The organism is Bifidobacterium simiarum (assembly GCF_002802905.1).
Taxonomy (GTDB): Bacteria; Actinomycetota; Actinomycetes; order Actinomycetales; family Bifidobacteriaceae; genus Galliscardovia; species Galliscardovia simiarum.
Genome location: NZ_PEBK01000002.1, coordinates 1 through 115,343 on the forward strand (window position 1 = coordinate 1; position 115,343 = coordinate 115,343).

A 115,343-nucleotide genomic window follows, 5' to 3' on the forward strand; every position below is an offset into this window, starting at 1 on the left:
CCCCCCCCCCGAAACGACACGGCTTCGTTTGCATTGACCCTCATCAGTCAGCCTACGGCTGCCAGCTTCAACCGCAAGAGCGGACGGCCTACGGCCGCGTTCCGTCACTCACCTGTCGGCTCGCCTGAGCCCTAAAAACGGCCCCGCCGTTTTCTTAACGGGCCCAGCCCAGAGGGGGAAGCCCAGTGCTTCGGGCCTTCGCTCGCCTACGGATGGCACTGCCGTCCGTCACGGCGTTTCATGAACATGGTCTGTCTGGGAAATGCAAAACGCTTTATCATCGGGGAGGACGTCGAAAGAGAGAAGTAGTGATGACGGTTCAGAAGACAAGCGGGGAATCATTGCGTCATACGGAAGGCAAAGAAGACAGAGAAGGCGAGGAAAGGCAAGACGGGCAGGAAAGGCAACAGCGCCAACCAAACAGCCAATCAAACAGCCGACCAAACCGCCAGCCAAACATCCGCCCAATCCAAAAGGAACCTTCCCAGCCGACGTTGCAGCTGCCCGACGGCACGGCGATGCCCCGACTGGGCATGGGCACCTGGCATCTGGCGGAGGGGCAGCGGCCGGAATCACAGGAGATCGCCGCACTGCAAACCGGCTTGGACCACGGCATGACCCTGATCGACACCGCGGAGATGTATGCGGACGGCATGGCCGAATCGTTGGTCGGTCAGGCGATCAAAGGCCGCGACCGATCGAAGCTGTTTCTCGTCTCCAAGGTGTATCCGCATCACGCCGGACGCCGTTTCCTGCGGCAGAGTCTGGAGGCATCCCTCCGCCGTCTTGGCACGGACTATCTCGACCTGTATCTGCTGCACTGGCGTGGATCGATTCCGCTGGCCGAAACCGTGGAATGCATGGAGCAGGCGAAAGCCGACGGACTGATCCGCAACTGGGGCGTATCGAATTTCGACACCGCCGACATGAAGGAGCTGTTCGCCACCCCCGGCGGCGACGGATGCGCGGTGAATCAGGATCTGTATCATCTTGGATCACGCGGCGTGGAATACGATCTGCTGCCATGGATGGACGCGCACGGGATCCCACTGATGGCATACTGTCCGCTGGCACAGGCCGGCACGCTGCGCAACGGTCTGCTCTCCTCGCCGGTCGTCCGTCAGATCGCCGCCGCCCACGCCGATCAGGGCATTACGCCGATGCAGGTGCTGCTGCTGTTCGTGTTGCACCGGGACGACACCATCGCCATTCCGTGCACCGGCAGCTCGGAGCATATGCTGGCCAATCTGCGGGTGCAGGACGTCACGCTCAGCACCGATGAGATGGCCGCACTCAGCCGGGCGTTCCCCGCGCCGACGAGCAAGGTGCCGTTGGATATGCAGTAGACGGAATCGAAAGCCGATGGGATTTATCTGCCCCTCATCAGTCGGCTCACGCCGCCAGCTTCAACCGCAAGAGCGGACGGCCTACGGCCGCGTTCCGTCACTCGCCTGTCGGCTCGCCTGAGCCCTAAAACGGCCCCGCCGTTTTTTTAACGGGCTCAGCCTAAGGGGAAGGCAAAACCATGGCGAAAAGCAAAGGGCGGTGCCCCTCCGTCCAAGGAAGGGGCACCGCCCTTGCGGTGTTTCACGTGAAACCACGGACTGCCGGGACCGGTCGGAGACTATCCAAGCTCCGAACAGTCCCGATCAGAATCCGAACAGCCCCGATCAGAATCCGATCAGCGCCCGGCGATCAACACCCAGAGATCAGAACTCGCGCTTCTCGCGGTAGAACTTGATCAGGGCCTGGGTGGAGGCGTCCTGATCGGCGAGGGCCTTGTCGTCCTGAGACAGCGCCGGGGTGATCTGCTTGGCCAGCTGCTTGCCAAGCTCCACGCCCCACTGATCGTAGGAGTCCACGCCCCACACGGTGCCCTCGACGAGGGTGATGTGCTCGTACAGGGCAATCAGCTCGCCGAGCGAGAACGGGGTGAGTGCCACACCGAAGATCGAGGTGGTCGGACGGTTGCCCTTGAACACGCGGGCGGGAACGATCTCCTCCGGCGTGCCCTCGGCGCGCACCTCATCGGCGGTCTTGCCGAAGGCGAGGGCCTTGGTCTGGGCGAGGTAGTTGCCGAGGAACAGCTCATGCACGTCCTGATCGCCGTCCTTCACCGGGTTCGGGGTGTTGGCGAAGGCGATGAAGTCGGCCGGGATGAGCTGGGTACCCTGGTGGATCAGCTGGTAGAAGGCATGCTGGCCGTTGGTGCCGGGCTCGCCCCAGAAGATCTCGCCGGTCTCGGTGGTGACGGGGGTGCCGTCCCAGCGCACGGACTTGCCGTTGGACTCCATGGTCAGCTGCTGCAGGTAGGCCGGGAAGCGGTGCAGGTACTGGTCGTACGGCAGCACGGCGTGCGAGGCGGCCTTGAAGAAGTTGCGGTACCACACGTTGAGCAGACCGAGCAGGGCGACGACGTTCTTCTCGAACGGGGTGTTGGCGAAGTACTCGTCGATCTCGTGGAAGCCGTGCAGGAACTCCTCGAAGCGGGCCGGACCGAACACCACGGCGAGCGAGGTGCCGACGGCGGAGTCGACGGAGTAGCGGCCGCCGACCCAGTTCCAGAAGCCGAAGGCGTTGGCCGGATCGATGCCGAACTCCTCGACCTTCTCCAGGTTGGTGGAGACGGCCACGAAGTGCTTCTTGATGGCTTCGGCCTTCTGGGCCTCATCACCGTCGGAGATCGCACCGTTGGCGACGAGCTCCTCAAGCAGCCAGGTGCGGGCCTCGCGGGCGTTGGTCAGGGTTTCGAGGGTGGTGAAGGTCTTGGAGACGATGATGAACAGCGTGGTCTCCGGATCGAGGCCCTTGGTCTTCTCGGCGAGATCGTTGGGGTCGATGTTGGAGATGTAGCGGGCGGAGATGCCGGCGTCGGCGTACGGCTTCAGCGCCTCGTAGGCCATGACGGGACCCAGATCGGAACCGCCGATGCCGATGTTGACCACGGTTTCGATCTTGCGGCCGGTGATGCCGGTCCACTTGCCGGAGCGCACGGCGTCGGCGAAGGCGTAGATGCGCTCGAGGGTGTCGCGAACGTCCTTGACGACGTCCTGACCGTCGACGATGTACTTGCCCTCGTCCTCCTCCGGGCGACGCAGGGCGGTGTGCAGCACGGCGCGGTCCTCGGTGTTGTTGATGTGCACGCCGGTGTACTGCTGCTTGATGCGCTCGTCCAGCTTCACGTCCTTGGCGAGGTTGGCGAGCAGCGCGATGGTTTCGGGCTTGATGAGGTTCTTGGACAGGTCGAAGTGCAGATCGCCGGCCTCGAAGCTGAGCTTCTCCACACGCTCGGGATCCTCGGCGAACCACTTCTTGAGATCGATGCCTTCAGCCTGAAGAGCGTCGTAGTGCTTCTGCAGCTCGGCCCAGGCGGGAGTCTGGGTGGCGTCGATAGGAGGATTAATGGCCATTGAACGGTCCTTTCATCACTTGAAAGCGGCGGGTGTTGCGCACCGCCATGTTCCGAACTTCACGATACTGTGCTCGGCGGACAGGTCGAAGTGCACAAAAGTGTTGCGATTTATGCGTTAGAACGTGCAATAAATTGACGTGATATCCAACGGCGACAAATGCAACCTGATGTTCATACTCCGTTTGCCGGCAACGCCTCACATGGGGCGCCCGACCCATGTGAGGGGCAACGACACGCCACAGCAGCGCAACACCGCACCACCGCAGCACAGCAACAACGCAGCTCCCGACGCCGCAAACGTGCCCTACAGTACCGAGTCCTCGCCGCGCGCGGCCAGCGCCGCCACCATCCGCTTGACCTCCTGACTGCGGGCCCGCGGCGCGACCAGCAGCGCGTCGGGCGTGTCGATCACCACCAGATCGTCGGCGCCGAGCACGGCGACCATCCGCCCCGATTCGGGGGCGATCACGTTGCCGGCCGAATCCAGACAGATCACCTTGCCCGCCTCCCCGATGATCTTGTTGTTGAACGGATCGGCACTGGGAATCAACGCGGCCACGGAATTGAAATCGCCGATGTCATCCCAGCCGAATCCGCCGGGCACCACCGCCACTCCCCCTTCCGCGGCCAGCGGTTCGGCCACGGCATAGTCGAACGCGATCTTCTCGATCCCCGGCCAGATCCGCTCCATCGCTTCGGCGCGAACATCGGCCGGACCATCCCACACCGACGCGATATCGGTCACCGCCCGGTGGATCTCCGGCTTCAGCCGTTTCAGCAGATCAAGCAATACCCCCGTTTTCATGACGAACATACCGGCGTTCCATCGGTACTCCCCGGTGGCGAGATAGGCCGCGGCCGTGGCGGCGTCGGGCTTTTCCACGAACGCCTCGGCCACGCGGGCGTGGGGCGCGTCCGGCACCCGGCCGGTCAGCGAGGCGCCCTGACGGATGTAGCCGAACGCCGTGGACGGACGGGTGGCCGCAATGCCGATCGTGGTCACGTACCCGGCGCGGGCGGCCGCGACCGCCTCGCGCACGCAGTCCGCAAAGGTCTCGTCGTCGCGGATCACATGATCGGCCGCGAACGATCCGATCACGCAGTCGCCGCCGTACCGTTCGGCGAGGATCGCGGCGGGCAGGGCGATCGCCGCGGTGGAGTCGCGCCCCACCGGCTCGCAGAACAGATTGGCGTCGGGCAGATCGGGCAGCTGCGCGCGGACTGCGGCCTCATGGGCCACGCCGGTGATCACCGATACGTGGTCGGCCCCGGCGATCGCGGCCAGACGGTCGAAAGTGGACTGGATCATCGTGCGGCCGGACCCGAGAAAGTCATACAGGAATTTCGGCCGATCACGCCGGCTGATCGGCCACAGACGGGAGCCCGCGCCACCGGCGGGAATGAGTGCATGGAAATCGTTCGCCATGCGGCCATTGTTCCACCACAACGGGATCGCAGGCCCGATCCCCCGATCAGCCCGGCCCACCGACCGCCCCGTCCGATCAGCCGGATCAGCCCAACCTGACCGACCAGCCCGACCCGATCCGCCCGCCGAGACGCGCCGAGCGAGTCCGACTGGACAAATCACGAAATCGACCCTAGAATAATCTTTCTGTGTGCGCTTGCGTTCACGATTCGCCACTTTAGCTCAGTCGGTAGAGCGGCTCACTCGTAATGAGCAGGTCGACAGTTCGATTCTGTCAAGTGGCTCCCTTCCCTAGGCCCTCAAAAGCCTAGGGTTTTGCATATATGCGCGAGTGGCGGAATTGGTAGACGCGCAGGATTTAGGTTCCTGTGTCTTAGACGTGTGGGTTCAAGTCCCATCTCGCGCACCAACGTCTCACATGAACCACCCCGTCGCCCTACCCAGTGGCCGTACCAAAGAATCGTAGGTAAGCGAAGCCATGTCGTCGTTGATTCATCCGATCACGCTGCTGCTCATCATCTTCGTCGGATACGGATTCAAGCGCACCCGCATCTTCGGCGAAAACGACTACCGCGTCCTGCAGCGCGTGGTGTTCAATCTCACGCTGCCCGCGGCGATCATCGTCTCGTTCCTCAACAATCCGCACGACCTGAGCATGCGTGGATCACGCTGTTCGGCTTCGTCTGCGGCATGATCCCGATTCCGATCCTCTACTTCGCCAGCCGTCACAAGCCGGTGAGCGAACGCGCGTTCCTGATGCTCAACGGCGCGGGCTTCAACATCGGCAACTTCTGCTTCCCCGTGATGCAGGGCATGCTCGGCCCGGCCTCGCTGGTGCCCGGCGCCATGTTCGATATGGGCAACTGCGTGGTGGTCTCGGCCGGCAGCAACCTGCTCACCCTGCGGCTGCTGCACATCCAGCCCGGCAAGACGCTCAGCGAACAGGGCGCCGGCGACGCGCCCGTGCTGCCGAAGATCACCCCGAAGGATCCCGACGCCCGTCGTCTGGCCCGCGCGGCCACGATCAAGGGCATTCTCAAGGGATTCCTCACCTCGGTGCCGTTCGACTGCTATCTGCTGATGATCGTGTTCATGCTCACCGGCGTCACCCTGCCCGGCGTGGTCTCCACCGTGCTCGAACCCTTCGCCAACGCCAACGGCTTCTGCTCGATGCTGATGGTGGGCATGCTGATGGACCTGCCGGCCGGCCGCAGCGACGTGATGCAGGTGCTGCGCGTGATGGCGTGGCGCATCCCCTTCGCCGCGATCTTCTCCGCGGCCGGATGGTTCCTGCTGCCGTTCGACACGGACATCCGCAAGGCCGTGGTGATGCTGTGCTTCGCGCCGACCGCGGTGTTCGCCACGCTGTTCTCCGACAAGGTGCTCGGCAATGCGCGTATGGCCGGCTTCTGCCTGTCGGTCACGTCGGTGCTCGGCATGGTCGCCATGACGGCGATCAACTTCCTGATCCCGGCGTGACCGAGCCGCTCAGCCGCTCAGCCGGCAGCACCGCTCAGTCCAGCACCATGGTGCGGATCAGCGGGGCCAGACGCTTCAGCGCCTTGGAACGGTGGGAGATCGCATTCTTCTCGTCGGGGGTCATCTCGGCGCTGGTGAGCGTCTCGCCCGCCTCCACGGCGCGTGCCGGCTGCTCCTCCGGCACGAAGATCGGGTCGTAGCCGAACCCGTGCTCGCCCTTCGGCGCACGGTTGATCATGCCCTTCATGTCACCGAGCTGCACGGTCTCGTTGTGCAGTTCGTACGGTGCCTCGGTCTGCCCCGGCTCGGGCACCACCAGCGCGGCGGCGCAACGGAACCGGGCGTTGCGGTTGCGGTCCGGAATGTCCTCGATCTGCGCGAGCAGCAGCTCGTAGTTGGCCACGTCGTCGCCGTGACGACCGGCCCAGCGGGCGGAAAGAATGCCGGGGGCCGCGCCGAGCACGTCCACGATCAGACCGGAATCATCGGCCACGGCGGGCAGACCGGTACGACGGACCACATCACGGGCCTTGAGCAGGGCGTTCTGCTCGAAGCTCACGCCGGTCTCCACCGGATCGGGAAGACCGAGCGATCCGGCCGACACCAGTTCGATGCGGTCGGCGTCCGCGCCGAGATCCTCGACGAGAATACGGCGAATCTCCACCAGCTTGCCTTCGTTATGGGTGGCAACCACCAGCTTCACGGTGTCAGTCATAACAGTCCCTTTTCACTCGGCCAACAACTTTCATCCGGGCAGCGTCCGGCAATCGCATTTGTCCGGTCACGTCGGATCACACAGTACGATTGGCGTACGCCGATCGGCCCCGACGATACCGCTGCCGGCAGGCCGATGGGATATCCCCCGAATGGATGACGGTGCGGCGGCGCGACCGACGCGCGGCCATGCACCGTCTTCAATTATGGCAGACCCGTGGAGAACGGAGGGACACCAAGCCTTCCCCTTGAGGGGAAGGTGGCCGGCTCGGCCGGTCGGATGAGGTGACGGACGATCCCGATCCGCTCGTCTGTCGGCTCGACTGAGCCCTCATCAGTCGGCTTGTGCCGCCAGCTTCCCCCAGAGGGGGAAGCCAAGACGAATCAGTCCTGGGCGAGGGCCTTGCGCTGCACGGCCTGCAGCTCCTTGTTGCCCTTCTCGGCCAGATCGAGCAGTACGCCCAGCTCCTTGCGGGTGAACGGACGGTGCTCGGCGGTGCCCTGGATCTCGATGAACTCGCCGGCGCCGGTCATGGCCACGTTCATGTCGGTCATGGCCTGACTGTCCTCCACATACGGCAGGTCCAGCATCGGCTTGCCGTTGATCACTCCGACGGAGACGGCCGAAACCTGATCCTTGATCACCTGACGGTTGGCGCGGATCATCTTGTGCTTCTTGGCCCAGTCGATCGCGTCGGCGAGCGCCACGTACGCGCCGGTGATGGACGCGGTGCGGGTGCCGCCGTCGGCCTGCAGCACGTCGCAGTCGATCTGGATCTGGTTCTCGCCCAGCGCCTTCATGTCGACCACGCCACGCAGGCAGCGGCCGATCAGACGGCTGATCTCGTGGGTGCGGCCGCCGATCTTGCCGCGCACGGACTCGCGGTCGGTGCGTTCGGCGGTGGCGCGGGGCAGCATCGAGTATTCGGCGGTGACCCAGCCGAGGCCGGAGTCCTTGCGCCAGCGGGGCACGCCCTGGCTGAACGTGGCGGTGCACATCACGCGGGTGTTGCCGCAGCAGATCAGCACCGATCCTTCGGGAACGTCGGTGAAGTGCCGGGTGATCGTGACCGGACGCAGCTCGTCCACGTCACGGCCGTCGGGGCGAATCGTCGTATTGGCGTCAAGCATGTCTTTAATCTGCACCATCGTGTCAAACACCTTCCCAATTCACGGTTGCGGTACGTCGGGCGTCTTCGGCGCCGTACGCCGCTTGCCCTACGCACGCTATCCGTCTTTGCCGACAATCACCGTGACGATCGGCCGGGGTATGGATTATCCGCCCGAACCGCCTAAACTGACTCCCTAAGAGCGCGAGAGCGCACGGAGTGATACGACGCGACGTGAAGGAGCCGTGACGAACGACATGACGAACGATTTCTCGCCGGCCATGATGACCGACATGTACGAGTACACGATGCTGGACGCGGCCATGCAGGACGGCACCGCGGACCGCCGATGCGTGTTCGAGGTGTTCACCCGCCATCTGCCCGCCGGCCGCCGATACGGCATCGCCGCCGGTCTCGGCCGCATCCTGGAGATGCTGAAGGACTTCCGGCCGAGCGAATCGGATCTGAAGTTCCTGCGCGACCGTCATGTGGTGAGCGAACGGACCGCGAAGTGGCTGGAGAACTTCCGCTTCACCGGCACGATCCGCGCCTACCGCGAAGGCGAGGCGTTCTTCGCGAATTCGCCGATCCTTCAGGTAGAGGGCACGTTCGGCGAGTGCACGCTGCTGGAGACGCTGATCCTGTCGGTACTCAACTACGATTCGGCCATCGCCTCCGCGGCCTCGCGCATGACCAGCGCCGCCGGGGACCGTCCGTGCATGGACATGGGCGGACGCCGCACCAACGAGAGCGCCGCCGTCGCCGCGGCCCGCGCGGCCATCGTGGGCGGATTCGCCGGCACCGCGAACCTCGCCGCCGCCAAGAAGTACGATCTGGTGTGCATCGGCACCGCCGCGCACGCCTTCACGCTGCTGCATGACAACGAGCGCGACGCCTTCGTCTCGCAGATCAACGCGCTGGGCCCGGGTACCACGCTGCTCACCGACACCTACAACATCGAGCAGGCAATCACCACGGCCGTCGAGGTGGCCGGCCCCGAGCTCGGCGGCATCCGCATCGACTCGGGCGATCTGGCCTCGCTGGCCCAGAAGGCCCGCAAGCAGCTCGATTCGCTGGGCGCCACGAACACGAAGATCACCGTGACCAACGATCTGGACGAGTATGCGCTGGCGGCGCTGGCCACCGCCCCCGTGGACTCGTACGGCGTGGGCACGATGCTGGTCACCGGTTCGGGCCACCCCACCTGCGCGATGGTGTACAAGCTCACCGAACGCGAGGGCGCGGACGGCCAGATGCACGGCGTGGCCAAGAAGTCGTTCGGCAAGAGCACCGACGGCTGGCGTAAGCGGGCGCTGCGCTGCTACCAGTACGGTCTGGCGCAGGGCGAGCTGGTGGTGTGCGGCCCGGCGGAGAAGCTGGCCTCGTTCGAGCCCGACAAGGCGGAGTACGGCGACACCAAGGATCTGCTCATCACCGCGGTGGATCACGGCGACATCGATGATTCGCTGACCGGCCACGACGCACTGTTGGCGGCCCGCGACCATCACCGCGAGGCGCTGGACGAGCTGCCGGTGACCGCGCTGTCACTGTCGCAGGGCGAGCAGGCGATCCCCACCGAGGTCATCACGATCGCCTGAGCGGTTTACGTTGGGAGCTGAGAGGGCCGAAAGGCTAAGTTCGGGTGGTTGAGCACTCGGTGGTTGAGCACTCGACTACCCTCATGGAGTATTCGACCACCCTCAGTCTCGCATCCGCTCGACAGCTCCCGACGAATTGTGCGACGTACGCCCGTAGATGCGCACTGCGACGAACAGTCCGCCGGACTGTTCGTCGGCGGGAGCACATACTTCGCCCCCGCTGGCGGGGGCTGTCGGCGGCAGCCGACTGAGGGTGGTCAAACGACGCCGGTGGCCAAACGGCGGCTACCGCATTTCGTCGTAGATGCGCTTGCAGTCGGGGCACACCGGGTAGTCGGAGGGGTTGTGCTTGGGCACCCACACCTTGCCGCACAGCGCCACCACCGGCCGGCCGGTCAGCCGGGACTCGGCCATACGCTCCTTGGAAACGTAGTGGGCGAACCGGTCGGCATCGCCGTCGTCGGTCTTCCTCGTCTCCGTCTTGGTGTCGGTGCGTTCCAGTACGGCGGTGCCGGTGCCGGAATCGGGGTCGGAGAGCGGCGCGTCGTCGAACAGGGCGTCGGACGGTTCATTGCTTACAGTCATCATGTCCTCTTCCTTTGGTGAGTGCCTGCGGGCATTGTGGGTACCTGCGGGCATTTCGCGGGGTATTCGCATCGATCACCCGAACCATACGCGACGTCGGATGATCGGTCAATCCACGTTCATCATAAGGCGGAATACGATACGCCATGTATCCGCATGTATCCGTGCCGCACCCCACTTCACCGCGCCGCACCCCGCCGCGCCGCCCCTCACGGTAGGCTGGAACGCATGACAATTGCAGTATGCCCCGGCTCGTTCGACCCGGTGACCTCCGGCCACATCGACGTCGTCGAACGATGCGCCCATCTATTCGAACAGGTTCATGTGGTGGTGGCGGTCAACGCGAACAAGCGCCCGATGTTCACCCCCCGGCAGCGCGTGGAGATGATCCGCACCGTCCTGCGCGACGACGGATACGAGAACATCCTCGTCGACAGCACCGACGGACTGATCACCGACTATTGCGCTAAGGTTGGAGCCAAGGTCATCGTCAAGGGTCTGCGCCAGAACGGCGACTACGAGGCCGAACTGGGCATGGCGCTGGTGAACAAGCAGCTGGGCGGCGTGGAGACGATGTTCCTGCCGGCGAATCCGCTGAAGGAACACATCTCCAGCACGATCGTGAAGGACGTGGCCCGTCACGGCGGCGACGTCACCGGACTCGTGCCCGCATCCGTGGCCCCGCTGCTCACCGAAGCGCTGAAGAACGAGAAGAGGTAGGTAGATAGGTATGAACGACTTCAGGGGACACGTCCCCGACGCCGACGACACCGGTGATTCCGTCGTCGCCCGTCAGATGAACGGCCGGGACGAGGCGATCGTGGACCTCGACGATTCCACGCATATCACCTCGGTTTCCGCCCGACAGGCCTCGGCCGCGCGGCCGGTGCCCGCTGAAGCCGCCATGCCCGTCAACGATCCGTCAGCCGCACGGCCGCGGCTCAATCTGCCGGGATTGGAGAATCTGCCCGATCTGCCCGGACTGGGCGGCCAGGGAACCGGCGCGAACGGGCCGGCTGCCGGCGGCACCGGTTACCCCGGCGGCGACGATCTGGATGACGCCACCCGCCACAGCACGCCGCGGCAGCCGGTCGGACAGCCGGTCGGCGGATACGGATACGGCGCCGGATACGACGATCCGCAGGACACGCAGCTCGCACAGCCGGCGCAGTCCGGGCAGCCGGCACAGACCGAGTACGCGGCGCAGTCCCAGTACCCGACGCAGACCGCGGCCGATCAGACCGCGCCCGCACAGACCGCGGATCGTACGACCACGCAGCTGCCGCGCAACATCCAGGCGTTTCTGGAGGACGACGAGGACGAGGAGCTGGCCACCAAGAACCAGTTCACCACCGTCTTCGACGTGCTCGAACGGATGGAGACGCTGGTGGAGGACTCCAAGTCCAGCTTCTTCTCCGGCGGTCAGGTGCGCGTGGATCGTGAGGAGCTCACCGGTCTGATCCGCGAGCTCAAGAGCAAACTGCCGGTGCAGCTGGAACGCGCCTCCGCGCTGATGCGCGAATCGGAACGGCGGCTGGAGAACGCGCAGTCGCAGGCCAGCTCGATCGTCGCCTCGGCGCAGAGCCGGGCGGCCACGATCGTGCGCGAGGCCAACGAGCAGGCGCAGTTCCTCGTCGGTCAGGAGAACGTGGTCGCCCTCGCCACCGAACGTGCCCGCAGCATCCTCGATACCGCCCAGACCAAGGCGGACCGTCTCACGCAGGGGGCCGACCGGTATTCGGCCAGCGTGCTGAACGAGCTGCTCAACCAGCTGGACAAGGCCACGCACGGCGTGCAGAGCGGCCTCGACGTGCTGGCCGAGCGTCAGAAGGAGGCGGCGCAGCGACTGCCCCACCTGAGCGACGACGACTATCCGCGGCAGTAGGCGGCAGACGACAGGCAGTAGGCGGCAGACGACAGGCAGTAGGCGGCAGACGACAGGCAGTAGGCGGCAGGCAGTAGGCGGCATCACGGCCGCACAGCGCGCCGACCGGCAGACGTACCGACCGGCGGCCGTACAGCGCGCCGGCAGACGGCAGACGTACAGTGCGCCGACAGACGTACCGGACAGAACACCAACAGACGTACCGACAAAGGAGCAGATATGGCAGATACGACCGGCATCCGACCGGAGGAATCCCCGTGGGCGATCTCCGTGGCCCAGATCGCCACGCGTCCCGGACAGAGCAAGGAGGTCGACGCCGACTTCCCCGAGCCCAGCGGCATCGGCGATGAGGTGTTCGACATCCGCAAGGGTGAGCCCGTGCATGTGAGTGGATCGATCGATTCGATCGTCGACGGTCTGCTGCTCAACGCCACGATCAGCGCCCCGTACGTCGGCGAATGCTCCCGCTGCCTCAAGGAGCTCACCGGCGAGCTGAACGTGCCGGTCACCGCGTTCTTCCCCTACGCGCCCGACGAGCACAAGCGCAATCGCCATGACGACGAGGAAGTGGAGATCATCGCCGGCGAGGAGGAGGGCGGCGACACCTATCCGCTCGCCGGAGGCAACACGTTCATGGACATCGAGGCGCTGCTGCGCGACAACCTCGCCGAGGCCATGCCGCTGCAGCCGCTGTGCCGCCCGGACTGCCGGGGCCTGTGCCCGCAGTGCGGCGTCGATCTCAACGAGCAGCCGGACCACGAGCACGAGACCACCGACATCCGCTGGGGCGCGCTCGAGGCCCTCAAGCAGCAGCTGGAGAGCGAGCAGCAGTAGAGGCGGCGGCCGTGCGATACGCCGCGCGACGGGCGGCCGATGACCATGCGGCGGCCGGCGGACAGCCACGCGGTTTGGCAAAGCGTGCGAAATGCGCTAGAATACCGAAGGCTTAAGCTCAATAACAACTTTCGATCGAAATAGAGGGTCCGAAAAATGGCACTGCCCAAGTACAAGACGTCGCGCGCGAACACGCATACGCGTCGTTCCGCCTGGAAGACTACCGCTGCCCAGACCGCGGTCTGCAAGAACTGCGGCGAGCCGGTGCTCGCGCACCAGGCCTGCCCGAGCTGCGGCTCCTACCGCGGCCGCACCTACCGCGCTGCGCTCAAGTCCTCCTTCAGCAAGTGAGACTGAACGTACCGAACGTCAGGTAATCGAAGACCTCGCCATCGACGGGTGGCGGGGTCTTTTTCATATTCCCGCCGGTCGGTCCGGCCGGTCACTAGACTTAAGAAGCATTATGGCCAACAAGCATCACAAGTCGAATCCCGTCGTCCTTCCCGAAGGACTCGAGCCGGGCACCGCTCCCGCCGATCTCATCGAGGCGCTCGGCGCGCCGATCAGCCCCGATCTGCTCATCCACTCGCTCACCCACCGTTCCTTCTCCCACGAGCACGAAGGCATGCCGAACTACGAGCGTCTGGAGTTCCTCGGCGACGCCGTGCTCGAGCTGGTGACCACAGAAACGCTGTTCACCCGCCACCCCGACTTCTCCGAAGGCCAGATGGCGAAGATGCGCGCCAAGGCGGTCTCCGAGGAGTCGCTTTCCGCCATCGCCCGCAGCAAGCTCAATCTGGGCCAGTACGTGCTGCTCGGCCACGGTGAGGCCGAATCCGGCGGCGCTGACAAGGACTCGATCCTGTGCGATCTGGTGGAGTCGCTGATCGGCGCGGTGTTCGTGGAGCACGGCATCGACACCGCCCGCAAGGTGGTGCACCGGCTGATCGACGAGACCCTGGCCCAGGTGACGCAGGCGGGCCCGGCGCTCGACTGGAAGACCTCGCTCACCGTCAAGGCCCATGAGCTGCACATGCCCGAGCCCCGCTATCAGATGGAGGTGAGCGGACCGGAATACCGGCTGGAATTCACCGCGCATGTGATGGCCGTGCTGCACAAGGGCGAGGAGGAGACCGAGATCGCCTCCGCCACCGGCACCTCGAAGCGCAAGGCCCAGCTGGCCGCGGCCGAAAAGGCCTGGCATGTGCTCGACAGCCGTCGGCACACGACGCACACAAAGCACAAGGACTGACCGCCGACTGACTGCCGACTGACCGATCACTGACCGCCGACTGACCACGCACCAACCGTCCGCCGCCGACGATCGATGGTCGGCGATCGGTGCGCGATGGACGCCGAACCGCGCGGCCGATTGGCGCGATGGCGTCCCCGCCGCCTACACTGGTCCCCATGACCGCACCGCCGACGCCACAAGCGCCGGCGCGCTCCTTCCCGAACGGTCCGCATAGCGTATACCCCACGCGGCGAAGATCGGTTCGGTTATATCCTGTTTCCGTTACGTAGATCACGCATGCCGCAAGGCGTGCCGAGGATGAGAGGAAGATATGGCTACGCCCACGCCTCTGCAGGCATTCAGTGCAGTTCCCAAGGCCCCCGTCGAGAAGCTGTCGGCAGACAAGCGCATCGTCAACGGTGAGAAGATGACCGGCGCTCAGGCGGTCGTCCGCACGCTGGAGGATCTGGGCGTCGAGGATGTCTTCGGCCTGCCCGGCGGCGCGATCCTGCCGGTATACGACGCCATCAACGACGACACCAAGTTCCGTTTCGTGCTGGTGCGCCATGAGCAGGCCGCCGGCCACGCCGCCGAAGGCTACGCCATCTCCACCGGCAAGGTCGGCGTGTGCATCGTCACGTCCGGCCCCGGCGCCACCAACGTGGTCACCGCCATCGCCGACGCGAACATGGACTCCGTCCCCATGGTCGTGATCACCGGTCAGGTGGGCGTGAACGCCATCGGCACCGACGCCTTCCAGGAGGCGGACATCGTCGGCATCACCTACCCCGTGGTCAAGCACTCGTATCTGGTCACCCGCGCGCAGGACATCCCCCGCGTGCTCGCCGAGGCCTACCACATCGCCAGCACCGGCCGACCCGGCCCGGTGGTGGTCGATCTGACCAAGACCGCTCAGACCGAGGATCTGTTCTACTCCTGGCCGCAGCGGCTGATCCTGCCCGGCTACAATCCGACCGTCAAAGCCCACGGTCGCGTACTGTCCAACGCGGCGAAGCTGTTCAGCCAGTCGTACCGCCCGGTGCTGTACGTCGGCGGCGGCGCGGTGCGTTCCAAGGCCGGCAAGCTGGTCAAGGCGCTGAGCGACGTCACCGACGCGCCGATCGTGACCACGCTGCCCGCCCGCGGCATCGTGCCCGAATCCGACGATCACGTACTCGGCATGCTGGGCATGCACGGCACGATCGCCGCCACCGGCGCCGTGCAGCAGTGCGATCTGCTCGTGGCGATCGGCGCCCGTTTCGACGACCGTGTCACCGGCTCGCTGCCCGACTTCGCGCCCAGCGCCCGCGTGATCCACATCGACATCGATCCGGCCGAAATCGGCAAGAACCGTCAGGCCGACGTGCCGATCGTCGGCGACGTGTCCACCGTGCTCACCGACCTGATCGCCGAGATCCACCGCTCCCAGGCCATCAACGGCAAGCCCGATCTGGGCGCATGGTGGGATCAGATCAACGAGTGGCTCGAAAAGTACCCGATGACCTACGACCAGTCCCCCGACGGCACGCTCGCCCCGCAGTGGGTGGTGCAGGAGCTGAGCCGTCAGGCCGACCCGAACACGATTTGGGTCACCGGCGTGGGCCAGCACCAGATGTGGGCCGCGCAGTTCATCAACTTCCACAACCCGAACTCGTGGATCTCCTCCGGCGGCCTCGGCACCATGGGCTACGGCCTGCCCGCCGCCATGGGCGCGGAGGTCGGCGCCCAGCACGAGACCGAGCATCCGAAGCCGGTGTGGCTGATCGACGGCGACGGCAGCTTCCAGATGCTTTCCGAGGAGCTGGCCGCCTGCTTCTTCAACCGTCTGCCGGTGAAGATCGCGATCCTGAACAACTCCGTGTACGGCATGGTCCGCCAGTGGCAGACCCTGTTCTACAAGAACCACTACTCGGCCACCAACCTGATGGACGGCGAGGCCCACAAGGGCGACGTGATCGGTTCGGACACCGCGGCCGGCGAGATCATGGACGTGCCCGATTTCGTGAAGCTCGCCGAAGCGTACGGCTGCGTCGGGCTCCGCGCGTTCACCGAGGAAGAGGCCATCGAGTGCATCCGCAAGGCCAATGAGATCAACGACCGTCCGGTGCTGATCGACTTCCGCGTGTGGAAGGACGCCATGGTGTGGCCGATGGTCGCCGCCGGCGCCTCGAACAGCGATGTGACGTACAAGCCGGGCATCCAGCCGCTCAAGGGCCGGACCGCACCGCTCGCCGCCGACAGCAACGACGCCGACGGGCAGGATGCGTGAGCCGCCGGCGCAGGCCGCAGGTTCATGCCATCGATCGTGATTGGTAGCAAGGAAGATTTGAGGTAAGCAAATGGCAAATTATCCCGCTTCTCAGCCCGGCGCCTCCCGCCACACCCTGTCGGTGCTGGTGGAGAACCGTCCCGGCGTGCTGGCCCGCATCGCCGGACTGTTCGCCCGCCGTGCGTTCAACATCAATTCGTTGTCCGTCTCCCCCACCGAGCGTCCGGACATCTCCCGCGTGACGGTGACCGCCGAGGTGGCCACGATTCCGCTGGAGCAGATCATCAAGCAGCTCAACAAGCTGCTGCACGTCCTCAAGATCGTAGAGCTCGACCCGGAGGACACCGTGGATCGCGAGCTGGTGCTGGTGAAGGTCTCCGCCGACGCGAAGACCCGTTCCGACGTGCTGGAGATCGTGCAGACCTTCCGCGTGCGCGTGGTCGACATGCATCCCGAGTCGCTGGTGATCGAGGCCACCGGCTCGGAGGCCAAGCTCGACTCGCTGCTGGCGCTGCTGGCCGACTACGGCATCATCGAGCTGGTGCGTTCCGGCTCCGTGGCGCTGAGCCGCGGTCCGAAGGCGCTGAGCGAGAAGGTCGTCGGCTCGGAAATTAAGGGCCGGTAAGAGTATCGAAAAATAAAGCCTCACAACTCGATTGATTACCCCGTATTCGGCCGGTTTTGGCCGGTACGGAGTCGAGTTGTGAGGCTTTGTTTTTTCGGAACCCTACTTCAGGACCTTACTTCAGGCTCCACACTGAGCCGCTGGGGCCGTCCTCGATGGCGATGCCGGCCGCGGCGAGGGCGTCGCGGATTGCATCGGCCTTGGCGAAGTCGCGGTCCTTGCGGGCCTGGGCGCGGGCCTCGAGCTGCTCGGAGATCAGGGCGTCGAGCACCTCATGCTCCTTCGAGCCCTCGCCGTTCACGTCGCCGGAGGAGACCCACTGCGGGGCGAGCGGATCGAGGCCGAGCGTGTCGAGCATCGCGCGCACCGACACGAGCACGGAACGGACCTCGGCCTTCGCGGCCGCGGAATCGGCGGCGTCGTCCAGCTTGCTCAGCAGGGTGTTGCCATTGCGCACCGCGGTGAAGATCGCGGCGGTGGCGCCGGCCACGTTCACGTCGTCGTTCATCGCCGTCACGAAGTCCTCGGGCAGATCGGCGGCCGGGACCGACGCGATCTCGTCCCATGCGGGCTGCTCACCGATGGCCGCACCCGCGCGCTCGACGAAGTTGCTCACGCGGTCGTAGGCGGACTGCGCCTCGGCAAGCGTCTGATCGCCCCATTCGAGCATCGAACGGTACTGCACGCTGGCCAGCGCGTAACGCACCACCCAGGCGGAATGCTCGGCCAGCACCACCGGCACCGAGAGACCGTTGCCCAGCGACTTGCTCATCTTCTCGCCCTTGGCGGTCACCCATGCGGAGTGCATCCACAGGTTGGCCGAGGGGAAGCCGGCGGCACGGGTCTGCGCCATCTCGTTCTCGTGGTGGGGGAAGCGCAGGTCGAGGCCGCCGCCGTGGATGTCGAAGCCGTCGCCGAGGTAGCGGTGGCTCATGGCGGAGCATTCGATGTGCCAGCCGGGGCGTCCGACGCCGAACGGGGTGGCCCAGCGGGCGTCCTCCGGGTCGGTGTCCTTCGGGGCCTTCCACAGCGCGAAGTCTCGCGGATCATGCTTGTCGGGCGAGGCATCGGCGGGGTCGACGGGATTGTACTTGTCGTCGCCGGCGGCGTCCACGCTCGGACCCATGCGGTCGGTCACTTCGGAGGCGGCGTCTGATTCGACGCCCTCACCCTGCTTCTGATGGGTCAGCTCGCCGTAATGAGGCCAGCTCGGCACGTCGAAGTACACGTTGCCGGTGGGCTTGCCGTCGGCGTCGGTGACCACGTAGCCGTGGCCGTTGTCGATGATGCGCTGGATCAGCTCGACCATGTCGAGGATGTGCCCGGTAGCGCGAGGCTCCACGGTAGGCGGCAGCACGCCCAGCGTCTCGTAGGCGGCGGTGAACTCGCGCTCGTAGATGTAGGCGCGCTCCCACCAGCGCTGGCCGGCCGCGGCGGCCTTGTCGAGGATCTTGTCGTCGATGTCGGTGACGTTGCGCACGAACGTGACCTTGTACCCCAGTCGGAGCATCCAGCGGCGAACCACGTCGAACGCCACGGCGGCGCGGATGTGTCCCACATGCGGCGAGCTCTGCACGGTGGCACCGCACACGTAGATGCCGACCCGGCCGGGCTTCAGCGGAACGAACGGGGTGACGCGATGGGTGGCGGTGTCGTACAGGTGAAGTCCCTTCGCCACGGAATCGTTGAAATCAAGCGCTTTTGGGGTATCTGTCATATTCACGAGCGTACTTTTGCAATACGACAACGCGCAAGGCTTTCCCCATACGTTTCGTTTATGGTTCGCTCCTCGTGGCCACGGCGCTGCGATTCGGCTCGGCTCGGTTCCGGATCGCGATCCGACGACCCGCCGGGGCAAACCCCGCAGTCCGCCACATCACTACGTTGCGAATGCGACATTTCGCGTGTGACATGTCGTTCGAGGTGCCACAATGGAGGTATGTCGCAATCTCAGGTACTGATTTTTCAACACGTTGAGTGGGAAAAACCCGGACGCATCCTCGACAACCTCGAAGAGATGTACGTACCCACGCAGATTCTCAACATCGCCAAGAAGAAAAAGCCCGACCTGCCCGATTTCAAGGACGTGGCCGGCGTGGTGATCATGGGCGGGCCGATGGGCGCCCAGGATTACGACAAGTACCCGGGCCTCAAGGCGGAGGCGAAGCTGGTGAAGGCCGCCGTGGCGGTGGGCAAGCCGGTGCTCGGCATCTGCCTCGGCCATCAGATCATCGCCGGTGCGCTGGGCGGCAAGCTCAAGCAGGGCAAGGCCCCGGAGATCGGATTCGCGCCGATCACCCGCATTGAGCAGCACGACTACTTCTCGATGTGGTCCAAGAGCCTCGAGGTGCTGCACTGGCACAACGACGTGGTGACGCTGCCGGCCGGCGCCCAGGTGCTCGCCCGCAGCCCGCTGACCAAGGTGCAGGCGTTCCGCGCCGGCACCGCGCTGGGATTGCAGTTCCATCTGGAGGTCACCGCCACGCTGTTCGAGGAGTGGCTCAGCGAGCCCTCGATGGTCAAGGACGCGAAGAAGGCCGGCGTAAGCGTCGAGAAGCTGCGCGACGACTTCGCCGAATACAATCCGCGGCTCATGCCGCTGGCCGAATCGGTGTTCTCCAGCTTCGCCGCCCGCTGCTCCACCTACGCCAAATCCCTCGACGCCGCCCGGTAAGGCGCGACGAACAACACTGCGTAATAAATTCCCTGAGTACCCCGCTCAACGTCCGGTACAGGCCCGATACAGGCCCTTGAGCGGGGTGCGGGCCAGCGCGCCCCTCAGCAGCCGACAACAATGCCGAATCGGATAGATCGCCACCCAGCATCGCACGTACAGACGGTATGGCCGCCCGCCGAGGTCGATCCGCCGATTCCCCCGGTAGCAGTCGGACAACACGCCGATCACCTGATCAGGACGAACATATTCCGGCGTGTAGGTGTTGTCTCCCCGAATCACATACCGTGTTTCGGACCGCGCGCCACTGACTCCGATCACCCGATGCAGCACATATGCGCCGTCGGTTTCCCGGCGGTACAGCGGTACGTCATACTTGTGCAGCACACCGTCCGGACGAACGTCCGCAATCGGCCTGATGATGATCGTATCGCGTCGATCGCGCAGCATCGGCCACATGCTCGTGCCGGATGTGGTGGAGACGAACAATCCTTCGGTCTCGAGGATCCGCTCGATATCCTCGGACCACGCCCGCTCAGTCAACGAGGAACCCGTTGTCTCGCATCTGCCGAACAAATGCGGTCACGTCGGTCTTCGCCTGCTCCTCGGTGATGTCAAATCGTTCAGTCAGTTCCTCGACGATCCGTTCCTCGCTGCGGCCGTCGGCCAGCGACTTCCAGATCATCTCCCCCGTACCGTTGAGCCGGATCATCCCGTGAAAATCCCTGCTTGCTTCTCCAGTGGCGATCACCACTCCCTGTCCGGCCACCTCACGCAGCACGAATCCATCCTTGATTCTCATCATCGTTCCTTTCTGTTGATGTCGTTGTTGATTCCGTTTTCGATGTCGTTCGACCGACCAAGCCGGATCGTCCGGTCGCAATACTCCAGCACCTCGGCTCGGTGGGTCACGATCAGTACGGTTTTGTCGTGCAGGGCGCGGATCCGCTCCAATACGGCCCGTTCCGTGGCGACGTCGAGAGCCGATGTGGATTCATCCAGCAGCAGTACCGGGGCACGGCTATACAGCGCACGTGCGATCGACAACCGCTGCATCTGGCCTTCGGATAGTCCGGCTCCCCGTTCGCCGAGCATGGTGTCGTACCGCCCGGGAAGCGCCTCGATGAATCCCGCCGCATCAGCGACCTCGCAGGCCCATCGCACACACTTGTCATCAATATGGTTGGGGTCGGCGTGAGGATCCGCAAACGCCACCACTTCGCGAATGGTCCCGGACATGAGACCGTTGCCCTGCGGTACGTAGGCGAACAGTCCGCGAGGGGCCTGTGTCGGGGGAATCCACCGGCCAGAGGTCATCTCGAACCTGATCGTGCCCGACTGCGGCACGTAGGCGCCAAGCAGCAGTTTCATCACCGTGCTCTTGCCGATACCGCTACGACCGGTGATCGCCACGAACTGTCCACGCGGAATCTCAACGGAGAAACCGCGCAGCACCTGATTGCGCCCGTAGGTGAAGTCTACGTGGTTGAATCGCAGGGCCATCAGATCGTCGGGAGACGGGGCCGTAGACGCCGTGGCCGAGCCATTTGTCGAAAGTTCGCCATCCCGTTTCGGCATCACGTCGATCAGCCGCTCGACGCTGGCGAGCATGGCCGCATGTTGGGGGAACATGCCGCCCAGCGCAGCGAAGGGCGATTGGATCTGCGCAATGAGCTGGATCACGGCCATCAGAGTGCCGTAGCTGATCGTGCCGTGCAGCAGACCATATCCGCACCACAGGAAGCCGATTAGATATCCGCCCTGCATGGCGACGTTCAAGCCTGTGGAAGCGAGGTCACTGGCCGCCACACGACGGAGACGGGCCCGCTGATGATCGGCCATGCGACGACCGGCCCAATCCAGCATTTTCGTGCCAACGCCAAACGACTGGATCACCAGCAGACTTTCCAGGCATTCCTGCATGAACGAGCGAACACGGCCCTCGGCCTCCTGCACCCGTTTGTGAAGCCGTTTCAGCCATCCGCGCAACAGCACCGAGAATATGGTCATCATCAGGCCGGCGGCGACAAACACACCGGTGAGCGCGGGCGAAAGCAGGAACATCACGGCGATGACGCCCACTATGCGGATGGCCATCGATACCGCCACCGGAGCCAGTGTGGTGACCGCTTCGGATACCACGGTGATATCCGAAGTGAGTCGGTTCATCAGTTCACCGGAATGATATCGGGAGGCATGCGCGGCATCGGAGCGGAGAATCCCGCCGAATACCGTGGATCGCAGTCGGTTGTCCATCGTCGATCGGGAAAGCTCCCCGACGTAGACATATGCCGCGCGCAGCAGAATCTGCACCAGCAGCACCGAACCGAACAACACGCCCATAAACCAAAATCGTGCCGAATCATGGGCGACCGCCGCATCAATGGCGTCTCGCATGAGCAGCGCGTAGCTCACGCCGATCGAAGCCATGCCCGCCTGCAACACGCAAAGCAGTAGCACCAGCCACACGGCTTTGCCGCATACGCCAAGCAGCCATCGATACGCCTTCCACGACGACTCACCGAGGATCTTCTTCAACTTCATATCCGTGTTCCAGACCATCATTTCATCGCGATTTCACCGTGCCGGCACCGCTCGATACCGTGGATACCGCACCCAGATCGTCAGTAGGATTTGCTCCAGTGGCTACCGTCCCGTTCCGTGACGACGCCTGACTCTCCGCTGACATCGGTATCACCCTGCTTGCCCGTACTGTTCTTCGAGGAGGACGAGCCGGATGACTTGCCGGAAAGACCTGGGGTGTCCACATAACTGTTGCCGCTGCCATTCGATTTCGTCGTGGCTCCGCCGGTCGCAGTGGATCCGCCGGTCGCAGTGGCTCCGCCGGTTGCGCCGTCCTCTTCCACGACCGCGCCGTAACCGTTGCCGCTCTGGCTCTGCTGATCGGTTGACGTGCCCTCGGTACCAGAGGATTGACCGTTCTGCTGCCCCGACTGTCCGGACTGGGATCCTGTGGTTTCGCCATTCGTTCCGGTCGAGGCGGATGCCGACGGCGACGACACATTTCCTGATTGGGATGAGGAAGAGCTTTCCCCGGTGCCCGAATGGCTCCCGGATCCGCCGGTGGATAGCGCTGACCATGCGAAGACCAGAATGACAATCAGCGCCACTACAGCCGCAACGACGATGCCGATCCTGATTCGGACACGACCTGCCTGCGATCGACGTCGTTCACTATCGTCTGCGTGCTTTCCCATATCAATAAACCCCCTGAATACCGGTGAATCCCGACGATGCCCATATGAGATTACGGCCCAGCCGGTGTATAACGTCTTCAATGAGTAAGGCCCGGATACGAAGTCCGGGCCTTAAGGCGCACGATGAGCACAAGTACCGATCAGTACGAGCAGGACCATTCGGGTTCAGCCCAAGTGCCGGTGTTCGAACACCAATGCCAACCCGGTCCCGGAGCGCCACTGCTGGTTCGCACGATGTCGTTCGAGGCGAACCGCACGATATGCATGTTCGGCTTCTCGTATGATTCAGCGCCATTGCGCATATGCAATGCTTTCTGCATCATCAAATCCTTTCACAACAAACGAGAGGAGGAGGCCCCGGAAACTGATTCCGAGACCTTCTCCTGCTTCGTCATCATCGTTCAGCGAATGAACGGATCGAAATCACTGCTTGGCGGAAACGCCGGTGCCCGGCCACGGCACGTCGGTGTCGCCGGCGCTGGTGCGGACGATATCGGCGCCGGTCAGCGCGATGACGGTCATCGACGGCTTGGTGTATTCAGTGTTCTGCATAATATGCTCCTTGCTTTTCTTGGGTTTGATGATTATTCGGTTTGGGTATTATCGAAGGGCCGCGGAGACGTCCAGAAGGCCCTGAGCGTAGTCCTTGACCACACCGGAGACGGTGCCGTCCTGAACGATGGCCTTGGCCACCTGATTCACCGAACGGGACTGCTCGACAGGGTCGAATACCGTGACGGACGTGCCGTCGGGCGTCTTGTACGTCAGGCTCATACGCACCCTGATGGCGGTGTCGTACTGATCCTTCGGCACATTGGTGAGCACCAGATTGTTAACGGTGTAGCCTTCGGTATCGGTGTACGGGTTCTTGGCGGTCGCATCGAAGTTGTTGATGCCAGGAATGGTGTACGACCAGCCAGCGGACTGGTACTGCAGGTTCTTGCCCAGCATCTTGGTGCGGTAGCTGAAGCGAAGGTTGGCGGTGTCCTTGACCTGCGGGGTATCGACGCGCAGCGAACCTCCCAGGAACTGGATCTTGTACGCCTGCTCAACCGGGATCAGGTAGGCGACAACGTCCTTAGAACCCTGCTGAGCAGGCTTGGACAGCGTCGAGTCGGTGTACCAGCCGGCGAATGCCAGACCGTTGACGTACGGGGCCTTGGCCTCATAGGTCGAACGAACGATCACATTGGCATCAGCACCACTGCCATAGACGACGTCCCTCGAGGTCATCTTGCCGGTGTTGAACAGGGGGTTGAAGTAGACATCGGCCGTGTTGTCCTTCAGCGCGTTCTTCTTCAGCACGATATCGGTGCTGGCGGAGGTCTTGCCCTGCCAGGAGCTGTAGCTGAGCGCCATGTAGGTGCCGGTGACCTTGTTGTCGGTCAGGTGCAGTCCCTTGACGTCGGAAATCGCCACGGCATAGCTCTTATTGGGCAGAGCCGTGCCATCGACGACATTGCCAGAAGCGGTGATCCCCTGCACGCCGTACTTGCCGTCGGTGTTGCCGTTGGCGACGACGAACATGGCACTGCCGCTCGTCACGTTCGGAGCATCCTTGGTGAAGGTCACCGTGTTGTTATTGACGGTGGTGTCCGCGATGGGGGTCGTACCGCCAACAAAGTTGATGCCGACGGCGGAGTTGTAATGGGAACGACCAAGCTTGAACGTGTTGTCGTGGATGTTCGTGCCGCTCACGCCCTGCTCCAGCCAGATCGAGCTGGGCTGGAAATCGACCTGTCCCTTGTACACGCTCGGAATGGAGAACGTGTTGCCGGTGATCTCAACGTCCTTCGCGCCGTTGGAGACGATCACGCTCTGCTGTACGCTACCGGACTGAAGCTTGCCGTCCTTGAACACCAGATCGTTGTTGTCGATCAGGAAGCCGAGGTTGGACACCTTGGAACCGCTGGCCTTCAGACGAATCGATCCGTTGAACGTCAGACCGGGCTGTGCGGCGGTGAACGTCACCTTGGTGTTGAAGGTGTACTGCGAGTGGTTGCTCACATTCTTCAGCACGGTGATGGTGGCGCCGTCCTGCGCGTTGGCGGCCTTGACGGCATCAGCGATCCATCCGTACGAAGTGGTCTTGCCACTGGCATCGGTCAGCAGCGCACCGACGGCCTCGTTCGTGTTTACCGCAAACGGCTTCTGTACGCTCGTGTACGTATCTGCGGAAATCGAAACATCATCGCTGGAGGAGGTCGAACCCTGCCAGATGCTCTGGAAGATACCGCCAGCGGCATTGCTCACCGTATTGCCGACGAACCTGATGCCCTTGACATTGGCCAATCCGGCAAAACGAGCGTTGGCGGAGTCCGCGGCACCGTTGTAGGTATTACCTTCGACGGTCACATTCTGAATGCCGTACTTGCCTTCAGTGCTGCTGTTGCCCATGGCGATCAGCAGCTGAATGGAACCCGACCTCGTAGCATCGGCGGCAGGAGCCGTCACGGTCACCTGATTGCCTTTGATCGTGACGTCATGAATGTTGTTGTTTCCCCAGCCGACCAGATTGACGGCCTGATTCGAATTCGAATCGGCAGCCACGGTGCCGGTGCCATTGGTGTCATTCAGACGACCGAGGTTGAACTCGTTGTCGGCAATGGTGAAGTTGGCGGAACCACGGACCCACACGCCGTTGTACTGCCACTCCTTGCCTTGGAACAGGGCACTCGGGGAATTGAAGACGTTGCCGCTTACCGTCACATTAGTGACGCTTTCCAAAGCCACGGCATTGAAGGTACCTTCGGCACCTGCCGCGGGACGGTCGAAGGTCACGCCCTTGACCGAAGAGCCGTCGGCGCCCTTGTTGAACGTCAGGGTACCCGCGAAGGAGACTCCCTTGTCAGCTGTGATGTTGAGCTTTTTGTCGATGCTGACATGCTCGTCCGTATTGGCGGTGATCACCACGGTCTGACCCGCCTGCGCGGCGGCAATGGCATCCGCCAATGTCGGATAGGCCGCGCCATCAACCGTGGCTACGTTCTTCGATGCCGCCGGTTGGGTTACTGCGATATCAGTATCCCCCCCCCCCCCGTTAGAATCTCCTGCTGCATATGAAGCAGGAGCGACAGAGGCAAGAGCCGCGATCATCGCGAAGCCGGCAAACACCCCCGTTCCTACTTTCAAAATCCTAGCTGACATCATTAATGTCCCTCTTCCGTCTTGGGAATAAAACAGTGAAATCACGTAGTTGCCGGCAGTGTTATGCATGCCTTACCTACAACCAACCCCCATGATAACACCCCTATACCCTCGATACACCCCCGATTCCAGACGCTTAAATATGGTTACTGTCTATGATCGAACGTCACCGAAGCCGATTACTCAACCATGGCGCCCGCGCTGGCCTTTACCGCGGCTTCGCTGATCGTGCATGACAGTCGGTATACCGGAACCTCGCGCAACACCGTATCCAGCAGATCCAACGTATCGGCCGCCTTCGAAGGATCGGACGGCATATACGTCTGCTGAAGAATCAATGGCATGGCTTCGGCCGCATCGATCCGTTCGCACGTATTCGCCACGCCGTCATCGTCCATGAATGCCGTGCGGGTCGACGCCGACTCATTGTCGAGCTCCCTGGATTCCTCCCGAGCCCGGGTCACCACGCAGATACCCGCCACCGGAGCGTTGACGTTACGCTGCCAACGCTCCTTGCCTGCCCACGGCGTGCCGTAGGCGGTAACAGTCGCACGGCCACGAAGACCGAGATCAGCTCCCATTTCCCCGCGGGAACCGTTGTCATCGGCGGAATCATCAACCTTCAGCATTGGCTTATCACCGTTGATGATGTCAACCCGATCGCCAAACACCTGTTTCCACAGTCGAATATGCGTGGTCTTCCCGGTCCCACTCGGCGCGGTGAAGATATAGGCCTTCCCCTGATATTCGAGCGTGGCCCCGTGAAACACCAGACGCCGATAGCCAGGTGCCACCTCGGCGATCCTACGGAACACGGCCAGTGTCTCCAGATACGGATCGCTCCAGTCGCCGGGTTCCCCGATCTCACGCTCGTGGTCGATATCGGCCTGCGAAACGTCAACGACGATATCCGCCTTCGCCGCGTCCTTGTCAAACCCCGCCGACGGCAAAAGATAGTCGGCACTCTGTTGGGCGATTCGATCGTATACCGACCGCACCGCCACATTGAGACCGGCCACACGCATGAGAAAATCAGTCATGCCGCCATCATACGGCGCGATGACGGACCGAGAACCGGCCAGACAACACGGCCATCGTCATACGATCAGACCGAAGTCAACGCGACACTCAACGACATGATCGACGAGATGCTCGCAGCCGATCCCGAGGAGTCACCGGAGAACACGCCTGAGACGAACAGCGACACCACGATCACGATCGCCGCAAAGACAACGAAAAATCCCACGGCGAGACCGCTACCGAGCTTGGTGACCGACGGCCGGTTTCGTTCGCCATCTCGTCGGGAGGAACGGGGCCCACCAACGGTACTGTTTACGGATCGTTTTCTGGATTTGCTCATGACGGTACCCCGCTCCTTGACCTATGCCGATACTGAATCGTAATGATATTGACTCGCAACGATATGCGGCCTCATGTATCAGGAAATCGGCCACGTCGATATCATGGCGGTATGCCGACGGCGATGACATGCGTGACCGTCCGCCAGCTCCACCCAGCCGATCAGACATTTCAGATATTGGAGGCCATCATGACACAGCACGACATATCGTCGCGCACTGAGGAGATGCCACCCGCCCAGTTGCGGCGACTGGGTGATCAGCTGGTCGAACTGATCGCGGCGGCGCTACGGGAGGATCGGCCGGACGACGACGGTGATCAGCGTAATACCGATCCGTCCGATATCAACTCGCAGGATATCAACTCGAAGGATTGGGTCTCGCTCTACGAGCTGGCCGCCTTCCACAGCGTGGAGGCCTTGACCTGGACCGGCATGAGCGGGACGATACGCGAACAGCTGCCGGAAGATCTCGCTGCGAAATGGCGTAACGACGCCGATCTCACCCTGTTCCGTCAGCTCGCCTACGATGCGGATCGGGAGTCCATATTGGCCGATTTCCGCAACGCCGGACTGTCATGGCTGCCGTTGAAGGGCATTGTGACCGCCACCTATTATCCGCAGCCCGGTCTGCGGTCCATGGGCGATCAAGATCTGGTGTTCGGATTCACGCAGTACGACGATGCACTTGGCGCGTGGCGGTTCCGCGGAAACAATGCGGACGAGCGCCAGGCAAAGGAGATTGAGGCCAGCGATCTCGCCAAATCGATTATGGAGGCACACGGATACCATAAGCGGACCGAATGGGAGCGGGAGCTCTCCTATGTGCGAGGCGGTCTCCATTTCGAGCTGCATCGCTGCATCGTCACCGATACGGAACGATCGCAGGGATATTACGACGATGCGATGAACCGGTATTACGCCAATCCGTGGCAGCTAGCGATCCCCGACGACGAAGGCTCCGGAAACTCCGAAGACGGTCACGCCGGCGGATTCCATTTCCGCCCGGATGACGAATACGTATTCCACATCGCCCACATGATGAAGCACTACCGATCCTCGGGATTCGGACTGCGGTTCCTTGCCGACGAAGCGGTGTTCTGCCGCAGATTCAGCGGCACCGGAGACGGTAATACCGGCGAACGATTCGACTGGGATTACATTCACGCCGAACTGCGCAAGCTGGAACTGGACCAGTTCGAGACCATGGTGCGATCATTGTCTCTCGCCCTGTTCGATCATCCGCGCGACTGGCGGCGACACGTCGGACCGAGCGAGCGCCAGCTGTTCGCGGAGATCATCGAAAGCGGAGTGTATGGCACGAAACGCAACGGAGCCACGAAGAGCTTCGATCGCCAACGTCAGGCCGCGCAACGTGAGGGACGCCGGACACGCGTAGGACTGATCTACGGATGGCGGCGAATCTACCCGCCGAGATCATGGGTGGAACAGCATTTTCCCGAATGGGCCGGCACATGGTGGAAGCGGGCGTTGCTGCCACTGTATCGCGTGGCGAGAGGTCTGCGACGGCATCCGAAGGACCTGCTGTTCGAGCTGAAGCTCATACTGCGCAAGTAGACCGCGATTCTTTTCGCACTTCTTTCGTGCTTTTCCGCATTCCCTCCCGCGGCGCCCACGGCCGGCACCATCGCCCGCGGGGCCTTGACTTGGGCGGGCGGTAGATTGGTAGTTTGTGCCTACTTATGATCTTGGATTGGAACACGTTTCGCTCGCCTTCGCCACGAAGACCATCTTCACCGATGTGACCCAAGGTGTGTTCGAGGGCGACCGCATCGGCATCGTCGGCCGCAACGGCGACGGCAAGTCCACGCTGCTGCACCTGTTCAACGGCACGCAGGAGCCGGATTCCGGCCGGGTGACCAAGCGCGGCGGACTGACGTTCGGCATGCTCGACCAACGCGATCCGCTCGACGATAACGCCACGGTGCGTCAGGCCGCGCTCGAGGGTCGCGAGGACTACGAGTGGGCGGCCGAGACCAAGTCGCGTGAGATCGTGGAGGCGTTGCTGGGCGGCATCGACCTCAACGCCCGCATCGGCTCGCTGTCCGGCGGCCAGCGCCGGCGCGCCGATCTGGCCCGGCTGCTGCTCAAGGACTGGGACATTCTGGCGCTCGATGAGCCGACCAACCATCTCGACGTGGTCACGATCCACTGGCTGGCCGAGCATCTGAAGAACCGCTGGGCGAACGGTTCTGGCGCGCTGCTGCTGGTGACGCACGACCGCTGGTTCCTCGACGAGGTGTGCTCCTCGATGTGGGAGGTGCACGACGGGGTGATCGACCCGTTCGAGGGCGGCTATTCCGCATACATGCTGCAGCGCGTGGAGCGTGACCGTCAGGCCGACGTGCGCGAGACGAAGCGCCGCAACCTTGCCCGCAAGGAGCTGGCGTGGCTCACGCGCGGCGCAAGGGCCCGTTCCACCAAGCAGAAGTTCCATGTGAAGGCCGCACGAGAGCTGATCGCCGACGTGCCGCCGGTGCGCAATACGCTCGAACTCAAGCAGATGGCCACCTCGCGTCTGGGCAAGCAGGTGGTGGATCTCATCGACGTGACGCAGATCTTCGCCAAGAATTCGCGTACGGCCGGCGACGAGGGCAACGGCGACGCGGCCGGTTCGGGCGACGGACAGGGCAGCCTGCCCGAGGATTTCGTCAACGCCATGTACGCCGAACCGCAGCCGCACGGCTCGATCGAGGTCGCGGTCGATACGATGGCCGATCCCCGTCTGGTGGACGCCGGCGTGCCCGAGGCGGTCGAGGCCGCGGCGAAGGCCCGCGCCGAAGCCGAGGCATTGGCCCGCGAACAGGGCGTTGCCGAAGTGCAGGTGAAGCCGGAGGTCACGTCGGCCGCACAGCGTGTGACCGTGTCGGGCCGCAAGATCCTCGACGATGTGACCTGGCTGATCGGCCCGGGCGACCGCATCGGCATCGTCGGTGCGAACGGCGCCGGCAAGTCCACGCTGCTCAAGCTGCTCGACGGCACGCTCACCCCGACCGCCGGCCATGTGAACATCGGCAAGACCGTGAAGTTCGCCGTGCTTTCCCAACGACTGGACGAGTTGGAGAAGCTGGGCAAGTACAAGATCAAGGAAGTGCTCAGCCGATATAAGCCCAGCTACATCGTGGACGGCAAGGAGGTGACGCCCGGTCAGCTCATGGAGCGTCTGGGATTCGAGTCCGCGCAGCTGATGACCCCGATCCGTGATCTTTCCGGCGGACAGAAGCGACGCATGCAGCTGCTGCTGATCCTGCTGGACGAGCCGAACGTGCTGATCATGGACGAGCCCGGCAACGATCTCGACACCGACATGCTCGCCGTGATGGAGGATCTGCTCGACACCTGGCCCGGCACGCTGATCGTGGTCTCCCACGACCGGTATCTGCTGGAGCGCGTGACCGATCAGCAGTTCGCACTGTACGACGGCAAGGTGCGTCATCTGCCCGGAGGCGTGCAGGACTATCTCGACATGGTCGAGCACCTGCAGAAGACGGGAGCGGATTCCGGAGCCGGCAAGTCGACGCAGGGTTCCGCGGCGAACGCGACGGAGGCCGATGGATCGGGCGACACCGACGATAAGCCGAAGCTGTCCGGCAAGGAATACCATCAGATCACCCGACGCATTTCGGCCATCGAACGCAAGCTCGCCAAGCTTGAGGAACAGAAGAGCGACCTTGAAGCGAAGATGGCGGCGCACGACCCCACCGACTTCGAAGGTCTGAACGAGCTCAACGGGCAGATGCAGGCCATCGCCTCGGAGAGTGACGACCTCGAAGCGGAGTGGATGGAGCTCAGCGAACAGGTCGAGTAGGTGATCTCGCCTCAGATCCTCCCAGATCGCGCATCGTTCTGGTGGGGGCGGCGGGGGCATGTGATTCGCGATACGCTCCGGGCCGCTTGGCTGAACCCGTTAAGAAAACGCCAGAGGCGTTTTTAGGGTTCAGGCGAGCCGACAGGCGAGCAAACAGAATGCCGGCCGAAGGACCGTCCATTCTTGCGGGATTGAACCCGTTAAGAAAACGCCAGAGGCGTTTTTAGGGTTCAGGCGAGCCGACAGGATTTCACCGATGAACGGCAGAGCCGTTCATCGGTGAAATGTGAGCCGACAGGCGAACGAAGGCCCGAAGCGCAGCTTCGTCCGTCACCTCATCCGACCGGCATATGCCGGCCACCTTCGAGCAGGAACGGACGGTCTACGACCGCGTCACCATGCTCGCCTGTCGGCTCGCCTGAGCCCGGCAACCGCCTCCGGCGCCCGCTTAACGGGCTCAGCCTCAAGGGGAAGGCAGGAGGACTTCGTCGCTTCGGTGCCCCATCCGACAGGCGAGCATAAGGAACAGGTCAACAGGCGAACGAAGGACCAAATCTTAGGCTCCCCCCTCTTGGGGGAAGCTGTCGGCTAAAGCCGACTGATGAGGGTCTTCGAACGAAACTTCGTCCGTCACCTCATCCGACCGACGAAAACAAACGACGTTAGTTCCAATTCCAGGGATTGATCAGTGTGACGCCAGTCCCCTCGAAATCCTTGATGTTGCGCGTGGCCAGTGTGCAATCATTGGCCAGAGCCGTAGCGGCAATCTGGGCATCGGCAGTCATGATCGGCCGCCCCATCCGCTGCCGTTCCACCTTGATCCGTGCATATCGCAATGCAGACGTTGCATCGAACGGCAGAACTCGTTCGACAAATGGGGACAACATGCGATTGAGCACCATGCTCAACTCATGCTGTCTCCTGCCTGCCGGCATGCGCCAGCATCCGTAGAACAATTCCGCCACGGTGATCGCCGTTATGGCAAAATCCTCGACGGAACGCCCTGCAAACCACTGCATTACCGACTGATCCGGCCGCGGCCTCACCAGTTCACTGATAACATTCGTATCCAACACAATGGTCATGCGGATGCTCCCCCTTCAGCCGACCGTCCGTCAGCCTCTTCGGTATCCGCCCAATCGACAAATTCGATATCCCTCTGCTCTTCCGCCCGACGATCAGGAATGGGAAACTCCTCATTGTCAAATCCGTCGATACCCATTTCCGCCATGAAGTCTCTCATCTCCTGCGCGAAATTCGTGGTTTTCATCTCCTCGTGCGCCACATAGCTGGCCGTCCATTCCTCGATCACCGATCGCATCTGCGACTCCATGGAACGGTTGTTGTCCTTGGCTGCCTGCTTGAGCACCACCACGCACTCCTCGGGCACCCGCCGGATCGTCAATGTGCGCACCTGCCCCGAATCATTCGCCCTGTGCTCTGCCGACCCGCTCTCTGCCGACCCGTTCTCCGCCGCTCCGCTTCCATCCGAAACCATGGCGCCCTCCTTGCCTGCATTATGCTGTCACCATTTATGCTAGCATAATGCATGCACCACCACCAAACACCACAGCCAACGCGGCACCCCGCTTTTCCCGCCGCATCGGTAGACTTGGGGACATTATGGCTTTTAACTCTTTGACTGACAGGCTTTCGAACGCCTTCAAGAATCTGCGTTCGAAGGGCAAACTCACCGATGCCGATATCGACGGCACGATCCGCGAGATCCGTCGCGCCCTGCTCGACGCCGACGTGGCCCTCGACGTGGTCCGCTCCTTCACCTCCCGCGTGCGCGAACGCGCGCTCGGCGCCGAGGTCTCCGACGCGCTGAACCCGGCCCAGCAGGTGGTCAAGATCGTCAACGACGAGCTGACCGAGATCCTGGGCGCCGGCGTCGACCGTCCGCTCAACTTCGCCAAGAACCCGCCGACGATCATCATGCTCGCCGGTCTGCAGGGCGCCGGTAAGACCACGCTCGCCGGCAAGCTCGGCTACTGGCTCAAGGACGCCGGCCACACCCCGCTGCTCGTGGCGGCCGATCTTCAGCGACCGAACGCCGTGACCCAGCTGCAGGTGGTGGGCGAACGCGCCGGCGTGCCCGTCTACGCCCCCGAGAAGGGCGTGCAGTCCGATGGCGGCGACGAGGTCAGCGCCCCGGGCGAGACCACCGGCGATCCGGTGAAGGTGGCCCGCGATTCCATCAAGCTCGCCAAGGACAAGCTCTACGACACGGTGATCATCGATACCGCCGGCCGACTCGGCGTGGACGACGTGCTGATGAAGCAGGCCCGCGACATCCGCGACGCCGTGCAGCCCAACGAGATCCTGTTCGTGATCGACGCGATGATCGGTCAGGACGCCGTCAAGACCGCCAAGGCCTTCGACGAGGGCGTGGACTTCACCGGCGTGGTGCTTTCCAAGCTCGACGGCGACGCCCGAGGCGGTGCCGCACTGTCCGTGGCCAGCGTGACCGGCAAGCCGATCCTGTTCGCCTCCACCGGCGAGGGTCTCAAGGACTTCGAGGTCTTCCACCCCGACCGCATGGCTTCCCGCATCCTCGACATGGGCGATATCCTCACCCTGATCGAGCAGGCGCAGAAGCAGTTCGACGAGGAGCAGGCCCGCGCCGCGGCCGCCAAGCTCTCCGAAGGCGAGTTCGGTCTCGACGACTTCCTCGAGCAGCTGCAGCAGGTCCGCCAGCTCGGCCCGATGAAGAACCTGCTGGGCATGATCCCCGGCATGGCCCAGCACCGCAAGGAGCTCGAGGCCTTCGACGAGAAGGAAGTGGATCGCACCGAGGCCATCATCCGTTCGATGACCCCCGAGGAGCGCCGCAACCCGAAGATCATCGACGGCTCCCGTCGCGCCCGCATCGCCTACGGTTCCGGCAACACCGTCTCCGCGGTCAACGGACTGCTGCAGCGATTCGAGCAGGCTGCCAAGATGATGAAGCGCATGAGCAGCGGCCAGCGCGGCTTCCCCGGCATGGGAGGCCCCGGCGGTACGAAGTCCAACCGCAAGGGCAAGGGCAAGAACAAGAAGAAGGGCGGCAAGTCCGGCAACCCGATGAAGCGCGAGGCCGAGGAGAGGGCATTGCGCGAGCGTCTCGCCGGCAAGTCCTCCGGCAAGAAGTCCTCCGGCTCCGCGTTCCAGAAGCAGCCGCAGAACCCGGCCCTGCCCGCCGGACTCCAGCAGGCCATGGGCGGCAACGGCATGCCCGATCTCCCGCCGAACCTCGGCGGCGGTCTCGGCGGTCTGCTCGGCGGCCGCTGATCACGACTCCGGAAGCCGGGAGGACATAACCCCGGACTCTTCCGGAAACCATCGTTTCGGGCTCCCCTCCTATCGGTGAGGGGAGCCCTCGTTATCGTCACCGCCGGCAGTCGCCGGCATTCGATTCATGCCAAAAACATCCTCATCTAACCGGCAGCGGGCGTCCCAACGCCGCGAACTGCTCAGACGCGCCACGAATCCCGAGCCCGATGGGCGTGCGCGCGCCGGCAAGCAATCCCGCGGCACACAATCCCGCGGCAAGCAATCCCGCACCCGCCGTCCCGCGTCCCGCAGACCGAACAGCTCGAAAAGTCCGCGCCGATCACGCGGAACCACCAGATCATCAGCCGTCAATCCAAGGAATCATCGCATGACCCTTCTGCTTTGGCTTTGCGTCATCGGCATCGCGCTATGGATGGCGCTCAAATATCTGCCCGCCGGCACGGAACGGTTCCGTCCGCTTCCCGAGGCCGTCGCGCTGATCCCGCTGCTGATCGCGCCGCTTGCGCTGGTCGCGATCGTCGCCCTGTTCACCCATCACCGCGCACCGCTGGCGATCGCGATCGTCCTGATCATCGTGCAGCTGGTCTGGCAGACCGGCTACGTCATACCGATTCCGGACTCGTGGACGGACGCGCTGGCCGTGCCGAGGCAGACCGTCGCCGCGTCGACGTCCGCGTCACCATCATCCTCCCGCACCTTGCGCGTTATGAATCTCAACACCCGCTACGGCCGGGCGGACACCGGCTCCATCGTGCACGAGGTGGAGATGGATCGCATCGACGTGCTCGCCGTGGAGGAGATCAACGACGACTTCGTCAAGCGCATGCAGGACTCGCATATCGCCGATCAGCTGCCATATCTGGTCCTCGGCGACTCGGCCAAAACCGATAACGGCGGCTTCAACGCGATCTGGAGCCGATACCGGATCACCGATTTCTCCACCGATACGCTGAACATCCACGCGGCGGCCGTGCCGAGCGCCACCGTGGACGTCGACGGCGCCGCGGTCACCGTGGCCGCCGTGCACACGAAGTCCCCCGCCCGGTCCGGCGCGGACTGGAGTCAGGGCATCCGTAACATCGGACTGTTCGGCATCGAACCGACCACCCGTCATGCGCTGATCGCCCAGGCCGAGTCCACCGGCGTGGAGCCCACCGAACAGATCGAGCAGACCGACTCCGGCAGCGGATCGATCGCAACCGGCGGCACCGCCACACCGGCCGCGGCCACCCCGCGCACCGTAGTGCTGGGCGACATGAACGCCAGCGTCTACCATCCCAGTTTCCGCTACGCGCTGGCGCTGGGCAGGAAGGCCTGCGGTCCCGGACTGGCCGACAGCTCCTTCGAACTGCACCGCGGCTGGCACAACACCTTCCCCGCCACCTGGCCCGGCTTCCCCGCGCTGATCGAGATCGACCATGTACTGCACACCCCAGGTCTGAAACCTAACTGGGCGAAGACGGTGAAGATCCCGCGGGCCGATCACAAGGCGCTGATCGTGGAGCTCAGGGTCGTGTGACCGACCAACCGGCTACCCGGTCATCCAGCCGACCATCCGACACGCCGGATCGGCCCCGATCCCGGTTACGGCCCCTCCCCCGGTTACGGCATCGCAAACCCGAAGCGAATCAAGACTCGCTTCGGGTTTTCCTATTGGAAAAGTGTGGTTATACTAGTTAGTTGTTATTCGCAAACCGTGGCGCCCTCTACACCCCGGCGAGCGAGGACACGTGGGTTCTCGGATTCCGTGCCCCACACAGAAACCGAAAACTCGCAACCCTATCCAATAAGGAGAGCCATTTTGGCAACCAAGATTCGTCTGAAGCGCCTGGGCAAGAAGCACTACGCCTTCTACCGCGTCGTCGTCATGGATTCCCGCAAGGCCCGTAACGGCAAGACCATTGAAGAGATCGGCATCTACGATCCCAACAAGCAGCCCTCGCTGATCCAGATCAAGTCTGACCGCGCTCAGTACTGGCTGGGCGTTGGCGCGCAGCCGACCGAAGCCGTCTTCAAGCTGCTGAACATCACCGGCGATTGGCAGAAGTTCAAGGGCCTGCCGGGTGCTGAAGGCACGCTGAAGGTCGCCGCCGAGGGTCCGGACGCCGAGGCCCGCGTGGCCGCCGCCGCCGATGAGGCCCAGAAGCTGAAGGCCGCCAAGGCCGAGGCCGAAGCGAAGGCCAAGGCTGAAGCCGAAGCCGCCGCTGCCGCCGAGTCCGAAGAAGCTCCGGCCGAAGAGGCCGCCGAGGAGAAGGCTGAGTAATCATGCTCGCAGAAGCCGTCGAACATCTGATCAAGAACATCGTCGATTTCCCGGATGACGTGTCCGTCCGTTCCCACGAGAACAACCGCGGCGAACTGCTTCGCGTGCGGGTGAACCCGGAGGACATCGGACGCGTGATCGGCCGCAGCGGCCGTACCGCGAATGCGATTCGCACCGTGGTGCAGGCGCTGTCCGACCACAAGGTCCGCGTGGACATCATGGATGTTCGTTGAGTTGGTAGGATGGTGGCCCGCAAGGGTTAACTTCCAACTCAAGGATCAGGACTGATGGCTGAACATCTCTCTGACAACCCTCAGCAGCGTGAGTTGCTGAGGGTTTGTCGTATCGGACGCGCCCAGGGACTCAAGGGCGAGGTCAACGTACGCGTCTTCACCGACGAGCCGGAGGAGCGATTCTCTCCCGACTCCGTGCTCTTGGCCCGTGACGGCCGCGAATTCCGCGTCGTCAGGTCACGCAAGTTCAAGGACCGCTGGATCGTCCTGTTCGCCGGCGTGACCGATCGCAATGCCTCCGAAGCGCTCAACGGCACCGATCTGTATGTGGAGCCGAGTCACGGGATCGGCGAGGGAACCGACGAGACGGACGAGGACGACGACGGCTTCTACGCCGAGGAGCTGATCGGTCTGGAGGCGAGGATCTACGCCGATTATGCGGCGGACGCCGATGCGACCGATGGGCCGGCCGAGTCCGGTGACTCCGATGAGACCGAGTCCGAAACCGAGGAGGACGGTGACTCCGAGGAGATCGCCGCGTCCGGGCCGTACGAGGTCGCCGGCAAGGTGACCGACGTGATGGAGAACCCGGCCCAGTGGCTGCTCACCATCACCGAGCCGAGCGGGGCCGAGTCGTTGGTCCCATTCGTCGAGGAGATCGTCCCCGAGGTCAACGTCGAGGAGGGCTATCTCGTCCTCACTCCCCCGAACGGTCTGCTGCAGGACCGGTAAAGGGACCGTCTGGGAGACTGCCGACTGGTTTTTGGTCATTCCAAGCTTGAAGAGCCGGTTTTCGGGCCGTTCAAGCTTGGATTTGCCAATAATCATCTGCCGCACGATCCAAGGAACGGTTTCATCCCCTTCCGAAACGGGTGGAGTCCCGTTCCACCAGGGTGTATCCGGTCATGTGGAATCTGGGTGCTCCGTCGTATCCCTGCATCCGCTCCAACAGCATGTCGAATGCCGTGTTGGCATATTCCCGCAGCGAGGGGTCTATGGTGGTGAGCGTGGGGTTGGTGAACCGGCCTTCATCGATGTTGTCATGACCGCTGATCTGCACGTCCTCGGGCACACGCAGACCCCGACTCGCACAGGCGTGCATCACGCCGATCGCGATCTCGTCGGTGAAGCAGACCATCGCGTCCGGAGGCGTCATGCTCTCCAACATCGTGCAGGTCATCTCAAACGACTTGCTGGTGGCCCACACTTCGTCACAGCAGACGAGATCCCAGTCGGGAATCATTCCGCGTTTGACAAACGCATCGCAGAATCCTTGAAATCTCAGACTGGCGGCACCTTCGGTCATGGAAGATACCTGATCCAGCAGTGCCTGCGAGGTTGTCTCCCCCGATCTCACCGCATGAATCACGGATGATAACGACTCAGGGGCTCCGAATGCCCCTACCCTTCTGCATCCCGAGTCCAAGAATCGTCCGGTCACGTATTCGATCGCCGCGCGATTCGACATCGCCACGTTGTCGAAATGTACCGCGGAGGAATATTCGCCCACCTGCACGGTCGGCTTGTTCCACGAGGAGTGGATGAATCCGTTGCGACTTTTCGGCGTAGGATGCAGAATCCATCCGTCCGTGGCCAGGGTCGACGCCTCCTGAATGAACTCCGGCAACCGACCGCCATACGTATTGATGATCACGCCATACCCCTTGGCATGGGCCGCCTCGGAAATCGCGTTGATGAGATGCAGGAAGAACGGGCGGAACTCCTCGACGGCAATGCCGATCACCTTGGTACGGCCCGTTTTCAACGATCGGGCGGAGACATTGAGCTGGTAGCCCATCCTGTCCATCACGGACTGCACCCGCTTGCGGGTCTCTGGCCTCATGCTGCCCGAATCGTTGATCACATTCGATACGGTTTTGATCGACACCCCTGCCTCGCGGGCAACGTCCTTGATGGTCACCCGTTTACGCATGTCAGTCCCTTTCGTCGTCCAACTCTGTTCGTCATTTAACCCCGTCACTCACGATCCGATCCGTTCCACGGTCCGTATCGTTCCACACGATCCCGCAAGATCATGCCAGTCGTCGTGCTCTTCATCAATCATAGAGAACGACATGACTGGTGCGGCTGGATATCGCCCACCCACACCAGTCATCCGACGGACCGATCAGCCTGATCAACCGGATCGATCAACCCAGCCGATCGGATCATGACCCAATCGACCGCGATCAGGCCGACACTAGGCGGACACTCCCTGCCGCCGCTCGGCCTCGGCCTGTCGCTTTGCCACTCCGGCCATGATCTCGTCGTACTTCTTGTCGATGTCGTAGAAGCACATGATCACCACGCACACGACCAGCAGAATCGCCGGACCCCACAGGGAGATCTGGTAGATCGCATTGATCGCGCTTGCGGACTGCGTGGCGGCAAGACCGTCATACCCGCCGAAGGCGAGAATCCAGCCGACCAGTGCGGTGCCGAGACCGGAACCGATCTTCTGGCCTAGGGAGCCACCGGAGTAGAGCAGTCCTTCGTTACGCACGCCGGTCTTGTAGTAGCCGTATTCGATGGTGTCGGGGAACAGCGCCCACACGGCACCGGCGATCGGTCCCTGCCCGAGACCGCGCAACACCTGTGCGACGACGAACAGTTCGAGATTGGTGGGGTTGAGCACCGGCAGGATGAAGCCGACCGCATACACCGCCGAGCCGATGAGCAGACAGATCGTCTTGCCGAACCGGCCGAACAGTTTCGGGCAGAACGGCAGGAACGCCATGGTGGGGATCAGGTAGGCGAAGGTGAGGACGCCGACGATGCCTTCGTTGTTCAGCACATACTTGGCGTAGTACACCAGACCGCCCTGATACAGCGTCTGCGCGATGGTAAGCAGAATGAAGTAGAAGAACGCAAGGAACCAATACTTGTTCTGCAACAGCGCGTGGAAGCTCTCCTTCAGAGGAACCTGTTCCTCCACATCGGCGGTGTGCACGCGCTCCTTCTGGGTCTTGAACACCACGAGGAACAGCACCACGGAGATGCAGGAGAGGATGGCGTAGGTGATCGCCCATGCCATCTGGGTGCCGCCGAAGAGCTCCACCATCGGGTACGTGCAGTTGGTGACGATCAGCACGCCCACCTGGGCCAGCAGCATACGCCACAGATTGAGGCCTTCGCGCTGGGCACGGTCCTGTGTGACCATGGAGTTCAGCGTGCCGTATGGGATGGCCATCGAGGAGAAGGCGATCATCAGCAGGTTGTACGAGATGAAGATGTATCCCACCTTCCATGTCTCGGACCACCCGGCCGGCACGGTGAACAGCAGGACCGTGAACAGGGCGAACGGCACGCAACCGAATAGCAGCCACGGTCGGGCCTTGCCCCACTTGGTATGGGTCTTGTCGATCAGGGAACCGACCACCATGTCGATGACGCCGTCGAACGACCGGGAGAACAGCATGATCGTGCCGATGATACCGGCGGCCACGCCGATCACGTCGGTGTAGAAGTACACCACGTAGAGGTTGAGCGAGGCGAAGGTGAAATTGATGGCGGTGTCACCGATGCCGTAGCCGATGTAGTCCTTGATGGTCAGCGGCTGACGGAAGGAGTGGGCGGCGGGCGTCTGCACGGTGACGGAGCCCGAAGGTTTTGCGGAAGTCGTGGTGGACATGGTTTCCTCCCCGTATGCCTTCTATGGTTTCCTATGGTCTCGGCAAGCGGTCACTTGCAGTGGATGATGGTCCAGGAGATCGGCGGCACGGTCACCTTCACGGTGCCGGAGGCGACGTCGAGCTCGGCGGTGGGGTTGTCGGCGGGAACGACGTGGTTCTGGTCGTCGGCGGTGTTGCGCGCGTTCGGATCGTCGTCGTGCAGGGTCTGTGCCTCCACCGTGGTGTAGGAGGCGCCGGCCGGCAGGCTGATTTCGAATTCGCCGGTCTGATCGGCCGAGCGGTTTGCCACGAATACGGCGAGCGAGCCGTCCTGTTCCTGCACGGCGACGGAGTTCAGCGTATCGACGTCGCCGTACTTGTCGGTGTGGTGACGATCGGAGGCGAGCTTCGGCTCCAGCACCGTGCCGCCCTTGGCGTGCTTGGCGGTGAGCGCGAACGGGTAGAAGGTGGTCTGTCGCCAGGCGTCGCCGCCGGCCACGGTCATGATCGGGGCGATGACGTTGACGAGCTGGGCGAGCGAGGCGGCATGCACGCGATCGGCGTTCTTCAGCAGCGTGATGAGCAGGTCGCCGAACACCATCGCGTCGGCGGCGGAGTAGATGTCCTCCAGCAGATGCGGGTGCTCGGGCCAGTTGCCGATGCCTTCGGGGTTCTTCGAGGGTTCGGAGTCCTGATACCACACGTTCCACTCGTCGAAGGAGATGTAGACCTCGTGGTCGGACTTGAGTCTCGCCTTGGTGGCGTCGATGGCGGCGGCCACGTCCTTGATGAAGGAGTCCATGTCGGCGCCGGAGGCAAGGAAGCTGGTCACGTCGCCGTTCTTCGGCCAGTAGTAGGCGTGGCAGGAGATGAAGTCGACCAGATCGAAGGTGTGGGTGAGCACGGTTTCCTCCCACTGCCCGAACGATGGCATCTCATGCTGGGACGAGCCGCAGACCACCAGCTCCAGATCGGGGTCGATCTGCCTCATGCCAAGGGCCGTCATACGGGCCTTCTTGGCGTAGTCTTCGGCGTTGAGATGGCCGAGCTGCCAGTCGCCGTCCATTTCGTTGCCGAGACACCACATGCGGATATTGAACGGCTCGTCGGCGCCGTTGGCACGACGACGCTCGGAGAGCTCCGTGCCGCCGGGGATATTGGCGTATTCGAGTAGATCCAAAGCCTCCTGCGTGCCTCGCATGCCGAGATTCACGGCCTCCATGAGCTCGTTGCCGCCCGTGGCCTCAAGCCATTTCGTCATCTCGTGCAGGCCGAACTCGTTGGTTTCGGTGGAATGCCACGCGAGGTCGAGGCGGCGGGGTCGGTTCTCCTTCGGGCCGACGCCGTCCTCCCAACGGTATCCGGAGACGAAGTTGCCTCCCGGGTAGCGCACGGTGGTCACTCCCAGTTCCTTGACCAGATCGATCACGTCCCGACGGAAACCGTTCTCGTCGGCGGTGGGGTGGGTTGGCTCGTAGATGCCTTCGTAGACGCATCGGCCCAGATGCTCAACGAAGGAGCCGAAGAGCCGGTCGTTGACGGGGGCCACTTCGAAGGCCGGATCGACGGTGAGTCTGGCATGGGCTGGGTTGGTGGTCATTATGGTTTCCTTTCAGAGGACTGGTCGTTGGACGACATCGGCACAACTTGGATACGGATAGTACAACGTTGTTCTTAACGGCACTGAAATCTCTATTTCTTTCGTGGTTAATGTTGGTTATTTGTTGATAAATCAGTACCTGTAGTTAAGTACAACCTTGTACTAGATCGGTACTATACACCGATGATTCCTCCGGCGCAATCCCCAATGACCCGACTGTGTCAGGTCATTGATGGATAGGCCTTCGACTGGTTTTTGGCAAAACCAAGCGTGAAGAGCCGGTTTTCGGGCCGTTCAAGCTTGGATTTGCCAATAATCATCTGCCGCGCGATCCGATACACGGCAGGAAACCCGGCTTGACGTGCGGAACCGGTAGGCTGGGGCCTATGCGTATTGACATCGTTTCCGTGTTCCCGGAGTATTTTGACGTGCTGAAACTCAGTCTGCTGGGCAAGGCGCAGGATCGTGGCCTCATCGACGTGCGGACCCATAATCTGCGCGACTGGACGCACGACGTGCATCACTCCGTGGACGATACGCCGGTCGGCGGCGGCGCGGGAATGGTGATGAAACCCGAGGTGTGGGCGCAGTGCCTCGACGATCTGCTCGGCATGAGCGCCGTGGACTTCACCATGGCGGACGGCGAGGCGACCCTGACCAAGGATCCCGCCACGCTCGGCGAGGATGAACTGAACGGCTCGGCCGCGCATCGGCCGTCGGCCTCCGACGCCGCTGAGATCGGATCCGACGGGACCGCCCCCAGTGACGCCACCGTCACCGGCGTCCGTGCCGGAGCCTACCCGGACGGCAGTGACGCAGCCGCCGCGAATGATGAAGCCGCGGCCCGCAGGCAGTCACTCACCGACAAGAAGACCCCCGAGGAGCTGATCGCCGCACTGGATTCGCTGTACGGCGAAGACGCCGGCTACAACGTACCGGAATACGATTTCCCGCTGCCCGACCATCCCGTCGGTACCGGCCGATCCGACGCCGATGTGCTTGGCGGCACAACCGACAGCAGCACGGACTCCGGCGACGTGACCGGCGACACGACCGGCAGCACGGCCGACGGCGACAACGCCGCCGCGGCCAAGCCGATCCTGATCTTTCCGAACCCCTCGGCCCCGCTGTTCACGCAGCGGGATGCCACCGAACTCTCCCGGGCGGGACGGCTGGTGTTCGGCTGCGGACGATACGAGGGCATCGACGCGCGCGTGCCGGAATACTACGCCCGGCAGGGCGTGGAGGTGCGCGAGTACTCGATCGGCGACTACGTGCTCAACGGCGGCGAAGTGGCGGTGTCCGCGATGATCGAGGCGATCGTGCGTCTGCTGCCCGGTTTCATGGGGAACCCCGAATCGATCGTCGAGGAATCGTACACCGGCGATCCGCTGCTCGAGCATCGCCAGTTCACCAAGCCGGCGGCATGGCGCGGCATCACCGTGCCGGATGTGCTCACCAGCGGCGATCACGGCAAGGTCGATCGGTATCGCCGCGATGAGGCGCTGGAACGCACGGCCCGCATCCGCCCCGATCTGATCGAACAGCTTGACTGCAAGGAGCTGAGCAAGGCCGATCGCAAAACCCTGATGCTGCTCGGCTGGGAGGTCTCCGGCCATCATCCGCGCCAGCTGCCTCCCGAACGACTGCCAATGCGGTATTTCTAGACCGGCCGGATACCTGATCGGGACTCCGATCAGGCGCAGCTCGACCACCCTCAGTCAGGCTAACGCCTGACAGCTCCCGACATCTTGTGCGACGTACGCCCTACGGGGCGTACTGCCATGAACGGCCCGGACCGTTCATCCAGCGGGAGCAGGATACGCAACGCACGCGGATCTGTCGCTACTCCAAACAGTGTTCGAAGTAGAACACGGCGGTTTCGCCGTATTTACGCGACTGGGTGATTTCCCAGCCTTCGGGGGCCACGGGGTCGTCGGAACGGGCCGACCGTTCCAGCATGATCACGCCGCGCGGATCCACCACACCGTTCACGACCAATGCCCTGAGCAGCTCATTGCAGGCCTCGGTTTCGAAGGCATACGGCGGGTCGATGAGCACCAGATCGAAGACCTCGCCGCGAGCGTCCACGTACTTCTCGGCCTTGGCCTTGACCGCACGGACAGTCATCGAAGCATCCCATGCCTTGGACTGTCGGAGTCTGGCGAATGATTTGCCGAGCAGCGCGGCGGCCGGTCCTGCGGATTCCACCGCCACCAGCGACCGCGCTCCCCGGGAAAGCGCCTCGATGCCGAGTGCGCCCGTGCCGGCGAACAGGTCGAGCACGCGAACGTCGTCGAGAATGTTGATGGCGGCCAGATGGGAGAATATGGCCTCCTTCGTCCGGTCGGTGGTCGGTCTGGTGCCGGTTTTCGGCGTCGTGAGCTCAAAACCCTTGAATCGTCCCGCAATAATACGCATACGCCCCATTATGCATGGAGGGCGGCATGGATGCCGGCATGGCGGGTACGCTCATCACCGGTCATGTATCCCTCGCGTCGCTCACGTACTGGTGATGAACCGCTCGTTGCCGCGCGTGAAGTCGAGCACCGCGCCCGCCAGCTCGGTCTCCCGGGAAAGATCGGGATCTTCGACCAGCAACGCCTGTGCCTGCTCACGCGCCTGGGCGATCATGTCGGCATCCTTCACCACGCGCAGCAGCTTCAACGACGACCGTCCGCCGGACTGCGCGTCGCCCAGCACATCGCCCGCGCCACGCAGTTCCAGATCGGCCTGCGCAATGGCGGCGCCATCGGTGGATGTGCGGATCACCTCGAGTCGCTGCGCCGCGATCGACCCCGGCTCGGCCCGCGAAATCAGGAACGCCCAGCTGTTCGTGCCGCCACGTCCCACACGGCCGCGCAGCTGATGCAGCTGCGAAAGCCCGAACCGATCGGCGTCAAACACCACGATGCAGCTGGCCTGCGGCACGTCCACGCCCACCTCGATCACCGTGGTGGCCACCAGCACCGGCGTCTCGCCACTGGCAAACCAATCCATCACCTGGGTCTTGGTCTCGTCATCGTCCCGACCGGTCAGCGTGGCGATCGCAATGCCCTTGAACTGCGGCAGCGCGGCCAGCCGCCGGGAGATCTCCTCCACCGAATGCAGCGGCGGCCGCGTCTCGGCGCCATCAGTCTCCGGCCCGTCGAACGGATCCTCGATGAACAGTCCGGTCTCCTCGCCGATACCGCGGTCATGACCACGCCCGGCGGACCGGCCACCCGACCGACCACCGGATCGACGGTCAGCCCGACCGTCAGTCCCACCGGACCGCCCGGCCACCCGGCCGTCAGCCCGCTCAACCGACCGATCCGAAGACCGTTCGGACCGTCCAGCAGCCTTACCGGCAGTCTGCCCGGCCACCACGGCGGGGATCTCATCGTCGTCGGGGTTCTCCTCGATACGCGGGCAGACGATATACGCCCGCTCCCCCGCATCCACGCGCTGACGGATATGCGCGAACATGCGGGCCATCGTCGGACCGTCCGCCTCGGGGATCACCACCGTGCGGATCGGCTTGCGCCCGCCGGGCAGTTCGGTGAGCCACGATATGTCCAGATCGCCGAACCACGTCATCGCCGCGGTGCGCGGGATCGGCGTGGCCGTCATCACCAGCAGATGCGGCGCCTTCTCCGACTTGCGCCGCAACGCCTCACGCTGCTCCACACCGAACCGGTGCTGCTCGTCGATCACCACCAGCGCGAGGTTCGGCGCCTGGAAGGTCTTCGAGAACGCGGCATGCGTGGCCACTACGATGCACGGCTCCCCGCTGGCCGCCTTGGCGAGCACGCGCCGACGCCGGGCGAGCTTCATGCCGCCGGTGAGCAGCAGCACGTCGATCGGATCGCCTTCGATGCCCTGCAGCATGGCGGAGATGCCGGCGTAATGCTGTTCGGCCAGCACCTGCGTCGGTGCCACCAGCACCGCCTGATGCCCGGCGTCGATGGCCTGCAGCATGGCGGCGACGGCCACCACCGTTTTGCCCGAGCCGACCTCGCCCTGCAGCAGGCGCTGCATCGGCGAGGGCTTCGACATGTCGGCGATGATGTCGTCGATCACCGCCTGCTGACCGTGCGTCAGATCGAACGGCAGCGAGTAGATGAACCGCTGACGGGCCGAGGCGGTCTCGCCCTTGGGCGTGGGGCATGCGAACGCCTCGACGTCGCCGGTGGCGGCGCGGGTCTTCAGCAGCGAGATCTGGGAGACGAACGCCTCCTCGAATCGCAGGGTGCGAATCCCCTCGTGGAACCGCTTCACCGAATCGGGGTGGTGCACGGCCAGAAACGCTTCGGCCCGATGCAGCAGGCGGTTCTGCGACCGCACCGATTCGGGCAGCACGTCGGGAATGGCCCGGGCCAGTGCGGCAGGGTCGATCACCAGATCATCGGGATCATCGGGGGCGATTGCGGCACCGGGATGACCGGCCGACGACTCCGGGGCCTTCCCCGCCCCCATCTCCGGCGACGGCTCCCGCTGGGCCAGCAACTTCAGGAACCCGAGGATCGACTCGTGGATATGATCGCTGGAGATACGCGAACTGGCATGGTACACCGGTTGCGGTCGGGACACCTTGCTCAGGGCCGCCTGCACCGAATCGATTTCCGCGGACCGGCCTTCGGGGTCGCGGACCACCACCACGTCCGGATGGGTGAGCTGCAGCTGACCGTTGAACTCGCTGGGGTCGCCGGACGCCACGATCACCGAGCCCGTCCTCAGGCGAGAGCTCATCCAGTCCGCATACCCCTTGTTATGCGAGAAGAACACCAGACGGGCCGAAGCCGGCATCATACCGGACGCCGAATCCTCGAAATCCGCGTCATCCACCAGCGCCTCGACGCGGAATCCCCGTCGGGCGTTCATCGGGACCACGCGCAGCTGCCGTACGCTGGCCACGAACGCGGCCTTGCTGCCGATGCGCATTCCGCCGATCGGCGTCACCGGCACCGGATCGGTCACGCGGAACGGATAGTACGTCAGCGCCTCGCCGAGCGTCGTCACGCCCAGCGCCTTGAGCGCGCCGACCCGCCGCTTGTTCGTCATCAGCGACGACACCGCGGAATCCAGTGAAACGGCCATACGGAAACTCCCCTATCGGCGACTATCGGCTACCGGTAACAATAAACCCTCGGAATCATGCAATTCCGAGGGTTACGGTTGCTACGCAATACGCAATCAGGCGACACGCTGAACCTTGCCGGCCTTCAGGCAGGAGGTGCACACGCGCAGACGAACGTTCTCGCCGTCCACGGAGGTGCGAACCGACTGCAGGTTCGGCAGGAAGCGGCGCTTGTTGCGGATATGCGAGTGAGAAACGGTGTATCCGACCTGCGGACCCTTGCCGCACACTGCACAACGAGCTGCCATGATGGACTCCTCTGACTTACTGTTTGTTCAAGTCTTCCCGTGTCCCCGTCGGGAAATCCCCGGCTTGAACACACAACTTCACGATATTACCGCGAAATCCGCTAAGAAGCAAATAATGCGTGTATCATGCCGAGTCTTTTCACATTGTACCCGAGGCCCCGACCCGCGATCGCACTGGCTGAGGCGAGTGCCCGAGTTTTGTGGCAACGCGCGAGGAGCGACGCATGTCAGTAGGCCGCGAGGCCTGCAACGACGGGCGTCAGCACCATGAGCAGCGCGGTGATGACCACAAAAGTCACCACTCCGGCGTTGCCGAACGCCACGCGCGCCCGATTGGCGGGCAGCAGCTCCTGTTCGGCGGCCCTGAGCACGAACCGGCGTCGGCGGATGATCAGCAGCACCACGCCGCCCACGAACATGGCGATCATCGCCAGGAAGTACACCGCGAGCGCCACCATCATCGGCCAGTGTTCGCGCAGCGCGGCCTGCCGCTCCGCATGCGTGCCGACTTCGATGAGGGTCCACGGCACCGAGTTCAGCCCGTCGATCATCATCGGCGTGACGATGCCGCCGAGGAAGTTCACCAGCGCATGCAGCCCGATCGTGTATCGCACATGACCGGTGCGCAGGTAGACGTAGCCCCACAGCAGGCCCCAGCCGAAGGCGTAGAAGAACTGGTAGAAGTTGGCGTGCATCAGGCCGAAGATCAGGGCGGAGAACACGATCGCCAGCCCTTCGCCGTACACGCGGGTGCGGTCGAGGATCTGCTTGCGGAACACGTATTCCTCCACCAGCGGGGCGAGCACCACGAAGACGACGAACTGGAGGATAATGCCGCCAGTGGAGTTATCGGAGGCCACGTCGTCGAGCGCGTTCGACCCCTGCCCGGCCGACAGCGCGTCGGACAGCAACGATCCGACGAGACTGCCCACGAACATGATCGGCACGCCCATGACGAAGAACGACAGGTAGCGGCCGACGCCCGGATGCGCGTCGGGATCATCGGCGACGGGCTGCGGCGGCATGGGTCGCAGCGTATTGAGGATCGCCAGCGTGATCGGCAGGGCGATCAGATACTGCGGCAGGGCGGACAGCAGCAGCTGCACGGAACCGTTATCGGTCAGGCCGGGCAGCACCGCATCGAGGCCTTCGACGAAGATGGCCGCGGCGACGTTGGTGACGAGCAGCAGCGTCAGCACCGCCCACCCCAGACGGGAGAACGCCTTGCGGGCCCATCTGAGGTTGACCGTCGGGAAGGCGCGGCCCTTCTCGTCGATCTGGGCCGGCTGCATGCCGTTGATTTCCTTCGGCACTCCCGGGGCCGGCACCGATCCCGGCACGGGTCCGGGCATCGGATTCCCTGGCAGCGGGCCGCCGGTCATTGGGTTAGACGGGTAGGCACCGTACGGCTGGTTGGGCGTGTACTGCGGCTGGGCGTATCCGGGATGAACGTACGGCGGCTGTCCGTACTGTGATTGTCCGTACGGTGACTGAGGATATTGCGGCTGACCGTATGGAGTCGGCGGATACGGGGTCTGACCGTACTGTGCAGTCTGACCATATTGAGATGTCTGACCATACGGCGAGGTCTGCTGGCCGTATGATGGCTGGGTCTGTCCGTACGGCGCCTGTCCGTACGGCGACTGACCATATGACGGCTGACCATACGGCGGCTGACCATACGGCGGCTGACCATACGGAGTCTGGGTCTGATCGTCTGGGGACTGCGTGTACGGGGCCGCGCCGTACGGGGCCGGAGGGTACGGAGTCCGGGGAGCCGATCCGTATGCCGGCTGACCGTAGGGACCGTACTGCGGTCGGTGATATTGCGGCTGACCGGAATGTGAAGGTCCGTACGGTGATGATCCGTACGGCGACTGTCCATACGCGGGCCGACCGGACTGATTGGACTGACCGGGCTGATCAGGCTGACCGGATCGATCGGAACCGGCCGGATCGGGAACGTCGTTGGCACCCGATTCGGCATTGGAATTGGCATTGCTATTGGGCTCGAACTCGGAGCCGGGATTCGATTCAGGCTGTGGTGACGTCATACCTTCCGAGTGTACGTGGGTTTATCACAGATCACTAGATGCCGGCTGAACGTCGTCCGAAAGCCCAAGCCGCCGTGTTCACCTGAGCTGGCCACGCGAGCTGTCCACTCGATTCGTCCGCCTGAGCTATCCTCCCAAGCTGTCCGCCCGATTCGTCCGCCCGGCCGCCGATCCCCCGCGCAATCCTTCGGCAATTCACCCTCCGTTCATGTTCGGCACTGTTTTCCCGTCGCCCGCGCCTTTACCATGAAATCTGGCGATTGCGATGAGGAGGCACCATGTCTGACACGAAGTACCCCGCCGGCGATCGAAACGATACCGCGCAGCCGAGCACCGACACCGAATCCGCTACGGTTACGGATGCCGGCGCCTACGCCAAGGTCGATCACACCGTGACCGATCATGCCACGGTCGATCACGCCAATCATGCGGGTGCGGTCAAGGGGCAGGATGCGCCCGAAGCGCTGGCGACCGGCGAGTTCCCGACCCCGCCGCGAGGCAAGCTCACCATGCGCGAGAAGCAGTGGATCGTCTACGACGTCGGCAATTCCGCGTTCGTGCTGCTCTCCACCGCGGTCATCCCGATCTACGCGAAGTCGCTGATGCCGGCCGACGGCAACATCGTCTCCGCGTGGGGGTACGCGCAGACCATCGCCTCGCTGGTCATCGCCCTGCTCATGCCGCTGCTCGGCTCGATCGCCGACGTGCAGGGCATGAAGATCAAGTTCTTCCTCGGCTTCTTCGGCACGGGCGCGGTGATGTGCTGCGCGATGGCGCTGCCGCTGTCCTGGCTGCCGTTCCTCATCGTGTACGTGCTGGCAACCATCGGACTCAACGGCTCGCTCACGTTCTACGATTCGATGCTCATCGACACCACGACCAACGAACGCATGGACAAGGTCTCCTCGCACGGCTACGGCTGGGGGTACGTCGGCTCCACGATTCCGTTCATCGCCTGCATCGCCCTGATCTTCGGCGGCCCGGCGCTGGCCGGCTGGTCGACGGTGGCGTGCACGCGCGCGAGCTTCGTGATCACGGCCGTCTGGTGGGTGGCGTTCACGATCCCGCTGCTCACCAGCTACCGTCAGGTGCATTACCGCGCCACCCGCGAGCATACGCGCGAGGCGGTGCGCGGCACGTTCACCGAGCTCGCCGGCACCCTGCACAAGCTGGTTCGCAACAAGCCGCTGTGGATGTTCATGGTCGCGTTCTTCTTCTACATCGACGCGGTGAACACGGTGATCTCGATGAGCACGTCGTACGGCACGCAGCTCGGCATCGACTCGACGCAGCTGGTGGTAGCGCTGCTGGTCACGCAGTTCGTGGCGTTCCCCTGCGCGATCCTGTACGGACGCATGGCCGGCCGGTTCGGATGCAAGCCGATGATCATGGCCGCGGTCGTGGCGTACATGGGCATCGTGTTCTTCGCCACGTTCTTCCTCAAGACGGCCGCGGAGTTCTGGGTGCTGGCGATTCTGGTCGGCATGTTCCAGGGCGGTATCCAGGCGCTGTCGCGCTCGTACTACGGCAAGATCATTCCCAAGGACCACGCCAACGAGTACTACGGCCTCTACGACATCTTCGGCAAGACCGCGTCGATCCTCGGCACGTTCCTCGTGGCCACGACGACCACGCTCACCGGCAACGCCTCGCTCGGCGTGCTCTCCATCGCGATCCTGCTGGTCGTGGCACTGGTGTTCCTCACGCTGCAGAAGGATCCGACGAGGGCCGCGTAGGAGGCGCGGCTCACGGCCTTCCCCTGAGGGGGGCGGGAAGGCTGGTGTCATCCTCCTCATAGCCAGACCGATTCATCAGGCGGAATGCTGGTCAGCGCTTTTGTCAGTCTGACGGCGTCCTCCCTGCTCAGTGTTCCCGTATATCCTTGTAAATCCTCACGTTTAAATCGAACTAGTTGGGCACATCGCGCGGTGGTAGCATGCGTCAGCCCAGCTTGTTTCCAATCACGCAATTGAATGTCACCTATGCCGTCCCATTTCGGATTGCTGGTCAGTTTCACCGCTACGCCACCATCGCCATCAACATCGACCACAATGCAGGTGACGTAATGATTGCGGGAACGGGTCTTGTCCTCCTCGAATCTGACCGGCATGCGATACACATCGAAGGTATGCAACGTTCCCGGAACGGGTTTCAGCACAGGCTGGTCGGGCATGATCGCTCAGTCCTTCCACGATTGCGGCAGTACCGGCGTCCCATCTTCATCACGCTTCGGATCGACGACCATTCGCTCGGGAACCGATATCACCGGATAGCCACGGCCATCCATTCCCCGATATGCCACGCCATTCGCCGCAACCGACCCTACTTCAGGCAGAGGCGAAGCCGACGGCACGGCACTTGGCTGGAAGGGCATGCGCTGTTCCTTAACCGATTGGCGCAGAAATACGTTGATGGCGGTATTCAGGCTCATTCCCATTGATTCATACAATTCAGCCGCCTGCTTTTTCAGATCCGCATCCACCCGGTACGTCGACGTAACCATCATCCACCTCTTATCAAAAAAAGTATGTCGTTTGTATTATAAAACATATACAAACGGCATCACAATGATCAATAATGACGGTCGTTCCATGAGTACCCCAACAATCCTCGTCGATCAGCGGTCAAGACGGTCCTTGAGGAGGCCGATGACGATGCCGGTGATGGCGCACAGCAGGCCGCCGATCGGCCACGGAATCCAGAAGAGGTGATCATCGACGCCGAGGAACAGCAGGGTCAGCCCGATGATCGTGGCGACGAGCATGATGATGCCGGACACCGCTCCGGCCAGTCTCGCGGAGAACGGCAGGGTGCCCTCGCGCTTGCGACGTTCGGTTTCGGCGTCCTCGTTGTACGCGTCGATCCTCGGCACGTTCCTCGTGGCCACGACGACCACGCTCACCGGTAACGCCTCGCTCGGCGTGCTTTCGATCGCGATCCTGCTGGTTGTGGCGCTGGTGTTCCTCACGCTGCAGAAGGATCCGACGAGGGCCGCGTAGGCAACTACGAATCTACTGGAGCAGCATGTCGCCGTATCGTTGCTCCAGTCCGTTCCGCACCCGATCGAATTCGGGAATGTAGTCACGGATGACGTCATCGACCAACCGCACGGCCTTGTTCGCGTCATAAATATGGGCGGAATCGTTGCGTGCACGCAACATGCGAAGCCACAGGGATTCATCCATGAAGTCGTAATACTGGAATGCGGTCTTCAATACATCGCGGGGAGAACCGGAAGCGGACACCGGATCGCCCTCATAGGCCAACAACGCCTTGAACAGTTTCCAGCCGAGTTCGAACTGCAATTCGAACTTGTCGATGACACCGCTTTGCACGAACTCGTTGGAAAGGTCCTGCTCGGGAGCCTTACGCAGGGACTCCAGTGCCGACACATAGTTCTCATACTTTCTCATACAGCACCTTCCCGCTCGTGGCGATCTCATTGCGAAGCTCGTCGGATATGGGCTCATCGAGATTCACAACATCGATCTTGAGCAACGACCACAGATCATCCTGCAGCATGCGCTCCAGACGGTCGAATCTCGCACATCCTCTGATTGCCAGATCAATATCGCTTTTGGGACGATTCGTCCCTTTCGCTCGAGACCCGAACAGAATCACTTCGCCGGCACCGCATTCCGCGGCGAACCCGCGAATCTGCGCATACACGTCCTCAATCGGAATCATCGGCCGCCTCCGTTCCGCCAGAACCCGGTTATGGTCATCATAGAACGCTGATGACGCCCGGCGAGCAAACCAGACTCCGTTTCCTCCCGGTAGGAGACAGGATCGGCAGGGATACCGAGAAGAACCGTGCATTCTCAATAATCAGCGGTCAAGACGGTCCTTGAAGAGACCGATGACGATGCCGGTGATGGCGCACAGCAGGCCGCCGATCGGCCACGGAATCCAGAAGAGGTGATCATCGACGCCGAGGAACAGCAGGGTCAGCCCGATGATCGTGGCGACGAGCATGATGATGCCGAACACCGCTCCGGCAAGTCTCGCGGAGAACGGCAGGGTGCCCTCGCGCTTGCGACGTTCGGTTTCGGCGTCCTCGTTGTACGCGTCAATGTTCAGCAGACCCCGACGAAGGCCGAAGTAGACGAAGCCGAATACGGCCACGGCATCGAGCAGCAGCATGATCGCATTCGGCCACCCGGCGTCGATGCCCAGCACGTCGCCCGCGTACACGACGATCGCGATGCCGACGAGGATCTCCGCAACGCCGGCCACCACGCCGGCTGCCAGCAGACGACTTTCGTGACCGCGATCGTCCTCGGTGTAGAAGTCCTCGACGTATGGGTGACGGCGTTTGAACGCCTCATGGGATACGGCGGCCGGAATCAGCAGCGCCAGGCCGACGATCACGCCCACGCAGATGCAGGCGAACGCCAGAAAGTCGTTGAGCGGCGACGGGCCGAGTATCGAATGTTCCGGGTCGAACAGACCCGCCACGCCGACCGATGCGATGATCGCGGCGACGCCGGAGGCGATCAGCAGCGCAAACCGACGGCGATGCTCATCGTAGCCAGTGAGATCCTTCGGCAGCGAGACGGCATCGGTCCCGGCATCGCTGACGACGGTGGCCGTGGCGACATCGACGACGCCGACGGGAGCGGCGGCGGATTCCGGGGAAGTCGGATGGGCGACGTCCCCGAGCACGAGATCGTCGAGCGTGCAGCCGAACAGATCGCAGATCGTCAGCAGCTTGTCCATTTCCGGATACGCCTTTTCGGATTCCCATTTCGAGATCGCCTGCCGCGAGACGCCGAGCAGCATGGCGAGCTGCTCCTGGGTCATGTTGCGGCGGGATCGCAGGTATTGCAGATTGGTGCGGAAAGTCATCGTCTCAATCCCTTCTTGGTGGTTCCATCATGTCACGTCCGAACGATGACTTCACTATCGCATGATGCCGCCGCGGGCTCCACCATCTTGCGGTTGCATCGGCGAATCGCAACCGAAAATCCCCGTTTAGCATCGCGCAACCATTGGTTGCATCGTTGCAATTCCAAAGGTTTTGCGCCTATTGCCCTCATCAGTCGGCTTCGCCGCCAGCTTCCCCCAGAGGGGGAAGCCCACTCGCCTGTCGGCTCGCCTGAGCCCTAAAAACGCCTCCGACGTTTTCTTCACGGGCTCAGCCCATCAGTCGGCTTCGCCGCCAGCTTCCCCCAGAGGGGAAACCCAACAGACAGCCGCCGTATACTGCTGGCATGAGCAATCCCCAACCGCAGGACCGCACTGTGTCTCAGCAGGACCGCACTGCGTCTCCGCAAAACGGCACCGCGCATCCGATCCGTAGGCGAATCGGTCTCGCGGCGCTCGCCATACTGGCCGTGATCGGCATCGGATACGTCGGCTACGTGAATCTGTGGCTGCCGAGCCGACCGCTTGACGTCAGTCACCTGCGCATCGACATCACCAGCACCACCAGTACGACCACCACTACCGGCAACACCTCTGACACCACGACCGACGCCACTGCCGGCAACGCCACCGGGGTCATGACGGGCTCACCGCTGACCAAGGCGCGGCTCAACGACGGCGCCACCGCCATCGTCAATCACTATCAGGATCTGCATGGCTGCGCCATCGACCGCATCGCCTATGACGGGCGGCGGTCGCATGCCGAACTGCAATCGGAACAGCGGATGGCGGCCAAATCCCCCGATTCCGCCAGCACGGTCGCTTCGGCGATCAGCGAATACGGCATTGGGCATGTCGCCGACTTCCAGATGGACTTCACCTGCCGTGTCCCCGCCTCGGGATTCGGCAAGGGCACCACGCAGGGGTACAACGTCTGGCTCGCCTACGCCCCCACCAACCCCAACGCCGATCACGGCTGGGTGTTCATCGACTCCGGATACTGACGCCAAAAACCCGTTCCCGGCAATTGATGGTGCCTTTTGGCCGTTTTTTCGCGGCGGAAACGACCGAAAGGCACCATGAATCCCGGATTTCGGGATAACCGGGGGTCAATATCACCAGGTCAGCCACTCGCTGGCGATCATGGTCGTCGTGTCATCGGTCATGATGCCGTCCACGGCACGCATATCGAAGATGGCATCCACCTGCGTGCGGAACGCCGCATATCCGGGGTCGTTGGGCAGCGGACTGTGCGAATGCGAATCCATGTAGGCCCGCCAGCCGTCGCGCGTGTATCGGATCGGATTGGGGAACACGCGGATCGTCGGCGCATCGAAGAACTCCGCAACGGTCCGCCGAAAATGCCGCCCGCTGACGCTCACGTCGGGGATGGCGGCGAGCGCGGCCGTGCCGGCGGCAGCAGTCCCGGCGGCGTCCGAATCCGACGGACCGTTGGCGCCGCCCGCAAGATCCGCGCCGAAATGATCGCTGTTGGTCCGGGCCGTCATCGCGGAATCGAATGACGTGACGTTGTAGAGCGAAATCAGCAGCACCCTGCCGCCACGCCCGATGCGGGCGCACTCCTTCAGGAACTCATCGTGGTCGAACCAGTGCAGCGACTGTGCGCAGGTGATCACGTCCACGCTGTCGTCCGGCAGCGTCGTATGCGCCGCGCTGCCGTCGACGACGGTGACGTTCGGCCATGCGACGACGTTCTCCGCCAGCGCCGTCCGCATATCCGAATCCGGTTCCACCGCGTAGATCATCCGAATACCCGCACGGGCACCGACACCGGACGCCGCCAGCGATACGGTGAATTTGCCGGTTCCCGCACCGACGTCGGACACCGTCGCCTCGGCCGGCATCAGCGAGGCCACGTATCGCACGGCCTCCTGCGGATACCCGGGACGCGCCTGATCGTAAACCTGTGCCTTACCGTGAAATCGCGTACGTTCCATGTACCCACGTTCCATGTCCCCACCTCCACGCCCACCCTACGCCCGTCGCGGCACCACCCACCGCCCGGTCTCACCAAGTCCCACCCGGCCTCAGCCGGTCCCACCAAAATACGGTGCCAAATGGTCGTTTTCCACGGCGCAAAACGACCGAAAGACACCATCAATCCCGGATTTCGGCATCACGGGACTGTCTTTTCGCCTATCATGCCGGTGCATCCGCCCGCATCGAAGAATTCACGGGGCGTTCATCCATGACGTCGGCCGCGCGCCATCGGCAACTTTACGATGGGAGGAACGATTCCTCTACCGGGAGCATTCATGGCCACATCACCATCCGGCTTATCCGCCGAGCCCGAACCCCAACCAGAACTCCGCCCGCACAATGCATACGAAAACCCACACGAGGGCACATACGAGGGCCGGAAGCTCTCCGTGCTGATCGTCAGCGAATCCTCCCTGGAGCAGACCAACGGCGTCAGCGGCAGCATCAAGCGAATTCTCGACCGGTTCGCCGAACGGGGATTCGAGGCCCGGGTGATCGCCCCGCAGCCGGCACCCGCCGACGGCACCTACGCCGGCTTCCCGGTGGCCGAGGAGCCGTCGTGGCCGATCCAGCATTTCAACGTGGCCATCTGCACGAAAACCCCGGTGATTCAGGAGATCAAGGACGGGCCGAAACCCGATGTGATCCACATCGCGGCCCCGATCTCGAAACTCGGTCATGCGGCGCTGATCGCCGGTGAGGAGCTCGGCGTGCCCACGGTGGCGATCTACCAGACCGATGTGGCCCAGTATGCCCGCCGGTTCGCCAGTCAGGCCGTCGACGGCGTCGATCCGCGGCCCACGCCGCATCACAACAAATGGCTGCGTCGCATCGGCAAGGCGGCCGGCGATCAGGCCGAGCGGATCGTCGCGGACCGCATCGCCCAAATGCACAATCTGTCCACGCTGACGCTCGCCCCCACCGATCAGGCCCGGAAACGACTGGAGTCCTTCGGCGTCGATCCGAAGCTCATCCGCATCTGGGGCCGTGGCGTGGATTCGACATTGTTCAACCCCGAACGGGCCGACACCCCCGCGGTCCGGGAGCTGCACCGACGGTGGAGCCATGACGGCACGGTTCCCGTCGTCGGCTATGTGGGCCGGCTCGCCCCCGAAAAGCAGGTGGACCGACTCATCGTGCTCGCCGATCTCGACGTGCAGCTGGTCGTGGTTGGCGGCGGGCCCTGCGAGGAGGAGTTGCATGACCGGCTGCCGAATGCGGTGTTCACCGGCATGCTGCACGGTGACGACCTGGCCGACGCCTACGCCGCGCTGGACGTGTTCGTCCACACCGGCGCGGAGGAGACCTTCGGTCAGACGATTCAGGAGGCGATGGCCACCGGTCTGCCGGTGATCGCCCCGGACAGCGGCGGGCCGATCGATCTGGTCCACGACGGCGAAAGCGGTCTGCTGTTCGATCCGAGCGACGACGCCGATCTCCACGACTGCGTGGCCCGGCTGATCAAGGAACGGTATCTGCGGGCGCGCATGGGCGAGACCGGATACCGGCTCGTACGGAACCGCACATGGCCGATGATGGTGGACCGACTGATCGACTACTACCGTCTGGCCATTGAACTCAATCTGGCCCATAGCGCCAACCGGTGACCGCGCCAACCGGTGACCGTGCCGGCGAATGACCGGTCAGAAGTGCGCGTTGAGGCGATTCTCGCAGTACTGCTGCAGCCAGGTGAGCACCGTGCAGAACAGCAGGTAGATCACGCCGACCTCGATGTACAGCACCAGCGGCTCATAGTAGATGGCCACGATGCGCTGGGCGGACATGAACATCTCCACCACCGTGATGTTCGCGGCCAGCGAGGTGTCCTTGACCAGCGCGATGAACGAGTTGAACAGCGCGGGGAACGCGGAGCGGAAGGCCTGCGGCAGGATGATGCGCCGCATGATGGTGAGATACGGCATGTTGGCGGCCAGACCGGCCTCGAGCTGTCCCTGCGGCACGGCGAGGATCGCGCCGCGCAGGGTTTCGGCGGTGTAGGCGCCCACGTTGAGCGAGAAGGCGATCACGGCCGAAGGCAACGCGGGGATGGTGATGCCCACGGACGGCAGGCCGAAGAAGATCACGAAGAGCTGCACCAGCAGCGGGGTGCCGCGGAACACCCAGATGTAGAACCATGCGATCTGCGAGGCGATCGGCACCTTGGCCACGCGGATGAACGCCACGAGGATCGCGATCAGCAGGCCGAAGAAGAAGGAGATCAGCGTCAGCGGAATGGTGACGGTGATTCCCGGAATGAGGAGTTTGGTGAAGGAATCCGCGACTATGCCCCATACTCGAGCATCCATTAGGCACTCCTTACGGTATTGCGGTTGCGTATTGCGTTTGCGGGTTTTGCGGTTTACGGTTTACGGTTTGCGGCGGTACGGATCAGGAAACGGTCGGCCGCACCCGACCGATCGCACCGGCGCCGATCACACCGACCGGCCACACCGACTGATCATGACCGTCTGATCACGTCCGTCTGATCGCGTCCGCCTGATCACACGGACGTCCCGCGACCGGAAGACCGAGGCAACCAGGTCGCGGGACGAACAGACGATGGCGGGCGAGCCGGCCGATCAGGTCAGCCGATCAGGTCAGCCGATCAGGTCAGCCGATCAGGCCGATCGATCAGGCCGGCCGACACGGTCAGCGACGATGCGACTACTGCTGGGAGAAGTCCTCGCCGAAGTACTTGTCGGAGATCTTGGTCAGCGTACCGTCCTTCTGCAGCTTGGCGATGGCCTCGTTGACGGCCTTGACCAGATCGTCGCTGCCCTTGCGGAACGGCAGCTGGGCGGCCGGGGTCTTCTCGGACTTGACGGCGATCTCGATGTTGGCGTTCGGCTTCTGCTTGAGGTAGTCCAGCACGGCGAGGCCGTCGTTCAGTGTCACGTCCGCACGGCCGGTGGACAGCGCATCCACGGCCTGGCCGAAGTCGTTGACCTGCACGATGGTGGCGCCCTTCTGCTGGGCGGTCTTGTTCCAGTTGCTGGTGCCGGTTTCGGCGGCCTTCAGGCCCTTGACGTCGTCGAAGGTCTTCACGCCCTTCGGGTTGCCCTTGGGGGTGACGACCACGCCGTAGGAGTAGGTGTACGGCTCGGTGAAGTCGTACTTCGCCTTGCGCTCGTCGGTGGCGCTGATCTGATCGGCCACCGTGTCGTACTTCTTGGCGTCCACGCCGGCCAGCAGGGAGTCGAAGCTGCCTTCGGCGAACTCGGCCTTGACGCCCAGCTCCTTGGCGATGGCCTTGGCCACCTCCACGTCGTAGCCGGTCAGCTCGTTGGTCTTCGAATCGTGGTAGCTGAACGGCGCGTAGGTGCCTTCGGTGGCGAACACGATCTTGCCGGCGGACTTGACCTGCTCCAGCGCGCTGCTGGAGGACGAGCCGGAGCTCGAGCCGGAACCGCAGGCGGCCATCGAGAACAGCACCGCCACACCGGACAGCACCGCGGCGGCCTTGCGTAGAATCGCATGATTATTGAACATGGCAAACCTCTCTCTTGATAATGAATTCCGTATGGATTTCAAGGATTTCACGGTTTTTCTAGGATCTCTGGGCTTCCGGGGGCGTCGAGGACGCTGTCGAGGACGCCGGAGCCTCCGACGGGGACCCCGCCGGAATCACGAGCACGTTATTGGTGGACGACAGGAACTCGGCGGTACGCCGTTCGCGCGGATGCTCGAAGATCTGCTTGGGATCCCCCTGTTCGACCACATGGCCGCCTTCGATGAACACCACGCGGTCCGAGGCCTCGTAGGCGAAGCGCATCTCGTGGGTGACCATGAGCATGGTCATGCCGTCCCGTCCCAGCTGTTTGATCACCTCCAGCACGCCGGTGACCATTTCCGGGTCCAGTGCGGACGTGGGCTCGTCCAGCACAAGCAGCTCCGGGTTGACCGCCACGGCGCGGGCGATGCCGACGCGCTGCTGCTGTCCGCCGGACAACGTGCTCGGGTACCGGTCGGCAAGATCGGCCAGCCCGACCCGGTCGAGCTGTTCCAGAGCCGTCCTGCGGGCCTCGTCGGGCTTGATGCCCTTGGCGTAGATCAGCGGCTCGGTCACGTTCTGCAGGGCCGTCTTATTGGCGAACAGATTGTAGCTTTGGAAGACGAATCCGATTCTGGAACGGATCGCATGGATGTCGGCCTTGTTGGTGCTGGTCAGATCGATGGGGCCGTCGCCGAAATCCACGGTGTCTGAATCGGCCTGTTCCAGCACGTCGAGAATGCGCAGCAGCGTGGACTTGCCGGAGCCGGAAGGGCCGATCACCGTGACCACGCTCTGCCGCGGGATGTCGAGGTCGAGCCCGTCCAGCACCTTGACGCCGTCGAAGCTTTTGCTCACATCCCTGATCTTGATCATTCGCATTCCCTTCGTATTCGTTCGCCCCTATCGTTTCGGGCAGTACACCACTGTATCCGCGGGGACCGCACAGAGGACCGGCGTGGCCATACAAACTGCTTATGGGACGTTATGGATCCGACCGTTCGGTAGGTTTCGGCGTCCGGCCATTGCCGCGGATCACGGGGCAGTAGGTCCGTAATCTGAGTGATTGTTCCATATACCGATGACGATGAACCGGCGACGGCCGTGGTCGACGCCGGTCAGCGGTCGGTGCCGGTCAGCGGTCGAGCCAGCGCGAGACCAGCGACGAGGCGGCGACGGCCAGACCGACGGGCACGAAGAACGTGATCGGGGCCTCGGCGAGCTCCATAACCAGACACATGGCCATAAGCGGGGCGCGCTGCGATGAGGAGAGCAGGGCGGCCGCGCCGATCAGCGCGCAGGCGGTGACCGAGTCGGCGGGCGAGACGCACACCCACAGCAGGCCGAGCATCGCGCCGAGCGTGGCGCCGAGGGCGATGCCGGGCTGCAGCACGCCGCCGGACGCTCCTGAGCGGATGGTCAGCAGGGTGACGACGGCTTTGAGCATGAAAGTGGCGGCCAGTAGGCCGAGCAGAATCCACAGGCGGGAGTCGGTGAACGCGGCGGAGACCGATGCGGTGCCGGAGACGCCTGTGCCGGTTCCGCCAAGGCCGGAGGCACCGAGGCCGATCCCGTTGAGCCAGCCGCCGAGCACATCGCTCCCGTTCGCCAGCAGCGTCCACGGCGAGGCGGCTGCCGACTGCGCGGACTGCACGGCGCCGGATGCGGACGCCGGACCAGACACCGAGCCGCCGACGAACGTGCTGAATCCCATCTGCGCGGCCGCACGGCCGTTGCCCATGAGCTGCGGCACGGCGAGCGCCACCACACCGGTGAGCACGCCGGCAAGCGGCATCTGCCACAGCAGCGCCCTGCCGGTGGCCTTGTGCGACGACGCCCATGAGGAGCCACGGCGGAACGCCGTGCCGGCGAACGCGCAGATCACCCCGCACAGCAGGGCGAACACCATGAGGGTCGGCGTCTCCCCCGGCTGCATGGCGGTGATGTCGTAGAACGCGTGATGCCCCTTGATCTCGGTGGCCACGAACGCCGCCACCGACGACATGCCCAGCCCGAATCCGATGGTCTCCAGCGAGATGTCGGCGAGCAGGATCTCCGCGGCGAAGAACATGCCGGCCAGCGGCGCATCGTAGACGCCGCCGAGACCGGCTCCGGCCGCCACGGCCACGACCATGCGCCGGTCGGACGGTTCGAGATGGAACAGATCGCAGAACCGCTGGGCCAGCATCGCGCCGAGTTCGCGCGGCGCGACCTCGCGGCCGATCGACGCGCCCGATCCGACAATGAAGATCTGCAGCACCACATGCACCACGGTCTGCCACCACGGCATACGGTCGCCGGCCACCGCCCGCTTGACCGACGGCACCTTCCTGGCCTTGCCGCGCAGCAGATACCATGCCACGGCGGCGATCGACAGGCCGACCGTCACGGAGATCGCCCGTCGCACGCCGGGCACCGCGAACGGCCCGGGCACCGACGGCCCTTCGATATAGCCGAGCATCACATGCTCGACGCCGTACAGCAGCAGGGTGAGCAGTCCGGCGCCCAGACCGATCACCGCGCCGAGCAGTACCGCGGCCGCGGCCAGCCAGCCGATCCTACGCCAGTCGACCGTTTCCCGACGGCGTGCGGCCTGTCCGCCGCGCTCCCCCACTGTCCGCTCTTTCACCGTCATATGCCAAACTCCATATCGACCGTATCGATCGACCGTATCGACCGTTTTTTTGCCGTCGATATCCTACTCGGAGCATGGATAAGGCCGTACCGATCAGCCGCGTGCGCGGCCGTGGACGTACCCTGCGGTGGCGGCGTAGAGCAGTCCGGCGGCGGGCATGGTGATCATGAACAGCGGGTAGAACCATGCGATCGGCACGCCGCCGTAGATCAGACCGCCGAGCACCGGACCGAGCGACATGCCCAGATCGATGCCGGCGTAATACGTGGCGTTGGCGATGCCGCTGCGCGCCTTGCCGGCGATGATCACGGCCTGCGCCTGGGTAACCGAGCTCATGACGCCATAGGCGGCGGCCATCAGGACCGCGGAAAGCAGCAACAGCACGTCGCTGGTCATCAGGTCGAGACACAGCAGGCTGGCGACCATGCACGCCGAACAGATGACGAGGAAGAAGCGGAAGCTCTTGCGGTCGAACCAGTCGCGGAATCCGATGCGCATGATCAGCAGGGCGATGGCGTAGCACGGGTAGAACAGACTGACCTCGACGGCCAGATGACGGGTGTTCGCATAGGTGACGATGAACGACTGCGTGGCGAAATACGGGATCGCGAACAGCATGAACACGAGGGAAAGCGGCACGACGCGCGGTTCCACGACGCTGCGCGGAGAGAGGTGATGCGGGCGGAGAGAGGACTCTGCCGCAGCGGTATCCCGTCTGGACGCCACCGGATGCCCGCCGTTCTTGATGAACAGGACGGCGATCATCATGAGCACGGCCATGACCATGGAGATCATGAACGTGTGCCGGTAGCCGATCAGCTGATGCATTTTGATGCCGGTGGCCGGGCCGAGCGCCATGGCCAGCGCGTTGGTCGTGCCGTAGAGACCCATGCCGGCGCCCATGTGGCGGATCGGCAGCAGGAGCGACATCCACGTCGCCAGACACACCGAACAGCAGGCGAAGCCGACGCCGTTGACCATGCGGGCGAGCAGCAGGGAGACGGGGCTGGTCGCCGTCGCGTACCAGATGCTTGACACGAGATACAGTACGGAGCCAACGCCGACCAGCAGGCGTTTGCTCGCCCGGTCGGAAAGATTGCCGGCGATCGGTCGGCAGAACAGGGAGACGAGGCTCATCATGCCGGCGACCAGACCCATCATCGCACCGGAGGCGCCGAGGCTTTCCGAGAACCCCGCCATCAGCAGGGACGACAGCGTATTGCTGGCCATGAAACAGAAGGTGGCCAGCATCACCAGGGCCACGTCACGCGTGATCAGTCTCTCATCCGGATTGTGCACCCCACTGTTATAGCGCCACGTCATTCGATTGACAACGGATTGCTCACGATGGGGCGGGTTACGCCGAATAGCTGCGCGCCTTGCCTTCCCCTCGAGGGGAAGGTGGCCGGCGAAGCCGGTCGGATGAGGTGACCGGCGACCGTCACCGGACTATGACGCCACATAACAAAAAAACGGCATCCGCTCCGCTTGAGCGTCTGCCGTGTCTGGGTGGGCGATGTAGGAATCGAACCTACGACCCCTTCGGTGTGAACGAAGTGCGCTAGCCGCTGCGCCAATCGCCCGAATTGCTTCGGATATACAAAACGCGAGGTTTCCCTCGCATTCGTGGGCGATACAAGATTCGAACTTGTGACCCCTTCCGTGTCAGGGAAGTGCGCTACCTCTGCGCCAACCGCCCGGTTGCGAGCGGACAACGGGACTCGAACCCGCGGTCTCGACCTTGGCAAGGTCGCGCTTTACCAACTAAGCTATGTCCGCAGTCTGTCGCCTTAACAGGCAACGGAGAGGTAATATACACGACTTTCAACCCGGTGACAACACATCGGCGTGTCACGCCAGTTTCCAGTCATTACCGCCCCGGCGAATCACCGTGTGGCGACAGCGGAAACACCGGTGATCCCGGAGGTGCCGAGGTCGGCAAAAAATGCCGCCGGCATCCGTCCGGCAATCACGGGGTGCACCGGATTCGCGGATCACGTCCGCGCAAGCGTGGCCGATCCGGCACGATAGGAGCCGGGTCTGCGGACCGTCACCGAACCCGGACCATGCGAGGATCCGGGATTGTGAGACGAACTGGGACTGTGGGATGGACTGGGACTATGGGCGATCGCCGCGGTGACGTGCCGCAGCGACAATGTGCGGCCGGTCACGGCGATGGTGCCGGGCTGGGTGGAGACGAAGACGGTTCGGCGGTCGGCCGGGAAGTCAAATCGACGTGCGGTCATGATGGGTCCTTTCGTCACTCGGGCGACGGGACTGCCGCCGCCCGAAGCATTCGGTTCTGCGTTCGAGTCTTCATTAGACCCCACGAGCCGCAAAGACCACTTGGACGCCCCTTACGGACCTCTCCGCACTTGCCTCGGTTTTTCGGAGCAACGCCTGACCGTTCGCTTAAGGCCGGCGAAACCGTCGGCGAAACCGTCGGCGATCAGCGTCGTTTCGCCCGCAGGAACACCAGCGGCGTGAGCACCAGCGGCACGGCGCTGACCCCCATGGCGAGGAACGTCAGGTTGAAGCCGTGCATGGTGGCCGCCTCGGGCGCGCTGAGCACGCCCATGAGCCCGACGAACACCGCCTGCCCGATCGCGCCGGCGATGGTGCGCAGCGCGGTGAGCAGGGCGTTCGCGTCGGCGATGCGGGTTTCGGCGACGGCCCCGGTTCCCCAGGTGACCAATGGCATCATCAGGCAGCCGATGGCGATGCAGCGCACCACGTTCAGCGCGGAGGCCACCCAGATGGAGGCGGCCAGCGGCACGAACGTCATGGCGAGATTGCTGATCAGCAGGCAGATCGAACCGACGAGGAACAGCCGTCGGATGCCGAACCGGTCGTAGAGGCGGCCGACCATCGGGCTGATCACCGCCATGGCCAGCGAGCCGGGCAGCATGACCATGCCGGCGAGCGTGGCGGTGCCGCCCTTGATGGTCTGCACGTAGACCGGCATGATCACCGAGGAGCCCATCATCGCGAAGTACAGCAGCATGCTGCCCACGACGCTCAGCGCGAAGTCCCGGGAGGTCAGGGTGCGCACGTCGAGGAACGGGCGAGAGAGACGAAGCTGACGGGCGACGAAGACCACCGAGGCGAGGACGCCGACGACGAGGGATCCCAGCACGGTGAGGCTGAGGAACGGCGCGGAGCCGAGATTGCCGACGCCGAGGGTCACGCCGCCGAAGGCGAAGATGCTGATGGCGAAGGAGATCACGTCGAAGGACCGCTTCTGGGTGCGCAGCACGTCGCTGAAGGTGACGATGGCGGCGACGAAGGCGATGAGCATCACCGCGATCACGAGCAGGAAAATCGACCGCCAGCCGAACAGATCGACCAGCACGCCGGAAAGGGTGGGGGCGATCACCGGGGTCACGCCGACGACGAGCCCGTACCAGCCCATGATCGTGCCGCGCCGGTCGGGGTAGATGGTGAGCAGCACCACCTGCGCCATCGACATCAGCAGGCCGTTGCCGCCGGCCTGGAGCACGCGGCCGACCATGATGATCGGGAACGACGAGGACAGCACACAGACGGCAGATCCGATGATGAACAGCGCCGCGCCGATGAGATACAGGCGCTTGGTCGGGAAGCGCGTGATCAGGAACGCGGTGAGCGGCATGACGATGCCCATGGCCAGCGAATAGCCGCTGGTGAGCCACTGCCCCACCGACATCGTCACGCCGAGATCGGCGGCGATGGGCGGCAGCGCGGTGGTGAGTGCCGTGGCCATCGTGGTGGTGGCGACACAGGAGAGCATGATGTTGATGAAGATCATCGTGCGCCGGCGCTCCGGCAGCAGGTGCTCCTCGTTGGCCGTCATGGCGGCGGACAGCGCCGGGGATTCGACGGATTCACGGTTGCGATCGATCACGTCACGCCTCCTCGCCGCGCAGCTGCGCGTAGTGGTCGCGGATGGTTTCGAGGATCTCGGCGAACTGCCGGCGCTGGTCGTCGCTCAGCGCCTCGACCAGCTCATGGGCGGATTCGCCGTCCATCGACCGCGCACGAACCGCCTCCGCGTGGCCTTCCTCGGTGAGCGCGATCAGGTAGGTCCGGCCGTCCTGCGGGTGCGGCGTCCGTCGCGCCCAGCCGCGGGCGATCATCTTGCCGAGCAGTTCGCTGAGCGATGCGGCCCGGATGCCCAGCACCGCCGCAAGCCTTCGCTGGCTGACCTCGCCGAGTCCTTCGAGCGTGAGCAGGCATCGATACTGTCCGCTGCCATAGACCGGCGATCCCTTTCTCGCCACGTCCCGCCGGTGGCTCATCCGCGCCACCGTATGGAACAGCTCCGCAATCCGGGCGTCGCTCATCTCATGTGATTCCATCGTTATCCCCAATCATTTCCCCATATCCACATGTGTTCCGCAGGGCATATCCGCAGGGCTTATCCACACCGGATACCGCGCATATCCGCATGTCGCCGCGGCCCATCCGGCACGCGGACGCCACCACTTTTGTTAGGTACCTTGCAAATTATAGCGAGGTACCTAACAAAATCAAGGCACGAAAAAACCCGGACGGCATGGCATGGCGTCATGACGTCCGGGCTCAGCGCGGTTGGGGAGGAAGGAATTCAGCCGCGCTTCTTGACCAGATCCTCGGAATCCTTGTCCAGCGTGGCCATGATGGCATTCTGGGCCTTCTTCACGTAGGAGAAGCCATCGGCGGCGGTGAACTTGGCCTTGGCCTCGGCGTCCTCGGAGACGGCGCGGGTCACGCGGGCGATGGCCACCAGCACGTTCGGCAGCTGCGAATCGGGAGCGTCGTTGCCCAGTTCGCCATAGAAGCGAATGGTCTCCACGTCATTGGGATTGGCGGTATTGCCGGGAGCGGCCTTCACTGCTTCAACGATGCCACCGAGATACTGCTTCATTGGATATTCAGTTGGAATGCTCATACCCCTTACGATAGGAGCCTCGACGGTCGATGAACAGCTTTGTGTACCGGTTACGCCAAAGGGCAAAACATCGTCGGACCACTGTACATCCGACGGCTTCCGTAGCAAGATGGAAAATATTGTCTCTCTTGGGATTTCATGGTTTGGCAACCATTGGTTGCCCGCTGCGCAACCAATGGTTCACCGACATTTCAACCAACATTTCAACGGATGGCCCCAGTCGGAGGACACGCCGATTGAGGCAGATCGAACCGACCGAGATCAACCCCCTCATGATCGAGTAGCGCGGCCTTGATGTCGAGCCTGCCGCCATACCCGCCGAACGACCGGCCGGCACCGACGACCCGATGGCACGGCACGATGATCGTGATCGGATTGTGCTTCACCGCGCCACCCACCGCCTGGGCGGCCATGCGCCGGCCGCCGCGACGTTCGGACAGTTCGGCGGCGATCTGGCCATAGCTCATCGTCCGTCCGTACGGGATCTCGGCGACCACCTCCCACACCTCACGACGGAAGGCGCTGCCCGCCGGATTCATCGGCGGCAGAAAACCGGGGTCACGGCCCGCGAAGTAGTCGTCCAGCCACCGTCGGGTCAGACGAAACACCTCGACGGCACGATCGACACCGGCACGATCATCGCCGGCATGATCATCTCTGGCATGATCATCGCCGAACCGCTCGTCCCCGGCACCGATCTCCTCCCCGGCACCGGACCTCGGTCCGATCGGTCCCGCGGCCGCCGGAACCCCGGCATCCCACCACCAATGCTCCAGACACAGTCCGGTCAGCGCCTCGCCGTCCGAGGTCATGACCATCCGTCCGATCGGCGTCTCCACCGATTCGCGCATCACCTTCGCAGCCATACGATTCGCAGCCATACGATCGTTATAGCCGAACCGTCGGCCGATCCGCCGACGGAAGCGTGATCTCCGTCGCATTTCTTTCGCAGCTGAACCGTGGCGTTTCGCCGTGATATCGGTCATCATGAACATCAGGATGACCATGCCGGACGAGCCGGCGCGAGAAACGGAGACCACGATGACCAACGACGGTACGACCACAACCAGAATCGAACATGACTGCATCGGCTCGATGGAGGTGCCGACCGACGTGTACTGGGGCATCCACACCCAGCGCGCGATCGGCAACTTCCCCGTCTCCGGCATCACCGACGCCCAGCATCCGGAGCTGGTGCGCGCCTACGCCACGGTGAAGCGCGCCTGTGCCGCGGCCAACGAGGAGCTCGGTCTGCTCGATCCCGAAAAATCCCGGCTGATCCGCAAGGCCTGCGAGGAGATCGAAGGCGGCAAGCTCGCCGACCAGTTCCCCGTAGACGTCATGCAGGGCGGGGCCGGCACCTCCTCGAACATGAACATGAACGAGGTGATCGCCAACCGTGCGCTGGAACTCGCCGGACGGCCGCGCGGCGACTACGAGTACATCCATCCCAACGACGACGTGAACCACTCGCAGTCCACCAACGACACCTATCCGGCCGCCTGCAAGCTGGCGCTGATCGACGCGATCGGCCCGCTGGCCCAAAGCGCGAAGCGGCTCGCCAAGGCGTTCCACGATCTCGCCGACCGGCACATCGAGGACGTGACCATCGGCCGCACCCAGCTGCAGGACGCCGTGCCGATGACCTACGGTCAGGAGTTCCACGCCTTCGCCACGCTGCTGAAAAGCGATCTCAACGCCTTCGACCATGTGGTCCCGCAGCTCGCCGTGCTCAACCTCGGCGCCACCGCCATCGGCACCGGCATCTGCGCCGACCTGCGCTTCCGCGAATCGGCCATCGACCATCTGCGACGCATCACCGGACTGCCGATCACCGCCGCCTCCGACCCGGTGGCCGCCATGACCGACATGGGCGCCTACGTGGCCACATCGGCCGCGATCAAGAACCTCGCCGTACACCTGAAGAAGGCCGCCGACGACCTGCGTCTGCTCAACTCGGGCCCCCGCGCCGGATTCAACGATCTGACCGTGCCGGCGCGGCAGGCCGGGTCGAGCATCATGCCCGCGAAGGTGAACCCGGTGATCCCCGAATGCGTCAACCAGTGTTGCTTCACGATCTTCGGCATGGACGTGACGGTGAACTGGGCCGTGGCCGAGGGCCAGCTGCAGCTCAACGCCTTCGATCCGCTGATGGTGCATGAGCTGCTCACCGGCATGTCGCTGCTCACTCGCGCGATGGACGTGTTCCGCACCAACTGCGTGGAAGGCATCGAAGTGCATGTGGAGACCGGCCGGAAGTACGCCGAATCCTCGCCGTCGATCTCCGCGGCCCTCAACCCGTACATCGGCTACGAGCACGCGGCCGACATCGCCAAGGAGGCGACGGCCAGCGGCCGCACGGTACGCGAAGTGGCCGGCGAGCGCACCGCCCTGCCCGCCGAGCAGCTGGACGAGATCCTCGATCCGATCCGACTGGCGCGTGGACTCGGCCAGACGTGCCGCGAGCGGGTGAAGTAGGTTCCGCCACCGGGACGTTCCTCGTCATCCCGCCCCTCATCCGTCCGGCTGACGCCGGCCACCTTCCCCCGGCGGGGGAAGGCCAGAGAAAGCGGGACATGCCAACTATTTGACCTTCCCCTCGAGGGGAAGGTGGCTGCCGGAGTCAGTCGGATGAGGTGACCGGAGAGCTCATCGGCCCCTCATCCGTCCGGCATGGCCGGACACCTTCCCCCGAGGGGGAAGGCCAAGGATGCGCCGAACGCAGAAAAGCCCTGCGGGGAATGCTCCCCACAGGGCCTGCAAGTTATGTCGATTTCTTAACCTTCCCTTCGCGGGGAAGACAATGCGCTTTGCTTAACGAAGCATCAGCCTTCGATGGCGATGGTGTGCTTCTGCTCAACCTGAGGCTGGGCTTCCATCTTCGGCAGGGTCAGGCACAGCGTGCCGTTCTCGTACTTGGCGTGGATGTCGGACTCCTTGAGCTCGTCGCCCACGTAGAAGCTACGAGAGCACGCACCGCTGTAACGCTCGCGACGCAGCCACTTGCCGTCTTCAGCACCGGCGCCCGAAGCCTGGCCACCGTTGTTCGCAGCGGACGGATCCGCGGTGTCGGCACCGGTCTGGGTGGCGCTGTTCTTGTAGCCCGTCACGGTCAGGTAACCGTTGTTCAGCTCGATCTTGATGTCGTCCTTCTTGAACCCCGGCATATCGATATCGACGTCGTACTTGTCGCCCATATCGCGCACGTCGGTGCTCATCATGGAGTTCATCGTCATCAGACCCTGACCATTGGTCATATCCTGACCGGCGTTGCGGGTGCCGCGCCAATCGCCGAAGAACGGATCATCGAACAGATCCGAGAACATCATGTCATTCATCAAAGCCGGAAACATCGCCATAATCGGTACTCCTTCATATCCGGAGGAGAAGCGGGTTGGCTTCAGATCGCGTCCGCGGCCTTTCGGCTGCGATCGCGATCTGTTTTCGTGGCCGCTTCCGGAACCCTTATCCCGGGCTCCCACCTTCGCCTTGCAATTCCTGTTATAGGTCGCTCGGCCGGAACCGTCACCGATGTTTACCCACAGTGAAAAACTTGAGTGCAACGGACTCAAGTTTTACATATCGACTTACCCGACTACCCGATCACCCGGCTACACGGCTATCCGACTACACGATCACTCGATCACTCGACGAAATGCGTGATGATGTTCTCGGTCGTGGCCTCGCGCGGCCCGGCCAGCAGATCCGCGTCGGCCGGATGCCCCAGGGTCATGGCCGAAACCGGCACGAACCCCTCGTCCACGCCCAGCGCGGCGAACATCTCGGGATGCTGCTGCAGGCTCTTGATCACGCCGAGGATGTATCCGCTGCCCAGTCCGAGTTCGGTGGCGGCCAGCTGCATGTTCTCGATGATGCATCCGGCGTTGCAGTAGTTCGTACCGCGTTCCATGCCGTCCTCGCTGCCGGAGACCAGAATCAGCACCGGCGCCCTGTACGTCGGCCCGGTGCCCATGCGGCCGCCGTTCGCCCCGGCGAGCGCGTCGATGGCGTCGATGGCCTTGCGATCGACGATCACCGAAAGCTGTACGGCCTCGAAATCATGCATGGCGATCGGCGAGGCGTTCGCCGCCTCGAGAATCGTACGGATCTGGTCCTTGGTGACCGGCTCGTCGGTGAACGCCCGGCAGGTCTTTCGCGTGGTGATCACTTGCATCGTATCCATGACAACCTCCTTGCGGTCATTGCGGCCGGCAACGCCGCCGGCCCTACCTGTCATTGTAGGAGTCGGCGGGCGGCATATGCGGGAGGCGAAGCCGAGGATAACCGAGCAGAATCGGGCGGATCAGCAGGCGGATCGGGGCCGCGCCTCTACAGCGTGAAGTGCGTCCAGCGCCCCGCGCACATCGTGGCCGCGACCGGCATGGACCGCAGCGCCTCAGCCGATCCGGTCGCCGGATCACCGAGGGTGAACGGGTCGGCGTCGAGCAGCACGAGATCGGCGGGATCTCCGACCGACGGCCGGTACCCCCGCTCGAACGTGGAGGAGGCGACGGCCGTGCGAATGTCAAGCGTCTGACCCGGATCGTCGGCCGCGCGATCGTCGTCGGTGCGGTACACGGCGGCGGCGATCGCCACCCACGGGTCAAGGACGGCGACGGGCGCGTCGGAGCCGAACCGCAGCGGCACACCGGCCTCGTGAAGCGAGCGGAAGGCGTACGGCATGAGTCCATCGTCGCGGATCATGTCGGCCCAGTACCGCGGGATCACGTCGCGATCGTCCATGGCATGCTGCGGCTGGACGCTGGCGGTCAGGCCAAGCCGGGCGAAGCGCGCGACGTCGGCGGGATCGAGCAGCTGGGCGTGCTCCACGGCACCGGTGGCGCCGCTATGTTCGAAGGCGTCGAGCACGATGTGGTTCGCCTCGTCGCCGATGGCGTGGCAGGCCACGTCGAAGCCGTTGGCATGGGCGAGGCCCATGTACCGTGCGATCTCGTCGGGGCTGTAGCTCAGCGTGCCGCGAGTGGGCGGGGTGATGCCGGTGTAGTCGTGCGAGCAGTAGGCGGATCGGGTGTTAAGCGAGCCGTCGGAGATGAGTTTCAGCGTGGTGACGTGGGCGAGACCGCGGCTGCAGGAAATCTCGTCGCCGCCGTGCCAGCCCTCGCCGATCGCACGGTCGAGGTATTCGGGATAGACGCCCACCCGCACGCGCAGACGGTCGAGGCCGTGGGCGAACCGTTCGGTCCACTGGTCGATGGCGTAGGCCATTTCGTAGTCGCAGATGCCGACCACGCCCTTGGACGCGGCGTCCCGTTCGGCCATGTCGATCAGCCGGAACTGTTCGGCCTTGTTGGCGTCGCCGAGCCTGGCGTAGGCGTCGAACCATTCGAGCTCCCCCACCAGACCGCTGTCGCCCACCTGCACGCCGAGGATCTGCGCGGCGGCGGAGTTGACCCAGCCGCAGTGCATGTCGGCGCTGGACAGGGCCACCGGCTGCCCGTCGGAGGCCTCGTCGATCATCGCGAGCGTGGGCTGGTCGTCGTCGGACCACAGCGAATGACGGAAGCGCATGCCGACCACGATGGCATGCGGGTCAAGGCCGGCGGAAGACCGGCGTGCGGCGGCGAGATGGTCGCGCAGCATGGCCATCGCCTCGCGGGCGCCGCCGGCGGCGAGCAGGTCAAGCCGGCCGAACGTGGAGGCCCATTGGGTGAAGTGGGTGTGCCCGTCCCACAGACCGGGAATCATCCACCGGCCGTCGGCGTCGATGGTCTCAGCGGGGGCTGTCTCGGTGAAGGCGAAGTCGGCGGGGGCAAGCCCAGCGGAGTCGAGCCCAGCGGGGGCGAAATCAGAGTCGGCAGAGACTGTCCCGGCCGGCGTAATAGCCGCGATCCGATCACCGATCACGGTGACGTCCGCCAATCCGTCCTCCCCCGGCATCCGGACGTTGACGATCCGAATCGGACGGTCATTCTGATCAATCAAACCGTTCCGGTCGGTTCGTCCGTTCCGGTCGGTTTGATCATCCCGATCGGCTCGCCCATTCCTACCGGTTCGATCATGCCTGACGGTTTGATCATGCCGATCGACCAGATCATGCCGATCATTCCAAGTCTTGTTCTCGCATGCACCCATACCCACCATCATGCCACCGGCAAATCGCGCGGATGCCTCGAGACCCTCGACCCAAATGTGATGAAATCGTGTTTTAGAGTTTTTTAGAGTCTTTAGATCTATTAGACTTTTTAGAACATTACAGGCAGCAAGGGGAATCGTATGCCGAATCCGTTCAAACCCACCGCCGGCAAGACACCACCGGTACTTGTCGGCCGTCAGAACATACTGGAAGACTTCCGATTCGCACTCACGGACGGGCCGGGAGCACCGGGACGGTTGCGCTATATCACCGGTCCGAGGGGCGTCGGCAAGACCGTCATGCTCAACGCCATCGGGAACTACGCCCGGAATCTGGGATGGACCGTCATCGATCAGACCGCGGAACGGGGATTCGCCGAAGGCATCATCCAGGCCTTGAGCGATCACCGGTCAGTGCAGCCCAACGCCATCACCCTGCCCTCGGCGTCGATCGCCACGCCCGTTCTCGGTGCCGAGGCCACGGTGAATCTCGGCAAGGTGGAGTTGCGCCGTCTGGAGAAGGCCCATAACCTCCGACTGGCCATCGGCGCGAAACTCGATTCGCTGGATGAGTCCAGACAAGGCGTGCTCATCACGCTGGATGAAGTGCAGATGACCTCCATCGAGGAGATTCGTTCGCTGGCCATCGGGGTTCAGCATCTTATCCGGGAAGACAGGAACGTCGCCTTCGTGTTCGCCGGCCTGCCTTCCATGGTCGAGGAGGTCATCAACGACAAGGTCATCACGTTCCTGAGAAGAGCGGAGAAGGACCACTTAGGGAGTGTGGATCTTCGGGAAATATGGATCGCCTTCGAACAGACGATCTCGCAGTACGGCAAGCGCGCGGATTATCAGGTTTTGAATGAGCTGACGCAGGCGACCAACGGATATCCGTTCATGATCCAGCTTGTCGGATATTGGGCATGGCGGTACGCCGACGTGAACGGCCATGACGATCGCATCACCGTCGACGATGCCGAACAGGGCATTCGTCGCGCGAAGCTCAAGCTTGGAGACATGGTTCACGCTCCGGCATTCGACGGACTGTCCGCCATGGCCAAGGATTATCTGATCGCCATGTCGCAGGACGACGGACCTTCTCGAACCGCAGACATCGCCAGACGCATCGAACGTAATGCCCAGTTCGCCAGCGTCTATCGGGCCCAGCTCATCGAAGAGGACATCATCGAACCCGCTGGATACGGATACGTGGATTTCAAGATCCCCTATCTCCGCGACTATCTGAAGGAACACGCCGCACACCATCAGATGAAAATGACCATACGGAACATGCTGCGGGAAGGCGAAAGTCTCAAGGAACTGAATCCGAAGAAGACAGAACCGCGAGGATCGGAGTCCTGATCGGCCGCAGTCGATCCCGAGGCGGTCTGGATTGCGATCGACTGCGATCTTGGTCCGGGGGTTTGTGATTTCCGGGGTTTGCGATTGTTCAGTTGGCTTTCATGGTTCTTTTGGGTTGCGCGGGCACCGGCCGCGTACGATGGGAGCGTTTTTGCCGGCAATCGATTCGTCAACGATCGGGTGAGCGGCAATCGATTCGATGGATATCGGTCTGATGTGAATATCGGTCTGATGGATACGGGAGGCGTGGTGCGACAACTCATCGAGCAGCCGTGGGAGTGGCTGCAGGACAATTCCGGGCGGATCATTCTGCTGGTCGCGGTGGTGGTGGCCGCCGCGATCATCGACAAGGTGGTGTCGAAGGCGCTGCGGCTCGCACTGGACCGGTCGAGCATCCCCAGCGCATCGATCTTCGTGAACATCGTGCGCGTGGTGATCTGGGTGATGGCCGCGGCCACGGTGCTGAAACCGGTGTTTGGCATCGAACCGACCACGCTGGCCACCGCGCTTGGCGTCGGCGGTATCGCGCTGTCGTTCGGTCTGAAGGACACGATTTCGAATGTGATCGGCGGGTTCGGCCTGATGGTCAGCAAGGTGCTGCAGCCGGGCGATCTGGTGACGATTCAGGGGATCTCCGGCACCGTGAAGGACGTGACGTGGCGGCACACCATCGTGATGGACCGCACCGGGGCCGAGATGTGGGTGCCGAATTCGGTGCTCAACACCACGGCGTTGGAGAAGCTGCCGGTGACGGTGGAGTCGATGACCACAGTGCCGTTCACCGCGCGCGGCGAGCATCTCGACACGGAGGCCGTGACCCGACAGATCGTCGCGGCGGTCGAGGCCGCGGCATCGGATGTGATGCTGCCGGATCATCCGCCGCTGGTGAAGTTCGTGGGATTCACCCCGTACGGCGTGGACGGGAAGATCCTCGTCTTCGCCAAACCCGATATTCTGCTCTCCACCGTGCAGGACCGCGTCACCCGAGCCCTGGCCAACCAACCATTCCTAGTGCAAAATGCCGCCCCGTTAAATGAGGCGGACTCCGCCGAATAGGGGCGGGCGTAGGGCCAGCCACTACTGGTGGCCCGAAGCCAGAAAAACGGTGGCCACGGCCACACCACAATTGCGGATTGCGCCGTTAAATGAGGCGGACTCCGCTGAGTAGCGTTGACATAGGCCCCTCATCAGTCAGCCTGCGGCTGCCAGCTTCCCCCAACGGGGGAAGCCAAACAGGGCTGGTTCCGGCAACTATGGAAAACACTCGGCGGTCCGATGGATTCGACCGCGGAAACGGGATTTCCGCGATCCGATCCATCGGATATTGGGGGATCGTGATGGATTGGACCGCCGAATCCGGGGTTTTGCGCTCCGATCCATCGACAGTCTGAGTCAGGAGACCGGAAAACCGCATGATTCCAACAATCCGGAAATCGTGGGAGACAGATTCCGATGGATTGGACCGCATATCGGCGAATATGCACTCGAATCCATCAGATATCGGCGAATTCCGATGGATTCGACTGCGAAAATGGCTTCTTGCGTTCTAATCCATCAGGACCGGATGACCATCGGCGGATAAGGAGCCGATGACAAACAATGCAGCCCCAAAACCCCTCATCAGTCAGCCTGCGGCTGCCAGCTTCCCCCGACGGGGGAAGCCAAAACGGACGATGCCGACGCTACTACAACAACAGCGCTTACAACAACAGCGCCGGCATCATACCCCACTGCTAGCTCAGCGGGCTGCGGCGGCGAAGGCCGGGACCGGGCGCGGCGAGACGATCACGGACGATCCGATCGTCAGTCCGGCGGGCACCTCCTGCACGGGCAGCTGCACGGTCACTTCGAGCTGCGTGCCGCTGTGGCGGGTCAGCTCACCGGGCGAAACCACGGTGTCGATGCGCACCAGCGATCCGAGGAAGTGGATGGCCGAAACCCTCGCCTGCACGCCGGGGCCGGCCACCACGCCGGACTGATCGTTGACCCGGATGGTCATGTTCTCCGGTCGGGCGAGCACGTCCACCTCGCCGGTGGCGGAACCGTCGACCACGGGCACCCGCTGGCCGAACACCATCGCCTCGTGCACGCCGGGGCCCGCGACCCTACCGGGCAGGCGGTTGGCCAGTCCGATGAAGGAGGCCACGTATTCGGTGGCCGGACGCTGGTAGAGGTCCTGCGGCGCGGCGATCTGCTCGATACGGCCGTGGTTCATCACGCCGATGCGGTCGGCCACGGCGAGCGCCTCCTCCTGATCGTGCGTGACGAACACGGTGGTGGTGCCGGCTTCGAGCTGGATGCGGCGGATCTCGTCGCGCAGCTGCACGCGCACCTTGGCGTCAAGGGCGGAAAGCGGCTCGTCGAGGAGCAGCACGCGCGGGTTGACGGCCAGTGCGCGGGCGAGCGCCACGCGCTGCTGCTGGCCGCCGGACATCTGCTGCGTGTACTTCTTCGCCTGATCGGCGAGGCCGACGAGGTCGAGCTTCTCCATGGCGAGCTTGCGGCGCTCGTCCTTGCCCATGCCGCGGATCTCGAGGCCGAATTCCACGTTCTGCAGGGCGGTCATGTGCGGGAACAGCGAGTAGGCCTGGAACACCATGGCCATGTCGCGTTTGTTGACCGGCACGCCGGTGACGTCCTGGCCGCCGACGAGGATGCGGCCGCCCTGGATGTCCTCGAGGCCGGCGAGCGAACGCAGCGCGGTGGACTTGCCGCAGCCGGAGCCGCCGAGCAGCACGACCATTTCGCCGGGCTTGATGTCGAGGTTGAAGTCGTCGAGGGCGCGGTTGGTGGCGCCGGGGTAGATCTTGACGACGTTCTGCATCTGCACGCCGCCGCCGCGCTCCTGCGATTCCTTGAGCACCGCCTTGGCGGCCTCGGTGACGACGCTACCGTCGACCGAGCTTTCGTTTCTGAATGATTCCGCCGTCTTGGCGACGGTCGCTTTCTGATCGGCGAGTGACATTACTTACCTTCCTTGGTTTTGCGCATGGCGTCGGAGATGAGGTCGAGCGCCACGAGCAGCACGACGCCGAAGAGCAGGGCGAGCAGGGACATGGCGGTGGAGATCTGGGAGTTGGACTGGCCGAGCTGGTAGAGCGCGACCTGCAGGTTCATGCGGCCGAGCAGCGAGGCGACGGTGTATTCGCCCAGCACCACGGCGATGGAGATGAACGCGGAGGAGAGGATGGCCTGCCACAGGTTCGGGATGATGACCCGGAAGAACACATGCGGCCAGGAGGCGCCGAGCGATCGGGCGGCCTCCACGAGGGTCTTCACGTCGATGGAGTTGAGGCCCACGGCGATGGCGCGGAACGCGAACGGCATCACGAGGATCACGTAGGCGAAGCACAGCCAGATCGGGTTGGTGCTCAGCACGTCGGCGGACAGCCACCGGTAGATCGGGCCGAGGCCGACGACGAGCACGATGGCCGGGATGGTCAGCGGCAGGGTGGCGACCCATTCGATGGCCCGTTCGAGTGCCTTGGAGCGGATATGAACGATGACCATGGTCGGCACCATGAGCAGCAGCATGATCACCACGGTGACGGCGCACAGGGCGAGGGATGTGCCGAGGCCCTGCCACAGCACGGTAAGGTCGGCGCCCAGCGAGTCGCCGTTGCCGGTGAAGATGGCCTCCCACGGGGCGAGCGACCAGCGGCCGGACAGCGGGTGGCGCAGGGTGAATAGCAGCATGGACAGCAGCGGGACGAACAGGAATCCGAGCGTGATGAACAGGATCACGAACTTGATGACGCGCTGCTTGCGGATTCGGGCGGCGCGCAGCTGCGGCGGGCGGGAAGCGGGGTCCACGCCGGCCGTGGCGGCGGTGCCGGCCGCGGCGGTCTGGCTTGCGGCTTGGCTCTGGATTGCGTTGGGGTTCACTGCCATCGTCCGGCCCTCTTTTCCACGGCATGGCTCAGCAGCATCACGATGGCCACGACGATGATCATGGCGAAGGCGAGCACCTGGGCGAAGCCCTGCTGGTTGGGATCCATTTCGTTGCGCATGGCGCCCTGGATCATCAGCGGCACGAGGATCGAACGCTGGGAGAACAGGGCGGCCGCGGTGGCGTATGCGGAGAACGCGGAGGCGAACAGCAGCAGGAACGCGGAGATGAAGCGCGGGGTGAGGATCGGCAGGGCCACGCGCGTCCAGTACTGGAAGGTGTTGCCGCCGAGCGATTCGCAGGCCTCACGCCACTGCGGGCGGATCGAATCGACCGCGGGCAGGAAGATGATGATCATCAGCGGGATCTGGAAGTAGCAGTACACGGTGATCAGACCGGGCAGGGAGCTCAGCCAGTTCGGGTTGACGATCATGCCGGTGAGCTGGCGGATTAGCAGGGTGCCCACGCCGTTGATGCCGATGGTGGCGATGAACGCGAACGCGAGCATCACGCCGCCGAACTGGGCGAGCACCGACGAGATGGCGGAGACCATGCGGCGCAGCAGGCCGTTCGGCTTGGCGCCGATGACCAGCGCGTAGGAGGCCAGTCCGCCGACGACGGCGCCGATCACCGAGGAGGCGACGGAGACGAGGATGGAGGTGACGAACGCGGCGAGCGTGTTCGCTTCGAAAAGCTTGTTGAAGTTCGACAGCGTGAATCCGCCGTCGTGGGTTTGGAATGCGCCGACGATCACGATGATGGTCGGTGCGACGAGGAAGCATGCCGTGTAGGCGAAGAACGGGATGGTGACCGCGAACGTGCCTAGTTCCTGGCGATGCCTCGCAAGCGTGGATGAGGAGCTGCGGCCGAGCGCCGAGCCTCTCGTGGCGATTGCAGCAGTCATGATATGCCTTCGATATGTTGCGTTATTGGGTTGGTGTCAACCGGTTGGGGTCATACGGCACGGCCCCCGGCGAGCGCGAAAGGGTCGTGCGCCGGGAGCCGATTGAGAATCAGACCGGATCGGACCGGTATCGGATACCGGACCGGATCGGTGTCATCAGTTGCCGATGGTGGAATCCCAGTTGTTCTGGAGCCACTCGGTGATGCGGGTGGAGTCGTCGTTGGTGTAGGTGACCGGGGTGCCTTCGATGGTGACGGCGCTCTTGAGGGTGTCCTTGTCGACGGTGCCGTCCTTCTTCATGGAGTCGAGCAGCACGGGGTTGGCGCCGCCCTTGAACCACAGGTTCTGGGCGTCGGCGGTGTACAGGTACTCCTCCCACAGGCGGGCGGCGGCCGGGTGCGGGGCGTCCACGTTGATGGCCTGGTTGTAGTAGCTCACGACCTGGGCCTTCGGGAAGGTCTTGTACTCCCAGTTCACGCCCTTGGCCTTGAGGCTCTTCTGGTAGGAGGCCTGGTTGTAGGTCCAGTCCATGACCACGCCGGTCTGGCCGGAGTCGATGGTGCCGTCGGTCACGTCGACGGTGGTGAGGTTGCCGGCGTCCTTGAGCTTCTTGAAGAAGTCGAGGCCGGGCTGCAGCTTGTTGATGTCGCCGCCGGCGAGCTGGTTGATCATCAGGTAGCCGTTGAATGCGGCGCCGGCCTCGGCGGGCTTGCCGTTGAGGGCGACGGTACCTGCGAACTTCGGGTCAAGCAGATCGTTGATGGAGTTGATGTCGCCGTACTTGTCCTTGTTCCAGCCGATCGACATGATGCCGGTGTAGTCGGCGTAGTACTTGCCGTCCTTGTCCTTCACGGAATCCGGGATCTTGTCCCAGGCCTGCACCTTGTAGGGGGCGAAGTTGGCGGTGGAGGTGGAGGCCACGGCCTGGCCGAGGTCGAACACGTCGGGGGCGGCGTCGGTGCCCTTGTTGGTCTTGGCGGCGTCGAGCTCCTCCTTGGAGGAGGCGTTCGGGTTGAGCTCGGTGATCTTGATCTCCGGGTACTTCTTCTTGAAGCCGTCGATCACCTCACCGTAGTTGGACCAGTCATGGGGCAGGGCGATGACGTTCAGCGCGTCCTCTTCCTTGGCGGCCTTCTCCAGGTCGGCCAGGGTGCCGAAGTCGGCGAGGGAGGTGGCCTTGGCGGACTTTTCGTTAACGGTCACGGCCTTGCCGCTGGAGGAGGAGGTGCTGCTCGAGTCGCTCGAGCCGGAACCGCAGGCGGCCATCGAGGCCACGGTGATCAGCGCGACGGCGGCCGCCGCGATCTTACGCATGTGCTTCACGGGGGATTTCCTTTCACATAGCACTGCGTCCGGCCGCTGGTGGGCGATTCGTCCATACTTGGGGGTTGGGTTCGAAACGCCGTCGTTCGTTCGGTTGGTCATAGGCCAGACGCAGTGACATCTCTCGGATCGGAGGCCGATCGTCGGCTCCGATCTCCAAGGGAGAAGATATGCCCGCGAATTGAATCGGGAATGGAAACAACATGAACTACGGTGGCCGATGTAGGTCACGTAGCTGAACGATCGATGAATTCGCGCTACGTTCGCCGTAGCGGTGAGCGGATCAGTTTCCGGATATACCAGTGGTAAGGGAAATGCGGCCGGCGACGGTTCAACCACCCTCAGACCGCCTACGGCGGCCAGCTCCCGCCAGCGGGAGCATGGAAAAACCTTGCCGTAAGTGAGATTAGCCGCCTTAGCTCCCGCCAGCGGGAGCATGGGAGCACCTCGCCCACCGCGGATCCACCGGCCTCACCAGCCCTCCCGCCGGCGTGAGCAAGGGACACTCCGACTATCATTGATCTGGCTGTGTTCCTTCTTGACCTAGCTGTCGCTCCCGCCGGCGGGAGCTGTCAGGCGGAAGCCTGACTGAGGGTGGTCAAGCCACTCAGTCCGTCATCCCGGTCCATATCTCGATCCGTCACCAGCGGCCGGCGATGGGCGTGCCGCAGTCCGGGCAGACGCTGCGCGCGCCGGGCAGGCGCTTCACCCGGTCGGCGAGGATCCGGTACCAGTCCCGCTCCACCAGCGCGGCCCGGCAGTCGGGGTTCGGACAATACGTGGTGTCGCCCTCGCGATCATGCACGTTGCCGGTGTACACATAATGCAGCCCCTCCCCCAGCGCGATGCCGCGGGCACGGGTCAGGGTCTCCGGCGGCGTGGGCGGCACGTCCATCATCCGGTAGCTGGGGTGGAACGCGCTGAAATGCAGGGGCACGTCGGGGCCGCAGTGCTCGCGGATCCACGCGCATTCGGCGTGCAGCTGCGCATCGTCGTCGTTGAGCCCCGGAATCAGCAGCGTGGTCAGCTCCACCCACACATGCTCGCCGGCCGGGTTGCGCGCCTCGTTCACCGCGAACTCGATGGTGTCGAGCACGTCGGCCAGATGCGTGCCGGTCACCTTCCAATAGAACTCCTCGGTGAAGCCCTTGAGATCGATGTTCGCCGCGTCCATCGCATCGTAGAAATCCGGACGGGCCTCGGCGCTCATGTATCCGGCGGTGACGGCGATCGGCCGGATACCGAGCGCCCGGCACGCCTCGGCGGTGTCGATGGCGTACTCGGCGAACACGATCGGATCGTTGTAGGTGAACGCCACCGATCCCACGTCATGGTCCCTCGCCACTTCGGCGATCCGTTCGGGAGACGCCGACACGCCCAGCCGGTCGAAACTGCGGGCCCGCGAAATATCCCAGTTCTGGCAGAACCGGCATCCGGAATTGCAGCCGGCCGTCCCGAAGCTCAGCACCGCGGAGCCGGGGTGGAAATGGTTGAGCGGCTTCTTCTCCACCGGGTCGATCGCGAAACCGGAGCTGCGGCCGTACGTGTCGGAGACGATACGGCCGTCATGGTTGCTGCGCACGAAGCAGAAGCCACGCTGGCCCGGGCGCAGCACGCATCGGCGCGGGCACAGTTCGCAGCGGGCACGGCCATCCGGCAGTCGCGTCTGCCATCGGCCCTCAACCAAGCGGGATTCGGTCAGGCGGGATTCGGCCGGCTCCCCGCTCATGACCGTCCGCCCGTCTCACGCTCCGGCCTGGGCGTCCGCGACGTCTGCGGCGTCTCCCCCGGCGATTCCTGATACGCGGTCACCGTGTACCGGCTGCACGAGATCTCCCCGTCGTTCCACCCATATCCGGCCGGCAACCCGGCCTTGGCGAGCAGATGACCGACGAAATCGGACGGATCGGGCAGCTCATCCCACACCTGCGGCAGGAACGTGGCCCGGTGACGGAATCCGTCGCTGATGATCAGCCCGTCCCTGCCCGGCCGCAGCGTCCGTTCCAGTTCGGCGCGGCTGCGCACGGCCATCGGCTCCGGCTCGGACAGCACGGAGACCTCCACGTCCAGCAGCGGGTACTCCATCGCGGTCACCGGCATGAAGCGCGGGTCGCGCATGGCCGCATCCGCCGCATGCTCGGCCACGTCCCGGCCCAACGACTGGTGCGCCTGCAGGGTGCCGATGCAGCCGCGCAGCCGACCATGCTCGGTCAGGGTGACGAAGCTGGCGGCCGGCTCGTCCAGCCACGGGTGGTCGGCCACGGCGGCGGCAAGCGCGTCGCGGGCCGAGGCGTCGCCATTCAGGCCGAGCCGTTCGCGGATCGCCGCGCGGGCAAGACCGATCAGCACCGGGCCGCGGTCATCGGGATCCGGATCCGGGGAGCGTCCGGAGGTGTTGGCGTCGTCGGTTGTGTCGCTGTCGGCTGTGTCGTCGCCGGCTGTGTCACCGTCAGCGTCATTATCGTCAGCGGCGGCGTCGCTCGGGCCGGACGCCTGCCAGACGGCGAACGAAGCGTACCCGACCACGGAATCGTCGGGTCGGGCCATCGGCGGGCGCTCGTCGTCGGCAAGCGTGACCACGCCGTCATCGCCGGACGTGCTGCATCCGAGGAACCGCAGGTCAAGCGCGCCGGCACGTTCACGGCAGACGTCGAGCAGGCCGTTGACCGGATAGGCGCCGCACGCACGGTTGGGGTGGATCGGCAGGTCAAGTCCGGCGATGCGGCCGATGGTCTCGTCGTCGAGCATGCGGGCGTAGCCGTTGGGATGGTAGTGGGACAGGTCGGAGCTGATGACGATCACCGTCTCCGAGCCTCCCCACAGGGCCCGCAGCACGTCGCCCACCTCGCACGGGGTGGCGTCGCCGGCGTTGAGCGGGATGATCTCGAGACCGTCGCCGAGCACGGTCTGGAGGAACGGGATCTGCACCTCCACGGCGTGCTCGCGGACATGGGTGGGGTCGTTGAGCAGAAGCGCCGGGGCGGGGGCGGAGGATGAGGCGCGGGTGTTATTCGGCAGGTTGAGAAATGCCTGTAGGCCGGCATCGACAGCGGATCCAGCACCGGCGGCACCGGCGGCGTATCCGAAGGCCTTCGCCTCTCCCGCCACGTCGATGGGCACGACGCCCAACGGGGTTTCGAATGCCGTGGCCCGGCACATCGCCACGCCTCGGACGGCCACGCGATGGGTCGGTCCGACGATCACCGCACGCCGGATCGTGCCGCGCCCCCGTTCCAGCAGCGCGTAGGCGAGCGCGGCCGTGGTGCCGGAGTAGACGTAGCCGGCATGGGGCACGATCACCGCCTTGGGAGCGCCTTCGGGAAGATGCGAGAGGGCGCCGGAAGCGAGCAGGCTGCGGGCGTAGTCGAGCTGTCGGGCGATCATGGCCCGCAGCGCGCGCGAATCGTCGGGATAGAAGGTGCCGGCCACCGCAGCCGGACGAATGCGATCAGTGAACGTCATCGAAATCACCGCCTCACCACCCCATCGTAGTCAGGAAGCGCCGTGATATTCACGAAATGCCGAGTTGTGAGGCTTCGATTCCCGATCGGCATGAACGCCGCATTGAAAACAAGCCGATTCGGAAGCCCTACATGGGCGTTTTCCTGAATCGAAGCCTCACAACTCGGGTTTTGCTATCGCAGGATGCCTTCGATCAGGTCGGTGATCAGGTCGGTGTAGGGCAGGCCGGTGGCGTCCCAGGCCTTGGGGTACATGGAGATGGAGGTGAAGCCGGGCATGGTGTTGATCTCGTTGATCATGATCTCGCCGTCCGGCGTGACGAACGTGTCCACGCGGCTCAGGCCGGCGCCGTCCACCGCGGTGAAGCCCTTCGCCGCGATCTCGCGCACCCGCTCAAGCGTCTCCTTGGGCAGGTTGGCGGGCACCTCCACATGGGAGGCCTGCGCGTCGGTGTACTTGCTGTCGAAGTCGTAGAACTGGTCGTCGCCCTCGTTGCGACGGTCGAGCACGATCTCGCCGGGCCAGCTCACGCGCGGCTTGTCGCCGGGCTTGGCGGCCAGCACCGCGCATTCGATCTCGCGGCCCTCGATGCCCTGCTCGATCAGCACGCGCCAGTCGTGCTTCGAAGCCTCGTACACGGCGGCGGCCAGTTCGGCGGCGTCGCCCTCATGCTCCACCTTGGTCACGCCGAAGCTGGAGCCGGCGCGGGAGGGCTTGACGAACAGCGGGTACTTCAGGCTCGCGGCCTGCACCTGCGCGAGGATGTCGGCGCCGTTGGAGGCGAACTCGGTGGCGGCGTCGAACTCGCGGGCGTCCAGCGTGATGCCGGGGGCCACGGGGATGCCGGCGGCGGCCAGCAGCACCTTGGTGTAATGCTTGTCCATGCAGGCGGCCGAGGCGAGCACGCCGCAGCCGACGTACGGCACGTCCATCATCTCGAGCAGGCCCTGCACGGTGCCGTCCTCACCGTAGGGGCCGTGCAGCACGGGGAACACGGCGTCCACATGGCCGAGCGATTCGAGCTCGTTGCCGTTCTGCGCGAAGAACCCATCCTGACCGAGGGCGACGTCGAGCACGACCATCTTCGAACCTTCGGTGATGGTGACCTCGGGCATCACGCCGTTGTCGAGGCTCCAGCCGCGCGGGTCCTCACCGTTCACGATCCACTTGCCGTCCTTGGTGATGCCCACGGGAATCGGCTCGAAGCGGTCGGTGTCGATGGCGTTGAGCACGCTGGCCGCCGAAATGCAGGAGATCGGATGCTCGTCGGCCCGGCCGCCATACAACACCACGATGCGCTTCTTACTCATAATCCAAATCCTCCGGTCCATGCAACGGCCGTCGTTCGCGACGTCGCCGCTCACGAATGTTCATCAATATCGATAGCAAGACTACCCCGCCGCGACTGCCGACGGAACGGGAGTCCGAAGTCTGCGACCAAACCGCTCACAATATGGGCGCGATACGGGCGCGCAGGAGCAGAATGGGGACGTTGGGGCGCGCGGTGCGGGGCTTCCCCTCGAGGGGAAGCTGGCAGCCGCAGGCTGACTGATGAGGTGTCCCGAACAACCGCTCCCGCCGGCGAAAGCGGAGGCAGGAGGCAGGAGCGATTACTCGATCACGTCGTCCTACTCATTGGTGATTTCGGTGCCGAACAGCTCAGAAAGCATCTGCTCGCAGGAGATGCCGTCGCTGAGCACATGGCTCATGGCCGCGGCCAGCGGGGTCGGCACGCCGAGCTTGTCGCCCAGCGCGACCACGGTGGCGGTGGTGGGCACACCCTCGGCCACGCCGTCGCTGGCCTTGGTGGCCTCCTCCACGCTCATGCCCTTGCCGAGGTTCGAACCGAACGTGTAGTTGCGCGACAGCGGCGAGCCGCAGGTGGCGATCAGATCGCCCACGCCGGCCAGACCGGAGAAGGTCTTCGGGTCGGCGCCGCACGCCTTGCCCAGCGACGTGAGCTCGGCCAGACCGCGCGTTTCGATCATGGCGGCGGTGTTCTCGCCGTAGCCGGCGCCACGGGCCATGCCCACGGCCAGCGCCACCACGTTCTTCAGCGAACCGCACAGTTCGAGGCCGATCACGTCGGTGGAGGTGAAGGGATGGAAGTAATGCGTCGAGCAGGCGTTGGCCACCTTCGCCGCGGCATACGGGTTCACGGAGGCCACGACGGTGGCGCTGGGCTCGCGGGCGGCGATCTCCTTGCTCAGGTTCGGGCCGGAAACGGCGACGAACCGGTTTTCGGGAAGGTCCAGCGCCTCGCGCACGACCTCGTCCATGCGCTTGCCGGTACCACGTTCGATGCCCTTCATCAGCGATACGACCAGCGCATGTTCGGGGATCAGACCGCGGAACTCCTCGAGTGCCACGCGGGCGAACTGGGCGGCGATCGCCACGACCACGATCTCGGCGTCGGCCACGGCCTCGGCGCGATCGCCGGTGGAGGTCATGGTGTCGGGCAGTCGATCGACGCTGGGCAGACGATACGAGTTGCGGTGGTTGTCGCGGATATCGGCCACGATCTCGGGTTCGATGGCCCACATCGTCACATCGTTGCCGGCGTCGGCGCAGACCCGTCCGAATGTGGTGCCCCAGGCTCCGGAACCCAAAACCGTTACATTGACCATAGTGCCGATCACTCCTTGATTCTCCGGCCACGCCGATTCCGGGTATACCGATTCCGGTCATGCCGATGGTTGCTCGTTCGCAGGCCACGGCCGCACGACGCCGCCACGCTGCACATCGAGGCACCAGTCTACCCCGCAGGCCGGTCGAGGCCCCGGGCTCGGACTGCCGATGGTCCCGGTATGGCCCTGATTTGCCTTTGGGAACTATCTGTCCCCCTCATCAGTCAGCCTACGGCTGCCAGCTTCCCCCCGAGGGGAAGCCAAGTGTTGGGAAGGCACGATCGTCAGATACGAAAAAGGCCTCATCCGAAGATGAGGCCTAACCCTGTGCCCCCTCAGGGACTCGAACCCTGGACACGCGGATTAAGAGTCCGCTGCTCTAACCAACTGAGCTAAAGGGGCAATTTCTTGCCGCGGCGCTCGCCGCAACGAGAGATAAATATACTCAGATTTAAGAGACATGCAACTTACGGCGTGTCGCCTTTGTTTTCAAGGGTTTTCCAGTTCACTCTTTTTCAGGCTCCCGAAAGAGTGAATCAAATGTTGTCCCCATTATCATGATTTCTTTCGAAATCATGGCGATAACCGCCTTGCCATGTTCGAAGATGTGCGATTCCAATTCACTCTTTTCCAAGGGCCCGCAAAGAGTGAATTAGGACGCCCCGCACGGCGTAACCCGAACGTCATCGGGGCGGGGTATTGACATTCCCATGAACGAAACGACCAATACCTCCGACATCGCGACTGCCAACGACCCCGCCGCCGAACTGACGGCGGAGCGCCTGAACGAATACTCCGCACGCTTCAACGCCGACCGCGCCAACATCATCGCCTCCACGGCGGCCACCGGCAACGGCGTGCTCAAGGCGGCCACCGACCAGCGCGGCCTGCGCCGACTCCCCCGCGAATTCTCCATCGAGCTCAAGCAGGGCTCCATCACCTCGCAGCGCCGATCGGGACGCTGCTGGATGTTCGCCAGCCTCAACGTGCTGCGACAGGACGTGATCCGCCGCTGGAACCTCGACGACTTCGAATTCTCGGAAACCTACCTGTTCTTCTACGACAAGCTCGAGAAGTCGAACCACTACCTCGAGGAGGTGCTCGCCACGCTCGACGAGCCGACCGACTCGCGTCTGTTCCAGGCGATCAACGGCTATCCGGCCGACGACGGCGGCTGGTGGGCCATGTTCGCCGCACTCGCCGCGAAATACGGTCTCGTGCCGAAATCCGCATATCCGGAGAACGCGAATTCCAAGGATTCCGAGGCGTTCACCCAGTATCTCAACGCCAAGCTGCGCGAATTCGCGCTTGAGCTGCGTACGGCCCACGCCCATGGAGCCGACGTCGAAACGCTGCGCCGCCGCAAGACCGAGATGATGAACGACGTCTACCGCATCGTGGCCGTGGCACTCGGCGAGCCGCCGGCGACCTTCGACTGGGTGGTGCGCGGTAAGGACGATGACGACGAGGACAAGTCGGCGAAGACCGGCGACGACGGCAAGACCGGCGACAGCAAACCCGATAAAACCAACGACGGCTTCGGCGACAGCTTTGTTAGTGGCAAGCTCATCGTCGAGCACGACATCACCCCCATGGAGTTCTACGCCAAGTACGTGAAGCAGGACCTCGACCATTACGTCGGACTGGTCAATGCGCCGATGGCACGCACCCCGTTCGGCCGCCTGTATCGTCTGGCGCATGACGGCAACGTGGTCGGCGGTCAGCCGATCGAATTCGCGAACGTGAGGCTCGACGTGTTCAAGAAGGCGATCATCGATCAGCTGCGCGGCGGGCGGCCGGTCTGGTTCGCCTGCGACTGCGACCAGTTCGCCCTGCGCGGCGAAGGCGTGTTCGACCGCACGTCCGTCCGCGTGGAGGACCTCTTTGGCATCGAATACACGATGGGCAAGGGCGATCGTCTGGAATACGACGTCAGCCCGTCGAACCACGCGATGACGCTGATCGGCGTGAATCTCGACGCCGACGGAAAGCCCGATCGCTGGAAGATCGAGAACAGCTGGGGCAAGGACGCGGGACGGGACGGCTATTTCACGGCCACCGACGAATGGTTCGACGACTATGTGAACGAGGTGGCGATCCACGACGACGTGCTGGACGAGGCGACGAAGGCGATCTTCGCCACCGAACCGGTGATGGTGCAGCCGTGGGAGCCGATCTCTCGAGCCACGCGGTGCGCATAGGCGCGTAGAGATAACAACAACGACAACGCCGGCGGTCCCTTCGAAAAGGACCGCCGGCGTATCGTCACAAGTCTGTGATCACACCATCGTCTGTGATCACAAGTCTGTGATCACCCGGATTACACGGTGATGCCCATGCCGGTCAATCAGACGATCAATCAGACGATCTTCGGCATCGGGGTGGTGAGCGACTTGGTCAGGTTCACCTGAGCGATGCCGGAGCCGGCACGCACCTCCACCTTCTTCAGGGTCACGGTACGCTCGTCGGCCGCGGCGGTATCGTCGTCGGTCATGGTGGCCGGGGACTTCACCGCGCACACGGCGAAATCGTTGAGATCGCGGCCCACGCCGGCGACGAGTTCGCGGGCCTCGGCCAGCGACTCCTCGAAGCCGGGCTTGAACACCACGCGCTCGGCCGGCACACCGTAGGCGTTCGCGGCGATCCAGCGCACGGTGTCGACGATGTCCTCGCCCTTGCGGCCTTCCGGGGTGGCGGGCACGCCGACCGCCTCAAGCGCGGTGACGAAGCCGTCGATCTGATCGACCAGACCATCGCCGCCGTCACGGAACAGGTTGCCGATGATCGGATCGCGGAAGCCCAGCTCGGCGGCGGTTTCGCGCAGGGCCGGAACCTGATCATCCTCGCCCTCCCACAGGTTGACCAGCGGGAAGGTGGGGATGCCGAGCTTCTCCAGACGGTTCACGTGGAACGGGTAGCGCCACTGGCGGGACGGATCGTCGCGCCAAGTGGTGGCGCGGGTCACGACCAGCGCGGCGGACGGCCACTGGGCGCCGTACTCACGGGACGCGATGTCAAGCCACTTCTGGGCGCCGGCATCGGCACCGTAGCCGGCCTCGACCACCACGACGTCATGCAGCGCGCAGGCCAGCTCCACGCCGACCAGCGTCGGGATGCCGACGGACACGTTGGCGAACGGGCCGCCGTGCACGTACACGGGCGTGCCCTTGGAGGTCTCGGTGAGGGCGGGCTTGACGGCGTCGGCCAGAATGTTGGTGATGCGCCACAGGTCGGTCAGCTCGCCGAAGGTGACGGGCTTGCCCTCAAGCGTGCCGGCGATCATCGCGGCCACGCGCTCGCCGATCTCGTCCATGGAGCGGGAGAGCACCACGATCTGCATGAGCTCGCAAGTGGGGGTGAGCACCATCTTCTCGGCCACGTTGCCCTTGCCGTAGTCCACGGCGATGGAGCGCAGCGAGCGGGACGGCACTTCGGAGACGCGGGGCACAAGCACGGTGTCGAGCTTGCCCTCGTCCACGGCCTTCTCGGCGAAGGAGACGAGCAGGTTCTGGGCGGCTTCGATCGCGCCCATCTCGCCGCACAGACCCCAGTCGATCAGCTCCGGGTGGGTCAGGGAGGCCTTGCCGCCGCCGGAGGCACCGCCCTTGGAACCGGCCGCGGTGATGCCCATGCTCGGCTGGCGCAGCACGGCGGTGGCGTCGATGCCGCGCTTGCGCAGCGCGTCGATCAGCGCGATGGTGGTGGTGGTCTTGCCTTCGCCGCGGCTCGCCTTGAGCGGGGTGTCGGCGGTGACGAGCACCACCTTGCCGTGCTTGCGCGGCGCATCCGGGTTCTTCTTCAGGTAATCCAGGTACCCGAACGCGTCGATCTTCTTCACCAGACCGTACTGGCTGGTGAAATCGGCCACAGTAGCCATACGTTTCTCCTATTCGTCTTGTCTTGTCGCTTGATTATCGCTGGTATCGCCTGAGCAAAGCCGCAGCTCTCCGACACCCCAAGCCTACCGCCCGGCATTCCCGGAGAGCCGGAGGATTCCAGCTTTCGCCGGCAGGGGCGTCAGGCGGAACCGTCAGGCTTCACGTCCGATTGGGGTGGCTGGAGCGTCGAGAAGGATTCGACCACCCCCAGTCCGCGTCCGCGGACAGCCCCCGCCAGCGGGGGCGGGTCATGTTGGCGCCCCAGTAGCGGTTACGAGCAATCGTAGCCCCCGCCAGCGGGGGCGGGGTTGGGGACGTAACCCATTACCGTATAGCACCCTTGGACCGCCCCAGCCGGCCGGGGCGGGAAAGACGCCGCTCCCGCTGGCGGGAGCTGTCAGACGGAGTCTGACTGAGGGTGGTCGAGTCCGCTCCCGGCTGCCGACCGGCTGCCGGCTAGTTGTCGGAGAGGTGGAAGTCGTTGCGCATGTGCATGCTGGCCTCGTACAGCACGTCGCTCAGCAGCGCGTCGGTCTCCGCCTTGAGCTGGTCGGCCATGGTCTGATTGGCGGCGGCGAGGATCTCCCGCACCTCGGGGTTGCGGGTGGCGGCGATGATCGCGTCGGCGTCGCGCACTTCGGCGGCGGCCTCCTCCTCATCGGCGAGATCGTCGAGGTCCACGGGGTTCTCGTCCAGTCGGGCGACCTGCTCGTCGGCGGCGGCGATCATCCGGTGGCCGAGCCCGCCGGTCTTCTCCTGATACCGGTCGATCAGCGACGAGGTGGCGGCGAAGTTCGCGTCGGCGAGCGCGCCGATGAGTCGGTTGGCCCAGTAGAAGTTGCCGGAGTCGACGTGATCGGTGGTGTCGGCCAGATAGGCGGGGGTGACATCCACGTTCGCGTAGAACGGCACGAGGGTGTTGAACGGGTTGGATCCGTAGGCCATCCACTGGATGGCACGGCAGGATTCGGTGCGGTAGGGGCGGATCTGCATGACGGCGAGCTGGCTCTGGCGGTTGATGCCGATGGGGCGCAGGCTGCCGCGGGTGTGATCGTCGCCGAGCGTGCCGTACGGATCGTAGGGCGTGCCCTGGTAGTGCGAGCTGAGCACGTACTTCACGTCCTCGATGGTGATCTTACGCTCGGGCTGGCGGGCCCACGGGATGTCGTCGCTGTCGGGGCGGTGGGCGGCGTCGGGGCCGTCCCACACCTCGTCGTACGGGTTGAGGAAGCGCTGCATGAACCATGCGCGCGGGGTGTTGTAGACGTGGTCGCGGTCGGAGTGGGAGCCGAAGGCGTCACGCGGGTTGAAGGGGCTGACGTCCTCGACGGCGAGGTCGAGGTGGTTGGCGGCGATGAACTCGTCAAGGTCGGCGGAGCACATGTGGTCGGTCTGGTCGCCGAGGGCGTCGTCGAGGTCGAATTCGTCGATGCCCAGCTGGTTGGGCATGGTCACGTAGGCGTCGTCGGGCACGCGCTTGGCGATCCAGTGGTGGCCGCCGACGGTTTCGAGCCACCAGATCTCGTTGACGTCGGAGAAGGCGATGCCGTTCATTTCGTAGGTGCCGTACTGTTCGAGCAGGGCGCCGAGACGCTGCACGCCTTCGCGGGCGGAGCGGATGTAGGGCAGCACGATGGTGAGGAGATCCTCTTCGCCGATGCCGCCGGGCACTTCGGGCTCGTAGCCGGGTTCGCCTTCGGTGCCGCGGGCGGGGACGAGTTCGACGAACGGGTCGGCGCCGAGCACGCGCTCGTTGGTGGTGAGGGTTTCGGTGGCGCTCATGGCCACGTTGGCCTCGTTGACGCCGGCCTCACCCCAGATGCCTTCCTTGAGGTTCGCGTTGGGCACGGAGGTGTACTGCATGGGGTCGTCGGGCAGGTCGATTTCGACGTGGCTGAGGACCGAGCGATACTTGCGCGGCTGGTCCTCGGGCTTGACGACGATGAACCGCTTCGGGGTGAATTCTCCCTGCTGGGAGTCCTCGTTGCGGGCGATGATGGTGGATCCGTCATAGCTGGCGTTCTTGCCGACCAGAATGGTGGTGCACGACATGACTGTGGGTTTGCTCCTTTTTTCTATCAATGTCATCGACAACGTTATGCCGCTTTGAATATATCCATCGGCATGCCTCAGCCGAGGGAAGATTCGACCACCCCCAGTCTCGGCATCCGCCGAGCCAGCCCCCGCCGGCGGGGGCCACACGAACCCCGCTCCCGACCTACGGACTGTCGATGCTGGGCCGATTCCCCGCCAGCGGTGGCCATCATATAAGCCCCGCTCCCGCCGGCGGGAGCTGTCAGACGGAAGCCTGACTGAGGGTGGTTGGCGTACGGAAGAGGTGGCCGGAGAAGCTTCGTTCGGGTTCGGCACCTCATCAATCAGCCTGCGGCTGACAGCTTCCCCTCAAAGGGAAGCCAAGAATGCCAGTCTCACGCCTTGCCGGTGAGGAAGATGGCGTCCTGATCGGCGGGGTCGCCGTTGGCGGCGGCGTCGCGCAGCGCGTGGATCATCTCGTTCATCCAGAACCCGCCGGCGAGGCCCTTGAGCGGCTGCTTCGTGGCGTAGACGTGCAGATAGTAGTCGTGGTCCTTGTCCGGCGGCTGCGGGCCGTTGTATCGCATGGTCGCGGCCGGGTCGGTGCCGCCGACGAAGCGGGAGGCCTGCGAGGTGCGGCCCTGCAGCGCCTCGGGGACCATGGCGACCATCTGCCGGGAGAAGTCCGGCGGGATCTGCAGGGCGTGCGAGTCGTTGAAGTCGTACATCAGCGCGGCGATCGGCAGGTTGGCGACCGTCCAGTGGATCCATTCGAATCCGCAGACGGGGATGGAGTCGGGGTCGGTGAACGTCCAGTGCAGGTACTGGGCTTCGGGGTTCACGTCGTCGACGTAGAACGGGAAGGAGACGACGGGCACGCCGGCGTTGATGTACTCCGGGTCGGCGGCCTTGGCGAACACATCGGGTATCACGGTGAAATCGGCAGAAATCTTCATAAGGCCCAGCATAGAGCACCAGCCCGCGCACTCAGATGAACGCACGCCGAATTGACCATGCCTGTTTTGTGGTTTTCTCGCCCGGAAACTCCCGCCGAATCCACCATATAGCCCATAAATCAGCGGTTACGGTCCCGGGAAAACCACAAAACAGACGGGCCCGACTCAAGACGACCCCGATTTAGGCGATTAGCGAGCAGAACAGGGCTTCGAATACGAGCAGCGGATTGCCGTTGCCCATCAGCCGACGTCGGGCCAGATTCACCTGATCGAGCCGCCAGACCGCGGCCTCGCGGCTCAGCCTCGAGGCCAGATCGGCGATGGCGGTACGGTTCTCCTTGTTGACCAGCCCCACCGCGTCCTCGGCGTTGTTCTGCAATACGGTGACGTCCCGATAGATGCTGGCGATGGAGTTGAGGGCCCGGTCGAGCACGTCACGGCTGCGTCGGGTGGCCCGCCGACGCACGTCGTCCTTCTTGCCGATCGCATTGTAGGCTCCACGGATCTTGGTGGGGATGCGCTCCTCGGGGTCGAGTCCGTTGATCCGGCGGAATTCGGCCTGTTCGCGCTTCACATCCCGGTTGGTCTCCTCCTCGGCCTGGGCCTTGGCGTCGCCGATCAGCTGGTCGGCGAGCAGCACCGCGTCGGAGGCCCTGCCGAGGTTCAGCACGCCGACGACGAGCGTGTCGCGGTCGGTCATCACCCGCTCGTTGGTCGCGTACAGCTTCGCGATGCCGATATGGCCTTCGGCGAGACGCGCGGCCCGGGCGGCGATGTGCCGGTCCGCGCCGGTCTCGGTCTCCAGAAACCGGGCCACGGCCTGATCGCCAGGCACGGCGAGGTTCACCATGCGGGTACGCGAACGGATCGTGGGCAGCACGTCCTGCGCGCTGGGGGCGCACAGCAGCCAGATCGTATGCTCGGCCGGCTCCTCGATGTCCTTGAGCAGCACGTTGGTGGTGCGCTCCATCATGCGGTCGAAGTCCTCGATGATGATGATCCGCCACGGCGCGGTGCCGGGCATCTGCTCGGATTTTTCGACCAGATCGCGCACCTCGGCGATGCCGATGGTCACCTTGTTGGTGGCGAGCACGCTGACGTCGGGATGCGACCCGGCGAGCACCTGCCGGCAGGTCTTGCATTCGCCGCATCCGTGGTTCGGACATTCGAGCGCGGCGGCGAACGCGCGGGCCAGATTCGACCGCCCTGATCCGGGAGGCCCGCAGATCAGCCAGGACTGGGCGATTTCGGCGGGCGACTCGACGATGCGGGACAGCAGTTCGACGGTCGGCTTCTGGCCGACGATGGAGTCCCAGACGCTCATCGGGACTCCCCCGAAGACTTCCCGACCGGCTCTTCCGTAGCCTTCACAGATTCGGCCGACGTCTCCCCCGCCGAGCCGTCGATCAGCCCGTCGATCAGCCGGTCGATGTCCTCGCGGATCCGCTCCCACACGGTTTCCACGGTCTGCGCGGCGTCGATCACCCGGAATCGGTCCGGCTCGTCGGCGGCGAGATCGAGGAACGCCCGCCGCGTACGGTTCTGGAAATCATCGCCGGCGGATTCCATGCGATCCTCGTCGTGCTGGAGTCGGGCGTGCGACGCGGCCGGATCCATATCGAGCAGATACGTGCGCGCGGGCAGCAGACCGTTCGTGGCCCACATGCTCAGATCGCGGATCTCCTTGGCCGTCAGCTCCCGGCCGCCGGCCTGATACGCCAATGAGGAGTCGAGATACCGGTCGGTGATGACGACCTCGCCCCGGGCCAATGCCGGTCGGATGGTTTCGGCCACATGCTGGGCACGGTCGGCCGCGAAGATCAACGCTTCGGCGCGCGGCGCGATGTCGGCGGCGTCCTCGGCCACGTTCCGCAGCAACAGTCGGCGCAGGGTGGCGCCCAACGGCGTGCCGCCCGGTTCGCGCGTGACCAGCACGGTCCGGCCGCGCGACTCGAGATACTGCCGCAGCCGCTCCACCTGCGTGGTCTTGCCGACGCCGTCGACGCCTTCGAACGAAACAAACAATCCAGCCATGGCCTCTACCGTATCGGCCCGCCCCAACTTTCTCGGGGATGCTCGTACGGAACACGGAACACCAGTTCTTGGCAAATCCAAGCTTGAAGGAGCCGTTTTCGGCCTGTTCAAGCTTGGATTTGCCAAGAACCGATCGTCACACGACTGGATTCGACTACTTCTTCGACTTCGAGGTCTTCGGGGTCTTGGCCACGACGGCGGGGCGTTCGTAGCCTTCGTTCGCGGTGAGCCATTCGATGTCGCCCCTCACCGTGGCCGCGGTGGAACCGATCTTCTCGGCGATGCGCGTGTTCGCCCAGCCCTTGTCGGCGAGCTTTTTCACCTCGGCGCGGCGTTCGGCGCGCTTGGCCTCCACGGCACTGACCTTCGGCGCGGTCTTGGCTGCCGACTTGGCAGCCGACTTACCCTTGGCCGCGGTCTTACCCTTGGCGCCGCCACGACCCCGTCCGCGCCCACGGGTCGACGGGCCGGCGGCACGCTTCTCGGCCAGCAGACGGAACGCGTCGGCCGGATCGATCGATTCCGGCGAATACTGCCTCGGCAGCGTACGGTTCGTCTCACCGTCGGTGATGTAGGCGCCGAAACGACCGTCCTTGATCGTCACCGCCTTGCCGGTCTCCGGATCCGGACCCAGTTCGCGCAGTGGCGGCTTGGCGGCGCCGCGACCACGGCCGCGACCGTACTTCGGCTGGTCGAACAGCTCCTTGGCCTTGGCGAGGTCGACGGTAAAGATCTCGTCCTCCGAACCGAGCGACCGGGTCTCGGACTTGCCGTCCGCGCCGGTCTTGGTCAGGTACGGGCCGTATCGGCCGTTGTTGGCCTGGACGGTGAACTGCTCGGGCGCTCCGGTCTCGGCGTTCGTGCCTTCTAGCGTACCGACCGTGCGCGGCAGGCTGAGCAGCCGCAGCGCGTCGTCCAACGTCAGGGATTCAGGGGTCATCGTCTTGAACAGCGACGCCATCTTCGGCCGGTCCGCGGTCGAACGCTTGCGGGCCGTACGCTTGCGCGGCGCCGGCTGCCCCGCCTCCTCGGCCTTCTTCGCGGCTTCGGCGGCGGCCTTCTCCGCGGCGTGCTCGGCATCCAGCTGAGCCTGGATCTCCGGGGTGATCAGCGCCACGTACGGGCCGAACCGGCCGTTGCGCAGCTCCACGGTGCCGCCGGTCTTCGGATCGGTGCCCAGCACGCGCGGACCGCCGGCATTGTTGCGGATCAGATCATGAGCCACGTCCACGGTCAGCTCGTCGGGGGCGATGGTGTCGGGGATCGAGGCGTGCTTCGGATTGCCCTCGGCGTCCAGCTCCTTCGTGTCCTCCAGGTACGGACCGTACCGGCCGACGCGAACGTGAATGCCGTCGCCAATGTCGATCGTGTTGATCTCACGGGCGTCGATGTCGCCCAGCTGGGCCACCTGCTGCTGCAGGCCGGCGTGCGCCTCCTCGGGCGAGCTGACGGAATTCGCGCCCGTGCCGAAGTAGAAGTGGGTGAGCCAGTCCTTGCCGGTTTCGTGGCCGCGGGCGATCTGGTCGAGCCCGTTCTCCATCTGCGCGGTGAACTGGTAGTCCACGTACTGCGGGAAGTTGGTCTCCAGCAGCTTGATCACCGAGAACGCCAGCCACGAGGGGATCAGCGCGCGACCCTTCTCGTACACGTAGCCGCGGTCGATGATCGTGGAGATGATGCTCGCGTAGGTGGACGGTCGGCCGATCTCCTTGGCCTCCAGCGTGCGTACCAGCGAGGCCTCGGTGTACCGGGCCGGCGGCTGGGTCTCATGGCCGTCGGGGGTCACCTCCACGGCAGAGAGGACGTCCCCCTGCTTCATCGGCGGCAGGGACTCGCTTTCGGAGCCGGACTTGCCGGACTTGGACTTATCGGACTTGCCTTCGTGACCGTCGGCGTGACCGTTGTCATGGCCGCCGCCGTGACCACCCTTGCCGGACTTCGCGCCGCCGAGCGCCTCCAAGAAACCGGGGAATTCGATCACGGTGCCGGAGGCCTGGAATACGGCCTCGCCGTGCTCGCCGGCGTCGGCCGCGAGCCGGACCGTGGCCGTGGAACCGGTGGCGTCGGCCATCTGCGAGGCGAGCGTGCGACGCCAGATCAGCGTGTACAGCTTCAGCTGGTCCGGCGGCACCTTAGTGGCCAGCTCCTCCGGGGAGCGGAACGTGGAGCCCGCCGGGCGGATGCATTCGTGGGCCTCCTGCGCGCCGGCGGTCTTGGTCACATACTGCTTCGGCTGCTCGGAGAGGAACCGCTCGCCGAACCGACGGCCGACCTCGGCGCGGGCCGCGGCGATCGCCTCCTGCGAGAGCGTGACCGAATCGGTACGCATATACGTGATGTAGCCGTTTTCGTACAGGCCCTGCGCCGCGCGCATGGTGGCGCGGGAGCTCATGCCGAGACGGTTGCCGGCGGTCTGCTGCAGCGTGGACGTGGTGAACGGCGGCTGCGGACGACGACGGTACGGCTTGGTCTCCAGCGAACGCACGACGAACGGCACGGTTCGCACGGCCTCGGCCACGGCGTTCGCCAGATCCTCGTTCATCACCACCGGCACGTCCTTGAGGGCGGCGTCGGTGAGGTTGCCGTCGGGGCCGAAGTCCTTCGAGCCGGCGAGACGATGACCGCCAAGCGCAACGAGACGGGAGTCGAAGCCGGAATCCAGATCGCCGGAGGCGGCCACCAGCGTGGCGATCACGTCCCAGTACGGCGTGCGGACGAACGCCATGCGCTCGCGCTCACGCTCGACGATCAGTCGCGTGGCCACCGACTGCACACGGCCGGCGGAAAGACCGGGGCCGACCTTGCGCCACAGCACCGGGGAGAGCTCGTAGCCGTAGAGGCGGTCGAGCACACGGCGGGTCTCCTGCGCGTCCACCATGTGGCCATCGACGTCTCGCGTGGCGGTCAGCGACTTCTTGATGGCCTCCGGGGTGATCTCGTGGAACACCATGCGCTTGACCGGCACCTTGGGCTTGAGCGTCTGCACGAGATGCCAGGCGATCGCCTCGCCTTCGCGATCCTCATCGGTGGCGAGGTAGAGTTCGTCGGCCTTCTTCAGCGCGGACTTGAGTTCCGCGACCGTGGATTTCTTGTTGTCGTTGACGATGTAGTACGGCTTGAACCCGTCGTTGACGTCCACGCCGAACTTGCCGAACTGCTCCTTGTGGCCGGCAGGCACCTGGCTGGGCTGCGCGAGGTCGCGGATGTGACCCACCGAGGCCATCACCTCGTAGCCTTTGCCAAGATAGCCGCCGATCTTCTTCGCCTTGGTCGGCGACTCGACGATGACGAGCTTGGTGCCGGTAGCCATAGTCAACTCCTCCTTGATTTTCTGCACGCCATATTACCCATGCCGTCTACCTATGCCTTGCGGGTGCCGTGCGTTCACTGTGCGGGTGGCTTGCGGGGGCCGCGTGGTCACCGTCGCTTCGGCGGGGCCGGCGGGGCGCCCACGAGGCCGAGTTTCGACAGCGGCGACGCGGTGATATGCCGCAGGGCGAGCGTCAGGCCGAACGTGAGCGAGGCGACGCCGGCAATCATCACCGACGCCGAAACGCTTGACGCCGACGCCGCCCATTTCGCGCTGTAGGCCAGCCCCGGGGCCAGCTGCCAGATCAGGTATGACGCATAACCGCAGGCCATGAGCCCGCCGACGATCATCACCGTGCCCACGATCTGCACGCTCACCGAGGAGACGCGGGTGCCCGGCTCGTCCATGCCGCTGCCGCCGGTGAAGGCCAGCGACAGCAGGGCGGTGGCGGCGACGATCAGCAGGGTCATCACCACGTCGGAGGGCCGGTGCCAGCCGTCGGCGATGACGCCGAGACCGACGAGCGTGACGTAGCAAGCGCCGACGATCGCGACGACCGCTCGGAAGACGCGGGGCACCACGCACAACAGGGCCAGCGCTGCCACCGCGGCCACGGCCACATGCCCGGACGGCGCGGAATTGCCCGCGGTCTTCAGCGACGACATGTCAAGGGTCTGACGCGGCAACAGGTGCTTGAGCAGCTCGGCCAGCGCGATGGCCACCGCCGCGAAGCCGATCATCTGGGCCAGCAGACGCCAGCGTTTGCGCAGAACGACCACGACCACCGCCGCGACGGCGAAGAGCAGATCGGGGATCGCAGCCGACGAGAGATTAAGCGGACCGAGTGCGATGTTGCCGCCCAGCGCAGTCAGGATGCCGGCGAGCGCTGAATGCCCGTCGGCGGCCTTGGCGACCGCGGAGGCGAAGCTTTCGTAGGCCAGATTGTCGTATTGCTGGCCGATCAGCGTACGCACCGCCGATCCCCACACGCCCATGGCAGTCAGCACCATGAGGATCGGGAACACCACGCACAGGGTGACGCTTGACCAGCGCGGGCGGACGGTCAGCGGATCGCGCAGACTGGCCGGAACGGCGTTGGGGTTCAATTCGAGACCATTGGCCGCAGCGCCTGCTTCCGCGCCTGCACCGGATGTGCCGGCCGCTCCGGATCCGCCGTTGGCCACCCAGCGGTTGGCGGTCAGCGCGTCGAGCTCCTCGGACAATGACTGCACGGGCTTGAGCGGGCTCATGACCGGGGCCGATGCGGCCGAGCGCGGCGCGTGGCCATGACGGCCGAGCTCGGGCACGGGGGCCGGTGCCTGATCGGACGCAAGGACCGGCTTAGGGATGGACTGGGTGGGCTGGAATTGCACGGGGGCCGGCTGAGTGGGGGCCTGCTGTGCCGGAGCCGGCTGAGTGGGAGACGGAGTCACAGGATCCGGGAATCGTACGGAGTCAGCAGGTTGCGCGACATCGGCAGGCGACTCCCCTGCCGCGCCGGTCGCATCGCCGACCGCGCTGCCCGCATCACCCGCCGCGGAACCGGTCACATCACCCGTCACATCGTCGAACCGCAGCCAGGCCGCAACGTCGGCGTTGCCGGCCCGCACACCGTCGGAGACCCCGCCGGCCGACGATCCCGCCTTGGGCTGCGGCAAGGCGGACGGGTCGAGCGGTTCAAGATGCAGATTCTGACGCTTCCTGTCGTTCATAGACACGACTGTAAGGCCACTGTGCGAAAAGGGACGATATCTCCCTGTTTTACGGCGCGTTTCGATCGGAGAAACCGGTCAACGTGGTGAATCACGAAAGGAATCCGCCGGAAAACCAAGAATAGGAAATCAGAACAAAACTAAAAGATATTGGCGAAAAAGAAAAGACCCCTACGCACCCGACAGAGACCACTTACCCTTGCTGCATTCCTGCCCTGGGGGGATTGGGCGGCATGACGCCGCGTAGGAGCCGAATACCCACTATACACGATCCCCGGACCAGCGCCACACCGCCGGCCGGGCATGTACCATGAACATGAAAGCGCAACCGGATGATGTGCGAATCGCCGCGAATCGTCAGACACATGCGAATGGAGGAGCCCCAACCATGCAGACCACCAGCCCAGCAACCAGCGCGCCCAAGGTCGGCACACCCAAGGTCGAGGATGTGGATCTGGTCGTGGTGGGAGCGGGCCTGTTCGGCCTGACCGTGGCCCAGCAGGCCGTCGAACACGCCGGCGCGCGCGTGCACATCATCGACGTGCGCGACCACATCGGCGGCAACGCCTACTCCTACATGGACGAGGAGACCGGCGCGGAGATCCACCAGTACGGTGCCCACCTGTTCCACACGTCCAACAAGCGGGTGTGGGAGTATGTCAACCGCTTCACCTCGTTCACCGATTACGTGCACCGCGTGTACGCCACGCACGACGGCGAGGTCTACCCGCTGCCGATCAATCTGGGGACGATCAACCAGTTCTTCCACGCGCACTACACGCCTGCCGAGGCCCGTGCGCTGGTCGCCGAACAGGCGGGCGAGCTGGCCGGCACCGACCCGACCAACCTCAACGACAAGGGCATCCAGCTCATCGGCCGGCCGCTCTACGAGGCGTTCATCAAGAACTACACGGGCAAGCAGTGGCAGACCGATCCGGCCGAGCTGCCCGCCGACATCATCAAGCGTCTGCCGGTGCGGTTCAACTACGACAACCGGTATTTCAAGGACACCTGGGAGGGTCTGCCCACGGACGGCTACACCGCGTGGATGGAACGCATGATCGACGACGAGCGCATCAGAGTGAGCCTGAACACCGACTTCTTCGACACCTCCCAGCCGTTCAACCGCGATGCGCTGGCCGCGGCCGGCAAGCCGGTGGTGTACACGGGTCCGGTGGACCGCTACTTCGACTACGAACTGGGCGATCTCAAGTGGCGCACCGTGGACTTCAAGGAGGTGCGCTACGACGAGGGCGATCACTTCGGCTGCCCGGTGATGAACTTCTCGGACGCCGACGTGCCGTACACGCGCGCGATCGAATTCAAGAACTTCAACCCCGAGCGCGCGGCAAGCCAGAATCCGAACCGCACCGTGGTGTGGGAGGAGTACTCCCGCTTCGCCGAGCGCGGCGACGAGCCGTACTATCCGGTCAACACCGAGGCCGACAAGGCCCTGTACGCGAAGTACGAGGCCCGCGCCGCGGCCGTGCCGAACACCGTGTTCGGCGGGCGCCTCGGCACCTACAAGTACTACGACATGCACAACGTGATCGACACTGCCCTGACCGCGTATGAGGAGCAGGTCGCCCCGATGCTGGGGTGAAACGGAAAAGCAAGCCTCACAACTCACAAAAAGTCCCCCGATTCGGTCGATTTCGGGGGATTTTTTGTGAGTTGTGAGGGCGGGATGTCAGGATCTCATTCGCCCGCGGCCTTGGCGGAACTCTTAGCCGCAGCCTTCGCCGCCGCCCCCTTGGTCTCCGAACCCTTAGCCGAGTCCTTCCCCGAACCCTTGGCCGCCGCACTCTCCGAAGCCGCCGCACTCTCGTCCGGGGCCGGCACCTCGCCGGTGTTCTTCACGCCGGGCTCGGGCAGCTCCTCGATCTTCGCGTCGCCGTCCGCATCCGGCTCGGGCAGGGTCATGAACTTCGTGTTCTTCAGGTATCCCTTACCGGCGGAGATGTCGTACTGGATCAGCTTGTAGTCCTTCATCAGCTCCTGCGTCTCCTCGTCGGCCTTGGTGATGTCGAACCGGTTGCCGTTCTTGTCGAGGTAAAGCGCCTGGCCGCTCGGGATGCGGCTCCAGCTTTGGATCTCGTTGACCACCGGCGGCTCCATCGCAGGCACCTTGTCGTGCATCATGGTCAGGAACGCCAGGTACGGCGAGACCTTCGCGTTCATGTGCTCGGCCGCCTGCGCCATGAAGTAGTTCGGCGAGGTGATCGCCGTGGTGGAGGCCGGCAGCTTCGTGCCATGTGACGAGGACGCCTTGTTCGACCAGATGAAGTAGTCGGTCTCGTGCAGCTTCACCGAATTGTTGGAGTCCTGCGAGGCGGAGGCGTAGATGCCGGGCAGATGGTCGCCGTAGAAAATCACGGTGATCGGCTTGTTGATGTTGTCCAGCTGGGCGAGGAACGCCTGAGTCGCCTGATCCGTGTACTCCACGCCCTTCGCATACGTCTGGATCTGCGTGGTCTCGTCGATGCCGAGCGGCTGCCCGGTGGCGCTGGACGCCTGGAACTCGTTGTTCGCGTACCAGTTGTCGTAGTTCATGTGGTTCTGCATGGTGAGCACCGAGAGGAACTGGCTCTTCGAGGTGTCGATCTTCTCGAGCAGGCTCTGGTAGGCGTCGGAGTCCTTCACGTACGGCGAGGAGTCGAGCTTGCCCTGATGCGCGATCACATCAGGCTCGTTGAGCGTCCAGAAGTGCTGGAAGTTGAACTTGCGGTAGTTCTCGGCGCGCGAGTACATCGACGACTCGTACGGGTGGAACGCCTGCGAGTTCTTGCCGCCGTTCCACAGCTGGTTGAACGTGGGCGCCCACTTGAGCTTCGGCACGAGCTGCTGGTACGGCGAGCTGAGCGAGGCGTCGAAGTTCGCCATGGTCAGGCCCGTCATCGACATGAACTCCATGTTCGCGGTGCCGCCGCCGTAGCCTGCGGACAGCATGAGTCCGCTGGTGGTGCCCTGCTTGATCCGACGGATGTTCGGCATCGGATCCTTGTTGAGCTTGAGCCCCGGCACGCGCGTCGGATCGGAATACGATTCGGAGAGCACCATGATCACGGTGCTGTCCTCCATGTTCGAGGCGCGGTCCTCGTTCATCTCGTTCGCGGCCTTGGCGTACTTGCGGGCGATCTGCTTCATCGTCTTCTCGGAGTAGTTCGCCGGTTCGTCCATCACCTTCGGGTTGATGAACCGTTCGAAGCCGATCAGCGTGCCGTTGGACTGCGCGTCCCACACCGAGTCCCACAGCTTCGGCGAGTCGCCGAACCGCTGCGCGAGATTGTTCGCCCATGATCCGGTGGTGGCCAGCCCCGCGGTGAACAGACCGAGGAACAGCGCGGGGATCACGATCAGCACCACGCGGGCGGTGATGCACAGGTGGCGATGGCGGCGATCGGCACCGACCGATTCGCGCCCGCCGTAGTCGAAGAGCCGACGACGACCGTCGCGCTTGCCCATCGAGTAGGCGATCACCACCATGGTGAGGAAGAACATGGCAGCCGTGGCGAAGATCCGCCCGGCCCCCGTGGGGATGAAGCTGGTCATGTTGCCGGCGTCGGCCTTGAGAAAGTTCAGATCGCTGGGTTTGATCGTCTCGTACCGCACGCTCACCTTGAACCGTTCGGCCACCGCGCAGAATCCGACGATCGACAGGAAGACCGGCGAGGCCACCCAGAACCGGTTGATCAGCATGGTCAGCACGAAATAGATGATGCCGAGGATCAGCAGGTTGAGCAGGAACTGGAAGTCGCCGCTCGTCCACATCTTGGAGATGAACCCGCCGAAGCCGCGCAACGGCTCGACCGTCCACACCGACCACTGCAGCAGACCGACCGCCACGATGTCGACGACCAGAAAGGCGATGACGTACACCCACCACGGCAAGGCGCGGTGATTGTTGCCCGGATACGCCAGATCGGCGTCGGTCAGCTCGACGGTGTTGTCGGCATCGGCGACGTCGATTCCGGTGGTGTCGATCATGCCGTTCCGGTCCACGGCATGGATGTTCGTCCTCGTCGGCTGCGCACCGACCCCGGCGATCCCAGTCCCCCCGGCGATCCCGGTCTCCCCGGTACGCGCGGCGTCCCCGCTACGCACGGTCTCCCCGGTGCGTACGGTGTCCTCGTGTTCAGCCGTCAACGATCCGTCTCCTTGCCCCGCAAACCAACATGAATTCCAAGTAAACAAATCTAATGTTCCGCACGGCGGACCACCACGATTTGCGTAAAACAACCCGAGAATCCACAAAACCGGTCCACATAAAATCGTACGGATACTATGAACATTCACTCACCGATCGGTAGGCTGTCAGGGCGGTCGGGGTAGCCTAGGCCGTATGGCTTCCCAGACTCGTAGAACCGCGTCATCCGCGCCCCGCAGTTTCCAAGGCGCGGCAGGCTCCTCAACGAACCCGTCGTTCGAACCGCCGGCGGGCAGCCGTCGCTCCCGGCGCGCGGCCCAGCAGGCCCAGCAGAGCGCCGGCCCGCGCCGATCACGCCGGGCGGCCAACCCGAAGAAGGGCAAGGGCGGCAAGAAGAAGCACAGGATCCTCAAGGGCTTCCTGATCGCCATTCTGGCCATGATCCTCGCCGGCTGCGGCGTGTTCGCCTACATGTACGTCACCACGAAGATCCCCGATCCCGAGTCGATCGCCCTGGCCGAGAAGACCAAGGTGTACTACGCCGACGGCACCACGGAGATCGGCACGTTCGCCGAGCAGAACCGTGAGATCATCGACTGCTCCGTCCTGCCCAGCTACGTGGGCAACGCGATCGTCGCCTCCGAGAACCGCACGTTCTGGTCCGACCGCGGCATCGATCTCAAGGGCATCAGCCGAGCGCTGATCAACAACGTGACCAAGGGCACCCGACAGGGCGGCTCCACGATCACCCAGCAGTACGCGGAACGGTATTATCTGGGCGAAACCACCTCCTACAAGGGCAAGATCAAGGAGGCGTTCCTCGCGCTGAAGATCGCGCAGACCCAGGATAAGGACAAGGTCCTGTGCAACTACATGAACACGATCTACCTCGGCCGCAACACCTACGGCATTCAGGCGGCCGCCAAGGCGTACTTCAACAAGGACGCCAAGGATCTGACGCTGTATGAGGCCGCGACGCTGGCCGGCATCATCCCCTCGCCGAACAACTGGGATCCCGCGGTGAGCCCCAAGATCGCCCAGCAGCGCTTCAACCGCGTGATGAACATCATGCGCGAGGACGGCTACATCTCCGCAAAGCAGAAGGCCGCCGCGAAGATGCCGAACACGGTGAAGCAGACGATCAACAACGTGTATCAGGGACCGAAGGGCTACCTGCTGAAGATGGTGCGCAACGAGCTGGTGGCGTCGAAGGCGTTCACCGAGCAGGATCTCGACACCGGCGGCTACAAGATCGTCACCACGATCGACAAGGCCAAGCAGGACCTCATGTATCAGGTGGCCAGCAAGAAGGGCGGTACCAACAGCATCCTGCCGGACGGCGTGCAGATCGGCAGCATCTCGGTGAATGTGAAGGACGGGTCGATCGTCTCGCTGTACGCGGGCGAGGACTACCTGACCAAGCAGTTCAACAACGTGACCGACGCCACCTATGAGGTGGGTTCCACGATGAAGCCGTTCACGCTGCTCGCCACCGTGCAGAAGGGCGTGAGCCTCGACACCACGTTCAACGGCAGCTCGCCGCGCGACTTCCCCGGGCTCTCCACCCCGATGACCAATTCGGGCGGCGAAAGCTTCGGCTACATCAACCTGTATCAGGCCACGGCCAACTCGGTGAACACCGTGTACATGGATCTGCAGCAGCATCTCGGCGCGCAGACCATCATCGACACGGCGCACACCGCCGGCATCAAGGGCAAGATCACCGCCGACGCCTACACCACGCTGGGCACGTCGGCGCTGAGCGTGATGGACATGGCCCGCGGCTTCTCCACCATCGCCAATCAGGGCCAGAAGCCCACTCTGCACATGGTGAGCAAGGTGCTGAACTCCTCGAAGAAGGAGCTGTACAACGCTCCGACCACCACCACGCGCGTGTTCGACGCGAACGACGTGGCGCTGGTGACCAAGGCCATGGAAGGCACGGTCCAGGACGGCGGCACCGCCTCCGAGGCCGCGTCGATCGGCAAGACGATGGCCGGCAAGACCGGTACCGCCAACGATTCGAAGGCGCTGAGCTTCGTCGGATTCACCCCCAACACCATGACCCTGTTCGCCGCGTGGAACCCCGATCCGAAGACCGGCAACGCCAACGTAATGCCGGAGATCGGCGAGTACGGCGTCTACGGCGCGTACGCCGTGCACCTGTACACCGAGTACATGAGTCAGGCGCTGGACGGCGTGGCCGACGAGTCGTTCCCCGAGCCCGAGGACGACGGCACAATCGGCGGACCTGACGGCACCTGGGGCACCGGTTCCGGCTACAGCAGCAGCAAGAACTCCTCCGGATCCTCCAGCAGCAACTCCGGCAGCTCCGAAAGCGGTTCGGCGTCCAGCCCGAGTGCCTCCGCCAGCCCCTCGGCCAGCGCGTCCGCCAGCCCGAGCGCCTCGGCTAGCGCGTCCGCCGGCACGACGAGCGGCACCGGCACCGGATCGGAAGGCAGCGGCACGGGCACGTCCGGCGGCACCAGCGGCGAGACCGGTACCGGCTCGGGAACCGGCACTAATGGCTCGGGCACGGGCACCGGAACCAGCGGCAACGGCGGTACGGGCACCGGCACGTCCGGTGGAACCGGCACCTCCGGCGGCACTTCGGGAGGCACGGGCACGCCCGGCGGCACCAGCGGCGGCACGAGCGGCGGAACCGGCACCTCCGGCCAAGGCGGCGCCGCCACCGAGTAGCAGCAGCGCACGCCACCAATACCAATGGGGCTCCGGAATCCAACAGATTCCAGAGCCCTTTTCCTGCCTTCCCCGGGGCTGAGCCTGTCAAGAAAACGCCAGCGGCGTTTTTAAGGCTCAGGCGAGCCGACAGGCGAGCTGATGAGCAGCCGGCCATAGGCCGTCCGTTCTTGCTCGAAGGTGGCCGGCTCAGCCGGTCGGATGAGGGGCCAAACAACGCAACCTATTCGGGTCTACTCGCTAATCGCCTCAAGCTTCTTCGCCTGCTTCAGCGACCACACGCCCAGCACGAAGGCCAGCACCATGCATCCCAGACTCAGAGCAAACATGATCGGGAATCCGCCCGGCAAATCAACGATGAAGCCCCAGAACACGGCGGCGAACGCACCGGCGAACGCACCCACGGAGGAAACGCGAGAATAGATGTTCGTGTAGTCGCGAGAACCGAATACGGCTCGCACGAGCAACGGGGTCTGCACAGTGGTGCAGGCGTAGACGAAGCCGAAGAGGAACGCACCGACCATGAGGATCGCAGCCTGCGCGGGCAGGAACCACATGAGCACCACGCCGATGATGCCACCGCCGATGCCAGTGGAGAGACCGGCGACCACGCTCTTGTCATTGATCGTACCGAGCAACACCTTGCCCAGCGCCTGACCGGCCATGCATGCGGAGGCCACTACGCCGGAAAGAGCAGCGATCTGCGGCAGAGAAGCTTCGAACGACTGGCAATATGAGGGCAGGAACTGATACACCGTCTGGTTGATGGTGATGATGCCGCAGAACAGTGCAAGAGCGAAGAACGCCGGCGTGCGCATGGCCTTGGCGGCCGAGACGCCACGAACCTGCTCGGTTTCGGCCTTGCTCTCAGCACCTATAATGTTCGCGTGGTCCTCGGCAGCGCCATACGGCAGCAATCCCTTATCCGCCGGCTTGGATCGCACAATGAAAATGGTGAACGGCAGAGTGACGATGAGAATGATGATGCCGAACACCAGATATCCGGTACGCCAGCCTTCGGGGCCGGACTTGATGAGTGCGGTACCCAGCGGGTTGAAGATCACGCCACCGATGCCGGTGAATGCCATGCACAGGCCGACGAAAAAGCCGACGCGCTTACGGCACCATGCGTTGATCAGTGTAGGAACGGCAAGATACAGCAGCGGAGCGGTACCGAGTCCGATGAACACACCTGCGATATAGAACTGCCATACGGCTTGGAAGAACGACATGGCAATGCAGGCCGCACCATCGAAGATCACGCCCGTTGTCAGCACGATGCGGATGTCGAGTTTGCTCATCAACTTGCCGGAAACGGGCAGGCCGATCATCATCGCGATGTTGGCGATGCTGAAATACAGGGTAAACGTGGCCTTGGCCACATGGAAGTATTCGCTCACAGGGGTGAAGTAGATGCCCGCGCAGCTGTAGACCAGCGCACAAGGTACGCAGGTGAGGACAATGCCGCTGGCCACGATCAGGAAGGCGTAGTGGAATCCTCCCTGCTTACGGCCAGCCGGTTCGGGAGCCGCGGGCCGCTCCGACGGCTTGACGACGTTGTTCATGATGGTTCCTTTCCGCGGGGCCTCTCGCACCCGCTCGTGACTGTGGCCTCTGGTCATGGGACTCGACCGATCAGCGCGTTCCATGACCAGAGGCCACGAGGTGGGATGGTTGGGATCGTCGGAATGGACGAATCGGATTCAGCGGCCGATCACTTGATCTGACTGCCGATCTGCTTGGAGCTGCACAGTCCGATCGGGATCAGGGAGACGACGCAGATCACGACGAGGGCCATCATCACGGAGGGCTGGCCGAAGATCGCGCCGACCATGGCCATCACGGTCACACCGGCGAAGTTGCAGATGTTATAGATGATCTGGATCGGGGTCCATGCCATTTCGAAGTCCTGACGACCGAACACCGTGGTGGTCATCGACATGCACACGTTGGCGTTGCCGGAGATGGAGAACATCAGCAGGGCCACGGCGACGGCGCACACGATGTTGTTGGAGCCGAAGAAAAAGACCAGTGCGCCGGCGAGGATCATCATCGCCACCACCACGAAGGTGGTGTTCTTGGTACCGAACTTCTGGTCGAGTACGCCGATGATGTAGTGGCCGAGCATACCGAAGGGCCACATCGTGCCCATGAGCAGGATGGCGAAGGTGAGCTCATGACCGTAGGAGACCAGCGTGGGGGCGAGCAGGGCCATGGTACCGGAGGCGGCGAGCATGGCGATGCCCCATCCAAGTCCGATGAGCCAGGTCTGCGGGGTCTTCAGCACCTTGGAAACCGTCCACGGACTGTGCTTCTTGTACTCTTCGGCTGCGGCGAAGTCACGTTCGAGCTGTTCTCGGGAGATGCTGCGATCATTGTCGGGCCATGCGCCGGCCTCTTCGGGGTTGTCCTTGACGAACAGGAAGGTAACGACGGCCAGCAGGGCGCACAGCACTGCGCAGCCCCAGAAGAAGCCGCTGATGCCGATCGAGGAGCCGGCGCAGGCCACCACCACGGCGTTGATGCAGGCGCCGTTGAGGGTCATGCCCATCGTGGCCATGCCCATGAACATGCCCTTCTTGTGCGGGAACCAGCTGGAGCCGAGCTTGCCAAGACCGATCACCGCGTAGGCGGTCATGGTAACGAAGAACAGGAGCACGCCGATGACGAACATCGTGAAGTTGTTCATCAGCGCGAGGATCGCGAAGGCGACGACATTGCCGATCAGACCGATGATCGACACGTTGCGGGCGCCGATCCTATGCCCGATGATGCCGAAAAGCAGAATGCCGACCAGTGAGGCCCATCCGGATATGGTGACGACCATCGACATCTGCGTGGTCTGCCACCCATACATTTCGGTAAAGAGCGAAAACAGGGTGTTGGAACCGTTGTTCCAGAAGTTGTAGAAGAAATAGAAGCCGATACAGGTGGCGGTAACGCCCCAGCCCTTGATTCCGAGATCCGGTATCCAATGGTTGGTCTTGCTTGCCGTTGCGGTGGTGCTAGTCATAATCCTGTGGTGTGCGTCGATGCACACGCTCTCCTTTCTGCCGATGCCGCCTCATTGCGGCTGTTGGTTTCGCCGGAGCCTCTTCGCGCCGGCAACGTTTCCCGAAGCTGTCATCGACCCGGAAGTGGGCCTCTGGTTGGTAGGTGCGGCGGATGACAGCGTCCGCCGCACCACGATTGTTGGGCTGACCGACCGGGGGAAAATCAGCCGACGTCCGGAATGGCTCCTTCCTGGGTGAATCCGGCCCATGAGGGTTCGCCGGTGTAGGTCATCACCGCTTCGGTGCCGGTGAGGGCCCGGACCGCGCCCGCGGCCAGTGCCTCCATCTCGAAATCGCCGCCGTATGCCTGGACGGGGGCGATCCAGCCCACGCGATCGGCGATTTTGGCGACGAACGTCTTGTCGTTGCTCACGCCACCGGTGAGGATGATGCCGTCGACCCGGCCCTTGAGCGTGGCCGCGAATCCTCCGATGGCCTTGGATACCTGGTATCCCATGGCGTCGTAGACGATGCGCGCCCATTCATCGCCGTTTTCGATGCGGCGGCCGATCTCCCGTGCGTCATCGGTACCAACCAGTCCCATCAGGCCGCCGGTCTTGCCGACCACGTTGAGCACGTCCTTGCGATCATGCTTACCGTCGAAGCACAGCTTCACCACAGGCTTGAGTGGCACATCGCCGGAGCGGTTGGGTGCGAACGGACCGGATCCTTCCAACACATCGTTGGTGTCGATCATGCGGCCGTGTTCGTGCGCGGCGACGGAAAGACCGCCGCCGATATGAGCCACGATCACATTGATGTCCTCGTAGTCGCGTCCGAGTGACTTGGCGTAGCGAATCGCCACTTCCTTCTGATTGAGGCAGTGGACGTGGCTCTTGCGGTAGACGCCCGGATAGCCGGTGATGCGCGCCACGTCGATCAATTCATCAGTGTCGGGCTGGTTCACAGCGTAGGCCGGCTTGCCGGTTGCCTTGGCGAAGTCATACAGCAACGGGGCTCCGAGAATGGCGGGATGGTTCACGCCGGAGTTCGTCACATGCTCGCACACCGTCTCGTCGATGGCGAAGATGCCGCCGACCGTGGGACCCATCGAACCGCAGTAGCCGGAGAACGCGTCGATGTCGTCGAGCGACATGTCGTGTGCAGCCAGTTCGTCAAGAATGGTCTTCCGGCGGTAGTCGAACTGGTCGATCGCATTGTCGAAGGCGGCGAGCTCGTCGGCGGGATGCTGCACGTTGGCCTTGAAGATCACCTCCTCGCCCTTGAACGCGGCGATCTTGGTGGAGGTTGATCCTGGCGACAGCGTCAGGATGACGGGAGCGGTAGTCATGTTGATCCTTTCTGGAGAAGCCCGGAAACCGTCCGTTCGACGTCGAACGGACGACGGGGCTGACAATGATGGTGAGGTAATGGAAAGAGAAGGAGTCAGGGAAGCATCACGAGTCGGTCGCGATCACTCAGCTCTGACGAGCAGCATCAGGATGTTGCCCATCATTTCGGAAACGGGCGCACTGCGGGAGAAGTCGCACACCGGCTTGGCGAAGCCCTGGAGCACTGGACCATAGACGTCGGCGTGACCGAAGGTCTGGATGAGCTTGACGCCGATGTTGCCGGCATGGATGTTCGGGAAGATCAGCACGTTGGCCTTGCCCGCGACCGCGCTCTCACGCTTGACCTTGCGCTCGGCGGTCTTCGGGTTGATGGCGGCGTCGAGCTGGAATTCGCCGTCGAAGGCGATGTCGGGGCGACGCTGCCGGGCGAGCTCGAGTCCGTGACGGATCACGTCGACGGAATCGTCCTCGGAACTGCCGCAGGTAGTGAAGGAAAGGAAGGCCACGCGCGGCTCCCATCCCAGCAGCGACGAAATGGTGTCGGCGGAGGAGATCGCGATGTCCGCGAGCGCCTCGGCATCGGGCAGCACGTTGATCGCGCAGTCGGCGATGGCGAGCATTCGGCCCTGCGGGCCTTCGAAGCCAGGGGCGTCCACCACACCGAGGCTGGAGACCACGTTGATGCCGGGGGCGAGTCCGATGATCGACTGGGCGGCAATGATCACGTCGGCGGTGGTGAGCACACGGCCGGCGGCGACGCAGTCGGCCCGTCCGGCGCTGACCAGCATCATGGCGGCGTTGACCGCGGTCTTGGACTTGCGCAGCACGGCCTTTTCGCTAAGCAGTCCGGCGGCGGTGATCGGCTCGACCAGCGACCTGCGGGCCTCCTCGTCGGTATTGTCGAAATATTCGGCACCGGTCAGATCGAGATCATGTTCGGCGGCGAGTGCGACGATGTCCTCCTGCCTGCCGACCAGAGTGACCTCGGCGATATCGTCGGCGAGCAGATTGGCCGCGCATTCAAGGATCTCGGGGCAGTCCGTTTCGGGGAAGACGATGTGCTTGTGTCCGGTCTTGGCGCGTTCGGCCAGCTGATCGATGAATTCCTTGTCCATGATGATTCCTTTTTGTGTTGGTTGCCGCTACTTTGCGGAAACGGGTTTGGTAACGATTGACGTGGTGATGTAGTACAGCACCATCGAGGTGAGGTATCCGATGACGACCAGCTGGCCGTAGGTAGCGAGCCAAGTGTCGATGATGCCGTTCGGACCGGTCTGCATGACGGCCATGGTGAAGGAGATGCAGGTGACGAAGATCAGGTTCTCGACGAATACGGAGACCCACGGGCGGACCTTGGATGTACCCAGCCACGCGGAGCAAAGTCGCCCGGCGGCGGGGACGGGAAGGATCAGCTGCAACAGCACGTTGGTGCAGAAGGCGGTACAGGCACCCGGGTACCAGGAGGTCAGAGTGATCGCGGCACCGGAGAGCAGCATCGCCGAGGTATTGATCACTATGGCCAGAACCAGATCCTGCAATACCATCAGTCGGGTGACGGGAGTCATACGCTCGCCTCCCGGGAGTCGGAATCAGTGGAGCCGGTCGAATCCGAGGATTGACCTTTCTCGCTCAGCCATGGGAACGGTACGGGCTTCGGGACCGTGCCGAGCACGTCGCGCAACGCCTCGGATATCATCTCACCGGCAAGTCGGTCGGTGTTCCGAGGCCGCGCCTCGATGATTTCCGGCGGGTTGGCTGCCCGGTAGGCTTCGGGGTTCACGGCGTCCTCGATGTATCCGTGATAGGCGTGCTTCACCATGTGCAGATGGGTGTCGACGCCAAGAGCACGCAGTCGATCCGCCATATGTACGCCTTCGTCGGCCATGGCATCGCCTTCGACGGGCAGGATCGATACGGACGGCAGATCGGCCAGCTCGGTGTCCGGAGAGTAAATCGGCGAGATACGTGGGTTACGACGATCGGCATCGCCGCAGTACCAGTCGTTGAAGGCCTCCATCAGATCGATCGGCAGGTCGATGTCTCGCAGCGCCTTGTCGGCCGGAGCGGTGGATGCGTCGAAGAACGGGTAGTGCAGGGCGAGCCCGGACACACGGTATCCGGCGATGGTCTTACTCTCGATCGCGCCGACAAGCGCAAGCTGCGCTCCGGCGCTGTATCCCATGAGGATGAATCTCCGGGGATCCATGCGGTATTCCGCGGCACGGTCGGCGTACCATCGCAACACGTCGAGCACGTCATCGAGTGCGGCCGGCCACGGATACTCCGGGGCCAGACGGTAGTTCACACCCACCACATGCACGTTGAAGGCGTCACGGATCCATTCGCACAGGGCATCGGTCTTACGAGCGTCCCCCATGGCGAATCCGCCGCCATGCAGTTCGAACACCACGGGAGCGGTGTCGCCTTCCTGCACATCGGCCATGTGCAACCAGGTGTCGAGAGTGGGATGCGAATCATCGCCGGCGGCTGCCACCTTGCAGGCGATATGACGCCCGAGAATCGGTCCGGCGAGCACCGGCTCCAATGCGGCTTCGCGTAGGGAAGGAAGGATCCTGGCGAAGCTGCGCAATTCGCGGGCGTCCATGGCTCACTCCTTTTGCTGGATTGGACAATACTAATGAGTGGGAAGGAATCGGATCGGCCGTATGCTCCGGCCGATCCGAAGGGGAGGTCGGCTCCCGTCTCGGAACCCGACGGGAGCCGACCGGATCGTCCGACTTATCGGACGACGTAGTCACCGGCCTGATAACGGGGCGGGATCACCGGGATCTCGATCCAGGATTCGTATTCGCCGCCGCCATGAACGTTGTGCGTGCCATGGTTGTCGGTGTCCCAAGCCAAAGGCT

At 63.9% G+C, this 115,343-nt stretch carries 93 protein-coding genes, 6 tRNA genes, 1 other RNA gene and 2 pseudogenes (1 of these 102 running past the window's edge); 31 read left to right on the top strand and 71 right to left on the bottom strand.

The features are described 5' to 3' along the window. Positions 1–518 precede the first annotated feature (518 nt). Positions 519–1,346, top strand: a complete 828-nt coding sequence (locus CSQ87_RS02125) for an aldo/keto reductase (RefSeq protein WP_100512464.1) — start codon at positions 519–521, stop codon at positions 1,344–1,346. A 363-nt stretch (positions 1,347–1,709) separates the two neighbouring features. On the opposite strand, the gene pgi is transcribed toward CSQ87_RS02125, so the two are convergent. Both pgi and CSQ87_RS02135 read right to left on the bottom strand, forming a co-directional pair. Next, positions 1,710–3,410: a glucose-6-phosphate isomerase gene (pgi, locus tag CSQ87_RS02130; protein WP_100512249.1), complete on the bottom strand. Its 1,701-nt coding sequence runs from the start codon at positions 3,408–3,410 to the stop codon at positions 1,710–1,712. A 306-nt stretch (positions 3,411–3,716) separates the two neighbouring features. Further along, positions 3,717–4,838 (bottom strand): mannose-1-phosphate guanylyltransferase, encoded by a 1,122-nt coding sequence (locus CSQ87_RS02135; RefSeq protein WP_100512250.1) that lies wholly within the window; start codon positions 4,836–4,838, stop codon positions 3,717–3,719. 211 nt (positions 4,839–5,049) lie between these two features. Here CSQ87_RS02135 and CSQ87_RS02140 point away from each other — a divergent pair. From CSQ87_RS02140 to CSQ87_RS02150, 3 genes and pseudogenes are all read left to right on the top strand, one after another. Next, a tRNA-Thr gene (locus tag CSQ87_RS02140) sits at positions 5,050–5,122 on the top strand. Between the two features lie 41 nt (positions 5,123–5,163). Beyond that, positions 5,164–5,247 (top strand) — tRNA-Leu (locus CSQ87_RS02145). A 69-nt stretch (positions 5,248–5,316) separates the two neighbouring features. Then, positions 5,317–6,317 (top strand): annotated as a pseudogene (locus CSQ87_RS02150) (AEC family transporter). A gap of 34 nt (positions 6,318–6,351) precedes the next feature. Here CSQ87_RS02150 and rdgB read toward each other — a convergent pair. Both rdgB and rph read right to left on the bottom strand, forming a co-directional pair. Continuing rightward, entirely contained in the window at positions 6,352–7,020 is a 669-nt protein-coding gene (rdgB, locus tag CSQ87_RS02155) for an RdgB/HAM1 family non-canonical purine NTP pyrophosphatase (protein ID WP_117434917.1), read from the bottom strand. Between the two features lie 395 nt (positions 7,021–7,415). Continuing rightward, on the bottom strand, positions 7,416–8,180 hold the full coding sequence (rph, locus tag CSQ87_RS02160) for a ribonuclease PH (protein WP_100512252.1): 765 nt from the start codon (positions 8,178–8,180) through the stop codon (positions 7,416–7,418). Between the two features lie 217 nt (positions 8,181–8,397). On the opposite strand from rph, the gene CSQ87_RS02165 reads away from it, so the two are divergent. Continuing rightward, positions 8,398–9,738, top strand: a complete 1,341-nt coding sequence (locus tag CSQ87_RS02165; protein ID WP_100512465.1) for a nicotinate phosphoribosyltransferase — start codon at positions 8,398–8,400, stop codon at positions 9,736–9,738. A gap of 285 nt (positions 9,739–10,023) precedes the next feature. Here CSQ87_RS02165 and CSQ87_RS02170 read toward each other — a convergent pair whose 3' ends face one another. After that, complete coding sequence (locus CSQ87_RS02170; RefSeq protein WP_423734764.1) at positions 10,024–10,326, bottom strand: DUF3039 domain-containing protein; 303 nt, start codon at positions 10,324–10,326, stop codon at positions 10,024–10,026. 225 nt (positions 10,327–10,551) lie between these two features. Between CSQ87_RS02170 and coaD the strand changes: the two genes are divergently transcribed. The 7 genes from coaD (at position 10,552) to ilvN (ending at position 17,170) form a co-directional block, all read left to right on the top strand. After that, a complete protein-coding gene (gene coaD / locus CSQ87_RS02175; RefSeq protein WP_100512253.1) occupies positions 10,552–11,043 on the top strand; it encodes a pantetheine-phosphate adenylyltransferase in 492 nt (163 codons plus the stop codon). Between the two features lie 10 nt (positions 11,044–11,053). After that, positions 11,054–12,208, top strand: a complete 1,155-nt coding sequence (locus CSQ87_RS02180; RefSeq protein ID WP_100512254.1) for a cell division protein — start codon at positions 11,054–11,056, stop codon at positions 12,206–12,208. Positions 12,209–12,427: 219 nt separating this feature from the next. Next, the gene (locus tag CSQ87_RS02190; RefSeq protein ID WP_100512255.1) at positions 12,428–13,042 is read left to right on the top strand and encodes a YceD family protein; all 615 of its coding nucleotides are present in this window, start codon (positions 12,428–12,430) and stop codon (positions 13,040–13,042) included. 156 nt (positions 13,043–13,198) lie between these two features. Then, positions 13,199–13,393, top strand: a complete 195-nt coding sequence (gene rpmF / locus CSQ87_RS02195) for a 50S ribosomal protein L32 (protein WP_100512256.1) — start codon at positions 13,199–13,201, stop codon at positions 13,391–13,393. Between the two features lie 112 nt (positions 13,394–13,505). Next, positions 13,506–14,294: a ribonuclease III gene (rnc, locus tag CSQ87_RS02200; RefSeq protein ID WP_100512257.1), complete on the top strand. Its 789-nt coding sequence runs from the start codon at positions 13,506–13,508 to the stop codon at positions 14,292–14,294. A gap of 313 nt (positions 14,295–14,607) precedes the next feature. Continuing rightward, a complete protein-coding gene (locus tag CSQ87_RS02205) occupies positions 14,608–16,545 on the top strand; it encodes an acetolactate synthase large subunit (RefSeq protein WP_100512258.1) in 1,938 nt (645 codons plus the stop codon). A 70-nt stretch (positions 16,546–16,615) separates the two neighbouring features. Then, positions 16,616–17,170 carry an acetolactate synthase small subunit gene (ilvN, locus tag CSQ87_RS02210; RefSeq protein WP_100512259.1) on the top strand — a complete coding sequence of 185 codons (555 nt, stop codon included), beginning with the start codon at positions 16,616–16,618 and terminating at the stop codon, positions 17,168–17,170. Between the two features lie 115 nt (positions 17,171–17,285). Here the strand turns inward: ilvN and cysS are convergent, their stop codons facing one another. Next, entirely contained in the window at positions 17,286–18,887 is a 1,602-nt protein-coding gene (cysS, locus tag CSQ87_RS02215) for a cysteine--tRNA ligase (RefSeq protein ID WP_100512260.1), read from the bottom strand. 222 nt (positions 18,888–19,109) lie between these two features. Between cysS and CSQ87_RS02220 the strand changes: the two genes are divergently transcribed. Then, positions 19,110–19,844 (top strand): type 1 glutamine amidotransferase, encoded by a 735-nt coding sequence (locus CSQ87_RS02220; protein WP_100512261.1) that lies wholly within the window; start codon positions 19,110–19,112, stop codon positions 19,842–19,844. 45 nt (positions 19,845–19,889) lie between these two features. Here the strand turns inward: CSQ87_RS02220 and CSQ87_RS02225 are convergent, their stop codons facing one another. The 8 genes from CSQ87_RS02225 to CSQ87_RS10750 form a co-directional block, all read right to left on the bottom strand. Next, entirely contained in the window at positions 19,890–20,387 is a 498-nt protein-coding gene (locus tag CSQ87_RS02225) for a S24/S26 family peptidase (RefSeq protein ID WP_100512262.1), read from the bottom strand. Beyond that, positions 20,380–20,646, bottom strand: a complete 267-nt coding sequence (locus tag CSQ87_RS02230) for a PqqD family protein (RefSeq protein WP_100512263.1) — start codon at positions 20,644–20,646, stop codon at positions 20,380–20,382. The genes CSQ87_RS02225 and CSQ87_RS02230 overlap by 8 nt, the downstream gene beginning before the upstream one ends. After that, positions 20,646–22,388 (bottom strand): ABC transporter ATP-binding protein, encoded by a 1,743-nt coding sequence (locus CSQ87_RS02235; protein WP_165776698.1) that lies wholly within the window; start codon positions 22,386–22,388, stop codon positions 20,646–20,648. The genes CSQ87_RS02230 and CSQ87_RS02235 overlap by 1 nt, the downstream gene beginning before the upstream one ends. An 80-nt stretch (positions 22,389–22,468) precedes the next feature. Next, on the bottom strand, positions 22,469–23,062 hold the full coding sequence (locus tag CSQ87_RS10745) for a hypothetical protein (protein WP_133122319.1): 594 nt from the start codon (positions 23,060–23,062) through the stop codon (positions 22,469–22,471). A 423-nt stretch (positions 23,063–23,485) separates the two neighbouring features. Continuing rightward, positions 23,486–23,614 (bottom strand): hypothetical protein, encoded by a 129-nt coding sequence (locus tag CSQ87_RS11200; RefSeq protein WP_276310745.1) that lies wholly within the window; start codon positions 23,612–23,614, stop codon positions 23,486–23,488. 48 nt (positions 23,615–23,662) lie between these two features. Next, entirely contained in the window at positions 23,663–26,014 is a 2,352-nt protein-coding gene (locus tag CSQ87_RS02240) for a right-handed parallel beta-helix repeat-containing protein (protein WP_100512265.1), read from the bottom strand. Positions 26,015–26,388: 374 nt separating this feature from the next. Further along, the gene (locus CSQ87_RS02245) at positions 26,389–27,249 is read right to left on the bottom strand and encodes a hypothetical protein (RefSeq protein WP_100512266.1); all 861 of its coding nucleotides are present in this window, start codon (positions 27,247–27,249) and stop codon (positions 26,389–26,391) included. 65 nt (positions 27,250–27,314) lie between these two features. Beyond that, complete coding sequence (locus CSQ87_RS10750; RefSeq protein ID WP_133122320.1) at positions 27,315–27,569, bottom strand: hypothetical protein; 255 nt, start codon at positions 27,567–27,569, stop codon at positions 27,315–27,317. A 189-nt stretch (positions 27,570–27,758) separates the two neighbouring features. On the opposite strand from CSQ87_RS10750, the gene CSQ87_RS02255 reads away from it, so the two are divergent. Both CSQ87_RS02255 and CSQ87_RS02260 read left to right on the top strand, forming a co-directional pair. Next, positions 27,759–29,144: a nucleotidyltransferase domain-containing protein gene (locus tag CSQ87_RS02255; protein ID WP_133122321.1), complete on the top strand. Its 1,386-nt coding sequence runs from the start codon at positions 27,759–27,761 to the stop codon at positions 29,142–29,144. A gap of 115 nt (positions 29,145–29,259) precedes the next feature. Beyond that, positions 29,260–31,395 (top strand): ABC-F family ATP-binding cassette domain-containing protein, encoded by a 2,136-nt coding sequence (locus tag CSQ87_RS02260; RefSeq protein WP_100512269.1) that lies wholly within the window; start codon positions 29,260–29,262, stop codon positions 31,393–31,395. 662 nt (positions 31,396–32,057) lie between these two features. Here CSQ87_RS02260 and CSQ87_RS02265 read toward each other — a convergent pair. Together CSQ87_RS02265 and CSQ87_RS11090 are read right to left on the bottom strand one after the other, a co-directional pair. Further along, on the bottom strand, positions 32,058–32,480 hold the full coding sequence (locus tag CSQ87_RS02265) for a type II toxin-antitoxin system VapC family toxin (RefSeq protein ID WP_100512270.1): 423 nt from the start codon (positions 32,478–32,480) through the stop codon (positions 32,058–32,060). Then, complete coding sequence (locus CSQ87_RS11090) at positions 32,477–32,893, bottom strand: FitA-like ribbon-helix-helix domain-containing protein (RefSeq protein WP_243388797.1); 417 nt, start codon at positions 32,891–32,893, stop codon at positions 32,477–32,479. The genes CSQ87_RS02265 and CSQ87_RS11090 overlap by 4 nt, the downstream gene beginning before the upstream one ends. 122 nt (positions 32,894–33,015) lie before the next feature. On the opposite strand from CSQ87_RS11090, the gene ffh reads away from it, so the two are divergent. The 5 genes from ffh (at position 33,016) to rimM (ending at position 37,899) form a co-directional block, all read left to right on the top strand. Continuing rightward, positions 33,016–34,668, top strand: coding sequence for a signal recognition particle protein (gene ffh / locus CSQ87_RS02275; RefSeq protein WP_100512467.1), 1,653 nt, complete (start codon positions 33,016–33,018; stop codon positions 34,666–34,668). Positions 34,669–35,038: 370 nt separating this feature from the next. Beyond that, positions 35,039–36,190 carry an endonuclease/exonuclease/phosphatase family protein gene (locus tag CSQ87_RS02280; RefSeq protein WP_165776699.1) on the top strand — a complete coding sequence of 384 codons (1,152 nt, stop codon included), beginning with the start codon at positions 35,039–35,041 and terminating at the stop codon, positions 36,188–36,190. Positions 36,191–36,472: 282 nt separating this feature from the next. Further along, complete coding sequence (rpsP, locus tag CSQ87_RS02285; RefSeq protein WP_100512272.1) at positions 36,473–36,934, top strand: 30S ribosomal protein S16; 462 nt, start codon at positions 36,473–36,475, stop codon at positions 36,932–36,934. A 2-nt stretch (positions 36,935–36,936) separates the two neighbouring features. Continuing rightward, positions 36,937–37,167, top strand: coding sequence for an RNA-binding protein (locus CSQ87_RS02290; protein ID WP_100512273.1), 231 nt, complete (start codon positions 36,937–36,939; stop codon positions 37,165–37,167). A 51-nt stretch (positions 37,168–37,218) separates the two neighbouring features. Further along, positions 37,219–37,899 carry a ribosome maturation factor RimM gene (gene rimM, locus CSQ87_RS02295; protein WP_207761089.1) on the top strand — a complete coding sequence of 227 codons (681 nt, stop codon included), beginning with the start codon at positions 37,219–37,221 and terminating at the stop codon, positions 37,897–37,899. A gap of 121 nt (positions 37,900–38,020) precedes the next feature. Here rimM and CSQ87_RS02300 read toward each other — a convergent pair whose 3' ends face one another. The 3 genes from CSQ87_RS02300 to arfA all read right to left on the bottom strand — a co-directional run bounded on the left by CSQ87_RS02300 (position 38,021) and on the right by arfA (position 42,378). Beyond that, positions 38,021–39,100: a LacI family DNA-binding transcriptional regulator gene (locus CSQ87_RS02300; RefSeq protein ID WP_100512275.1), complete on the bottom strand. Its 1,080-nt coding sequence runs from the start codon at positions 39,098–39,100 to the stop codon at positions 38,021–38,023. Positions 39,101–39,367: 267 nt separating this feature from the next. Continuing rightward, positions 39,368–40,798 carry an MFS transporter gene (locus CSQ87_RS02305; protein ID WP_100512276.1) on the bottom strand — a complete coding sequence of 477 codons (1,431 nt, stop codon included), beginning with the start codon at positions 40,796–40,798 and terminating at the stop codon, positions 39,368–39,370. Positions 40,799–40,848: 50 nt separating this feature from the next. Further along, positions 40,849–42,378 carry an arabinosylfuranosidase ArfA gene (arfA, locus tag CSQ87_RS02310; protein WP_100512277.1) on the bottom strand — a complete coding sequence of 510 codons (1,530 nt, stop codon included), beginning with the start codon at positions 42,376–42,378 and terminating at the stop codon, positions 40,849–40,851. 386 nt (positions 42,379–42,764) lie between these two features. On the opposite strand from arfA, the gene trmD reads away from it, so the two are divergent. Continuing rightward, entirely contained in the window at positions 42,765–44,045 is a 1,281-nt protein-coding gene (gene trmD, locus CSQ87_RS02315) for a tRNA (guanine(37)-N(1))-methyltransferase (protein WP_100512278.1), read from the top strand. Between the two features lie 178 nt (positions 44,046–44,223). Here the strand turns inward: trmD and rsmD are convergent, their stop codons facing one another. The 4 genes from rsmD to CSQ87_RS10865 all read right to left on the bottom strand — a co-directional run bounded on the left by rsmD (position 44,224) and on the right by CSQ87_RS10865 (position 49,097). Then, a complete protein-coding gene (gene rsmD, locus CSQ87_RS02320) occupies positions 44,224–44,799 on the bottom strand; it encodes a 16S rRNA (guanine(966)-N(2))-methyltransferase RsmD (RefSeq protein WP_100512279.1) in 576 nt (191 codons plus the stop codon). Positions 44,800–44,880: 81 nt separating this feature from the next. Further along, positions 44,881–47,457: an ATP-dependent DNA helicase RecG gene (locus tag CSQ87_RS02325; protein ID WP_100512280.1), complete on the bottom strand. Its 2,577-nt coding sequence runs from the start codon at positions 47,455–47,457 to the stop codon at positions 44,881–44,883. A gap of 96 nt (positions 47,458–47,553) precedes the next feature. Next, on the bottom strand, positions 47,554–47,745 hold the full coding sequence (gene rpmB / locus CSQ87_RS02330; protein WP_100512281.1) for a 50S ribosomal protein L28: 192 nt from the start codon (positions 47,743–47,745) through the stop codon (positions 47,554–47,556). Positions 47,746–47,972: 227 nt separating this feature from the next. Further along, positions 47,973–49,097, bottom strand: a complete 1,125-nt coding sequence (locus CSQ87_RS10865) for a CPBP family intramembrane glutamic endopeptidase (RefSeq protein ID WP_165776700.1) — start codon at positions 49,095–49,097, stop codon at positions 47,973–47,975. 1,211 nt (positions 49,098–50,308) lie between these two features. On the opposite strand from CSQ87_RS10865, the gene CSQ87_RS02340 reads away from it, so the two are divergent. Next, positions 50,309–51,535 (top strand): MFS transporter, encoded by a 1,227-nt coding sequence (locus tag CSQ87_RS02340; RefSeq protein WP_100512468.1) that lies wholly within the window; start codon positions 50,309–50,311, stop codon positions 51,533–51,535. Between the two features lie 56 nt (positions 51,536–51,591). Here the strand turns inward: CSQ87_RS02340 and CSQ87_RS02345 are convergent, their stop codons facing one another. The 3 genes from CSQ87_RS02345 to CSQ87_RS10870 all read right to left on the bottom strand — a co-directional run bounded on the left by CSQ87_RS02345 (position 51,592) and on the right by CSQ87_RS10870 (position 52,686). Then, positions 51,592–51,972, bottom strand: coding sequence for a hypothetical protein (locus CSQ87_RS02345; RefSeq protein ID WP_100512283.1), 381 nt, complete (start codon positions 51,970–51,972; stop codon positions 51,592–51,594). A 6-nt stretch (positions 51,973–51,978) separates the two neighbouring features. Beyond that, the gene (locus CSQ87_RS02350) at positions 51,979–52,305 is read right to left on the bottom strand and encodes a type II toxin-antitoxin system RelB/DinJ family antitoxin (protein WP_100512284.1); all 327 of its coding nucleotides are present in this window, start codon (positions 52,303–52,305) and stop codon (positions 51,979–51,981) included. A gap of 111 nt (positions 52,306–52,416) precedes the next feature. Then, positions 52,417–52,686 (bottom strand): hypothetical protein, encoded by a 270-nt coding sequence (locus CSQ87_RS10870; RefSeq protein WP_165776697.1) that lies wholly within the window; start codon positions 52,684–52,686, stop codon positions 52,417–52,419. Here CSQ87_RS10870 and CSQ87_RS02355 point away from each other — a divergent pair. Next, positions 52,655–52,798 (top strand): annotated as a pseudogene (locus CSQ87_RS02355) (Vacuole effluxer Atg22 like protein); the annotation flags it as partial. The gene CSQ87_RS10870 and the pseudogene CSQ87_RS02355 sit on opposite strands and share 32 nt — an antisense overlap. A gap of 12 nt (positions 52,799–52,810) precedes the next feature. Here the strand turns inward: CSQ87_RS02355 and CSQ87_RS02360 are convergent. From CSQ87_RS02360 to CSQ87_RS02370, 3 genes are all read right to left on the bottom strand, one after another. Then, positions 52,811–53,212, bottom strand: a complete 402-nt coding sequence (locus tag CSQ87_RS02360) for an HI0074 family nucleotidyltransferase substrate-binding subunit (RefSeq protein ID WP_100512285.1) — start codon at positions 53,210–53,212, stop codon at positions 52,811–52,813. Beyond that, positions 53,199–53,486, bottom strand: coding sequence for a nucleotidyltransferase family protein (locus tag CSQ87_RS02365; RefSeq protein ID WP_100512286.1), 288 nt, complete (start codon positions 53,484–53,486; stop codon positions 53,199–53,201). Before CSQ87_RS02365 ends, CSQ87_RS02360 begins: the two co-directional genes overlap by 14 nt. A 141-nt stretch (positions 53,487–53,627) precedes the next feature. After that, positions 53,628–54,647: a helix-turn-helix transcriptional regulator gene (locus CSQ87_RS02370; protein WP_100512287.1), complete on the bottom strand. Its 1,020-nt coding sequence runs from the start codon at positions 54,645–54,647 to the stop codon at positions 53,628–53,630. Positions 54,648–55,012: 365 nt separating this feature from the next. On the opposite strand from CSQ87_RS02370, the gene CSQ87_RS02375 reads away from it, so the two are divergent. Further along, complete coding sequence (locus tag CSQ87_RS02375) at positions 55,013–55,669, top strand: hypothetical protein (RefSeq protein WP_133122323.1); 657 nt, start codon at positions 55,013–55,015, stop codon at positions 55,667–55,669. Positions 55,670–55,780: 111 nt separating this feature from the next. On the opposite strand, the gene CSQ87_RS02380 is transcribed toward CSQ87_RS02375, so the two are convergent. Further along, a complete protein-coding gene (locus tag CSQ87_RS02380) occupies positions 55,781–56,623 on the bottom strand; it encodes a class I SAM-dependent methyltransferase (protein WP_165776701.1) in 843 nt (280 codons plus the stop codon). A gap of 432 nt (positions 56,624–57,055) precedes the next feature. Between CSQ87_RS02380 and CSQ87_RS02385 the strand changes: the two genes are divergently transcribed. Continuing rightward, positions 57,056–58,273 carry a glycosyltransferase family 4 protein gene (locus CSQ87_RS02385; protein WP_165776702.1) on the top strand — a complete coding sequence of 406 codons (1,218 nt, stop codon included), beginning with the start codon at positions 57,056–57,058 and terminating at the stop codon, positions 58,271–58,273. A 36-nt stretch (positions 58,274–58,309) separates the two neighbouring features. Here the strand turns inward: CSQ87_RS02385 and CSQ87_RS02390 are convergent, their stop codons facing one another. The 13 genes from CSQ87_RS02390 to CSQ87_RS02445 all read right to left on the bottom strand — a co-directional run bounded on the left by CSQ87_RS02390 (position 58,310) and on the right by CSQ87_RS02445 (position 68,551). Continuing rightward, positions 58,310–58,972 (bottom strand): amino acid ABC transporter permease, encoded by a 663-nt coding sequence (locus CSQ87_RS02390; protein ID WP_100512291.1) that lies wholly within the window; start codon positions 58,970–58,972, stop codon positions 58,310–58,312. A gap of 358 nt (positions 58,973–59,330) precedes the next feature. After that, positions 59,331–60,155, bottom strand: coding sequence for a transporter substrate-binding domain-containing protein (locus CSQ87_RS02395; protein ID WP_100512292.1), 825 nt, complete (start codon positions 60,153–60,155; stop codon positions 59,331–59,333). A 58-nt stretch (positions 60,156–60,213) separates the two neighbouring features. Further along, on the bottom strand, positions 60,214–61,032 hold the full coding sequence (locus CSQ87_RS02400) for an amino acid ABC transporter ATP-binding protein (protein WP_100512293.1): 819 nt from the start codon (positions 61,030–61,032) through the stop codon (positions 60,214–60,216). Between the two features lie 259 nt (positions 61,033–61,291). Continuing rightward, positions 61,292–62,791 (bottom strand): chloride channel protein, encoded by a 1,500-nt coding sequence (locus CSQ87_RS02405; RefSeq protein WP_100512294.1) that lies wholly within the window; start codon positions 62,789–62,791, stop codon positions 61,292–61,294. 93 nt (positions 62,792–62,884) lie between these two features. Beyond that, the gene (locus CSQ87_RS02410) at positions 62,885–64,114 is read right to left on the bottom strand and encodes an MFS transporter (protein ID WP_165776703.1); all 1,230 of its coding nucleotides are present in this window, start codon (positions 64,112–64,114) and stop codon (positions 62,885–62,887) included. A 187-nt stretch (positions 64,115–64,301) separates the two neighbouring features. Next, positions 64,302–64,374, bottom strand: a tRNA-Val gene (locus tag CSQ87_RS02415). A gap of 44 nt (positions 64,375–64,418) precedes the next feature. Further along, a tRNA-Val gene (locus CSQ87_RS02420) sits at positions 64,419–64,490 on the bottom strand. Between the two features lie 7 nt (positions 64,491–64,497). Then, positions 64,498–64,570, bottom strand: a tRNA-Gly gene (locus tag CSQ87_RS02425). Between the two features lie 215 nt (positions 64,571–64,785). After that, the gene (locus CSQ87_RS10760; protein WP_133122324.1) at positions 64,786–65,037 is read right to left on the bottom strand and encodes a hypothetical protein; all 252 of its coding nucleotides are present in this window, start codon (positions 65,035–65,037) and stop codon (positions 64,786–64,788) included. 203 nt (positions 65,038–65,240) lie between these two features. Continuing rightward, a complete protein-coding gene (locus tag CSQ87_RS02430) occupies positions 65,241–66,674 on the bottom strand; it encodes a DHA2 family efflux MFS transporter permease subunit (protein WP_207761074.1) in 1,434 nt (477 codons plus the stop codon). A 1-nt stretch (position 66,675) separates the two neighbouring features. Next, on the bottom strand, positions 66,676–67,128 hold the full coding sequence (locus CSQ87_RS02435) for a MarR family winged helix-turn-helix transcriptional regulator (protein WP_243388798.1): 453 nt from the start codon (positions 67,126–67,128) through the stop codon (positions 66,676–66,678). Positions 67,129–67,376: 248 nt separating this feature from the next. Then, a complete protein-coding gene (locus tag CSQ87_RS02440; RefSeq protein WP_100512296.1) occupies positions 67,377–67,676 on the bottom strand; it encodes a hypothetical protein in 300 nt (99 codons plus the stop codon). Between the two features lie 227 nt (positions 67,677–67,903). After that, positions 67,904–68,551, bottom strand: coding sequence for a methylated-DNA--[protein]-cysteine S-methyltransferase (locus CSQ87_RS02445; RefSeq protein WP_243388818.1), 648 nt, complete (start codon positions 68,549–68,551; stop codon positions 67,904–67,906). Positions 68,552–68,741: 190 nt separating this feature from the next. Between CSQ87_RS02445 and CSQ87_RS02450 the strand changes: the two genes are divergently transcribed. After that, positions 68,742–70,178, top strand: a complete 1,437-nt coding sequence (locus CSQ87_RS02450) for an aspartate ammonia-lyase (protein ID WP_100512473.1) — start codon at positions 68,742–68,744, stop codon at positions 70,176–70,178. A 347-nt stretch (positions 70,179–70,525) separates the two neighbouring features. Here CSQ87_RS02450 and CSQ87_RS02455 read toward each other — a convergent pair whose 3' ends face one another. From CSQ87_RS02455 to CSQ87_RS02465, 3 genes are all read right to left on the bottom strand, one after another. Then, on the bottom strand, positions 70,526–71,059 hold the full coding sequence (locus CSQ87_RS02455) for an Hsp20/alpha crystallin family protein (RefSeq protein ID WP_100512297.1): 534 nt from the start codon (positions 71,057–71,059) through the stop codon (positions 70,526–70,528). Positions 71,060–71,343: 284 nt separating this feature from the next. Then, entirely contained in the window at positions 71,344–71,883 is a 540-nt protein-coding gene (locus CSQ87_RS02460; RefSeq protein WP_165776704.1) for a nitroreductase family protein, read from the bottom strand. 146 nt (positions 71,884–72,029) lie between these two features. Further along, positions 72,030–73,598 (bottom strand): amidohydrolase, encoded by a 1,569-nt coding sequence (locus CSQ87_RS02465; protein ID WP_100512474.1) that lies wholly within the window; start codon positions 73,596–73,598, stop codon positions 72,030–72,032. 336 nt (positions 73,599–73,934) lie between these two features. Here CSQ87_RS02465 and CSQ87_RS02470 point away from each other — a divergent pair, with 336 nt between their 5' ends. Together CSQ87_RS02470 and CSQ87_RS02475 are read left to right on the top strand one after the other, a co-directional pair. After that, on the top strand, positions 73,935–75,155 hold the full coding sequence (locus tag CSQ87_RS02470) for an ATP-binding protein (protein ID WP_100512299.1): 1,221 nt from the start codon (positions 73,935–73,937) through the stop codon (positions 75,153–75,155). A 231-nt stretch (positions 75,156–75,386) separates the two neighbouring features. Beyond that, the gene (locus CSQ87_RS02475) at positions 75,387–76,211 is read left to right on the top strand and encodes a mechanosensitive ion channel family protein (protein WP_100512475.1); all 825 of its coding nucleotides are present in this window, start codon (positions 75,387–75,389) and stop codon (positions 76,209–76,211) included. A 682-nt stretch (positions 76,212–76,893) separates the two neighbouring features. On the opposite strand, the gene CSQ87_RS02480 is transcribed toward CSQ87_RS02475, so the two are convergent. From CSQ87_RS02480 to CSQ87_RS02520, 9 genes are all read right to left on the bottom strand, one after another. Continuing rightward, positions 76,894–78,120, bottom strand: a complete 1,227-nt coding sequence (locus CSQ87_RS02480; RefSeq protein WP_100512300.1) for an ABC transporter ATP-binding protein — start codon at positions 78,118–78,120, stop codon at positions 76,894–76,896. Continuing rightward, a complete protein-coding gene (locus tag CSQ87_RS02485; RefSeq protein WP_165776705.1) occupies positions 78,120–79,046 on the bottom strand; it encodes an ABC transporter permease in 927 nt (308 codons plus the stop codon). The genes CSQ87_RS02480 and CSQ87_RS02485 overlap by 1 nt, the downstream gene beginning before the upstream one ends. Next, positions 79,037–79,948 carry an ABC transporter permease gene (locus CSQ87_RS02490; protein WP_100512301.1) on the bottom strand — a complete coding sequence of 304 codons (912 nt, stop codon included), beginning with the start codon at positions 79,946–79,948 and terminating at the stop codon, positions 79,037–79,039. The genes CSQ87_RS02485 and CSQ87_RS02490 overlap by 10 nt, the downstream gene beginning before the upstream one ends. A 156-nt stretch (positions 79,949–80,104) precedes the next feature. Beyond that, positions 80,105–81,262, bottom strand: coding sequence for an ABC transporter substrate-binding protein (locus CSQ87_RS02495; RefSeq protein WP_423734767.1), 1,158 nt, complete (start codon positions 81,260–81,262; stop codon positions 80,105–80,107). 649 nt (positions 81,263–81,911) lie between these two features. After that, entirely contained in the window at positions 81,912–83,000 is a 1,089-nt protein-coding gene (gene amrS / locus CSQ87_RS02500) for an AmmeMemoRadiSam system radical SAM enzyme (RefSeq protein ID WP_100512303.1), read from the bottom strand. Next, positions 82,997–84,733 carry an AmmeMemoRadiSam system protein B gene (gene amrB, locus CSQ87_RS02505; RefSeq protein WP_100512304.1) on the bottom strand — a complete coding sequence of 579 codons (1,737 nt, stop codon included), beginning with the start codon at positions 84,731–84,733 and terminating at the stop codon, positions 82,997–82,999. The genes amrS and amrB overlap by 4 nt, the downstream gene beginning before the upstream one ends. Positions 84,734–84,906: 173 nt before the next feature. Continuing rightward, a complete protein-coding gene (locus CSQ87_RS02510) occupies positions 84,907–86,043 on the bottom strand; it encodes a D-alanine--D-alanine ligase family protein (protein ID WP_100512305.1) in 1,137 nt (378 codons plus the stop codon). A gap of 318 nt (positions 86,044–86,361) precedes the next feature. Further along, positions 86,362–87,360, bottom strand: a complete 999-nt coding sequence (locus CSQ87_RS02515) for an NAD(P)H-dependent glycerol-3-phosphate dehydrogenase (RefSeq protein ID WP_100512306.1) — start codon at positions 87,358–87,360, stop codon at positions 86,362–86,364. Positions 87,361–87,688: 328 nt separating this feature from the next. Further along, positions 87,689–87,762 (bottom strand) — tRNA-Lys (locus CSQ87_RS02520). 308 nt (positions 87,763–88,070) lie between these two features. Here CSQ87_RS02520 and CSQ87_RS02525 point away from each other — a divergent pair. Then, a complete protein-coding gene (locus tag CSQ87_RS02525) occupies positions 88,071–89,561 on the top strand; it encodes a C1 family peptidase (RefSeq protein ID WP_100512307.1) in 1,491 nt (496 codons plus the stop codon). Positions 89,562–89,719: 158 nt separating this feature from the next. Here the strand turns inward: CSQ87_RS02525 and CSQ87_RS02530 are convergent, their stop codons facing one another. The 8 genes from CSQ87_RS02530 to ffs all read right to left on the bottom strand — a co-directional run bounded on the left by CSQ87_RS02530 (position 89,720) and on the right by ffs (position 101,539). Then, positions 89,720–91,237 (bottom strand): formate--tetrahydrofolate ligase, encoded by a 1,518-nt coding sequence (locus CSQ87_RS02530; RefSeq protein ID WP_100512308.1) that lies wholly within the window; start codon positions 91,235–91,237, stop codon positions 89,720–89,722. A 457-nt stretch (positions 91,238–91,694) separates the two neighbouring features. Then, positions 91,695–93,290, bottom strand: coding sequence for a C69 family dipeptidase (locus CSQ87_RS02535; protein ID WP_100512309.1), 1,596 nt, complete (start codon positions 93,288–93,290; stop codon positions 91,695–91,697). A gap of 377 nt (positions 93,291–93,667) precedes the next feature. Then, the gene (locus CSQ87_RS02540) at positions 93,668–94,228 is read right to left on the bottom strand and encodes a YbhB/YbcL family Raf kinase inhibitor-like protein (protein ID WP_100512477.1); all 561 of its coding nucleotides are present in this window, start codon (positions 94,226–94,228) and stop codon (positions 93,668–93,670) included. A gap of 181 nt (positions 94,229–94,409) precedes the next feature. Next, positions 94,410–95,552, bottom strand: a complete 1,143-nt coding sequence (locus tag CSQ87_RS02545) for a DNA polymerase III subunit delta' (protein WP_100512310.1) — start codon at positions 95,550–95,552, stop codon at positions 94,410–94,412. Next, the gene (gene tmk / locus CSQ87_RS02550; RefSeq protein WP_100512311.1) at positions 95,549–96,262 is read right to left on the bottom strand and encodes a dTMP kinase; all 714 of its coding nucleotides are present in this window, start codon (positions 96,260–96,262) and stop codon (positions 95,549–95,551) included. The genes CSQ87_RS02545 and tmk overlap by 4 nt, the downstream gene beginning before the upstream one ends. A gap of 154 nt (positions 96,263–96,416) precedes the next feature. After that, positions 96,417–99,572 carry a type I DNA topoisomerase gene (topA, locus tag CSQ87_RS02555; protein WP_100512312.1) on the bottom strand — a complete coding sequence of 1,052 codons (3,156 nt, stop codon included), beginning with the start codon at positions 99,570–99,572 and terminating at the stop codon, positions 96,417–96,419. A gap of 107 nt (positions 99,573–99,679) precedes the next feature. Further along, complete coding sequence (locus tag CSQ87_RS02560; RefSeq protein WP_243388800.1) at positions 99,680–101,284, bottom strand: phosphatase PAP2 family protein; 1,605 nt, start codon at positions 101,282–101,284, stop codon at positions 99,680–99,682. A 160-nt stretch (positions 101,285–101,444) separates the two neighbouring features. Further along, an RNA gene (gene ffs, locus CSQ87_RS02565) (signal recognition particle sRNA small type) lies at positions 101,445–101,539 on the bottom strand. 133 nt (positions 101,540–101,672) lie between these two features. Between ffs and glf the strand changes: the two genes are divergently transcribed. Beyond that, a complete protein-coding gene (gene glf / locus CSQ87_RS02570) occupies positions 101,673–102,887 on the top strand; it encodes a UDP-galactopyranose mutase (RefSeq protein ID WP_243388801.1) in 1,215 nt (404 codons plus the stop codon). Between the two features lie 95 nt (positions 102,888–102,982). Here glf and CSQ87_RS02575 read toward each other — a convergent pair whose 3' ends face one another. Beyond that, complete coding sequence (locus tag CSQ87_RS02575) at positions 102,983–105,271, bottom strand: LTA synthase family protein (RefSeq protein ID WP_100512480.1); 2,289 nt, start codon at positions 105,269–105,271, stop codon at positions 102,983–102,985. Between the two features lie 355 nt (positions 105,272–105,626). On the opposite strand from CSQ87_RS02575, the gene CSQ87_RS02580 reads away from it, so the two are divergent. Then, entirely contained in the window at positions 105,627–108,131 is a 2,505-nt protein-coding gene (locus CSQ87_RS02580) for a transglycosylase domain-containing protein (RefSeq protein ID WP_100512313.1), read from the top strand. A 233-nt stretch (positions 108,132–108,364) separates the two neighbouring features. Here CSQ87_RS02580 and CSQ87_RS02585 read toward each other — a convergent pair whose 3' ends face one another. The 7 genes from CSQ87_RS02585 to CSQ87_RS02615 form a co-directional block, all read right to left on the bottom strand. Further along, complete coding sequence (locus CSQ87_RS02585; RefSeq protein ID WP_100512314.1) at positions 108,365–109,696, bottom strand: MFS transporter; 1,332 nt, start codon at positions 109,694–109,696, stop codon at positions 108,365–108,367. Positions 109,697–109,845: 149 nt separating this feature from the next. Next, the gene (locus CSQ87_RS02590; protein ID WP_100512315.1) at positions 109,846–111,144 is read right to left on the bottom strand and encodes an MFS transporter; all 1,299 of its coding nucleotides are present in this window, start codon (positions 111,142–111,144) and stop codon (positions 109,846–109,848) included. A 203-nt stretch (positions 111,145–111,347) separates the two neighbouring features. Beyond that, on the bottom strand, positions 111,348–112,475 hold the full coding sequence (buk, locus tag CSQ87_RS02595) for a butyrate kinase (RefSeq protein WP_100512316.1): 1,128 nt from the start codon (positions 112,473–112,475) through the stop codon (positions 111,348–111,350). Positions 112,476–112,598: 123 nt separating this feature from the next. Further along, entirely contained in the window at positions 112,599–113,591 is a 993-nt protein-coding gene (locus CSQ87_RS02600) for a phosphate acyltransferase (RefSeq protein WP_100512317.1), read from the bottom strand. 27 nt (positions 113,592–113,618) lie between these two features. Continuing rightward, positions 113,619–114,041: an ABC transporter ATPase gene (locus CSQ87_RS02605; protein WP_100512318.1), complete on the bottom strand. Its 423-nt coding sequence runs from the start codon at positions 114,039–114,041 to the stop codon at positions 113,619–113,621. Next, positions 114,038–115,081, bottom strand: coding sequence for an alpha/beta hydrolase (locus tag CSQ87_RS02610; RefSeq protein WP_100512319.1), 1,044 nt, complete (start codon positions 115,079–115,081; stop codon positions 114,038–114,040). The genes CSQ87_RS02605 and CSQ87_RS02610 overlap by 4 nt, the downstream gene beginning before the upstream one ends. A gap of 134 nt (positions 115,082–115,215) precedes the next feature. Continuing rightward, a protein-coding gene (locus CSQ87_RS02615; RefSeq protein WP_207761075.1) for a CocE/NonD family hydrolase crosses the window boundary here: on the bottom strand, positions 115,216–115,343 show its final stretch. 1,741 nt of this gene lie beyond the right edge of the window; only the last 128 of its 1,869 coding nucleotides appear in the window; its start codon lies beyond the right edge, outside the window; the stop codon is at positions 115,216–115,218.

What these genes read in the sequence shown, in the direction of transcription:
- CSQ87_RS02125 (WP_100512464.1), top strand. Translation starts at nt 519, where the DNA reads ATGCCCCGACTGGGCATGGGCACCTGGCATCTGGCGGAGGGGCAGCGG.
- pgi (WP_100512249.1), bottom strand. Translation starts at nt 3,410, where the DNA reads ATGGCCATTAATCCTCCTATCGACGCCACCCAGACTCCCGCCTGGGCC.
- CSQ87_RS02135 (WP_100512250.1), bottom strand. Translation starts at nt 4,838, where the DNA reads ATGGCGAACGATTTCCATGCACTCATTCCCGCCGGTGGCGCGGGCTCC.
- rph (WP_100512252.1), bottom strand. Translation starts at nt 8,180, where the DNA reads ATGGTGCAGATTAAAGACATGCTTGACGCCAATACGACGATTCGCCCC.
- CSQ87_RS02165 (WP_100512465.1), top strand. Translation starts at nt 8,398, where the DNA reads ATGACGAACGATTTCTCGCCGGCCATGATGACCGACATGTACGAGTAC.
- CSQ87_RS02170 (WP_423734764.1), bottom strand. Translation starts at nt 10,326, where the DNA reads ATGATGACTGTAAGCAATGAACCGTCCGACGCCCTGTTCGACGACGCG.
- coaD (WP_100512253.1), top strand. Translation starts at nt 10,552, where the DNA reads ATGACAATTGCAGTATGCCCCGGCTCGTTCGACCCGGTGACCTCCGGC.
- CSQ87_RS02180 (WP_100512254.1), top strand. Translation starts at nt 11,054, where the DNA reads ATGAACGACTTCAGGGGACACGTCCCCGACGCCGACGACACCGGTGAT.
- CSQ87_RS02190 (WP_100512255.1), top strand. Translation starts at nt 12,428, where the DNA reads ATGGCAGATACGACCGGCATCCGACCGGAGGAATCCCCGTGGGCGATC.
- rpmF (WP_100512256.1), top strand. Translation starts at nt 13,199, where the DNA reads ATGGCACTGCCCAAGTACAAGACGTCGCGCGCGAACACGCATACGCGT.
- rnc (WP_100512257.1), top strand. Translation starts at nt 13,506, where the DNA reads ATGGCCAACAAGCATCACAAGTCGAATCCCGTCGTCCTTCCCGAAGGA.
- CSQ87_RS02205 (WP_100512258.1), top strand. Translation starts at nt 14,608, where the DNA reads ATGGCTACGCCCACGCCTCTGCAGGCATTCAGTGCAGTTCCCAAGGCC.
- ilvN (WP_100512259.1), top strand. Translation starts at nt 16,616, where the DNA reads ATGGCAAATTATCCCGCTTCTCAGCCCGGCGCCTCCCGCCACACCCTG.
- cysS (WP_100512260.1), bottom strand. Translation starts at nt 18,887, where the DNA reads ATGACAGATACCCCAAAAGCGCTTGATTTCAACGATTCCGTGGCGAAG.
- CSQ87_RS02220 (WP_100512261.1), top strand. Translation starts at nt 19,110, where the DNA reads ATGTCGCAATCTCAGGTACTGATTTTTCAACACGTTGAGTGGGAAAAA.
- CSQ87_RS02230 (WP_100512263.1), bottom strand. Translation starts at nt 20,646, where the DNA reads ATGAGAATCAAGGATGGATTCGTGCTGCGTGAGGTGGCCGGACAGGGA.
- CSQ87_RS02235 (WP_165776698.1), bottom strand. Translation starts at nt 22,388, where the DNA reads ATGAAGTTGAAGAAGATCCTCGGTGAGTCGTCGTGGAAGGCGTATCGA.
- CSQ87_RS10745 (WP_133122319.1), bottom strand. Translation starts at nt 23,062, where the DNA reads ATGGGAAAGCACGCAGACGATAGTGAACGACGTCGATCGCAGGCAGGT.
- CSQ87_RS11200 (WP_276310745.1), bottom strand. Translation starts at nt 23,614, where the DNA reads ATGCAGAACACTGAATACACCAAGCCGTCGATGACCGTCATCGCGCTG.
- CSQ87_RS02245 (WP_100512266.1), bottom strand. Translation starts at nt 27,249, where the DNA reads ATGACTGATTTTCTCATGCGTGTGGCCGGTCTCAATGTGGCGGTGCGG.
- CSQ87_RS10750 (WP_133122320.1), bottom strand. Translation starts at nt 27,569, where the DNA reads ATGAGCAAATCCAGAAAACGATCCGTAAACAGTACCGTTGGTGGGCCC.
- CSQ87_RS02255 (WP_133122321.1), top strand. Translation starts at nt 27,759, where the DNA reads ATGACACAGCACGACATATCGTCGCGCACTGAGGAGATGCCACCCGCC.
- CSQ87_RS02265 (WP_100512270.1), bottom strand. Translation starts at nt 32,480, where the DNA reads ATGACCATTGTGTTGGATACGAATGTTATCAGTGAACTGGTGAGGCCG.
- CSQ87_RS11090 (WP_243388797.1), bottom strand. Translation starts at nt 32,893, where the DNA reads ATGGTTTCGGATGGAAGCGGAGCGGCGGAGAACGGGTCGGCAGAGAGC.
- CSQ87_RS02280 (WP_165776699.1), top strand. Translation starts at nt 35,039, where the DNA reads ATGACCCTTCTGCTTTGGCTTTGCGTCATCGGCATCGCGCTATGGATG.
- CSQ87_RS02290 (WP_100512273.1), top strand. Translation starts at nt 36,937, where the DNA reads ATGCTCGCAGAAGCCGTCGAACATCTGATCAAGAACATCGTCGATTTC.
- CSQ87_RS02300 (WP_100512275.1), bottom strand. Translation starts at nt 39,100, where the DNA reads ATGCGTAAACGGGTGACCATCAAGGACGTTGCCCGCGAGGCAGGGGTG.
- CSQ87_RS02305 (WP_100512276.1), bottom strand. Translation starts at nt 40,798, where the DNA reads ATGTCCACCACGACTTCCGCAAAACCTTCGGGCTCCGTCACCGTGCAG.
- arfA (WP_100512277.1), bottom strand. Translation starts at nt 42,378, where the DNA reads ATGACCACCAACCCAGCCCATGCCAGACTCACCGTCGATCCGGCCTTC.
- trmD (WP_100512278.1), top strand. Translation starts at nt 42,765, where the DNA reads ATGCGTATTGACATCGTTTCCGTGTTCCCGGAGTATTTTGACGTGCTG.
- rsmD (WP_100512279.1), bottom strand. Translation starts at nt 44,799, where the DNA reads ATGCGTATTATTGCGGGACGATTCAAGGGTTTTGAGCTCACGACGCCG.
- CSQ87_RS02325 (WP_100512280.1), bottom strand. Translation starts at nt 47,457, where the DNA reads ATGGCCGTTTCACTGGATTCCGCGGTGTCGTCGCTGATGACGAACAAG.
- rpmB (WP_100512281.1), bottom strand. Translation starts at nt 47,745, where the DNA reads ATGGCAGCTCGTTGTGCAGTGTGCGGCAAGGGTCCGCAGGTCGGATAC.
- CSQ87_RS10865 (WP_165776700.1), bottom strand. Translation starts at nt 49,097, where the DNA reads ATGCCCGGACCCGTGCCGGGATCGGTGCCGGCCCCGGGAGTGCCGAAG.
- CSQ87_RS02340 (WP_100512468.1), top strand. Translation starts at nt 50,309, where the DNA reads ATGCGCGAGAAGCAGTGGATCGTCTACGACGTCGGCAATTCCGCGTTC.
- CSQ87_RS02345 (WP_100512283.1), bottom strand. Translation starts at nt 51,972, where the DNA reads ATGCCCGACCAGCCTGTGCTGAAACCCGTTCCGGGAACGTTGCATACC.
- CSQ87_RS02350 (WP_100512284.1), bottom strand. Translation starts at nt 52,305, where the DNA reads ATGATGGTTACGTCGACGTACCGGGTGGATGCGGATCTGAAAAAGCAG.
- CSQ87_RS02360 (WP_100512285.1), bottom strand. Translation starts at nt 53,212, where the DNA reads ATGAGAAAGTATGAGAACTATGTGTCGGCACTGGAGTCCCTGCGTAAG.
- CSQ87_RS02365 (WP_100512286.1), bottom strand. Translation starts at nt 53,486, where the DNA reads ATGATTCCGATTGAGGACGTGTATGCGCAGATTCGCGGGTTCGCCGCG.
- CSQ87_RS02370 (WP_100512287.1), bottom strand. Translation starts at nt 54,647, where the DNA reads ATGACTTTCCGCACCAATCTGCAATACCTGCGATCCCGCCGCAACATG.
- CSQ87_RS02375 (WP_133122323.1), top strand. Translation starts at nt 55,013, where the DNA reads ATGAGCAATCCCCAACCGCAGGACCGCACTGTGTCTCAGCAGGACCGC.
- CSQ87_RS02380 (WP_165776701.1), bottom strand. Translation starts at nt 56,623, where the DNA reads ATGGAACGTACGCGATTTCACGGTAAGGCACAGGTTTACGATCAGGCG.
- CSQ87_RS02390 (WP_100512291.1), bottom strand. Translation starts at nt 58,972, where the DNA reads ATGGATGCTCGAGTATGGGGCATAGTCGCGGATTCCTTCACCAAACTC.
- CSQ87_RS02395 (WP_100512292.1), bottom strand. Translation starts at nt 60,155, where the DNA reads ATGTTCAATAATCATGCGATTCTACGCAAGGCCGCCGCGGTGCTGTCC.
- CSQ87_RS02400 (WP_100512293.1), bottom strand. Translation starts at nt 61,032, where the DNA reads ATGATCAAGATCAGGGATGTGAGCAAAAGCTTCGACGGCGTCAAGGTG.
- CSQ87_RS02405 (WP_100512294.1), bottom strand. Translation starts at nt 62,791, where the DNA reads ATGACGGTGAAAGAGCGGACAGTGGGGGAGCGCGGCGGACAGGCCGCA.
- CSQ87_RS02410 (WP_165776703.1), bottom strand. Translation starts at nt 64,114, where the DNA reads ATGACGTGGCGCTATAACAGTGGGGTGCACAATCCGGATGAGAGACTG.
- CSQ87_RS10760 (WP_133122324.1), bottom strand. Translation starts at nt 65,037, where the DNA reads ATGACCGCACGTCGATTTGACTTCCCGGCCGACCGCCGAACCGTCTTC.
- CSQ87_RS02435 (WP_243388798.1), bottom strand. Translation starts at nt 67,128, where the DNA reads ATGGAATCACATGAGATGAGCGACGCCCGGATTGCGGAGCTGTTCCAT.
- CSQ87_RS02440 (WP_100512296.1), bottom strand. Translation starts at nt 67,676, where the DNA reads ATGAAGCAGTATCTCGGTGGCATCGTTGAAGCAGTGAAGGCCGCTCCC.
- CSQ87_RS02445 (WP_243388818.1), bottom strand. Translation starts at nt 68,551, where the DNA reads ATGCGCGAATCGGTGGAGACGCCGATCGGACGGATGGTCATGACCTCG.
- CSQ87_RS02450 (WP_100512473.1), top strand. Translation starts at nt 68,742, where the DNA reads ATGACCAACGACGGTACGACCACAACCAGAATCGAACATGACTGCATC.
- CSQ87_RS02455 (WP_100512297.1), bottom strand. Translation starts at nt 71,059, where the DNA reads ATGGCGATGTTTCCGGCTTTGATGAATGACATGATGTTCTCGGATCTG.
- CSQ87_RS02460 (WP_165776704.1), bottom strand. Translation starts at nt 71,883, where the DNA reads ATGGATACGATGCAAGTGATCACCACGCGAAAGACCTGCCGGGCGTTC.
- CSQ87_RS02465 (WP_100512474.1), bottom strand. Translation starts at nt 73,598, where the DNA reads ATGCCGGGGGAGGACGGATTGGCGGACGTCACCGTGATCGGTGATCGG.
- CSQ87_RS02470 (WP_100512299.1), top strand. Translation starts at nt 73,935, where the DNA reads ATGCCGAATCCGTTCAAACCCACCGCCGGCAAGACACCACCGGTACTT.
- CSQ87_RS02475 (WP_100512475.1), top strand. Translation starts at nt 75,387, where the DNA reads ATGGATACGGGAGGCGTGGTGCGACAACTCATCGAGCAGCCGTGGGAG.
- CSQ87_RS02480 (WP_100512300.1), bottom strand. Translation starts at nt 78,120, where the DNA reads ATGTCACTCGCCGATCAGAAAGCGACCGTCGCCAAGACGGCGGAATCA.
- CSQ87_RS02485 (WP_165776705.1), bottom strand. Translation starts at nt 79,046, where the DNA reads ATGGCAGTGAACCCCAACGCAATCCAGAGCCAAGCCGCAAGCCAGACC.
- CSQ87_RS02490 (WP_100512301.1), bottom strand. Translation starts at nt 79,948, where the DNA reads ATGACTGCTGCAATCGCCACGAGAGGCTCGGCGCTCGGCCGCAGCTCC.
- CSQ87_RS02495 (WP_423734767.1), bottom strand. Translation starts at nt 81,262, where the DNA reads ATGCGTAAGATCGCGGCGGCCGCCGTCGCGCTGATCACCGTGGCCTCG.
- amrS (WP_100512303.1), bottom strand. Translation starts at nt 83,000, where the DNA reads ATGAGCGGGGAGCCGGCCGAATCCCGCCTGACCGAATCCCGCTTGGTT.
- amrB (WP_100512304.1), bottom strand. Translation starts at nt 84,733, where the DNA reads ATGACGTTCACTGATCGCATTCGTCCGGCTGCGGTGGCCGGCACCTTC.
- CSQ87_RS02510 (WP_100512305.1), bottom strand. Translation starts at nt 86,043, where the DNA reads ATGAGTAAGAAGCGCATCGTGGTGTTGTATGGCGGCCGGGCCGACGAG.
- CSQ87_RS02515 (WP_100512306.1), bottom strand. Translation starts at nt 87,360, where the DNA reads ATGGTCAATGTAACGGTTTTGGGTTCCGGAGCCTGGGGCACCACATTC.
- CSQ87_RS02525 (WP_100512307.1), top strand. Translation starts at nt 88,071, where the DNA reads ATGAACGAAACGACCAATACCTCCGACATCGCGACTGCCAACGACCCC.
- CSQ87_RS02530 (WP_100512308.1), bottom strand. Translation starts at nt 91,237, where the DNA reads ATGGCTACTGTGGCCGATTTCACCAGCCAGTACGGTCTGGTGAAGAAG.
- CSQ87_RS02535 (WP_100512309.1), bottom strand. Translation starts at nt 93,290, where the DNA reads ATGTCGTGCACCACCATTCTGGTCGGCAAGAACGCCAGCTATGACGGA.
- CSQ87_RS02540 (WP_100512477.1), bottom strand. Translation starts at nt 94,228, where the DNA reads ATGAAGATTTCTGCCGATTTCACCGTGATACCCGATGTGTTCGCCAAG.
- CSQ87_RS02545 (WP_100512310.1), bottom strand. Translation starts at nt 95,552, where the DNA reads ATGAGCGTCTGGGACTCCATCGTCGGCCAGAAGCCGACCGTCGAACTG.
- tmk (WP_100512311.1), bottom strand. Translation starts at nt 96,262, where the DNA reads ATGGCTGGATTGTTTGTTTCGTTCGAAGGCGTCGACGGCGTCGGCAAG.
- topA (WP_100512312.1), bottom strand. Translation starts at nt 99,572, where the DNA reads ATGGCTACCGGCACCAAGCTCGTCATCGTCGAGTCGCCGACCAAGGCG.
- CSQ87_RS02560 (WP_243388800.1), bottom strand. Translation starts at nt 101,284, where the DNA reads ATGAACGACAGGAAGCGTCAGAATCTGCATCTTGAACCGCTCGACCCG.
- glf (WP_243388801.1), top strand. Translation starts at nt 101,673, where the DNA reads ATGCAGACCACCAGCCCAGCAACCAGCGCGCCCAAGGTCGGCACACCC.
- CSQ87_RS02575 (WP_100512480.1), bottom strand. Translation starts at nt 105,271, where the DNA reads ATGATCGACACCACCGGAATCGACGTCGCCGATGCCGACAACACCGTC.
- CSQ87_RS02580 (WP_100512313.1), top strand. Translation starts at nt 105,627, where the DNA reads ATGGCTTCCCAGACTCGTAGAACCGCGTCATCCGCGCCCCGCAGTTTC.
- CSQ87_RS02585 (WP_100512314.1), bottom strand. Translation starts at nt 109,696, where the DNA reads ATGAACAACGTCGTCAAGCCGTCGGAGCGGCCCGCGGCTCCCGAACCG.
- CSQ87_RS02590 (WP_100512315.1), bottom strand. Translation starts at nt 111,144, where the DNA reads ATGACTAGCACCACCGCAACGGCAAGCAAGACCAACCATTGGATACCG.
- buk (WP_100512316.1), bottom strand. Translation starts at nt 112,475, where the DNA reads ATGACTACCGCTCCCGTCATCCTGACGCTGTCGCCAGGATCAACCTCC.
- CSQ87_RS02600 (WP_100512317.1), bottom strand. Translation starts at nt 113,591, where the DNA reads ATGGACAAGGAATTCATCGATCAGCTGGCCGAACGCGCCAAGACCGGA.
- CSQ87_RS02605 (WP_100512318.1), bottom strand. Translation starts at nt 114,041, where the DNA reads ATGACTCCCGTCACCCGACTGATGGTATTGCAGGATCTGGTTCTGGCC.
- CSQ87_RS02610 (WP_100512319.1), bottom strand. Translation starts at nt 115,081, where the DNA reads ATGGACGCCCGCGAATTGCGCAGCTTCGCCAGGATCCTTCCTTCCCTA.